This window comes from Streptomyces sp. NPDC001728 (genome assembly GCF_040297565.1).
Classification (GTDB): Bacteria; Actinomycetota; Actinomycetes; order Streptomycetales; family Streptomycetaceae; genus Streptomyces.
Map to the genome: position 1 here is coordinate 57672 of NZ_JBEOZK010000007.1, position 115343 is coordinate 173014.

The window sequence follows — 115343 nt, forward strand, 5'->3', positions numbered from 1 at the left end:
GACATCAAGGACGTGCCGCACGCGATCCGGCTGACCGACTCGGGGACCTTCCTGCACGGCAACTACTGGGCCTCGTCGGACACCTTCGGCTCCGCGAACGTCAGCCACGGCTGTGTGGGGCTGCGGGACGAGAAGGGCGGCAGCGCGGACGCGCCGGCGGGCTGGTTCTTCGAGCGGACGATCATCGGCGACGTGGTGGAGGTGGTCAACTCCCGCGACCGGAAGGTCGCTGCCGACAACGGCCTCGGCGGCTGGAACATGGAGTGGAACCTCTGGAAGGCGGGCTCCGCTCTGCACTGATCCCACGTCCCTCTCGTACCGCCCGGCACGCCTGCTTCCGTAGCAGGTCGATCGGGACGGAACGGTGACATTCACGAGGATCTTTCGTGTCCTGCGGTGTGATTGTCTATCGCCGTGTGCGCGAGTGGATGCGCACGGGGGTGGGGCCTTGGCGGTGCCAGGCCGTGTGAGGGGAGACGACCACAGTGAACGGGCAGCCGATATCGGGGGCATCGGTAGGGGCCATGGGGCGGCGCGGCCGACGCGGGGGCGTCGGACTGCGGGCCCTGGCGGCGGGGGCGATGCTCCTGGTGCTCACCGCCTGCGGCGGGGGAGCGACCGCCGGCGGCGGTACGGGGGGACAGGGGCCGGCGGCCCAGGGCGGCGGCGGTACGCAGGAGAACAACGCCGCCTCCCAGGCGGTCGTGACGATCCTTCCGAAGGACGGCGCCGACTCGGTCGCCACCAGCGGGGTCCTCAAGGTCACCGCGGAGCAGGGCAAGCTGACCACGGTCACGGTCGCCGACTCCAAGGGCACCGCGATCGCGGGGAAGATCGCGGCGGACGGCGCCAGCTGGACGCCGACCTCGCACCTGTCGGGCGGCACCCAGTACAAGGTGCACGCCATCGCGAAGGACTCCGCGGGCCGTGAGTCGGCGAAGGACATCTCCTTCACCACGCTGGTCCCGAAGAACACCTTCATCGGCCACTACACGCCGGAGGACGGTTCGACCGTCGGCGTCGGCATGCCGGTGTCCATCAACTTCACCCGGGGCATCACGGACCCGGAGGCCGTCGAGAGGGCCATCAAGGTGACGGCCGTGCCGTCGGTGCCGATCGAGGGCCACTGGTTCGGCAACGACCGTCTGGACTTCCGTCCGGAGGACTACTGGGCCGCCGGCACCAAGGTGACCGTGCACCTCAACCTGGACGGCGTCGAGGGCCGCCCCGGCGTCTACGGCAAGCAGAAGAAGACGATCACCTTCACCATCGGCCGCCGTCAGGTCACCACCGTCGACGCGAGCGCCAAGACGATGAAGGTCGAGCGCGACGGCAAGGTCATCAAGACGATCCCGATCACCGCGGGTGCCCCGTCGACGACCACGTACAACGGTCAGATGGTCATCAGCGAGAAGTTCAAGGTGACCCGGATGAACGGGGCCACCGTCGGCTTCGGCGGCGAGTACGACATCAAGGACGTGCCGCACGCGATGCGTCTGTCCACCTCCGGCACCTTCGTGCACGGCAACTACTGGGCCCCGGCGGGGACGTTCGGCTCCTCCAACGTCAGCCACGGCTGCGTCGGCCTCCAGGACGCGCGGGGCGCGGGCGACAGCTCCATGCCGGCCGCCTGGTTCTACGACCGCTCGATCATCGGTGACGTGGTCGTCGTGAAGAACTCGAACGACAAGCAGATCAAGCCCGACAACGGCCTCAACGGCTGGAACATGAAGTGGTCGGAGTGGATCGCGTAGCCGTACGCGGCTGAGAGCGGGCCCGGTGCTGTGAGCAACAGCACCGGGCCCCTCGCCGTTAACGGACACTAACCTCTCCGTATGACTGTGAACCTCGAAGTCGCCGAAGGCGTCGGCACCATCCGCCTCGACCGCCCCCCGATGAACGCCCTGGACATCGCGACCCAGGACCGGCTGCGCGAGCTGGCCCAGGAGGCGACCGACCGCGACGACGTGCGCGCCGTGGTGATCTACGGCGGCGAGAAGGTGTTCGCGGCCGGCGCGGACATCAAGGAGATGCAGGTCATGGACCACGTGGCCATGGTCAAGCGCTCCCGCGCCCTCCAGGACGCCTTCACCGCCGTCGCCCGCATCCCCAAGCCGGTCGTCGCCGCGATCACCGGCTACGCCCTGGGCGGCGGCTGCGAGCTGGCGCTCTGCGCGGACTACCGGATCGCCGCCGACAACGCGAAGCTGGGCCAGCCGGAGATCCTGCTCGGCCTGATCCCGGGCGCGGGCGGCACCCAGCGCCTCTCCCGTCTGGTCGGCCCGTCCAGGACCAAGGACCTCATCTTCACCGGCCGGATGGTCAGGGCGGACGAGGCCCTGACGCTGGGCCTGGTCGACCGGGTCGTCCCGGCCGCCGAGGTGTACGAGCAGGCGCACGCGTGGGCGGCCCGGCTCGCGCAGGGCCCGGCGGTCGCGCTGCGGGCCGCGAAGGAGGCGATCGACCAGGGTCTGGAGGCGGACATCGACACCGGTCTCGCCATCGAGCGCACCTGGTTCGCCGCCCTGTTCGCGACCGAGGACCGCGAGACCGGGATGCGCAGCTTCGTCGAGGAGGGCCCGGGCAAGGCGAAGTTCGCCTGACGGGCGGTTCGGGGGGGTCGATTCCGTCGGAACGGCCCCCGCGAACCCTCCGGTGCGGCCATGATGGGGGCATGGCGGGCCTGGAGGGTAGGGAACAACCGTGGCAGCGCGCGAACGCGGCCGCAGCGCGGTGGTCACCGGCCGCGGATGACGAACAGGCCGCCGAAGCCGTGGAGTCGTACGGAAACCCGGCCGAAGAGGACGTGCGGCTGCCGTCCCTGCCCGAGTCCGCCTGGCTGGCCCGCAGGCTCACCCAGCACGTGGTGCTGCGGCAGTGGGCGCTCGGCCCGCAGATCGCGGAGCACGCGGTGCTGCTGGTCTCGGAGCTGGTCGGGAACGCGGTGCGGCACACGGGTGCCCGCTCCTTCGCGTTACGTCTCCAGCGGCGGCGCGGCTGGATCCGGGTGGAGGTGCGCGATCCCTCGCGCGGACTGCCCTGCCTGATGCCGGTGCACGAGCTGGACACCAGCGGCCGGGGGCTCTTCCTGGTGGACAAGCTCTCCGACCGCTGGGGCGTGGACCTGGCTCCGCGCGGCAAGACGACCTGGTTCGAGATGCGGGTCGCGGACCGCCCCTGACGGTGTGGCCCCGGCCGGCCCCGCACGCACGGAAGCCCCCGTGCGCCGTGGTGGGGTGCGTGGGGGCTTCCGTGTGGAGCGCCGTGGACGGGGGGGTGTATCCACGGCCGCTATGTCGACCTGGCCCGGGTCAATGGGGGTCGTGTCTCCGACTATGGCAGACAGGTGGCCTTGCCGCCAAAAGTCCCTACTGGGGCAATCCGGGTCAAACCCGGACAGTTTCATAGTGAATCATTGGTGACGTGCGGCACCCGCCTTGCAAACAATGAATGACTATGCGGTTCACGGGTTGTTTCCCCGGCTCGTCCGCATGCTGGACGCCCCCTCAAGGCTAATAAACGTCCTGAATTGGCCTAATCGTAATAAATCGGGCACCTCTGTCCTTGAATGGTCGCGTGAAGCCGACCGACCGCCGAGGAATCCTCCGGGCGGGCGCCGCCGTCGCCGCCCTCGCGGGAGCCCTCGCCACCGCCTGCGGCACGGAGCCCCGCCCCGCCGCCGCCCCCGTGCCCCGGGGCCCCGCCCCCGCACCCCACGCCGCGCCCGCGCCCCGGCGCCTGCCCGGACAGCCCGCCGAGATCGCCCACGGCCCCCGCGACCGGCCCCGCGTCGCCCTCACCTTCCACGGCCAGGGCGACCCCGCCCTCGCCCGGACCCTCCTCGGCCAGGCCGAGAAGGCCGGCGCCCGCGTCACCGTCCTCGCCGTCGGCAGCTGGCTCGACGCCCACCCCGAGCTGGCCCGCCGCGTCCTCGACGGCGGACACGACCTGGGCAACCACACCCAGCGCCACATCGACATCAACGCCATGACCGAGGACCTGGCCCACGCCGAGATCGCCGCCTGCGCCGACCGGCTGCGCCGGCTCACCGGCTCCATCGGCACCTGGTTCCGGCCCTCCCGTACCCAGCACGCCGCCCCCGCAGTCCTGCGCGCCGCCCGGCGGGCCGGATACCCGCACGTCCTCTCGTACGACGTCGACTCCCTCGACTTCACCTCGCCCGGCGCCCCCGCCGTCGTCCGCAACGTCACCGGCACGGTCCGCGCCGGCTCCGTCGTCAGCCTGCACTTCGGCTACCCGGACACCGCCGCCGCGCTGCCCCTCCTCCTCGCCGACCTCGACCGCCGCGGACTGAGCGCGGTCACCACCACGGAGCTGCTGACCTGATGGCACACCGCACGCAGAGCCACCGCGCACGGAACCACCGCACCACCGGGCGCCTCGCGCCGCGGACCCGGGCCCTCCTCGCCGCCGCCCTCCTCGTCGGCCTCGCCGGCTGCGGCGGCGGCGACCCGGGAGAGGGGGCCGCCCCCGTGAAGGAGGCCGCCCCCGCCGTACCCAAACCGGCGGTGGCCCCCGCAGGGCTCCCCGGGATGCCGCCGCTGCTCGACCCGAAGGACGTCTACGCCGCGGACCGGCCCGACCGGCTCTCACCGGTCGTCAAGAACTTCCCCTCCCGGGTCTACGTCCCCAACACCGCCTCCAACACGGTCTCCGTCATCGACCCCGCCACCTACCAGGTCGTCGAGACCATCCCCGTCGGCAACCAGCCCCAGCACGTCGTGCCCTCCTGGGACATGAAGACCCTCTGGGTCAACAACAACCGGGGCCACACGCTCACCCCGATCGACCCCGCCACCGGCGTCGCCGGGAAACCGGTCGAGGTCCACGACCCGTACAACCTCTACTTCACGCCCAACGGCAAGTACGCCATCGTGATGGCCTCGCTCGACCGTGAACTCGTCTTCCGCGACCCGCACACGATGGAACGGAAGAAGACCGTCCCGGTCAGCTGCTACGGCGTCAACCACGCCGACTTCTCCGCCGACGGGCGCTACTTCGTCGTCTCCTGCGAGTTCTCCGGCGAACTGCTCAAGGTCGACACCGAGAAGATGGAGGTGATCGGCCAGCAGAAACTGCCCTTCGAGGGCGCCATGCCGCAGGACGTGAAGATCTCCCCGGACGGCAAGACCTTCTACGTCGCCGACATGATGGCCCACGGCATGTGGGTCCTGGACGGCGAGAAGTTCACCACCCCGACCCTGCTCCCCACCGGCAAGGGCTGCCACGGCCTCTACATCGGCCGGGACTCGCGCGAGATGTACATCTCCAACCGCGGCGAGGGCACGGTCTCCGTCTTCGACTTCGAGAAGAACAAGCTCACCAAGAAGTGGCACCTGCCCGACGGCGGCTCCCCCGACATGGGAGGCGTCTCCGCCGACGGCAAGGTCCTGTGGCTCTCCGGCCGCTACGACGCCGAGGTCTACGCGATCGACACCACGACCGGCCGCCAGCTGGCCCGCATCCCCGTCGGCAGCGGCCCCCACGGCCTCGCCGTCTACCCGCAGCCGGGCCGCTACTCGCTCGGGCACACCGGGATCTTCCGGTAGCGGGTCAGCCCGCGACGAGGAGCGCCTCCGAGGCCACCGGGCGGTAGCCCGCCGCCTGGAAGACCCGGACGCTGCGGGCGTTGCCCGGGGACTGCTGGGCCCAGACCACCTCGCCCGGAGCGAGGTGGCGGGCCGCCGTCGCCAGGGCCCGGCCCAGACCCCGGTGGCGCACCTCCTCGTCCACCTCGATCGCCGCCTCCCAGCGGCCCGCGACGCCCCGGCCCAGGACCAGCACCCCGCCGTCCGCAGCCCACACCCGGACCTCGTCGCGGAACCCCAGCGCCCGCGCCACCCGGGGGTGCCGATCCCGGACCGGGGCGTCGAGCTCCCGCAGCTCCAGCGGGGGAGGGCCGGGCAGCGTGTCCGCCACGGTGAGCAGGTCGATCGTGTTCATGCGGCGGCCGGTGCGGGCCATGAGCGCGAGCAGGAAGCCCGGGTTCATGCTCGCCGCCAGCGGGTCGCTCGACGTGGCCGCCAGCTCGGCCCGTACCCACGCCGGGTCGGCGTCCGTGAAGACCACCGAGTGGGCGGTGAAGGCCAGCACCCCGGCGTCCCTGGGGTTCGGCTGCGGCACCACCGTCGTCGACCCGTCCGGTGCGGGAAACTCCCCGCGTGCCGCCGCCGCCATGATCACTGCCAGCTGCTCGCTCATACCCCCATCATCCGGGATGGCCGGGCCAGCTAATCTGACCCCCGTCAGAGAAGCACCGAGAAGGGGCGGAAGCAGTGGCGGACATCGAGTCGGCACGCACGGCATTCAACAAGTTCGACGCCGACGGGGACGGTTTCATCACCGCCGCGGAGTACAAGAGCCTCATGGCGAAGCACGGCGACTTCAACGTCACCGAGTCGGTCGCCGAGGTGCTCATCAAGCAGCGCGACGACAACGGCGACGGCGTGCTCTCCTGGGACGAGTTCTGGGCGCACTACAGCAAGGCCTGAGCCGCCGGCCCGGACGGGCGGGGCAACGCTGAGTTGCCGCCCGTCCCGGGCTCGGTGACGATCGTCCGGTGACCCTTCCCGGACCTTTCGGTACCCCGAGCCGTCTGACGGCGGTGATCCTCGCCGCGGTCGCCGTCCTCGCCGTCGCCCTGCTGGGCGCCGGCCTCGCCCAGACGGGTACGGGCGAACTGCGAATACCCGCCGAGGGCACCACCACGGTGCTGCGGCTCCTCGTCCTCACCGGTCTGGCCGTACACATCGGCGAACTCGCCGGACGCCGGCTCGCCGGCGAAGGACCACGGCCCCGCGCCTGGTCCGCCCCCGCCGCCCTCCTCGCCGCGACCGCCTCCGCCGGACTCCTGCTGCTCTTCACCGTCGTCAGCGGACTGAGCACGAGCGTGGTCTACGGACTCCGCGAGGGCCGACTCCTGCTCGTCAGCGCCAACGCCTTCGTACTGGCCGCCCTCTGCGCCGCCTCCCGGCGCCCCGGGCTCGCCGCGCTCCCGCTCGCCCTCGCCGTCGGGGCCGAGGCGCTGCGCGCCCACCCCGAGACCCACCAGCCGCTCCTGGGGACCGGCCTCACCGTCGTCCACCTCACCGCCGCCTCGCTGTGGACCGGCACGCTCCTGTACGTGCTCCGCACCATGCGGCTCAGGGGCGGCGGACGGGACGTCCTCCTCCGGTACGCCCGGATGGCCGCCTGGGCGTACGCCGCCCTCGCCGTCACCGGCACCGTGACGACCCTGCGCAAGCTGCCGCTGGACGCCGTCCTGAACACCGCCTACGGACGGCTGCTCCTCGTGAAACTGGCGCTGTTCGGCGGGGTGAGCATGCTGGCGCTCGCCGCCCGGGGACGGCTGATGTCCGGCGGGAACGCCCAGGCACCCGCGCGCGTGGAGGTGTCCGTCCTCGCGGGGATCGTCCTCGTCTCGGCGCTGCTCACGGTCGTACCCGACCCGCACGGGTTCGCGCGCTGACCGCCGTGTGAGGCCGGCTCCGCCGTGGGGACCGGGCGGTTCGCCGTTCCCTTGACAGCGGATGAGGCGCGCTTCATGATTCAAACGAAATCCAGTGAGTTGACGCACATATGCAACGGATTTCGTTGCTGGGTGCGCCAGTTGTAGCCGAATCCGTGAGTCGACGATGGCTGGAGTTGTCTCGCATGCTGATTCGTCCGATGACCGACGCCGACCTCCTCGAAGCGCATGTCACCGGAGCGCGCCCCCGGTGCGCGGCGGCCGGCGACGGGCCGTGACCGCCGACCACCGCGTCCACGGCGCGCATGAGCTCGCCGCCTGCTGACCCGCACGAGCTTCGAGATCCTCGGTCTCCACGGCGACCACGGCCTGGCCCCTTTCCAAGTGCACTCACCGCGCCTCATCCTCACCGCCACCCCTCGGGAGAACTGACCGACCATGTCCGGCATAGCTGCACGTCCCGCACTGCACCGCATGATCCACGCCCAGGCCGACGCGGTGGAGCGGATGGCCGAGACCGACCTGACCGCCCCGGCCGAGAAGCTGGCCGGAGCCCGCCGCGTCTTCCTCGTCGGTACCGGCACCAGTCGGCACGCGGCCGAGCTGGGCGTGATGATGCTGGCCGACGCGGGCGTGGACGCCCGCTGGGCCTCCGCGGCCCAGTTCGCGCGCTGGGGCGCGCAGATGGGCCCGGACGACGCTGTGGTCGTCATCACCCACACCGCCGAGACGGCGTTCGCGTTGCGGTGCCGCGAGCAGGCGCTGGCCGCCGGAGCGCGCCTGGTCTCCCTGACCGGCATCGGCAGCGGCTGGCCCGACGCGATCGAGACCGTGGAACGCGAGCAGTCCGAGACCTACACCGTCAGCTACACGGCGGCCCTGGCGGTCCTCGCGGGCCTGGCCCACCGGCTGGGCGCCGCGCAGTACGGACCCCGGGAGCTCGGACGCACCGCGGCGGCCGTCCGCGCGGCGTTCGAGGACGCGGCCGTCCACCGGATCGCGCTGCCCGCCCGCGTGCTGGCCGTCATCGGCGCCGGTCCCTGGGCCGTCACCGCTCGCGAGGGCGCGCTGAAGATCCGGGAGGCGTCCCGCACCCTCGCCGAGGGCTTCGAGGCGGAGCACTACCTCCACGGCTCGGCTGTCCCCTTCGGCGCGGCGGACGGGCTCCTGCTGCTGGAACCCGCCGCGGACCCCGACGGGCTGGTCGCCGCGCTCGGTGCGGCCGCCCAGCGGGAGGGAATCGCCGTGAGCACGCTGGAGGCCCCCGAAAACGGTCTCCCGCCCGTCCTGGCGCAGCTGCCCATGACCGTACGTCTGCAACTGCTGGCCGCGCGCTTCGCCGACGTGCGACGGCAGAACCCCGACGTGGCCATCGTCGGCGCCTGGGCCGAGCAGGAGCTGTGGACGCTGGGCGCACCCACCGGCTGAGCACGCCCCACGCCGGACACCGGCAGAGCCCTGACCGGCGCCGAAAGCAGGCACGTACGCGCTGGTCAGGCCCTACATCCTCAGCACTCGATGATGTTCACCGCGAGCCCGCCCCGGGCGGTCTCCTTGTACTTCACGCTCATGTCCGCGCCCGTCTCCTTCATGGTCTTGATGACCTTGTCGAGGGAGACCAGGTGGCTGCCGTCGCCGCGCATCGACATCTTCGCCGCCGTGACGGCCTTGACCGCCGCCATGCCGTTGCGCTCGATGCAGGGGATCTGGACCAGGCCGCCGACCGGGTCGCAGGTCAGACCCAGGTTGTGCTCCATGCCGATCTCGGCCGCGTTCTCCACCTGCTCCGGGGTGCCGCCGAGGACCTCGGCGAGCGCGCCCGCCGCCATCGAGCAGGCCGAGCCGACCTCGCCCTGGCAGCCGACCTCGGCGCCGGAGATGGAGGCGTTCTCCTTGAAGAGCATGCCGACCGCGCCGGCCGCCAGCATGAAGCGGACGATGCCCTCCTCGTCCGCGCCGGGCACGAAGTTCATGTAGTAGTGCAGGACGGCGGGGATGATGCCGGCCGCGCCGTTCGTCGGGGCGGTGACCACCCGGCCGCCCGCCGCGTTCTCCTCGTTCACGGCCATCGCGTAGAGGGTGATCCACTCCATGGAGTGCGCCGCCGGGTCGCCCTCGGAGCGCAGCTTGCGGGCGGAGTTCGCGGCGCGCCTGCGGACCTTGAGGCCGCCCGGCAGGATGCCCTCGCGGGACATGCCGCGCGAGACGCAGGCCTGCATGACCCGCCAGATCTCCAGCAGGCCGGCCCGGATCTCGTCCTCGGTGCGCCAGGCCTTCTCGTTCTCCAGCATCAGCGCGGAGATCGACAGGCCGGTCTCCTTGGCGAGCCGGAGCAGTTCGTCGCCGGTCCGGAAGGGGTACTTGAGGACGGTGTCCTCGGGGACGATCGGGTTCTCGCCCGCGACGGCGTCCTCGTCGACGACGAAGCCGCCGCCGACCGAGTAGTACGTCTTCTCCAGGACGAGGCCGCCCTCGGCGTCGTACGCGAAGACCGTCATCCCGTTGGCGTGGTACGGGAGGGCCTTGCGCCGGTGCAGGATCAGGTCGGCGTCGAAGTCGAAGGGGATCTCGTGCGCGCCGAGCAGGTTGATCAGGCCGCTCGACTTGATCCGCTCGACCTCGTCGTCGGCGGTCTCGACGTTCACCGTGCGGGGCGAGCTGCCCTCCAGGCCGAGCAGGACGGCCTTGGGGGTGCCGTGGCCGTGGCCGGTCGCGCCGAGGGAGCCGTACAGCTCCGCCCGGACCTTCGCGGTGTGCGCGAGCAGGCCCTCGTTCTTGAGACGGCGGGCGAACATCCGGGCCGCGCGCATCGGTCCCACCGTGTGGGAGCTCGAGGGGCCGATGCCGATCGAGAACAGGTCGAAGACCGAGATGGCCACGGAGAACTCCTTGTGGGGGCTAGACGCCGTTGTCTGCCGGGGTGGAGCAGAAAAGCGTGGAGAAGAGCGTGAAGACATGGGGTGGGGCACCGCGCTCACCGTCCAGTGTGCGTGGTGCCCCGATGTTCCGTGCGAACGAACCCCGGAACAAAAGCGTACGAAATTACTACAGGCCGGGGTACAGCGGGTGCTTGTCCGCCAGCGCGGTCACCCGGGCCTTGAGGGACTCGGCCTTCGCGGCGTCGAAGCCGGGCTTCAGGGTCTCCGCGATGATGTCGGCGACCTCGGTGAAGTCCTCGGTGCCGAAGCCGCGGGTCGCGAGCGCCGGCGTGCCGATGCGCAGACCCGAGGTGACCATCGGCGGGCGCGGGTCGTTCGGAACGGCGTTCCGGTTGACCGTGATGCCGACCTCGTGGAGACGGTCCTCGGCCTGCTGGCCGTCCAGCTCGGAGTTCCGCAGGTCCACCAGGACCAGGTGCACGTCCGTGCCGCCGGACAGGACGGAGACACCGTGCTCGGTGACGTCGTCCCGGACCAGGCGCTCGGCCAGCAGACGGGCGCCGTCCAGGGTGCGCTGCTGGCGCTCCTTGAACTCCTCCGAGGCCGCGACCTTGAAGGAGACGGCCTTGGCCGCGATCACGTGCTCCAGCGGGCCGCCCTGGAAACCGGGGAAGACCGAGGAGTTCAGCTTCTTCGCGAACTCCTTCTTCGCCAGGATGATGCCGCCGCGGGGGCCGCCGAGCGTCTTGTGCGTGGTGGAGGTCACCACGTCCGCGTACTCGACCGGGTTCGGGTGGAGACCGGCGGCGACCAGGCCCGCGAAGTGGGCCATGTCGACCCACAGGTAGGCCTCGACCTCGTCGGCGATCCGGCGGAACTCGGCGAAGTCCAGCTGGCGCGGGTAGGCGGACCAGCCCGCGATGATCACCTTCGGGCGGTGCTCCTTGGCGAGGCGCTCGACCTCGGCCATGTCGACCAGACCGGCCTCGTCGACGTGGTACGCGACCACGTTGAACTGCTTGCCCGAGAAGTTCAGGCGCATGCCGTGGGTGAGGTGACCGCCGTGCGCCAGGTCCAGACCCAGGATCGTGTCGCCCGGCTGGGCGATCGCGAACAGGGCGGCCTGGTTCGCGGAGGCGCCCGAGTGCGGCTGGACGTTGGCGTACTCGGCGCCGAACAGGTCCTTGATCCGGTCGATCGCGATCTGCTCGGCCACGTCGACGTGCTCGCAGCCGCCGTAGTAGCGGCGGCCCGGGTAGCCCTCGGCGTACTTGTTGGTGAGGACGGAGCCCTGCGCCTCCATGACCGCGACCGGAGCGAAGTTCTCCGAGGCGATCATCTCGAGGGTGGACTGCTGGCGGCGGAGCTCGGCGTCGACCGCGGCGGCGACGTCGGGGTCCAGCTCGTGGAGGGGAGTGTTCAGAAGCGACATGAATCGATCCCTAGGGGGTCTCGGGCCTGGTCTCAGCCGGCGGAGAACGCGGTGTACTCGTCGGCGGAGAGCAGCTCGTCCGGCTCGCCCGCGACACGTACCTTGAACAGCCAGCCACCCTCGAACGGAGCCGTGTTCACCAGCGACGGGTCGTCCACCACGTCCTGGTTCGCGGCGACGACCTCACCCGAGACGGGGGAGTACAGGTCGCTCACGGACTTCGTCGACTCCAGCTCGCCGCAGGTCTCGCCCGCGGTGACGGTGTCGCCGACCTCGGGGAGCTGTGCGAAGACGACGTCACCGAGCGCGTTGGCGGCGAACTCCGTGATGCCGACGGTCGAGACGCCGTCCTCGGCGTCCGACAGCCACTCGTGCTCCTTGGTGTAGCGCAGCTGCTGGGGGTTGCTCATGGCCTGATTCTCCTGGATCGGGGGAGTACTGATGAACGTGGGTCTTACGGGGTGAGACGCGAAGTGAGACGGATACGTCACTTCCGGCGCGGATGCGTCACTTCTGGCGCTTGTAGAACGGCAGCGCCACGACCTCGTAGGGCTCGTGGGTGCCACGGATGTCCACACCTACACCCTCGGTGCCGGGCGTGGCGTGCGCCGCGTCGACGTACGCGATGGCGATCGGCTTGCCGAGCGTCGGGGACGGGGCGCCGGAGGTCACCTCGCCGATCACCACGCCGTCCTTGACGACGGAGAAGCCGGCGCGCGGGACGCGGCGGCCCTCGGCGATCAGGCCGACGAGCTTGCGCGGCGGGGCGGTCTCGGCGCGCTCGGCGGCCTTCTCCAGCGCCTCGCGGCCGACGAAGCGGCCCTCGTTCGTCGTCTTCTCGAACTTCACGACCCGGCCGAGACCCGCGTCGAAGGGGGTGAGCTCGGTGGTCAGCTCGTGGCCGTACAGCGGCATGCCCGCCTCCAGGCGGAGCGTGTCACGGCAGGACAGACCGCAGGGGATCAGACCGACCGGGGCGCCCGCCTCGGTCAGCGCCTTCCAGACGCCCTCGGCGTGCTCGGGCTTGAGGAACAGCTCGAAGCCGTCCTCGCCGGTGTAGCCGGTACGGGCGATCAGCGCGGGCACGCCCGCGACGGTGCCCGGCAGGCCGGCGTAGTACTTCAGACCGTCCAGGTCGGCGTCGGTGAGCGACTTGAGGATGCCGGGGGACTCCGGGCCCTGGACGGCGATCAGGGCGTACGCGTCGCGGTCGTCGCGGACCTCGGCCTCGAAGCCGCCGGAGCGGGCGACCAGCGCGTCCAGGACGATCTGGGCGTTGGAGGCGTTGGCGACGACCATGTACTCGGTCTCGCCGAGGCGGTAGACGATCAGGTCGTCGAGGATGCCGCCGTCCTCGCGGCAGATCATCGTGTAGCGGGCGCGGCCGACGCCCACCGTCGAGATGTTGCCGACGAGGGCGTGGTCGAGGAGCTCGACGGCCTGCGGCCCGGTGACGGTGATCTCGCCCATGTGCGAGAGGTCGAAGAGACCGGCCTTGGTGCGGACGGCGACGTGCTCGTCGCGCTCGCTGCCGTACCGGAGCGGCATGTCCCAGCCCGCGAAGTCGGTCATGGTCGCGCCCAGGGAACGATGCAGGGCCAGGAGGGGGGAGCGGCGCGCAGCGCTTTCGTCTGGGGCGGTGGCGGGCGACGGGTGGGCGGTCGGACGGGGGGCAGTGCTCATGGGTGGCTCCCGGATCCCAAGGGCGTGATCGGTGACGAACACATGACGGCGAGGACGTCCTCCCCATCTGTCATGGAACCTGAGAGGTTCACCGAGAGCATCTCGTCACCGAGAGATCGGCTTGCACCTTGGGTGGGGACACGGCAGGGTGTCCCGCTTTTCAGATCTGCCTCATCCGCGCGGTACGGGGCCTGAGAGATTCAAGGGAGGGTCTTGCTCCTTCGGCGCCCGGACGCGCTGTGCGGTCCGGAACTCTCCCGCGCGGATTCGAGCGGCCGGTATGCGATTGTGTGGCGACTGTGCGCGCCTGGCGCGCACATCATTGCACGAGGGCCCGGCGGGGCAAATCGCTTGTGTCTCATTACTGTTTCTTTACACTTCTTGGGCAAGGGTCTCCTGAGGCCCGGCAGGGGGGAGAAGCGATGAGGTTCCAGCACACCGGCGCATACGCTCCGAGTACGGGCATACCGTCCCAGCGGGCCCGCGCCAGAACCCGTCGCCGGGGCCGGCTCCTGCGGGACCTGCGCGAGCGCGGCGGCCGCGGCCCCCGCGCCCTCACCTTCGCCGCCGGCGACCTCGTCGTCGTCTCCGGGCTGCCCGGCAGCGGCAAGTCCACCCTCATGAAGCGCGCCGCCGAGGGCACCGGCATCGACTCCCAGGACGCCCGCGAGCGCTGGGAGGCCCGCATGCCCCGCCTCCTGCCGTACGCCCTCTACCGCCCCCTCGTCCGGCTCGCCCACTACGCCGGGCTCCGCCGCGCCCTGCGCTCCGGCGCCGGGGTGATCGTCCACGACTGCGGCACCCAGTCCTGGGTGCGGGGCTGGCTCGCCCGCGAGGCCCGCCGCCGCGGCCGTGCCCTGCACCTCCTGCTCCTCGACGTCACCCCGGACTGCGCCCGCGCCGGCCAGCGCGCCCGCGGCCGGGGCGTCTCGGCCTACGCGATGGCCCGGCACCGGCGGGCCGTCGCCCGGCTCCTCCGGGCCGCCGAGTCCGGCAGCCTGCCGCACGGCTGCGCCTCCGCCACCCTGCTCGACCGGGACGCGGCGGACGCGCTGCGGAGGATCGGCTTCCGGGAGGCCGCCTGACGGCCGCCCCCGGGTCCCGGGCCGCCGCGTTCCGTACCCTTTGGGCCACGCCGCCACCGGGGCGGCGTTAGGGTGCTGCCGGGCGGCCGGTGCGGCAGGCCGTGCGAGAAGGGGAAACGGGACCGTGGACGTGACGTGGCCGGGCAATGAGCTCGAAGAGGTCCTTGCCGCCTCACTCGGCAACCCGGAGGCCGGCGGTCGGCTGGTCGAAGTACTCGGCCGCAGCCCCGTCTGGGTGCCCCTGCCCAACGGCGGCAGCGCCGAGAGCACCGACCTCGACCTCCCCACCCTGGAGATCGACGGCGCGGCGTACGTCCCCGTGTTCAGCTCCGAACAACAGTTCCTCGCCTGCGTCGGCGACCACATGTCCTTCACCGTCGCCCCCGCCCGCGACTTCGCCCGCGGCCTGCCCCCGCAGCTCGGCATCGCGGTGAACCCCGGCGGCACCGTCGGCGTCCCGCTGCCCCCGCCCGCCGTCGTCGAACTCTGCCGTGCCGGACGCACCCCGCTCGACGGCCCCGCGAGCGGCGGCCGGGTCCGCCTCTTCGAGCCCGACTGGCAGGACGACCCCGTCGACTTCCTCTCCGCCGCCGCCGCCGAGTTCGAGGCCACCGGCGTCGTCGTCACCGCCCGCCGCGCCCTCGCCAGCGTCGAGGGCACCGAACCCGCCCTCTTCGTCGGCGTCCAGCTCTCCGCCTGGGACGGCATCGACCGCAACGCACCCCTGGACGCCCTCGGCCGCGCCCTCGGCCGGGTCGAGGTGGCGTGGCCGGTCAACCTCATCCTGCTCGACATGGCGCAGGACCCGGTCGGCGACTGGATGCTGGAGCGGGTGCGCCCCTTCTACCAGCGCGCCGCCGGGTGAGCGGCCCCCTGCTTAAGCTGAACTGAACCGGTAGCTGGACAGACGTGGTGGACGAAAGAGGGGCGGGACCCAGGGTGAGCGCGTCAGGCACCGCTGCGACCGATCAGGTCGAGCACACGCTGCGCCAGGTGGCACCCGGACGCTACGACGCGTACGAGCAGTTGCTGCACGCCCTCGCGGACGGCGAACTCCGGATGCTGCTCTGGCACGGCTCGCCCGGCACGGCCGACGCCCAGTACGGGAACATGGAGGTCGACGGCTTCGGCTACGCGCCCTGCGTCACCTCCGACCGGGAACTCGCCGCATCCGGCTGGAACCGCGCCCACGAGCTGGTCACCGGCCGCGAGATCGCCCGCGCCCTCTACCCCGACCGCTGGGGCGTCTGGCTCAATCCGCACGCCCCCGGCGGCGGCCTCGGCATCCCCTGGGCCGACCTGCGGCGGATCGCCACCGGCCTCGACCGGATGCCCGCGGGACCCCTGCGGGTCACCGATCCCACCCTGGAGATCCCGCAGTTCTACGCCCTGCTCACGCAGAACGCGCACCGCACCCCGGCCGTCCGCGCCCTGCGCCGCGGCTGGGTGCAGCCCGCGCTCGGCTCCCCGTACCTCGTCATCGGTCTCGACCTGTACGACACCTCCACGGCCGCCGTCGACGCGGTCCGCGCGATGATGCGCCAGTCGATCGGCGCCGTACCCGAGGGCCTGCCCGTCTCCACGGTCGCCCTCTCCGACGCCTACGACCCGGTGGCCCTGTGGCTGCGGGCGAACGGACGCCCCTTCTACGACCGCGAGGCACACGCCGGACGCGGCTCCGCGCCCGTCCCCGGATACGGCTACCCGCCTCCGGCTCCGTCCGGATACTGAGACGCACCTCGTCCGGCGTTCCGCCCCACCGGCCTCCGTGGTTCGCTCCGGAGGCTTCCCTTCGCCCCAATTACGACCTCGGACCGCCCAGTTGAGCGACATGTCCGATTGGGGGGAAGAGCGACCGAGATGGTCCGCTCACGTGATCACGACGTCCGGATAACGGAAGTCGCAGCACCGCATCACGTTTGAGCAAACATTCCTCGTCAGGGCTGGCGGGTGATCGCAAGCGCATTGAAGACTCCCCGGAACACCGGGCGTTCAGCTCCTTTTCGAGCACATGCCCAGCAGGTTGTTCCACCGAGCCGCTACCCGCGGCGGGCAAGGGCCGGCTACCGGCGGCCGAGAGGGGTCCTCACCACGATGACGGCACCACTGCACGAGACGAGTGCGGGCGAGCCGACCTCCGTCGACGCCGCGCCCGACGCACCCGGCACGCCGGACGGATCCGGCGCGACCGGCACCATCGGCAAGGCGATCGAGGGCCGCTCGCCCTGGAAGATCGCCTGGACCCGCCTCAAGCGCGACAAGCTGGCCCTCGCGGGCGCCTTCGTCGTCCTCTTCCTCGTCCTGGTCGCGATCTTCGCCCCGCTCATCGTCGGACTCCTCGGCCACCCGCCGGACGAGTTCCACGAGGACCAGATCGACCCGCTCTTCGGCACACCGATCGGTTCCTGGGGCGGCGTCAGCGGCGACTTCCTCTTCGGCGTCGAGCCGGTCAACGGCCGCGACGTCTTCAGCCGCATCGTCTACGGCGCCCGGATCTCGCTGCTCGTCGCCTTCCTCGCGGCGGTCTTCGCGGTCGTCCTCGGCACGATCCTCGGCATCATCGCGGGCTACTTCGGCGGCTGGATCGACGCGGCCCTCAGCCGTGTCATGGACGTGATGCTCGCCTTCCCGCAGCTGCTCTTCACGATCGCCCTGGTCTCCGTCCTGCCCAACGAACTCCTCGGCCTCGACGGCTCGGGCGTCCGCATCGCCGCCCTGGTCGTGGTCATCGGCTTCTTCGGCTGGCCCTACGTGGGCCGCATCGTCCGAGGCCAGACCCTCTCGCTGCGCAACCGCGAGTACGTGGAGGCCGCCCAGAGCCTCGGCGCGGGCCGCCTCTACATCCTCCGCCGTGAGCTGCTGCCCAACCTGATCGCCCCGATCACGGTCTACGCGACGCTCATGATCCCCACCAACATCCTCACCGAAGCGGCGCTCAGCTTCCTCGGCGCGGGTGTGAAGCCTCCGACGGCCTCCTGGGGACAGATGCTGTCGACCGCCATCACCACCTACGAGTCGGACCCCCTGTTCATGGTGATCCCCGGCCTCGCGATCTTCATCACCGTCCTGGCGTTCAACCTCTTCGGCGACGGCGTGCGTGACGCGCTCGACCCGAAGGGCTCCCGCTGACCGCTCGCCGACGACCCGCTTGACCCGCCCCTGCCGCTGGCGACAGGAGGCCCTTCCCAATCGGCGCGCCGTACCCGGCCGCCACTACCCGGAGGTTGCGAGACCCATGACTCTGATGAGCTCTCAGAGGCGCAGAATCGCCGCGGGCGCGCTGCTCGCGGCGGCCACGATGGTCGTCACCACCGCCTGCGGCGGCGACAGCGGCGGCGGCGACAAGGGCAAGGACGGTGCGCCCGGCTTCGACGCCGGTGTGAACAAGGTCGCCAACGCCTCCTCCAAGAAGGGCGGCGAGCTGAAGTTCATCGGCTCGCAGGAGGCCGACAACTGGGACCCGCAGCGCGGCTACTACGGCTTCGTCTGGGACTTCCAGCGCTACTACACGCGCCAGCTGGTCACCTTCAAGGCCGAGCCGGGTGCCGCCTCCACCGAGCTCGTCCCGGACCTCGCCACCGACGCCGGCAAGGTCTCGCCCGACGGCCTCACCTACACCTTCACGCTGAAGGACGGGGTGGCCTGGGAGGACGGCAAGCCGATCACCTCCAAGGACATCAAGTACGGCATCGAGCGCATCTGGGCGCAGGACGTCATCTCCGGCGGCCCGATCTACCTGCAGCAGGTCCTCGACCCCAAGAGCGAGTACAAGGGTCCCTACAAGGACACCTCCGCGGACAAGCTCGGCCTCAAGGCGATCGAGACCCCGGACGACAAGACCATCGTCTTCAAGCTGCCGGTCGCCAACGGTGACTTCCTGCAGATGCTGGCCATGCCGGCCGCCTCCCCGGTCCGCCAGGACAAGGACACCAAGGCCAAGTACGGCCTGAACGTGTTCTCCTCGGGCCCGTACAAGTGGGAGTCGTACACCCCCAACAAGTCCATGAAGCTCGTCCGCAACGACAAGTGGGACGCCAAGACGGACACCGTCCGCAAGGCCCTGCCGGACAAGATCAGCGTCACGTTCACCACGAACGCCGACGACATGGACAACCGTCTGGTCGAGGGCGAGTACGACCTCGACATCAACGCGACGGGCGTCGGCGCCTCCGCCCGCCAGAAGGTGCTCCAGCAGCACAAGGGCAACGTCGACAACCCGCAGACGGGCTTCATCCGTTACGCGGTCTTCCCGCAGACGGTCATCCCCAACATCGAGTGCCGCAAGGCCATCATCTACGCGGCCGACTCGAAGTCCCTGCAGACCGCCCGCGGCGGCCCGCAGGCCGGTGGCGACATCGCCTCCAACATGCTGCCGCCGGCGATCAAGGGTGCCGACCCGAAGGCCGACCCGTACGGCAAGCTCACGGGCGCCCCGGACCTCACCAAGGCGAAGGAAGCGCTCGCGAAGTGCGGCAAGCCGAAGGGCTTCAAGACCACGATCGCGGTCCGTAACAACAAGAAGATCGAGATCGCGACGGCCGAGTCCCTCCAGCAGTCGCTGAAGGCCGTCGGCATCGACGCCCAGATCGACCAGTTCGACGGCGCCCAGACCTCCGGCATCATCGGTTCGCCGAAGGTCGTCAAGGAGAAGGGCTACGGCATCATCATCATGGGCTGGGGCGCCGACTTCCCGACCGGTCAGGGCTTCCTCCAGCCGCTGGTCGACGGTCGCTTCATCCTGCAGAGCGGCAACAACAACTTCTCGGAGCTGAACGACAAGGCCATCAACGGCCTGTTCGACCAGGCGCTGAAGGAGACCGACCCGGCCAAGGCCGGCGAGCTCTACAAGCAGATCAACACGAAGGTCTCGGAGGCCGCGGTCTACCTGCCCTTCACCCACGAGAAGAACATCATCTGGCGCAGCTCCCGGCTGACCAACGTCTACACGGCCGACGCCTACAACGGCCGCTACGACTACGCGTCGCTCGGCGTCGTCAAGTAATCCGACCCGCTTCACCGGCGCACCACCCGCCGCCAGGTCCGAAGGGCAGGTGATGGCCGTTGGCGGCGGCCGACCGCATGCTTGCATACATAGTCCGACGGCTCTTCGCAGTCGTCGTGATGCTGCTCGTCGTCACTCTGGTGACGCTCAGCATCTTCTTCCTCATCCCCAAGATGACCGGCAGCGACCCTGCCGCGATGTTCGTCGGCAAGCAGGCGGATCCGGCTTCCATCGAGGCCATCCGGCAGAAGCTGGGCCTGGACGAGCCGATCCTGGTGCAGTTCTGGCACTTCGTCTCCGGCATCTTCGTCGGACGTGACTACACCGGCGGCGGTGACACCATCCACTGCGCGGCGCCCTGCTTCGGCTACTCGTTCCGCACCGAGCAGGACGTGTCGTCGATGCTGGTCGACGCCTTCCCGGTCACCCTCTCGATGGTCATCGGCGCCGCGGCGCTGTGGCTCGTCCTGGGCGTGTCCACGGGTGTCGTCTCCGCGCTCAAGCGGGGCACGATCATCGACCGCGCGGCCATGATCACCGCGCTCGCCGGTGTCTCGCTGCCCATCTTCTTCACCGCCATGCTGGCCATGCTGGTCTTCCGTACCCAGCTGGGCTGGCTCAACGCCTCGTACGTACCGATCACCGAGTCCTTCGGCGGCTGGTTCGGCGGGCTGCTGCTTCCCTGGGTGACCCTCGCCTTCCTGTACGCGGCGATGTACGCGCGGCTCACCCGCGCCACCATGCTGGAGGTCCTCGGCGAGGACTACATCCGCACCGCACGGGCCAAGGGCCTGCCGGAGTCGGTCGTGCTCGGCAAGCACGCCATGCGCTCCACCATGACCCCCATCCTGACCATCTTCGGCATGGACCTCGGCGCCCTCGTCGGCGGCGCGATCCTGACCGAGACCGCGTTCAGCCTCCACGGCCTCGGCGGCCTCGCCATCAAGGGCGTGAGCGAGCGCGACCTGCCGCTGATCCTGGCCGTCACGCTCATCACCGCGGCCTGCGTCGTCGTCGCCAACCTCGTCGTGGACCTTCTGTACGCGGTGATCGACCCCCGAGTGAGGCTCGCATGACGGACAAGCTGACGAAGACCGGCGCGGCGGTCGGAGAGCCCGTCGCCACCGGCTCCGCGCCCTCCGAAGCCTTCCTCGACGTACGCGACCTCAAGATCCACTTCCCGACCGACGACGGTCTGGTCAAGTCGGTCGACGGCCTCAGCTTCCAGCTGGAGAAGGGCAAGACCCTCGGCATCGTGGGCGAGTCCGGCTCCGGCAAGTCGGTCACCTCGCTCGGCATCATGGGCCTGCACACCGTCGGCCAGTACGGCCGGCAGAAGGCCAGGATCTCCGGCGAGATCTGGCTGAACGGGCGCGAGCTCCTCACGGCGGACCCCGAAGAGGTCCGCCGGATGCGCGGCCGCGACATGGCCATGATCTTCCAGGACCCGCTGTCCGCGATGCACCCGTACTACACGGTCGGCCACCAGATCGTGGAGGCGTACCGCGTCCACCACGCCGTGGACAAGAAGACGGCGCGCAGGCGGGCCGTCGAACTCCTCGACCGGGTCGGCATCCCCGAGCCCGCCAAGCGGTTCGACAACTACCCGCACGAGTTCTCCGGCGGCATGCGCCAGCGCGCGATGATCGCCATGGCGCTCGTCAACAACCCCGCGCTGCTCATCGCCGACGAGCCGACCACCGCGCTCGACGTGACCGTGCAGGCCCAGATCCTCGACCTGATGCGGGACCTCCAGAAGGAGTTCGGCTCCGCGGTCGTCATCATCACCCACGACCTCGGCGTCGTCGCCGAGCTCGCCGACGACATCCTCGTGATGTACGGCGGGCGCTGCGTCGAGCGCGGACCGGCCGAATCCGTCTTCTACGAGCCCCAGCACCCCTACACCTGGGGCCTGCTCGGCTCGATGCCGAGGATCGACCGCGACCAGACCGAGCGGCTCATCCCGGTCAAGGGCAACCCGCCCAGCCTCATCAACATCCCGAGCGGCTGCGCCTTCAACCCCCGCTGCCCGTACGCGGACGTCCCCAAGGGCGGCGTCACGCGCACCGTGCGGCCGGAGCTGGAGCCGGCCGGGGACCGCCACTTCTCGGCGTGCCACATGCCGCAGGAGGAGCGGACCCGCATCTGGACCGAAGAGATTGCGCCGAAACTGTGAGCGACAACATGGAACCTCTGCTCAAGGTCACCGGCCTGAAGAAGCACTTCCCCATCAAGAAGGGGCTTCTCCAGCGCCAGACCGGCGCGGTCAAGGCGGTCGACGGGATCGACTTCGAGGTCTTCCCCGGTGAGACCCTCGGTGTCGTCGGCGAGTCCGGCTGCGGCAAGTCCACGATGGGGCGGCTCATCACCCGGCTGCTCGAACCGACCGACGGCACGGTCGAGTTCCAGGGCAAGGACATCTCGCACCTCGGCATCTCGGGCATGCGCCCGTTCCGCCGGGACATCCAGATGATCTTCCAGGACCCGTACGGCTCGCTGAACCCGCGACACACGGTCGGCACGATCGTCTCGGCGCCCTTCAAGCTCCAGGGCGTGGAGCCCGAGGGCGGCGTGAAGAAGGAGGTCCAGCGCCTGCTGGGCCTGGTCGGCCTGAACCCGGAGCACTACAACCGCTACCCGCACGAGTTCTCCGGCGGCCAGCGCCAGCGCATCGGCATCGCCCGCGCGCTGGCCCTGAAGCCGAAGCTGGTCGTGGCGGACGAGCCCGTGTCGGCCCTGGACGTCTCCATCCAGGCGCAGGTGGTGAACCTGCTGGACGACCTCCAGCAGGAGCTGGGCCTGACGTACGTGATCATCGCGCACGACCTGTCGGTCATCCGGCACGTCTCGGACCGCATCGCGGTGATGTACCTCGGCAAGGTCGTGGAACTCGCGGACCGCAAGTCCCTCTACGAGAACCCGATGCACCCGTACACCCGGGCCCTGATGTCCGCGGTCCCGATCCCGGACCCGCGCCGCCGGGGAGCGAAGAGCGACCGCATCCTCCTCACCGGCGACGTCCCGTCCCCGATCGCCCCGCCGCCGGGCTGCCGCTTCCACACCCGCTGCTGGAAGGCGACGGAGGTCTGCCGGACCCAGGAACCCCCGCTGGTGGAACTCCGCCCGGGCCAGCGCGTGGCATGCCACCACCCGGAGAACGCGGAGTCCCTGACGATCCCGGGGGCGAGGCAGTCGGTGGAGATCACGACCGCCCCGAAGCCGGAGGAGCCGGAGGCCGAGGCGGAGACGCCGGAGCCGGAGGAGCCGGTGGCCGCCGACGAGGCGGAGACGCCGGAGCCCGAGGAGCCGGTGGCCGCCGACGAGGCGGAGACGCCGGAGCCGGAGGCCGACGCGCCGAAGGCGTGACGCGAGGAGGGCCCCTGGTGCCACAAGGCACCAGGGGCCTTCGCGCGCCCGGGGGTTCGAGGGCGGTGCCCCCGGTCCCGGCAGGGTTTCGGGACGGGGCGGGCTGGGGAATCCCGGCCCCGCCCACGGCCCGCGCCCGCCCCCGCCCCCCGACCCGGGGAGCCCCCGCGGCCCCCGTGGGAACAACCGGCACAATTGGGCGGTGCTCCACGACCTGTTCACCCCCTCCGTCCAACACGCCCTCGATCTCGTCGGCATCTTCGTCTTCGCCATCTCCGGCGCCCTCCTCGCCGTCCGGAAGAACTTCGACGTCTTCGGCATCGCCGTCCTCGCCGAGGTCACCGCCCTCGGCGGCGGGCTCTTCCGCGACCTGATCATCGGCGCCGTACCCCCCGCCGCCTTCACGGACCTGGGCTACTTCCTCATGCCCCTGATCGCGGCGGTGCTCGTCTTCTTCCTGCACCCGGAGGTCGAGCGCACCCAGACCGCCGTCAACGTCTTCGACGCGGCCGGCCTGGGCCTGTTCTGCGTCACCGGTACGACCAAGGCGTACGACTACGGGCTCGGCCTGACGTCCTCCGCCGCGCTCGGCCTCGCGACGGCCGTCGGGGGCGGTGTCCTGCGGGACGTGCTCGCCAACGAGGTGCCGTCGCTGCTGCGCTGGGACCGCGACCTGTACGCCGTCCCGGCCATCGTCGGAGCCGCGATGGTCGTCCTCTGCATCCGGTTCGACGCCCTGAACGCGTTCACCAGCGGCGCCGCCGTCGTCACCGCCTTCGTGCTGCGGCTGCTCGCGCTGCGCTACCACTGGCGGGCGCCCCGCGCCTGGAACCGGCGCTCCACCGCCCGCGAGCAGCCAGAAAAAGCTACCGCTCAGTAGCCCTCTGGGGTACCGTCGCAACCATGAGCACGAGCACCGAGACGAGCCCCACAGGGACGAACGCGGCGACGGCCGCGCCGGCCGCCGCGACGAGCGAGTTCGACCGCGACACCGCCGTCACCCGCCGCGAACCCGGCGTCTACGACGCGGACCTCTCCGCCGGCTGGACGATCATCGCCGCGGTCAACGGCGGCTACCTCCTCGCTCTCCTCGGCCGCGCGCTCGGCGACCACCTCCCGCACCCGGACCCGTTCACGATCTCGGCGCACTACCTGACGCCGTCCGTGCCCGGCCCGGCCGTGATCAGGACGGAGACCGTCCGCACCGGCCGGACCCTGTCCACGGGACAGGCCTCCCTCTTCCAGTACGCCGAGGACGGCACCGAGGTCGAGCGGATCCGGGTGCTCGCCTCGTACGGCGACCTGGACGCGCTCCCCGACGACGTCCGCACCACCGCGACCCCGCCGGCGATGGCGGCGATCGAGAACTGCTTCGGCGCCTCGGACGGCCCGACGCCGCAGATCCCCGGCTCCTCGGCGATCACGGAGCGGCTCGACATCTGGCTGGACCCCTCCTGCGTCGGCTGGGCGGTCGGCGCGCCGTCGGGCAAGGGCGAGATGCGGGCGTGGTTCGGCCTCGCGGACGGCCGGGAGCCGGACGCGCTCTCACTGCTCCTGACCGTCGACGCACTGCCCCCGACCTCGTTCGAGCTGGGCCTGAAGGGCTGGACGCCCACGGTCGAGCTTACGACCCACGTCCGCTGCCGCCCGGCCCCCGGCCCGCTGCGGGTCTCGATCACGACCCGCAACCTGGCCGGCGGATTCCTGGAGGAGGACGCGGAGGTCTGGGACAGCGCGGACCGCCTGGTGGCCCAGTCCCGCCAGCTGGCGCGCGCACCGCGCGGCTGACGGACCGAGGGTCCGCCCCGCCCCTTCGCACCGGGCGGGGCACGGTCCGATCCGGCCACCCTCCGGGGCCGGCGGCGCGGACTCGTAGAATCGATCCACCATGGCTTACCTCGACCACGCCGCGACCACGCCGATGCTGCCCGAGGCGATCGAGGCGATGACCGCCCACCTCGCCGTCACGGGCAACGCCTCCTCCCTGCACGCCGCCGGACGGCGGGCCCGGCGGACCGTCGAGGAGGGGCGCGAGACCCTCGCCGCCGCCCTCGGCGCGCGGCCGAGCGAGGTCGTCTTCACCTCCGGAGGCACCGAGGCCGACAACCTCGCCGTGAAGGGCCTCTACTGGGCCCGCCGCGACGCCGACCCCCGCCGCACCCGCGTCCTGGCCAGCCCCGTCGAGCACCACGCCGTGCTCGACGCCGTCGACTGGCTCGCCACCCACGAGGGCGCCGAGGTCGAGTACCTGCCGGTGGACCGGCACGGCCGGGTCCACCCCGAGGCCCTGCGCGAGGCCATCGCCCGGGACCCGGAGTCCGTCGCGCTCGCCACCGTCATGTGGGCGAACAACGAGATCGGCACGATCATGCCGGTCCGCGGGCTCGCCGACGTCGCCGCCGAGTTCGGCGTCCCGCTGCACGCCGACGCCGTCCAGGCCGTCGGCCAGGTGGAGGTCGACTTCGCGGCCTCCGGCCTCGCCGCGATGACCGTGTCCGGCCACAAGATCGGCGGCCCCTACGGCATCGGCGCCCTGCTCCTGGGCCGTGAGTACACCCCCGTACCCGTGCTGCACGGCGGCGGCCAGGAGCGGCATGTGCGCTCCGGCACCCTGGACGTACCGGCCGTCGCGGCCTTCGCCGTCGCCGCCCGGCTCGCCGCCGAACGGCGCGAGGAGTTCGCCCGCGAGGTCGGCGCACTGCGCGACGAGCTGGTGACCGCCGTCCGTACGCTCGTCCCCGACGTGATCCTCGGCGGCGACCCGGCCGACCGGCTCCCGGCCAACGCCCACTTCACCTTCCCCGGCTGCGAGGGCGACTCCCTGCTCCTGCTGCTCGACGCGGCCGGCATCGCCTGCTCCACCGGCTCCGCCTGCACCGCCGGCATCGCGCAGCCCAGCCATGTCCTGCTGGCGACGGGCACCGATCCGGACCTGGCCCGGGGCACCCTGCGCTTCTCGCTCGGCCACACCTCGACGAAGGAGGACGTGGCGGCGGTCGCGGACGCGATCGGCCCGGCCGTGGAACGGGCGAGGACCGCGGGCCTGACCTGAGCCGACGGGAGGAGGAGACCCTCACGCCCGGAATCGGCCCCGCACCCGCACCCGGCCCCGCACCCGGGCAGGGCCCCCGCCCCGCCCCTCACGCCCGCGTCTTCGACGCCTCCCGCACCAGCCTCATATAGCGGTCCCAGTCCCAGTGCGGCCCCGGGTCGGTGTGGTCCGTCCCCTCGACCTCCACATGGCCGATGATGTGCTCCCGGTCGACAGGTATCCCGTGCCGCGCGCATATGTCGGCCGTCAGCCGCGCCGACCCCGTGTACATCGCCGCCGTGAAGTCCTGCGGCCGGTCGACGAAGCCCTCGTGCTCGATGCCGACGCTCCGCTCGTTCATGTCGCGGTTCCCGGCGTGGAAGGCGACGTCGAGCTCCCTGATCATCTGCGCCACATGCCCGTCCTTCCGGACGACGTAGTGCGCCGCGGCCCCGTGTCCGGGGTCCTTGAAGACCCTCAGCGCGCTCGCGTAGCTGCCCTGGACGACATGGATCACGACCCGGTCGATCCGGTAGTCGTCCGGCCGGTCGGCCCGCCGCCAGTTCGCCCGCGCCGCCGAGGTCCACTCGGCGCCCTTGTGGTCGAGCTCGCCTTCGGCCCGCTTCTTCTCCATGCCGGGCAGCCGCCACCACGCGCGCGCCAGCTCCTCCCTGGCCAGCGCGGCCGTGCCCAGCACGGCGACCCCGCCGCCGAGCAGCACCGCACGCCGCCCCACCCGCCTGTCCCCACCGTTCCCCTTGCTCCCCATGCCACCGAGAACGCTCACTACCGCGACCGTGGTTCCCGCGGCCCCGTACCCTGGTAGGGCTATGACTCAGACTCCGCCCCCGCGCCCCCTCACCCGCCCCCTCCGGGTACTTGCCGCCATGTCAGGCGGAGTGGACTCGGCCGTCGCCGCCGCCCGTGCCGCCGAAGCCGGTCACGACGTCACCGGTGTGCACCTCGCCCTCTCCGCGAACCCGCAGTCCTTCCGCACGGGCGCGCGTGGCTGCTGCACCATCGAGGACTCGCGCGACGCGCGCCGGGCGGCCGACGTGATCGGCATCCCGTTCTACGTGTGGGACCTCGCCGAGCGGTTCCGCGAGGACGTCGTCGACGACTTCGTCGCGGAGTACGAGGCCGGCCGTACGCCCAACCCGTGCCTGCGCTGCAACGAGAAGATCAAGTTCGCGGCGCTGCTCGACAAGGCGCTCGCCCTCGGCTTCGACGCGGTCTGCACCGGCCACTACGCCACGGTCGTCCTGAACGAGGACGGCACCCGTGAGCTGCACCGGGCCTCCGACATGGCCAAGGACCAGTCGTACGTGCTCGGCGTGCTCGACGAGAAGCAGCTCGCGCACGCGATGTTCCCGCTGGGCGACACCCTCACCACCAAGGACGAGATCCGGGCGGAGGCCGAGCGGCGCGGGCTCGCGGTCGCGAAGAAGCCCGACAGCCACGACATCTGCTTCATCGCCGACGGTGACACCCAGGGCTTCCTCGCCTCGCGCCTGGGCAGGGCGGAGGGCGACATCGTCGACGAGGCGGGTGCGAAGGTCGGCACCCACGAGGGTGCGTACGGCTTCACGATCGGCCAGCGCAAGGGCCTGCGGATCGGGCACCCGGCGGCGGACGGCAAGCCGCGCTACGTCCTCGACATCTCGCCGGTGAACAACACGGTGACGGTCGGCCCCGTCGAGGCCCTGGACGTCACGGGCCTGACCGCGATCAAGCCCCGCTGGTGCGGCACCGCCCCGGCGGGCGAGGGCCGCTACACGGCCCAGCTCCGCGCCCACGGCGGCGAGACCGAGGTCACGGCCCTCCTGGCGGACGGCGCGCTCACGGTCGCCTTCGACGAGCCGGTCCGCGGTGTGGCCCCCGGCCAGGCGATCGTGCTGTACGACGGCACGCGCGTGGTGGGCTCGGCGACGATCGCGACGACGGCACGTCGCACGGCGGCGGAGCCGGAAGAGACGACGGCTGCGGCGCGGGCGTAACCCCCGGACGCTCGCGGCAGCGGGGGAGGACTACCCCGCCCCCACTCCCACCGGCTCCCGGTCCTCCGTCAGGAACTCCTCCAGGACCGGGGCCAGCACATGCGGGGCCACCTCGTGGGTCTGGCCCGTCAGAGTGCGGTGCCGGGCCCGGGGGAGGGCCGCCGTCAGCGCGCGGGCCGTGGCGCGGGTCCCCGCCGGGCTCGCGCCCCCGTCGACCACCAGCACGCGCGCGTGGACCCGGTCGAGCCGCCGCTCCGGCACCGTCCCCTCGTCGAGGACCGCGAGGTCGTACGCGAGGGTGTGCGCCAGGTCCGCGGCCCCCGGCCGCAGTTCCGCCGGCACCGCCGAATCCGCCAGGAACAGATCGAGCGCCGCCGCCCGCCGCCCCCGGGCGAGCAGCGCGGCCACCCGCCGCCACCGCGCCGCGGCCTCCGCCGGACAGGACGGTTCGTAGACCGAGACGGGTCCCGCCGAAAGGCCGGCGGCGACAGCGGCCAACGCGAGCGTGCCGCCCGTGCCCGTCCCGTGCAGGGCCGTACCGGAACCGCTCTCCCCGACCACCGCGGCCAGGTCCTCGATCTCCCGCTCCACCGCGTACGGCCCGGTGTCGCCGCTCCCGCCGCGCCCCCTCCGGTCGTAGGCCACCACCGAGAACCGCCGGGCCAGCAGCCCGGCGAGCGCCCGCTCGCCCGCGGCCGTGCCCAGCGCGCCGCTCACCAGGACGACCGGCGGCCCCTCCCCGTACCTCTCGTACGCGATCGACGTCCCGTCGCGTGACGTGACCCGTCCCCGGAACCCGCTCGGCGTGCCGCTCACCTCATCCATGGCAGGTGAGACCGGAGCCGTCACCGGAACTCATCGCCCCGGGCAGAGAATTCCCGAGAAGACTTCGGACCGGGCGGAAGCCGCTGGTCAGGGCCTACGGTAGGGCCATGAACATCTGCGTCTTCCTCTCCGCGGCCGACCTCGACGAGCGCTACACGGCCCCCGCCCGCGAGTTCGCCCGCCTCCTCGGCAAGGCCGGTCACACCCTGGTCTGGGGCGGCTCGGACACCGGCCTGATGAAGGTCGTCGCGGACGGCGTCGAGGAGGCCGGCGGCCGGCTCGTCGGCGTCTCCGTCGACTTCCTCGCCCACAAGGCCCGCCCGAACGCCGACCAGATGGTCGTCGCCAAGGACCTGGCCGAGCGCAAGGCCCTCCTCCTCGCCAAGTCCGACGCGATCGTGGTCATGGTCGGCGGCACCGGCACCCTCGACGAGGCCACCGAGATCCTGGAGCTGAAGAAGCACGGCAAGCACAGCAAGCCGGTGGTCCTGCTCAACACCGCGGGCTTCTACGACGGTCTGAAGACCCAGTTCCGCCGCATGGAGGAGGAGGGCTTCCTCCCGCTCCCCCTCGCCGACCTGGCGACCTTCGCCGACGACGCCCCGACGGCCCTCGCGTACCTGGAGGCGAGCATCGCCTCCCGCTGATGCGAGCATGGTGACCATGGCTACACATGTGATCACCGGAGCCGGTTCCGGCATCGGCGCGGCCGTCGCTCGCCGCCTCCACGCGCGCGGGGACGAGCTCGTGCTGCACGCGCGCGACGCGGGCCGCGCCAAGGAGCTCGCCGGACGGTTCCCCGGGTCCCGGACGCTCGTCGGGGACCTCGCCGACCCCGACCGGCTCTCCTGGGCGTTCTCGCACCAGGGCATGCCCGAGCGGGTGGACAGCCTGCTGCACATCGCGGGCGTCGTCGACCTCGGCCCGATCGGCGACCTCACTCCCAAGACCTGGCACCACCAGCTCAACGTCAACCTGATCGCGCCCGCCGAACTCACCCGGCACCTCCTGCCCCAACTGCGGGTCTCCCAGGGGCACGTCCTCTTCGTGAACTCCGGCGCCGGGCTCAGCGCGCACGCCGAGTGGGGCGCGTACGCCGCCTCCAAGCACGGCCTCAAGGCCCTCGCGGACGCCCTGCGCCACGAGGAGCACGCGAACGGCGTGCGGGTGACCTCGGTCTACCCGGGCCGCACCGCGAGCCCCATGCAGGCGAAGGTGCACCAGCAGGAGGGCAAGGAGTACGACGCGTCGAAGTGGATCGACCCGGATTCGGTCGCCACCGCGATCCTCACCGCGATCGACCTCCCGCGCGACGCGGAGATCAACGACCTCACCGTCCGTCCGGGGCGGTAGACATGAGCGAGACGAAGGCTGAAGACGACCGCGTGGCGTTCGGCCCCGCCACCGGCGTCGGGTCCCTGCCCGGCGGAGACGCCCGCGAGGCCGCGAGGACCGTCACCGGGTCCTTCGAGGACTTCCCGTTCCTCGCCGAACTGCCCGCCCGCGGCCCCGGCGCCGACATGATCGGCCGCACCATCGGCATGCTCGTCGACTTCTACGCGCACGTGGAGCCGAGCGGCTGGCGGATCAGCGACCGGCCCGGCCGCGACACCAGGCGGGCCCGCTCCTGGATGGGCGAGGACCTGGACGCCCTGGAGGAGTTCACCCAGGGCTACGAGGGCCCGCTCAAGGTGCAGGCGGTGGGCCCCTGGACGCTCGCCGCCGCTCTGGAGCTGCGCGGCGGCGAGGCGGCCCTCGGGGACGCCGGCGCCTGCCGCGACCTGGTCGGCTCGCTGGCGGAAGGCCTGCACACCCACCTCGCCGAGCTGCGCAAGCGCATCCCGGGCGCGAGCCCCGTGCTCCAGCTCGACGAGCCCTCGCTCACCGCCGTGCTGCGCGGCCACGTCCGTACCGCCAGCGGCTACCGCACCTACCGGGCCGTGGACCGGCAGGTCGTCGAGAGCGCCCTGCGCGAGGTGATCGCGGTCCACGACGGACCCGTGGTCGTCCACTCCTGCGCCCCCGACGTGCCCTTCGCGCTGCTGCGGCGGGCCGGAGTCGCCGGGGTCTCGTTCGACTTCGGGCTGCTCACCGAACGTGACGAGGAGCCGATCGGCGAGGCCGTGGAGGCCGGCACCAGGCTGTTCGCCGGTGTGGTGCCGTCCACCGACACGGCATTGTCCGACCCGGGCGGTAGCGTCATGGGTGTCAGGACGCTGTGGCGCAGGCTGGGGCTGAATCCGGGGACTCTGGCGGAGTCCGTGGTCGTCACGCCCACGTGCGGACTGGCGGGCGCTTCGCCCGCCTACGCCCGCGCGGCGCTCGCCCACTGCGTCCGGGCGGCGAGATCGCTCGCGGACAACCCAGAGTGACCGGGTTTCGAGGCACGGGAGGACGGACGAAGGTGGCAGTCGAACAGGGGGCCCTGCCCGCCGAGGCACGGGAGAAGCACGCCGACCTGGCCGAGCGGGTCGAGGAGCACCGCTTCCGGTACTACGTGAAGGACCAGCCGGTCATCAGCGACGGCGACTTCGACAAGCTCCTGCGCGCGCTGGAAGCGCTGGAGGAGGAGTACCCGGAGCTGCGCACACCGGACTCGCCGACGCAGAAGGTCGCGGGGCAGTACGAGACCGAGTTCACCTCCGTCGAGCACCGCGAGCGGATGCTCTCCCTCGACAACGCCTTCGACGACGAGGAACTGGCCGTCTGGGCCGAGCGGGTCGCGCGGGACGTCGGTACGCCCGACTTCCACTACCTGTGCGAGCTCAAGGTCGACGGCCTCGCGGTCAACCTCACGTACGAGCACGGGCGGCTGACCCGGGCCGCCACCCGGGGCGACGGCCGCACCGGCGAGGACATCACGCCCAACGTCCGGACGATCACCGACATCCCGGAGCGGCTCCACGGGGACCGGATCCCGGACCTGGTGGAGATCCGGGGCGAGGTCTACTTCCCGATGGAGGCCTTCGAGGGGCTCAACGCCCGCCTGGTGGAGGCCGGTGACAAGCCCTTCGCCAATCCGCGGAACGCGGCGGCGGGTTCGCTCCGCCAGAAGGACCCCAAGGTCACCGCCTCCCGCCCGCTCCACATGGTCGTCCACGGCATCGGCGCCCGCGAGGGCTTCGCCATCGACTGTCTCTCCCACGCCTACGAGCTGCTGCACGAGTGGGGCCTCCCCACCGCCCGGCACAACCGGGTGGTCGACTCGCTCGACGGCGTACGGGAGTTCATCGCGTACTTCGGGGAGAACCGCCACTCCGTGGAGCACGAGATCGACGGCGTCGTCGTCAAACTCGACGAGATCCCCCTCCAGGGCCGGCTGGGCTCCACCGCGCGCGCCCCGCGCTGGGCCATCGCCTGGAAGTACGCGCCGGAGGAGGTCAACACCAGGCTGATCGACATCAAGGTCGGCGTCGGCCGCACCGGGCGCGTCACCCCGTACGCGCAGGTGGAGCCGGTCACGGTGGCCGGCTCCGAGGTCGAGTTCGCCACCCTCCACAACCAGGAGGTGGTCAAGGCCAAGGGCGTGCTGATCGGCGACACGGTCGTGCTGCGCAAGGCCGGCGACGTGATCCCCGAGATCCTCGGGCCGGTAGCGGACCTGCGGGACGGCACCGAGCGGGAGTTCGTGATGCCCGCCGAGTGCCCGGAGTGCGGGACGCCGCTGAAGGCGATGAAGGAGGGCGACATCGACCTCCGCTGCCCGAACGCCCGGACCTGCCCGGCGCAGCTGCGGGAGCGGCTCTACTTCCTGGCCGGCCGCCAGTGCCTGGACATCGAGAACTTCGGCGCGGTCGCCGCAGCGGCGCTCACCCGCCCGCTGGAGCCGGCCGTGCCGCCGCTCGTGGACGAGGGCGACCTCTTCGACCTGACCATCGAGCAGCTGCTGCCGATCAAGGCGTACGTCCTCGACCCGGACAGCGGGCTGCCCAAGCGGGACGCGAAGACCGGCGAGGAGAAGATCGTCACGGTCTTCGCCAACCAGAAGGGCGAGCCGAAGAAGAACGCGCTGGCCATGCTGGAGAACATCGCGGCGGCGAGGACCCGCCCGCTGGCCCGCTTCATCAACGGGCTCTCCATCCGGCACGTCGGGCCGGTCGCGGCCGAGGCGCTGGCCCGTGAGTTCCGCTCCCTGGAGCGGATCGAGCAGGCGAGCGAGGAGGAGCTGGCGGCCGTCGACGGCGTCGGCGGCATCATCGCGACGGCGGTGAAGCAGTGGTTCGCCGAGGAGTGGCACCGCGAGATCGTGCGCAAGTGGCGCGCGGCCGGGGTCACCCTGGAGGACGAGGGCGCCGGGGAGGATGTGGGACCCCGTCCGCTGGAAGGGCTCACGGTCGTGGTGACCGGCACTCTGGAGAAGTTCACCAGGGATGGCGCAAAAGAGTCCCTCCAGAGCCTCGGAGCGAAGGTGACCGGTTCCGTTTCGAAGAAGACCGCCTTCGTGGTCGTCGGTGAAAACCCCGGTTCGAAGTACGACAAGGCGATGCAGCTGAAGGTTCCGGTTCTGAACGAGGACGGCTTCACGATCCTGCTCGAACAAGGGCCCGAGGCCGCTCGGGAGGCCGCGGTACCCGTCGCCGAGTAGCGCGCGGCACCCCCGCCCGTACCCCCACGACGGTCACCCGTTCGGCGCATACCAGATCGTTACGGGTGGCCAGGTCTCATTCGGGCAAGAGAGGGGGAGCGCTGCCCGCCGGAGCCCTCGGCGGCCTAGTGTGGTGACTGTGCGTCTGGTCCTGCACGACCGCGCGAGGGCTCTGCTCCGCCGACGGACGGCCGGACGACGGACGGCCGCCTCGCCGCGGCCCATCGCACACCGACGGCACCGCCGCCTGTGAGAGGGACGGGAATGGAACCGACCGAGAGCGCCGCCCGGGTGACACGGCCGCAGGGCCTCGTGACACCCCTGGGCTTCACCTCCCGGCTGTCCGCAGCCGTGGTGGGCATCGCCGCCGTCGTGCTCGTCGCCGGGCTCCAGCGAGCCCTGGGCACCGCCCACGGACTCTTCCCCGGCGGGGTCACCGGCTGGTCCCTCGCCGTCCTCACCGGACTCATCGTCGGACACCTGGTCGCGCTCGGCCGCGACCGCTGGTGGGGCGGCACCGGCTCCGGCGCCGCCCTCACCCTCGCCGTCCTCCTGCTCTACGGCTGGGTGCCCGCCGGGCTGGTCTCGCTGACCGTCGTCAGCCTCGTCGGCGCCGCCCGCCGGCACCGCTGGCGCCAGGGCCTGCTGCACGCCGCCGCCGACGTCCTCGGGGTCGCCGCCGCCGCCCTCATGCTCGCCCTCTTCGGCGACGTACCCAGCGTCGAACGGCCCTGGCACCCCCTCGACTGGACCATCGGGGACCTCCCGGAAATCGTCCTCGCCGCCGGCGCCTACCTCGTGGTCACCCGGCTCCTCCTGTGGTACACGCTGGCCCCCCAGGGCCGCGGACTGCCCACCGTCGCCCGCACCGCCCTCCTCCGGCAGGGACTCGTCGCCGTCGCCCTGCTCGGCATCGCCCCGCTGATCTGCGTCGTCGCCGCCACCCGGCCGGTCCTGCTGCCGCTCTTCGCCGTCCCCCTCATCGCCCTCGACTCCACCCTCTGGATCGCCCGCGCCCGCGCCGAGGAACAGCTGCGCGACCCGCTGACCGGGCTCCCCAACCGCCAGTGGCTCCTGGAGCGGGCCTGGACCGCCCTGGAGGAGGCCGAGGGCGAGGGCGCCCGCGCCGCCCTCGTCCTGATCGACCTCGACCGCTTCCGGTCCGTCAACGACACCCTCGGCCACCTCGCCGGCGACCGGCTGCTCCTCCAGATCGCCGACCGGCTCCGCCTCGCGCTGCCCCGCGGCGCCGAGGCCGCCCGGCTCGGCGGCGACGAGTTCGCCGTCCTGCTGCCCACCGCCGACTCCACCACCAGCGCCCAGCGGGTCGCCCGCCACCTCGTCGCCGAGCTGTCCTCCCCGCTCGACCTGGACGGACTCACCCTCGTCCTGGAGGCCAGCGCTGGCGTCGCCGTCTTCCCCGACCACGCCCTCGACGCCGAAGGCCTGCTGCGCCGCGCCGACGTCGCCATGTACCAGGCCAAGCGGGACCGCACCGGCGTCGAGGTCTACGAGTCCAAGCGCGACTCCAACACCCCCGACCGGCTCGGCCTCCTCGGCGACCTCCGCCGCGCCCTCGACGCCGGCGAGGTCGAACTCCACTACCAGCCCAAGGTCCAGTTCGACGGCCGGGTCGCCGGCCTCGAAGCACTGGTGCGCTGGGTGCACCCCGAGCGCGGCAGGGTCCCGCCGGACGAGTTCATCGCCATCGCCGAGTCCTCCGGGCTGATGCCCCACCTCACCGAATACGTCCTGGAGACCGCCCTCGCCCAGGTCGCCCGCTGGCGCGCCCAGGGCCTCGACGTCCCGGTCGCCGTCAACGTCTCACCGCGCGACGTCCACACCCCCGGCTTCGCCGGCGCCGTCGCCGCCCGGCTCGCCCGCCACGGCGTCCCGGCCGGCGCGCTCCAGCTGGAGATAACGGAACACGTCCTCCTGGAGGACCCCCAGCGGGCCGCCGACACGCTCAACGGCCTCACCGGCCACGGCGTCAAGATGTCCCTCGACGACTTCGGCACCGGCTACTCCTCCCTCGTCCATCTGCGCCGGCTGCCCGTCAGCGAACTCAAGATCGACCGCTCCTTCGTCGCCCGGCTCGCCGTGGACACCGAGGACGCCGAGATCGTCCGCTGCACCGTCGACCTCGCCCACTCCCTCGGGCTGCTCGTCGTCGCCGAGGGCGTCGAGGACGACGAGACCTGGGAGCGCCTGCGCGACCTGGGCTGCGACGCCGTCCAGGGGTGGCTGGTCGCCGCCGCGATGCCGCCCGGCGAGGCCACCGCGTGGCTCCTCGCCCGGGGCGAGCACGGCTGGCGCCGCCCCGCCGACATCGCCGCCCAGATGGAGCTGGACCACCCCTCCGGCCAGGTCGTGCAGTGACCCCCGCCCCTCCCGGGGCAAACCGTTTCACGGGCAGCGGCACCGGCCCCATAGGATGGGCCCACACCATCAAGCTCACCCCGTGAGGATCCGCATGCCTGGCATCACGCGCGAGGAGGTCGCCCACCTCGCACGGCTGGCGCGTCTGGAGCTGCGAGGCGAAGAACTCGACCACTTCGCCGGTCAGCTCGACGACATCATCGGCGCGGTCGCCCGCGTCGCCGAGGTCGCCGACCAAGACGTACCGCCGACCTCCCACCCGCTGCCGCTGACCAATGTCATGCGCGCGGACGAGGTCCGTCCGTCGCTCACCCCCGAGCAGGCGCTCTCCGGCGCCCCGGCCCAGGAGCAGCAGCGTTTCAAGGTGCCGCAGATCCTGGGGGAGGACTAACAGTCATGACGGACAACATCATCAAGCTCACCGCGGCCGAGATCGCCGGGAAGATCGCCGCCGGCGAACTGACCGCCGTCGAGGTCACCGAGGCGCACCTCGCCCGGATCGAGGCCGTCGACGAGAAGGTGCACGCCTTCCTCCACGTCGAGCGTGAGGGCGCGCTCGCCCAGGCCCGTGCCGTCGACGAGAAGCGCGCCCGCGGCGAGAAGCTCGGCCCGCTCGCCGGTGTGCCGCTCGCGCTCAAGGACATCTTCACCACCGCCGGCATGCCGACGACCGTGGGCTCGAAGATCCTCGAGGGCTGGATCCCGCCGTACGACGCGACCCTGGTCAAGAACCTCAAGGCCGCCGACGTCGTCATCCTCGGCAAGACCAACATGGACGAGTTCGCGATGGGCTCCTCCACGGAGAACAGCGCCTACGGCCCGACCGGCAACCCCTGGGACCTGACCCGGATCCCCGGCGGCTCCGGCGGTGGCTCGTCCGCCGCCCTCGCCGCGTACGAGGCGCCCCTCGCCATCGGCACGGACACCGGCGGTTCGATCCGCCAGCCCGCCGCCGTCACCGGCACCGTCGGCGTCAAGCCGACCTACGGCGGCGTCTCCCGCTACGGCATGGTGGCCTTCTCGTCCTCGCTCGACCAGGGCGGCCCCTGCGCCCGTACGGTCCTGGACGCGGCCCTCCTGCACGAGGCCATCGCCGGGCACGACCCGCTCGACTCGACCTCCATCGACGCCCCGGTCCCGCCGGTCGTCGAGGCCGCCCGCAACGGCTCGGTGGCCGGCATGCGCGTCGGCGTCGTCAAGCAGTTCCGCGGCGAGGGCTACCAGGCCGGTGTCGTGCAGCGCTTCGACGAGTCCGTCGAGCTGCTCACGTCGCTGGGCGCCGAGATCGTCGAGCTGGACTGCCCGACCTTCGACCTCGCGCTCTCGGCGTACTACCTGATCGCGCCGTCCGAGTGCTCCTCGAACCTGGCCCGCTTCGACGCCATGCGCTACGGCCTGCGGGTCGGCGACGACGGCACGCGGTCCGCCGAGGACGTCACCGCCCTCACCCGTGAGGCCGGCTTCGGCGACGAGGTCAAGCGCCGCGTCATCCTCGGTACGTACGCGCTCAGCTCCGGCTACTACGACGCGTACTACGGCTCGGCCCAGAAGGTACGGACCCTCATCACCCGAGAGTTCGAGAAGGCCTTCGAGGAGGTGGACGTGATCGTCTCCCCGACGACGCCCACCACCGCCTTCGCGATCGGCGAGCGTGCCGACGACCCGATGGCGATGTACCTCGCGGACCTGTGCACCATCCCGACCAACCTGGCCGGCAACGCCGCCATGTCGCTGCCCTGCGGCCTGGCGCCCGAGGACGGTCTGCCGGTCGGTCTGCAGATCATCGCTCCCGCCATGAAGGACGACCGGCTGTACAAGGTCGGCGCCGCCGTCGAGGCCGCCTTCGTGGAAAAGTGGGGGCACCCGCTGCTCGAGGAGGCTCCGTCGCTGTGAGTACCAGTGCACTGCAGAAGGCCAAGGGCTTCAAGAAGTCCAAGACCGGCACGTACCTGTCCATCGGCACCACCGCGTTCGGCCTGCTGGGCGTCGTCAAGCGAGCCCGTTCGGCCCGCAGCGAGCACGACACGCTCAAGCTGGTCGACGCCGTGGTCTCCGCAGCCGCCATCGCCACCGGCGTCGCTCTCCTCGTGCGCGAGCTCAAGCGCATCGGTGACGACGACGTCCTGTTCGGCTGAGGCCGAAGGCATCAGAGGGAATTCTCGTGACTGTCACTGAACTGCTGTCGTACGAAGCGGCGCTCGCCGAGTACGACCCCGTCATGGGCCTTGAGGTCCATGTCGAGCTCGGCACCAAGACCAAGATGTTCTGCGGCTGCTCGACCGAGCTGGGCGCGGAGCCGAACTCGCAGACGTGCCCGACCTGCCTCGGCCTGCCCGGCTCGCTGCCCGTGGTCAACGCGATCGGCGTCGAGTCCGCCATCAAGATCGGCCTCGCGCTGCACTGCGAGATCGCCGAGTGGTGCCGCTTCGCCCGGAAGAACTACTTCTATCCGGACATGCCGAAGAACTTCCAGACCTCCCAGTACGACGAGCCGATCGCCTTCAACGGCTACCTGGACGTCCAGCTGGAGGACGGTGAGATCTTCCGCGTGGAGATCGAGCGCGCCCACATGGAGGAGGACACCGGCAAGTCCCTGCACGTCGGCGGCGCCACCGGCCGTATCCACGGCGCGTCCCACTCGCTGCTGGACTACAACCGGGCCGGCATCCCGCTCATCGAGATCGTCACCAAGCCGATCGAGGGCGCGGGCGAGCGGGCCCCCGAGGTCGCCAAGGCGTACGTCGCCGAGCTGCGCGAGCTGATCCGCGCGCTCGACGTCTCCGACGCGCGCATGGACAAGGGCCAGATGCGCTGCGACGTGAACCTGTCGCTGCGCCCGCACGGCACCGAGAAGTTCGGCACCCGCTCGGAGACGAAGAACGTCAACTCGCTCCGTTCGGTGGAGCGCGCTGCCCGCTTCGAGATCCAGCGGCACGCCGCGGTGCTGTCCTCCGGCGGCACGATCGTGCAGGAGACCCGTCACTTCCACGAGGACGACGGCTCCACCACCTCCGGCCGCATCAAGGACAACGCCGAGGACTACCGGTACTTCCCGGAGCCCGACCTGGTCCCCGTCGCCCCGGCCCGTGCCTGGGTCGAGGAGCTGCGCGGCACGCTGCCCGAGCTGCCGCGGCTGCGGCGCAACCGGCTGCGCGAGGAGTGGGGCGTGTCCGAGCTGGACATGCAGTCCATCCTCAACGCGGGCGCGGTCGACGCGATCGTCGCCACGATCGGCGCGGGCGCGGACGCGGCCTCGGCCCGCAAGTGGTGGATGGGCGAGCTGGCCCGCAACGCCAACGAGCAGGGCGTCTCCCTGGAGGAGCTGGCGATCACGCCGGCGGACGTGGCCCGGGTCTCCGCCCTGGTCGCCTCCGGTGACCTGAACGACAAGCTGGCCCGTCAGGTCATCGAGGGCGTCCTCGCCGGCGAGGGCACCCCGGACGAGGTCGTCGAGAAGCGCGGTCTGAAGGTCGTCTCCGACGACGGCGCGCTCGGCACGGCCGTCGACGAGGCCATCGCGGGCAACGCGGCGATCGCCGACAAGATCCGCGGCGGCAAGGTCGCGGCGGTCGGCGCCCTGGTCGGCGCGGTCATGAAGGCCACCCGCGGCCAGGCGGACGCGGCGAAGGTCAAGGACCTGATCCTGGAGAAGCTGGGCGTCAGCGAGGGCTGATCCCGATCTCGTACGGCTCAGGAGAGCGGCCCCGCACCGGAGTTCCGGTGCGGGGCCGCTCTCCTGCGGCCGGGCGGTCAGCGGCGCAGGACCGGGGCGGCGATGACCCCGTTGCCCTCGTCGGTGCAGGTCTCCTCGACCTTGAGGCGCAGGCGCAGCGCCCCTTCGATCTTCAGCGTCTTCTTGATCGGCTCGCCAAGGTCGACGGTCTCGTTGAAGAGGGCGGGCTGGTCGTCGACGGAGACGATGATCCGCGCGGACTCGATGTTGGAGCCGTCGTCGATCCCGGCGGTGAAGTCGAACCACGACCACTCGCGGTTGAGGTCGTACTCGACGTAGGCGCCCTGGTAACAGTCGCCGATGAGAGCGGCGCCGTACTCCTTGGTGTCGATCTTCGCGGTGCCGACGGAGAAGTAGTCGGGCTCGCTGACGGAGGCGAGGGTCGTCAGATCGGCCGAGGGCGCGTCCGGCACGGTCCCGGGGTCGTCGGTCGGGCTCGCGGACTCCTGGGGGTCGGTGGTCGCCGTGTCGGTCGGCTCGTCGGTCGTCGGCTCCTCGGTGGTGGGCTCGGCCGAGGGCTCCGTGGTGACGGTGGCGGAGGGCGTGCCGCCCTTGCCCTCGTCGCCCTTGCCGTCCTTGTCGCCGAGCAGCTGGACGCCGATCACCGCGAGGACGGCGACCATCAGGACCCCGGCCACGGCCCCGATGAGCGGGCCCTTGCGGCGGCGGCGCGGCTCGGGCGCCGGGGGAGCCGTGGTCGCGGCCCCGGAGGACGCCGAGGGCGGCGCCGGCGGTCCGAAGCCGGGTGGGGCGACGGTGGGCGGCTCGGCGGTCGGCCGCGCTTCGGCGGGCCGCGGGCTCGCGATGTGCTGCGGGGCCGCCGGCGAGGGTGTCGGCGGGGTCACCGGCGGGGCCACCGGCGGGGTCGCGGGCGGCGGCGGCGTCGCGGGCTTCTCCGGGGCGGCCGACGGCGGTACGGGCGGGGCGGCCGACAGCGCGACCACCGGTGCGACCGCCGGCGCGGCCGGTACCGCGTCCGCGACCGTCGCCGGCCGGGAGGTCGTCGTCGACACCACCCCGTGCCGTACGTCCTTCACCCAGGCCGACAGGGAGAGCGGGCGACGGCCCGCGTCGGCCGCGGCGATGCTCAGCACCCGTTCCCGCTGTTCCTCCGGCAGCCCCGCGATCTGCGGCAGTGAGCCGAGCGCGCCCACCAGCTGTTCGGGGGCGGTGGGCGGGGACTGGCCGCTGAGCAGGAAGTACGCGATGGCCCCGAAGGCGTAGCGGTCGGTGCCCGGGGTGCGCTTGCCCTCGAAGATCTCGGGGGCCGCGTACCCGGGGGTGAACCACACCTCGGCGGTCTCGTGGTCCGCCGTCAGCTTGCTCAGGCCGAAGTCGACGAGCGTGGCCTGGCCGTGTTCGTCGACCATGACGTTGCCCGGGGACAGGTCGCCGTGGACGACCATGCGCCCGGACGGGGTGGCCTTGCCGGAGTGCAGCCAGTCGAGGACGTCCGCGAGCTGTTCCAGGGTCCGCATCACCTCGCGCCGCTCGCCGGGTGTGGCGAGGGTGCGTTCGGCCCGCCAGTCGCGCAGGTCCAGTCCGTCGACGTGGTTCATGACGAGCACCAGGGCCCGGCCGGTGATCGTCCCGGACTCGCCGGGCCGGTGGATCGGCGGCCCCTGGAAGTGCTCGCGCACGCCGACGACACCGGGCCGGTGGACGAAGCGCAGCAGCTCGGCCTGCTCGTTCCACTTCTGGCTGATCCGCTCGAAGACCTCGGGCGTGATCGTCGTCTTGGAGTCGAGGACCTTGACGACGACCGGCTCGGTGCCGCCGGCGAGTTCGATCTCCGCGAGATAGAGCACGGCCTCACCGCCCCGCCCGATGGACCGCAGGAGCCGGTACCGGTCAGGTGTGGAGTCCGGCCCGATGTGGTGTGCCGTGCTGCTCAAGTTTCCCCCAGGAGCCGAAGAGTGACGGTCGTTCAGCTTGCCCGTCCGGAGCGACCCGGGTCAACGCGCCGCCGGACGGCCCAGCGCGCGCAGACAGCCGTCCCTGGTGCGGCGCAGGTGCCCGAGGAGCGTCCCGTACGCGGGCGGGTTGTCGGCGGCGGACCGTTCCGCCAGGGCGATCCCCTCGACGACCCGCGCGAGTGCCTCCTCCCAGCGCCCGTCGAGCGCGAGGAAGCGGCCGAGGTTGTTGAGGACCCGGGCCAGGTCGAAGGCGTACGCGGCGGGGTTCGCTGCGTACGCGGCGCGGTACAGCTCCACGGCGCGCCGGGTCGCGGCGCGGCCCTCGGAGCGTCGGCCGGCCGCCTCCAGGCACATGCCCAGGTTCGAGAGCGTCTGGGCCAGATCCTCGCGGTGCGCGTCCGGGTGTTCGGCGTACAGCCGCTCGCGGAGCGAGACGGCTTCCTCGGCGGCGGCCAGGGCCTCGGCCGAGCGGCCCACGCCCAGCAGGAAGTGGGCCAGGTTCGACAGGGACTGCCCGAGTCCCCGGGAGTGGGCGACCAGGTTGCCCGAGACGAGGCGGCGGCGGATCGCGACGGCCTCGGCCGTCGCGTCCACGGCCTCGGGCACCCGTCCGGCCTCCGCGAGGTCGGCGCCCAGGCTCGTGAGCGCGAGGGCGAGGTCCGGTTCGTGCGCGGCGGCGTTGGCACGCGCGAGGGCGCGCAGGACGGTCACCGCCTGCCGCGACAGCTCCAGGGCTTCCGCCCGCCGCCCCTGGGCGGCCAGGTGGTTGGCGTGATTGGTGAGCGACTTGGCGACGTCGGGCTCGTGGGCGGCGGGGTCCCGCTCGGCCAGCCGCAGCCGGATCCGCATCGCCTCGGCGTTGGCGTCGGCAGCCTCGGGCCAACGGCCGAGAGCCGCCAGGTAGTTGCCGAGGCCGTGCAGGGCTCCGGCGAGATGTTCCTCGTGTACGGGGTCGGCGGCGACGATCAGGCGCCAGCCGGCGACCGACCGCTCGCCCACGGCCAGCGCCTCCTGATGCCTGCCGAGCAGGGACAGCCAGATGGCCAGGTCGTTGAGAAGCCCGACACGCATCCCCTCCCACCGCGCCGGCTCGGTCTCGGCGAGCCGTCCGAACAGGGCGGCGGACTCCTCGGTCACCGCCACCGCCTCCTCGGGCCGCCCGGTCAGGGCCAGGCAGTTGCCGAGCCGGGCCAGGGCGGTAGCGAGCGCGGGAACGTCCTCGGGGAGTTCCTCGTGCGCGGCGAGGCTCAGCCGCGCGGCCTCCAGGGCCTCGTCGAGTCGGCCGGCGTTCGAGAGCCGGGCACTGAGGTGGTGGTAGCCCGTCGCACGGGCGGCGGGGCCGTCGTCGAGGGTGAGCAGCTCCCTGACGAGCCGGCGTGTGACGGCGGCGATGCCCGCGTCGAGGTCCACATGGCGGTGGACGGGAAAGCGCTCCTCGATGGCGGAGAGGAGCCGGATCGGTATGTCGTCGAGCGCGGCGAGCGTGCTCAGGGCGGCGCCACCGGCGGCGAGGGCGAGACCGGGGTCGGCGGCGAGGAGCGGGTAGAGGTGCCCGGGTCCGAGGTGCGGCCAGCGTTGGGCGGCGGCGGCCAGGAAGGTGACCGCGCGTTCGGCGTGCGGCCCGAGCAGCCGGGCGGTGGCCTCCGGGGCCCACTCCAGGGCGGGGTAGTCGGCGCGGTGTCCGGGGAGCGTGAGGGCGAGGAAGTCCTCGGCGAGCCGGTCGGGGTAGAGCGGCTCCAGGACCGTGCCGCGCTGCGGCTCGGCGGCCGGGTAGCAGAAGGCGTGGTCGTCGAGGACGCGGCCGGGGGACGGCGCGGGGGCGGGCCCGGGGCCCTGACCGGGAACAGGTCCGGGGGACCGGCCGGGCCCGAGCCCGGCCACGACGGCCGACCCCGTGGACCGGTCGACCGCCCCGGTGAGCGAGGCGGCGAAGACGGCCCGGTTCATGGCCTGGGGCGGGGTCGCGTACCGCCCGTCACCCCGGGCGAAGAGCGTGCCCCAGTGCAGGTGCTCCCGGTCGAGGAGGTAGACGGTCAGACCGGCGAGGTCGGCGGGCGGCCGGCGCCCGTGCGCCCGGGCGTCGACGGAGACGAGGGCGGCCATGTGGAGGGCGAGCGTCAGCCCGTAGGGGGGAGGGGGCCCGGGCGCGGCCGGGACTCCGTACCGTACGGCGAAGGCGTCGCGGGCGGCCTCGTACATCTCGTTGCCGTCGGGCAGGTCCTCAAGGAGCATGCTGCTCGTGCCGGCCTGGAGGTTGCTGACCGAGGCACGGACGGCGGGCCACGCGTCGGCCGTACGGGCCAGCAGCAGCACGCGCGCCCGTACCCCTGCCCGGTGGAGCAGGGCGTTGCTGAAGAGCCAGGTGAGGTGGGTGAGCGGCCAGCGGTCCGCGTAGTCGACGACCAGGAGGACGCCGTCGCGCCCTTCGACCGACAAGTCCTGACTACCGGGCGGCGGTTGTACGGATCCGGGGCCGTTCGTCGCGGCGACGACCCGCCAGTTCTCGTCCTGGGTGGCGTCGGCGAACCGGGCGGCGAGGCGCGTCTTGCCCTGTCCGCCGGGCGCGTGCATCCAGCGGACGGCGAGCCGGGGCCCCTCGTCCCGCCAGGCGCGCAGCCCGGCCAGCTCGGCGTCCCGGCCCGTGAACGGCACGACCTCGAAACGGGAGTTGAGCATCCGGCTCGGTAACTCCCGCAGCCACTCCGGATCGGCGGCGGGCGCCCGGCGCCAGTTCTGCAGCAGATAGACGGGCGAGCCGTCGCCGTAGACGTGGATGTCGGCGCCGATGACGCCGTACGCGTACCCGGAGTGCGCCGTGACGTGCTGCTCGACGCTCACGGGTCACGCGTCCGGACGGGGCTCGGAACCCTGGTGGAAGAAGACGTTCCCGTGCTGGACGCCGATGACGCGGCCGTTGTCGCGGGCGGTGTTGTGCTGCACCGAGTGCTGCCCGCTCGGGGCGTCCCGTATCAGGGCGCGCAGCTCGTCGGCGTACTCCGGGTGCTCGGCGAGAAGGGCGCTCAGCCGCAGCGCCCAGGCGGGCACGAGCGCCTGCCGCGCACCGTCGGCGTCCTCGGCCCCGGCGACGAGCGCGGCGTCCTCCTCAAGCCGCCCCTCGACCTCCGCCCGCCCCCGGAACAGCCGGACGACCCCGTCCCGGGTGGCCTGCCAGGCATCGGTGGCCATGGCGGCGACGACGGCCCCGCCACCGGCGGCGGCCAGTGCGGTCAGCGACTCTTCCAGCATGTGAACTCGCTCCAGGCCGCGGGGGAGACGGTGAACACGGGGCTTCCGTCGGCGAGCTTGGAGTCCCGGACGTGGACGGCGGCGGGGTGGGCGGCCACCTCGACACAGTCGCCGCCCTCGCTGCCGCTGTAGCTGGACTTGCGCCAGTCGTAGGCGACTTCGAGGCAGTTGCCGCCCTCGCTGCCGCTGTAGCTGGACTTGAACCACGAAAGTGCTGCTGCGCTCATGTCACTCCTGCCAGACGTTCCAGCAGGCCCATGGTGTCCTCGGGCGTCAGGGCCTGTGACCGCAGCATTCCATACTTGGCCTGGAGGATGCCGACCTCGTCGGGGTCGTCGATGAGGAAGCTGACTCGCTGTCCCTCGATGTACGCGACGTGTTCGTGGTCGGGTGTTTCGATGAGCACCATGGGCCCGTCGAGACCCGCGTGCGTGGTCCGCGACTTCGGGATGATCTGGAGCCCGAGGAAGGGGAGTTCGGCCATCTCGCGCAGATGGAGGATCTGCCCCCGAAGCACTTCACGTCCGCCGATCGTCTTCTCCAGGATGGATTCGTCCAGCAGGAAGGACATCATCGGCGGCCACGGCTTCTGCTCGAAGATCCGCTGCCGGTCGAGCCGGTCGAGCATCCGGTCCTCCGCTTCCTGCGGGGTGATCGGCGGGTACAGGCAGTCGAAGACGGCGCGGGCGTATTCCGCGGTCTGGAGCAGACCCGGGACCACCCCGTTCTGGTACGAGCAGAGACTGAGTGCCTGTGCCTCCAGCTCGATGAACTCCTGGACGAACGCCGGGTACCGCTCCTTCTTCGGTGCCTTCCCGACCGCCACCCCCAGCGCGCCGCCGGTGTTCAGGATGCCGTCCAGCTCACCCGCGAGCCCCAGCCGAAGCGCCCGCCGCCCCTGCTCGATCGAACCCAGCGTCTCCAGCGCCACGCACGCCTGCGTGGCCAACTGGGGCTGGGTCAGCCCCGCCAGCTTCCGGTAGAGCGCCACCAGGGCGCCGACCACTTCCCATGACGGGACCTTCTTCCTGGAGTTCGTACCGCGTTGCATGAGCGGTGCCTTCCCCGCTCCGTACGTACTCGACGCGTTCCGGACCCGTACAAAGAATTTGTACGGCTCGATGCCCTGGGGCGCGTGGGGCGCGAGGCGCCACCGTGATCACCATGAGCGACCAACTCCCCCTGTACCGCGAGGCCTTCTACCGCCGCGAACGCCGTTCCGTCCCCCTCGCCCGCGACTTCGCGCGCAAGGCGCTCGCCGACTGGGGGCTGGACGCGCGTGCGGACGACGTGCTGGTGTGCGTGAGCGAGCTCGCGACCAACGCCCTCCTGCACGGCGTCCCGCCCGGCCGGGGGTACCGCCTCCACCTCTTCCTGGAGCGCCCCGGCCCCCTCCGTATCGAGGTCCACGACAGCGGCGACGGCACCCCGGCCGTCCGCGAGCCCTCCGGCGAGTCGGGCAGGGGCCTCCTCCTCGTCGACGCCCTCGCCGACCGCTGGGGCGTGGGCGTGCGCGACCCCGGCAAGATCGTCTGGTGCGAGTTCGCCCGCACCGCCTTGTGAAACGCTCCACTCCGCTCCGTCGGCCTTGTCGGAGCGGGGGAGGGAGCAGGGCATGTCGGTGGAACCCACGGATTACGTCGCACGGCTGCGCGCGCGGGCGAGCGATCCGGGACTTGAGGAGGCGCTGCGGCGCGACCGGACGGCACGGCGCCGGAAGATCGCGCTCGCGGCCGGTGCCGGGGTGCTGCTGCTCGGCGGGTTCGGTTTCTGGCTGAGCGATGTGACGGGGGAGCGGCCGGCGTACGAGCCGTACAGCGCGGAGACGCTCCGCGAGGACATCTGGCCTCTGGAATGGCCGTACACGGAAGACATGCCGTTCCGGAACTCGCCCGCGTCCGGCTGGGCGGAGGGGGCCGACGCGATCTACGTCCCCGTGCCCATGGCGTCCGGCGGGCTGCCCGCGAAGGACATCGCCGCCGTGCTGGAGGACGTGAAGACCCTGCTCGTCGAGACGAACCTCTCGGCGGACACCCTGGCCGGCGCCGAGCCCACGGCGGCGCTCGCCCTGCTCGATCCGCGCGGAGCCGACGACCCCGTACGGAAGGACCTGGTCACCCGCTTCGACCCCGAGGAGGTGTACCCGGCCGGGAGCGGCATCCGGGTACGGGGCACGATGACCTACCAGGTCTCGGCGGCGGGGGAGCCGACGGTGCACGTCGACTACGCCTTCGTCTACCCGCTGGTGCGGGCCGAGGAAGGCCATGACGTGGTCCCCGGCGTCCCCGAGGTGGCGCGGATCGCCGTACGGCGGCAGTTCACGGTCACGTCGAAGGGCGGGAAGCTCGTCCTGGGCGGCTACGCGAGCGAGGTCGCCAACCACGACTGCTCGGCCCCGAAGGACGGCTACCTCCACCCCCTCTTCGCCGAGGGCCGCTGGAAGGCGGGCCGGGCGGCCGAGGGGGCCCGCGTCGCCCAGGCCGACCTGTACGACGAGAAGCGGATCCTCCCGAGCGGCCCCGGCCACTGCGTGATCCCCAGCGGGACCTGACGCTCCACCCCGCGGGTGCGGTGACGCGGTGGCGTGCGTGGCCGGAATCCGCTTGGACTCCCGTCGCGTGCTCTTGGACGTTCACCACCGCGCCTCCGCCGGGTCTTCTCCGTGTCATCCCGTCTCACTACCGTCCCCGGCGTACCAACCAATGGCTCGAAGGCGAACCATTGGCCGTCGACTGGAGGTCGGTCTTGTCTTCCGAGATGTCCCGCAGAAGGCTCTTCGCTCTGGGTGGAGGCGCCCTCGGTGTCGCCGCCGCCGGCTCGTTGCTGCCGCCGTCGTTGCAGGCCGCGATGGCCGCGGAGCCCCCGGCCGGAGGGATGTCGGCGGTCCGGCACGTGGTGATCCTGATGCAGGAGAACCGTTCCTTCGACCACTACTTCGGCACCCTCCGCGGCGTCCGCGGATTCGGCGACCGCAATGCCATCGAGCTGCCCTCCGGCAATCCGGTGTTCGAGCAGCCCGCCGCGCTCGGCCGGACCGTGCTGCCCTTCCCGATCCGCGGCGCCGCCGAGACCCAGCAGAAGGACCTCCAGTACATCGGGGCCCTCGACCACTCCTGGAGCGGCGGCGGGAAGGCCTGGCGCGGCGGCTGGATGGACGGCTGGGTCTCCGCCAAGACCGCCGCGACCATGGCGTACTACGACCGCCGGGACATCCCCCTGCACTACGAGCTCGCCGACACCTTCACCGTCTGCGACGCCTACCACTCCTCCGTCCACACCTCGACGAGCCCCAACCGCAACCACCTCTGGTCCGGCTGGACCGGCTTCGAGGCCGACGGCAGCCGCGCCGTCACCAACGCCGCCTACGACGAGGACACCCACCCCGGCTACGGCTGGTCCACCTACGCCGAGCGGCTCGAAGCCGCCGGGCGCAGCTGGAAGACGTACACCGAGTGGGAGAACTTCACCGACAACAACATCGAGTTCTTCACCAGCTTCAAGAAGATCGCCCGCAAGGCCCTCGCCGCCACCGGCGGGCACACCTTCATGGAGTCCTTCTACGCCGCCGTCCGCGACACCGGGGACCTCACGGAGCGCGCCCGCCTCCTCGGCCTCCTGGAGGAGGGCGTCGCCGGACTCACCGCCGCCGAGCGCTCCCTCTTCGAGCGCGGTCTGCGCCGCGTCGAGAGCGGCACCCTCGCCGACGCCTTCCGCGCCGACGTCGCCGCCGGCACCCTCCCCGAGGTCTCCTACCTGGTGCCCTCCGCGATCGACTCCGAGCACCCCGGCTCCTCCTCGCCGATCGCCTCCGCGAGCCTGGTCTACAAGGTGCTCGACGCCCTCGGCGCGCACCCCGACGTCTGGCGCCACACCGTCGTCCTGATCAACTACGACGAGAACGACGGCTTCTTCGACCATGTGCCGCCGCCGGTGCCGCCGGCCGACGACACGGACGAGCGCTGGAAGGGCCAGCCCACCGGCCTCGGCATCCGCGTCCCGCTGCTCGTCGTCTCCCCCTGGTCGGTCGGCGGCTACGTCTGCTCCGAGACCTTCGACCACACCTCCGTGATCCGCTTCCTGGAGAAGCTGACCGGCATCGACGAGCCCAACATCACCCCCTGGCGGCGGGCCGTCACCGGAGACCTCACCTCCGCCTTCGACTTCCACCGCACCCGCAGGCAGCCGCCCGTCGAGCGGCCCGGCCCGATCCCGCCCTTCTCCGGCCGCTGGCGTCCGCAGCCCCCGGCCGTGCAGCGGATGCCGGAGCAGGAGCCCGGGGTCCGCCCCGCGCGCCCGCTGCCGTACCAGCCGGACGCCTCCGCGACGACCGGCGCGGGTGCCGTGACCGTCGCGCTCGGCAACAGGGGGAAGGCCAGCGCGCACTTCGCCCTCTACCCGTACGCGGGCGAGTTCGCCGTCCCGCAGCACCAGGACGTCAGGGGTACGGGGGAGTGGACCGTCCCCGTTCCCGGTGATCACTACCGCTTCACGATCACCGGCCCCAACGGCTTCCGCCGCGAGTTCGAGGGCCCCGCGACGGGCGGCGCCGAGCTGGCCTCCCGTATCGACCATCACGACCGTGACCTGCACCTCACCGTGCGGAACACCGGTCGGGCCCCGGTCACCTTCACCATCGCGCCGCTCGGGTACGTCGACGAGGACGACCTGGCCGACTGGACCCGGACCGTCACCGTGAAGCCCGGCAGGACCCGTACCGTCGTGCACTCGGCCGCCGACGCGCACGGCTGGTACGACATCGAGGTGACCGCGCCCGGCGGCTTCCGCCGCCGCCTGATGGGCCACATCGAGAACGGTCGCCCCAGCGTCTCCGGATGACTCCCGGGGCGGGTGCGGGGGTGAGCGGACCTCCGGTTCCTTAACCCCCGCACACGCCTGTGAGCATCAACACGAAAGGGACAAACGATCACGTTCGGCTGCCACAGTGGCCCCACGTAGGTCTTGCGTTCTTTTCGGGCGTTCTCCCGTGAAAGATCCACGAACCACCCAGGGAGCACGTCCGTTGGCAGCCATCGCACGGTGGTGCATCAGGCACCGCCTCGTCGCCGTACTGCTCTGGCTCGTCGCCCTCGGCGGGGTCGGCACCGCCGCCGTCGTCGCGGGCAGCGCGTACTCCAACGACTACGAGGTCCCCGGCACCGAGTCCGGCCGTGCCACCGCCCTCCTCGACCAGGGCTTCCACGGCCTCGGCGGCGACAGCGACACCATCGTCTGGCACACCGACCGGGGCAACGTCCGCGCCGACGCCGTCGAGCGGCGGATGACCACGATGCTCGACAAGGTCGCCGACCTGCCCGGCATCGCCGCCGTCACCTCGCCCTACGGGGACACCCGGGGCCAGGTCAGCGAGGACGGGCACACCGCCTACGCCACCGTCACCTTCGACGAGCAGTCCGACGACATCCCGCACGAGCAGGCCCGCGCGCTGGTGGACACGGCGAAGGCGGCGGCCGACGAGGCCGGCGGCCTCTCCGTCGAGCTGGGCGGCAGCGCCGTCGGCCTCACCGAGGCCCCCGGCGGGCACATCGCGGAAGTCGTCGGCGTCGCCGTCGCCGCCGCCGTCCTCTTCCTCGCCTTCGGCTCCCTCGCCGCCTCCGTGCTCCCCATCGCGACCGCGCTCGTCAGCGTCGGCATCGCCTACTCGGGGATCGTGCTCCTTGGACACCTGATGACCGTCGCCGACTTCGCCCCCATGCTCGGCATGCTGGTGGGCCTGGGCGTCGGCATCGACTACGCCCTCTTCATCGTCACCCGGCACCGCAGAGGCCTGAAACGCGGGCTCTCCGTCGCCGAGGCCGCCGAGACCGCCGTCGCCACCACCGGCCGCGCGGTGGTCTTCGCCGGGGCCACCGTCTGCATCGCCCTCCTCGGCATGCTGATCCTGCGGCTCAGCTTCCTCAACGGCGTCGCCATCGCCGCCTCCCTCACCGTGGTCCTCACGGTCGCCGCCTCCGTCACCCTCCTGCCGTCGCTGCTCTCCTTCATCGGGATGCGGGCCCTGTCCCGGCGCGAACGCCGGGCGCTCGCCGAGCACGGGCCGCAGCCCGAGCTGCCCACCGGCTTCGCCGCCCGCTGGTCGGCCTTCGTCGAGCGGCACCCCAAGCTCCTCGGCGTCGTCGCGGCCGTCGTCATGGGTGTCCTCGCACTGCCGACGCTCTCGCTCCACCTCGGCACCTCCGACCAGGGCAACAACCCGGCCACCGCGACCACGCGGAAGGCGTACGACCTGCTCGCCGAGGGCTTCGGCCCCGGCGTCAACGGCCCCCTCACCCTGGTCGCCGGGCTCGACGGCGCCGACGACCGGCTCGCCCTCGACCGGCTGCCGGCCGCGCTCTCCGCCACCCACGGGGTCGCGTCCGTCTCCCCGGTCACCTACAACGGCTCGGGCGACACCGCCGTACTCACCGTCGTCCCCGAGTCCGCGCCGCAGTCCAAGGCCACCAGCGAGCTCGTCGACCGGCTCCGCCAGGACGTCCTGCCGAAGGCCGAGGACGGCACCTCCCTGGAGGTCCACGTCGGCGGGGTCACCGCCTCGTACGACGACTTCGCCGAGATCATCATCGGCAAGCTGCCGCTCTTCGTCGGCGTCGTCATCGCCCTGGGCTGCCTGCTGCTCCTGCTGGCCTTCCGCTCGATCGGCATACCGCTGAAGGCCGCCGCGATGAACGTCGCGGCCGTCGCCGCCGCCTTCGGCGTCGTCGTGGCGATCTTCCAGTGGGGCTGGGGGAGCGAACTCCTCGGGCTCGGCAGCGCGGGACCGATCGAACCCTTCCTTCCGGTGATCATGGTCTCGGTCCTCTTCGGGCTCTCCATGGACTACCAGGTCTTCCTGGTCAGCCGGATGTACGAGGAGTGGCTGGAGACCGGTGACAACCGGCGGGCGGTACGGGTCGGCCTCGCCGAGACCAGCCGGGTGATCAACTCCGCTGCCGTGATCATGATCTCGGTCTTCCTCGCCTTCGTGCTCTCCGGCGACCGGGTGATCGCCATGTTCGGCATCGCGCTCGCCGCGGCCGTCGCCCTCGACGCCTTCGTCCTGCGGACCCTGCTCGTCCCCGCCCTGATGCATCTGCTCGGCGGGGCGAACTGGTGGCTGCCCCGGTGGCTCGACCGCCTGCTGCCCCGGATCAGCATCGAACCGCCCGAGTGCCGCGAGGCGGCCGACGCGCGTGGGAAAATACCGGCACAGCGTGTGACGGTTCAGGCTGCGGAGGAGAGGAACGAGGATGTTCGCGATATCGCTGGGTGACGACGGTGCCGAGCTGAGGCCCCTGGAGCCCTTCCACGCGGAGGAGTTCCTCGCCCACATGGACCGGGGCCGGGAGTTCGTCGGGCAGCACATCGGGCTGGCGGACGCCGTCGCGGACCTGGACTCCGCCGCCGCCTACCTCCGCTCGTACGCCGAGAAGGCCGCGAACGACACCGGACGCCTCTACGGCATCTGGACCGGCGGCACCCTCGTCGGCGGCGTCCTCTTCCGTACCTTCGACGCGGCGTACGGCACCGCCGAGGCGGGCTGCTGGCTGGAGCCCTCCGCCGCCGGGAAGGGTCTGATCACCCGGGCCTGCCGGGTCATCATCGACTGGGCGATCGAGGAGCGCGGCATCCACCGCGTCGAGTGGTACGCCTCCACGAAGAACGAGCCCAGCGTCGCCGTCGCCCGCCGCCTCGGCATGACCAAGGAGGGCGTCCTGCGGGAGAACTACCCGTACCGGGGCGTCCGGGCCGACACGGAGGTCTGGGCGGTCCTCGCCCCCGAGTGGCGCGCGGCGAAGGCCGAGGCGTCTTAAGGCGGTTCTCATGTGGGCCGCCTAGCGTGCGCCGCATGGACACCAGGACGACGACAGAGAAGAAGACCGGCGAGAGCGCGGAGAGCGCGACGTCCGCCGAGGCCGCCGGTACCGCCGCGATCGGGCCCGTCGAGGACACCACCCCGGACCTGCTCGACAAGGGCGACAAGGGCGACAAGGGCAACCAGGTCGACCAGGTCGGCGAGGCCGCCGGGGCCACCGGGGACGACGCGTTCGACGAGGACGGCGAGGAGCTGTCCTCGGAGACGGCCCCCGCCTCGGCCGGCATCGGTGGCGCCGCCGCCGCCGTGGTCTCCGCCGCCCTCGGTGTCGTCGCACTCACCGGCACCTGGACCGGCAAGGTCGTCTCCGAGCGCGAGACGCTCGTCGGACAGATCAAGACCTCCGGCTCGGGCACCCCGGCCCAGCAGATCTCCGAGATCTACGGCGACGCCTGGCACAGCACCGCCCTGGTGAACGGCGTCTTCGCCTTCGTCGCCCTCTTCGTCGCCGTCCTCGTGCTCATCCTCCCCGGACGTCCCGCCTGGGTCCGCGCGGTCGCCGTCGCGGGCGCCGTTCTCGGCGGCCTCGGACTGCTCCTCTCGGTGGGTACCTACTTCGACCTGTTCCTGAGCCTCCCGACCGCCGGATCCTGAGGCGCCTAAGGCACCCCTGGGACCCGTCTAAGGCCCCCCGCACCCCGAACATGCGGCACACGCCCGATGTGGCGGCACCCCCTGGGCGACGAAAGTAGAGGCATCGCAAGGAGCGATACCGAAACCGAGAAACCCGGGGGAGCACCCGATGTTCGAGTACGAGATCCAGCGCATGAACCACGCCGAGCTCATCCGCCGCGCAGCCGCCGAGCGCCTCGGCCACGAGGCCGCCGCGGCCGTCGGCGCCCGCCGGGGGCTGCGCCGCTTCGGCCGCCGCAACGGCGGCCATGACACGGAGGGGCGGGTGAGCGAGAGCGGCCGAGGCCGCTTCGTCCGGGCCGCGTGACCCCCGTATGAGCGACGGAACGGATGTCTGTGCGATGCTCGGCGCCGTGGAGACCAGGTCAGTCAGCCCCGTCTTCGTCGGCCGCGCCGGCGAACTCACCGCCCTCACCGAGGCGCTCTCCCGCGCGACCGCGGGAGAGCCCCAGGCCCTGCTCATCGGCGGCGAGGCGGGCGTCGGCAAGACCCGGCTGATCGAGGAGTTCCTCGACACGGCCTGCGACCGGGGCGCCGTCATCGGCCTCGGCGGCTGCGTCGAACTCGGCGCCGACGGCCTGCCGTTCGCCCCCTTCTCCACCGCGCTGCGCTCACTGCACCGCAGGCTGCCCGGCGAACTCACCGCCGCCGCCGACGGCCAGCAGGGCGAACTCGCCCGGCTGTTGCCCGAACTGGGCGACCCCGGCAGCCACGAGACCTCCGACGAGGACTCCACCGCCCGGCTCTTCGAGCTGACCGTACGGCTCCTGGAACGGCTCGCCGCCGACCGCACGATCGTGCTCGTCCTCGAGGACCTGCACTGGGCCGACACCTCCACCCGGCACCTCCTCACCTACCTCCTGCGCACCCTCCGCCGCGGCCGGATCGTGGTCGTCGCCAGCTACCGCGCCGACGACATCCACCGCCGCCACCCGCTGCGCCCCCTCCTCGCCGAACTCGACCGGCTCCGCACCATCCGCCGCATCGAACTCTCCCGCTTCACCCGCACCGAGGTGCACCGCCAGCTCACCGGCATCCTCGCCGCCGAACCCGACCCCGGACTCGTCGAAGAGGTCTTCGAACGCTCCGACGGCAACGCCTTCTTCGTCGAGGAACTCGTCGTCTCCCACGAGGCGGGCTGCGCCCCCGGCCAGCTCAGCGACTCCCTGCGCGACCTCCTGCTCGTCCGGGTCGAGACGCTCCCCGAGGACGCCCAGCGGGTCGCCAGGATCGTCGCCGAGGGCGGCTCGACCGTCGAGTACGGGCTGCTCGCCGCCGTCTCCCGGCTCACCGAGGACGAACTCATCGAGGCGCTCCGGGCCGCCGTCGGCGCCAACCTCCTGCTCGCCGTCCCCGACGGCGACGGCTACCGCTTCCGCCACTCCCTGGTCCGCGAGGCCGTCAGCGACGACCTGCTGCCCGGCGAGCGCTCCCGCCTCAACCGGCGCTACGCCGAAGCCCTGGAGGCCGACCCCGGGCTGGTCCGCGCCGAGGAACGGGCCACCCGGCTCGCCACGTACTGGTACCACGCGCACGACTCCTCCAAGGCCCTCCCCGCCGTCCTCGGCGCCGCCGTCGCCACCCGCAAGCGCCACGCCTACGCCGAGCAGCTGCGGCTCCTCGAACGCGCCATGGAACTCTGGGACGAGGCCCCCGAGGAGATCCGCCGCGCGCTCCGGCCCATGGACTACGCCGAGGCCTACCCGCCCTGCGGCTGCGACCCCGAGACCACCGCCCTCAGCTACCTCGACCTGCTCGCCGAGGCCGCGGTCGCCGCCCGGCTCAGCGGCGACCGCGAACGGGCCCTGAAGATCGGCAGGACGGCCCTGCGCCTCCTGGAGGACGCCGAGGAGAACGACCCCCTGCGCGCCGCCTGGTTCTGGACCGAGAAGGCCCGCCTCCAGTCCAACCTCGGCCGGGGCGACGGCTGGGAGGAGATCGCCCGCGCCCAGGAACTCGTCAAGGGCCTCCCGCCGTCCGCCGTCCACGCCGTCGTCCTCGTCGGCGCCGCCGGCTGGGGCATGCTCCGCAACCCCGGCCCCGAAGCCCTCAGCGCCGCCGAACGCGCCGTCGAGTACGCCCGGCACGTCAAGGCCGAGTCCATCGAACTCAACGCCCGCCTCACCCTCGGCACCCTCATGGCCGCCGCCGGGGACGTCGAGGCCGGTCTCGCCGAGATGCGCGAGGTACGCGAACGGGCCATCGCCCTCGGCCAGTTCAACGAGGCCTCCCGCGCCCACATCAACCTCGCCTCCTCCCTGGAGGCCCTCGGCCGCTCCCGCGAGGCCGTCGAGGTGTCCGACGAAGGCATCCGCCTCGCCCGCTCCTACGGCCTCGTCGACAGCGTCGGCTGGGTCGAGGCCAACCGGGCCGAGTCCCTGGTCTCCCTGGGCCGCTGGGACGAGGCCCAGGAGGCCTCCGAACGGCTGCTCCGCTCGGCGACCAGCACCAAGCCGCGTGGCTCGGCCTCCCTCCGGCTCGCCCAGCTCGCCGCGGCCCGGGGCGAACTCGACGCGGCCCGCGGCCATCTCGCCGAGGCCAGGGCCGTCTACGGCACCCGCGACCCCATCCCGCAGTACACCCTGCCCATGGCGCAGATCGAGATCGCCGTCGCCGCCGCCGAGGGGCGCGTCACGGACGTCCGGGCCCTGCTCGCCGCCGCCGAACAGGCCGGCTTCCCGCCCGGCACCCACCGCTACGGCTGGCCGCTCGTCCTCTCCGCCGCCACCGCCGAGGCCGACAGCCGGGGGCTGCCCGCCGCCGACGAGGGCCGCGCCGAGGCGCTCGACGCGATCCGCCGCTGCGTCCGGAGCCTCGCCGCCCCGTCCCCCGTCTGGGCCGCCCACGCCCGGCAGGTCTCCGAGGAGCTCGCCCGCGCCGAGGGCCGTGAGTCCGCCCTCCGCCGGGCCGAGACCGTCGCCGCCTACGCGTCCCTCGACCGACCCGCCGAGCTGGCCCGCGCCCGCCACCGCCTCGCCGACGCCCTGCTCGTCGAGGGGGGCCGCCGCGAGGAGGCCGCCGCGCTGCTCCGCGAGGCCCACGCCACCGCCTCCCGGCTCGGCGCCCGTCCGCTCCGCGAGGACGTGGAACTCCTCGCCGCCCGCGCCCGGCTCTCGCTCAGCCCCGAGAAGCCGTCCGCCGTCGCCGTCGACCCCGGCGAGGACGGCTTCGGTCTGACCCCCCGCGAGCAGGGCGTGCTGCGCCTGGTCGCGGCCGGCCGCACCAACCGGCAGATCGCCGAGGAGCTGTTCATCTCACCGAAGACCGCCAGCGTCCACGTCTCCAACATCCTCGCCAAGCTCGGCGTCGCCGGCCGGGGCGAGGCCGCCGCCCTGGCCCACCGCCTCCACCTCCTCGACAGCGCCCTCTGACCCACCGGTCCCGTCCGGCCCGCCGCCGTCCTCCGCCGCCGGCCTGCCGCCGTCCTCCGCCTCCGGCCCGGCGGCGTCCTCCGCCTCCGGCCCGGCGGCGTCCTCCGCCTCCGGCCCGGCGGTGCCGTCGCGCCCGCCGTCCGCGGCCCCGTCCGCTGTCCCGTCCGCGGCCCCGTCCTCCGGGGCCGGGCGGGCGGCCCGTATCGTCACCCGGCCCGAGCGCAGGTCTATCGGACCCCGGGAGGGATCGGCGTCCCCCGGGTCCTCCCTGGTCAGAGCCTGCCTGCGCAGCTCCTCCTCGGTGTGCCTGCGCCCCGGCGCGAAGAACTCGTCCAGTCCACCGAACACGGTCACCGCCTCCTTCAGCTCACCTCCAGCCGGAGGATCCGGTCGTCGCCCGGCCCGGGGGTCCCCCGGGTGTCGGTCTCGCTCGTCACCAGCCAGAGCCGCCCGCCGCCCCCCGCGAGGACCGTCCGCAGGCGCCCGTACTCCTGTGTGAGGAACGCTCGGGGGTCCCCCGAGCGTTCCGTGCCGCGGATCGGGATCCGCCACAGCCGCTGGCCCCTGAGCGCGGCCATCCAGATCGCGCCCCGCGCGTACGCGATCCCGCTGGGCGAGGCCTCCGAGGTGGGCCACTCGGCCACCGGGTCCACGAAGCCCTTCCGCCCGGCCCGCCCCTCGACCACCGGCCAGCCGTAGTTCCTCCCCGGCAGCACCAGATTCAGCTCGTCCCAGGTGTCCTGGCCGAACTCGGACGCCCACAGGTGCCCCGCCGGGTCCCAGGCGAGCCCCTGCACATTGCGGTGGCCGTACGAGTAGACCGTCGACCCGGGGAAGGGATTGCCCGGCGCCGGCCGGCCCTCCGGTGTCATCCGAAGGATCTTCCCGCCGAGCGAGTTGCGGTCCTGGGCCAGACCGGTCCGGCCGGTCTCGCCGGTCCCCGCGTACAGCATGCCGTCCGGCCCGAAGGCGATCCGCCCGCCGTTGTGCACGATCCCCTTGGGGATGCCGGTCAGCACCGGCTCGGGAGCGCCCGGCCGGTCGCCTTCCCCGCCCCCGTACCGCATGCGGACGATGCGGTTGTCGGACGCGGCCGTGAGGTACGCGTACAGCCAGCCGTCCCGTACGGCGATTCCCAGCAGCCCGCCCTCACCGCCCGGTACGACCCCGGGCACCTCGCCGAGCGGGGTCTTCGCCCCGGTCCGGCCGTCGACCCGGGTGATCGTCCGCTCGTCCCGCGAGGAGACCAGCAGATCGCCGTCCGGCAGCTCGGCGAGCCCCCAGGGCGACTTCAGCCCCTCGGTGAGCGTCCCCGTCACCGTCACCCGGCCGCCCGGGGCCGTGGAGCCGCCGGACGGGTGAGCGGAGGGCCGCGCGGAGGCCGACGCCGGCGGGGCCGTACCCGGCCGGTCCCCGGTGTCCCCCGAGGAGCAGCCCGCGACCAGCACGAGCACGGCGGCGCCCCACAGGGCCTTCACAACGGCAGGACGGCCCATGGCACGGTCCCCTTCGACGAGTCGAGCGGCATCCCTTCACTCCTGAATACACCGCCCGACCCGATCGGGTTCCCGTCCGCGCACGCGGGGTGCGAAGTCCGTCAGTCCCAGGACCCCCGGGGCGCCGGAAGCGCCGCGATCTCCGCCAGGTCCCCCGCCGTCAGCCTCAGCTCGGCCGACCGGGCGTTCTCCACCGCCCACCGTTCCCGCTTCGCCCCCGGCACCGGCACCACGTGCCGCCCCCGGGCCAGCACCCACGCGAGCGCCACCTGCGCCGGGGTGACCTGCTCGCCGTGGCGTGCGGCCACCCGCCGCAGCCCCGCCACGAGCGGCTGGTTCGCCGCCATCATCTCGGCGGTGAAGCGGGGGTGCCGGGCCCGTGGATCGTCCGGTTCGAAGCCGCCGCCCGGAGTCAGCGTCCCGGTGAGGAAACCGTTCCCCAGCGGCATCGCGGCCAGGAAGCCCACGCCCCGCGCCACGCACCAGGGCAGCAGCCGGACCAGCGCCTCCTGGGACCACACCGACAGCTCGGCCTGCACCGCCGCCACCGGGAACACCTGCTGGATCCGCTCCAGTTGGCGGATCGTTCCCTCGTACCCGTCACGGCTGACGCCCGTGGCGCCCCGGCGGGCCGACCGGCTGCCGACGGCGCACAGGCCGAGCGCCCGCACCTTGCCCGCCGAGACCAGCTCGGCCATCGCGCCCCAGGTCTCCTCGACCGGCACCTCGGGGTCGGCGCGGTGCAGCTGGTAGAGGTCGATCACATCGGTCCGGAGCCGGCGGAGGGAGGCGTCGCAGGCCCGACGCACGTACCCCGGCCTGCCGTCGGCGACCACGTGCCGCCGATCCCCGCCGTCGCCGATCAGCAGTCCGCACTTCGTCGAGACGAAGATCTCCGCCCGCCGCTCCTTCAACACCCGCCCCAACAGAAGCTCGTTGGTGAACGGTCCGTACATGTCGGCGGTGTCGAGCAGGCTCACCCCGGCGTCGAGCGCCGCGTGCACGGTCCGCAGCGAGCGGTCCCCCCGCTGTTCCGAACGGCTGTACGCCCAGCTCATCGGCATGCACCCCAGGCCGACCGCACCCACGCCGAGCGCCGTCGCCCCGATAGTCCTGCGCTCCACCTGCCGGTACCCCTCCCTGTGCCGTCCCCCAAAGTAACCAATGGCGGCCGGGATTCTTCGCATAGCCTCCCGGTCATGAGATGCGAAGACATGACCGCTGACGTGTGGCTTCCGATTCCGGCGGAGGAGATCGAGGGACTCCCCGCACCGGGCGAATCGGGCCTGAACTACCGCTTCTGGGACGGCGGACCGGAGTTCCCGGCCGATCCGGCCCGCTGCGCGTTCTACGTCGTCCCGTACATGAAGGGCTCCGAGATCGCCGTACGGCCGCTGGCCGCGATGACCTCCGTACGGGCCGTGCAGACCCTGTCCGCGGGCATCGACCACGTCACCCCCGGCATTCCCTCGCTGCCACCGGGCGTCGCCCTCTGCAACGCGAAGGGCGTCCACGAGGCCAGCACCGCCGAACTCACCCTCGCGCTGATCCTGGCCTCGCTGCGCGGCATCCCCGGCTTCGTCCGGGGCCAGGACGCCGAGGAGTGGCGGGCCGGCTTCTACCCGGCCCTCGCCGACAAGTCCGTCCTGATCGTCGGGTACGGATCGATCGGCGCGGCCATCGAGGACCGGCTCGCACCCTTCGAGTGCGCGCGGGTGGCGCGCGTCGCACGCTCCGCGCGCACCACAGCGCGCGGCGAGGTCCACCCCCTGGGCGAGCTGCCCGCCCTGCTCCCGGAGGCGGACGTGGTCGTCCTCTCCACCCCGCTCACGCCCGCGACCAGGCATCTCGTCGACGCCGGGTTCCTGGCGCGGATGAAGGAGGGCGCCCTCCTGGTGAACGTCGCCCGGGGGCCGGTCGTGGACACCGCCGCGCTGCTCAAGGAGGTGGAGAGCGGCCGGATCACGGCGGCGCTCGATGTCACCGACCCGGAACCGCTGCCGTCCGGGCACCCGTTGTGGCACGCTCCGGGTGTCCTGATCAGTCCCCATGTGGGAGGTTCCACCTCGGCCTTCATGCCGAGGGCGAAGCGGCTGATCGCGGGACAGCTGCGACGGTTCGCGGCGGGCGAGGAACTGGCCAACGTCCTCGTCACCACCGGCTGAACCGTGCCCGCCGACGAGGGCGGAGCGGCCGGGGGAGCGGCGGCGGGCGCCGGTGGGACGGCGCCGGCCCGGCCGCGTACGGCCGGTCGGGTGGTTCGCGCCCCCGACACGCGCCGCGTACGAGCCCTCGGTCGTCACGGAGAGTACTGCGACCCTGTCCCTGAGTGACGGTCCTGGTGTATCGTCCGGGATCGGGGGACTGCGTCGAGTACGGGCTGACGCCGGGGAGCGAAGTGACGGGTCATCAGAGTTCGAGGGGGGCGACAGGTGAAGCACGGCCGGAGGACCGACGATCCGACGCGGCGACGCCGCCGTCGGCGAGCCTTCCGCGCGTCACCGCGGACCTCGCACGTTCCGTGCCGGACCAGGCCGCGCCCCACCGCGCGCCCCGTGCCGCCGGGCCACCGGCCACCACGACCGGGAGCGCCGCACCGCGCACCGGACCCGGTGCGGACGACGGAGGCCGGGGCGCCGAACCGCCGGGCCGCCCGGACGGCACCGCGCCGCCCGTCCGCCACCACGGGGAGCCCCAAGACGCCCACGAGGCGGGCGGGGCCGCCGCCCCGGCGACGGAGCCCCCGGCCGTACGGGACCCCGCAGGCCCCGACGACTGCGACGGCCACGCCCCCGGGGGCCCCGGCGAGCCGCCGGCGCGCCCGCACGACCCGGCCGGGTGCGGCGGTGCGACACCGGAGGAACCGGTGAGCGCCCCCGGCGCGGTCCTCACGCGTCCCCCCGTCGGAACCGCCGCGGGCGACGCGGGGGGCGGCAGCGCGCGCCCGGACCCCGGCGGCCCCGGCCCCGGCGCGGTCCTCGCCCAGATCGCCCTGGGGCTGATCTGCGCCGGCTACACCACCGGGGCCTCGCTCGGCTGGGGCTCCCCTCGACTCGCCCTGTTCATGGGCGATTTCGGGCTGAGCGCCGCCGCGCTCACCGCGGCGGTCTCCTGCTTCCTCTACGCCCGCGCCCACCGCGGCAGCGACCGCCCGGCCTGGCTGCTCTTCGCCTTCTCCTCGTTCATGGCCTCCGCGGGCAACGGCATCTGGGGGTGGTACGAGGTCGTGCTCCGCACGGAGGTGCCGGACTCCTCCGTCGCCGACCTCTTCTTCTTACTCTTCGCGCCGCCCGCCATCGTCGGCCTCCTCGTCCTGGCCAAGAAGCCCGTCACCCGGGCCGGCTGGGTCTGCCTGGCGCTCGACGCCTGGCTCATCGGGGGCTCGCTCCTGACGCTCTCCTGGAGCCTGGCCCTCGCGCGCACGGCCCGGTTCGAGAACGAACCGGTCGCGCAGGCCGCGCTGTCGCTCGCGTACCCACTGCTCGACATCGTCCTGGTCAGCATGGTCCTGGTGCTGCACTTCCGGCGCTCGCAGGTGAACCGCTCGGCGACCAACACCGCCATCGCCGCACTCGCCCTGACCGTGCTGTGCGACGCCCTGTTCACCTCACCGCTGCTCCGCGAGCACTACGCCTCCGGGCAGCTGCTCGACGCCGGCTGGTTCGCGGGCTCCCTGCTGCTCGCGTACGCGCCCTGGGGCGTACGCAGGCTCCCGGACGCCGTCACCACCGCGCGCGGCCCCTGGCTGCACAGCCGCCCGGTGGCCGGATCGCTCGCCGCGCTCACCCCGTACCTCGCCGCCGCCGTCTGCACCCTCGGCATCCTCTACAACGTGGTCGAGGGACGCAGGGTCGACCGCTTCGTCGTCCTCACGGGCTGCATGGTCGTCCTCGCCCTCGTCGTACGGCAGGGCATCATGCTCATCGACAACATCGCCCTCACCCACGAACTGGCCCAGAAGGAGAACCACTTCCGGTCACTCGTGCAGGGCTCCAGCGACGTCATCATGATCGCCGCGCCCACCGGGACACTCCGCTACGTCAGCCCCGCCGCCGCCGGGGTGTACGGGCGCGATGCCGAGGAGCTGATCGGCACCGAGCTGTCCTCGCTGATCCACCCCGACGACCTCGGCGCCGTCGTCCACGAGGTGCGCCGCTTCCTGGCCGTCTCGCCCGCCGAGGAGCCCACCACCCGCATCGAGTGCCGGTTCAGCTCGGGGCGCGGCAACTGGCTCAACGTCGAGTCCACGGTCAACCGGCATCAGGGCGGCCTGATCTTCAACAGCCGGGACGTCACCGAACGCGTCCGGCTCCAGGCCCAGTTGCAGCACAACGCCGAGCACGACCCGCTCACCGACCTGCCCAACCGCGCGCTGTTCACCCGGCGGGTCCGGCAGGCGCTCGGCGGCCGACGGGCCTCCGACCAGGGCACCGCCGTGCTCTTCATCGACCTCGACGGCTTCAAGGGCGTCAACGACCGCCTCGGCCACCAGGCGGGCGACGACCTGCTCGTCCAGGCCGCCCGCCGCCTCCACGAGTCCGTCCGCTCCGGGGACACCGCCGCCCGGCTCGGCGGCGACGAGTTCGCCGCCCTCATCCTCGGCGACGCCGGCCGTGAGCGGGCCGCCCGCGAGAGCCAGGTCCAGGAGATCGCCGACCGGCTCCGGCTCACGCTCTCCCGGCCCTACCGCGTCGACGGCGGCGCCGAGGTGCGGGTCGCCGCCTCCATCGGCGTCGCCTTCGCCGAGCCCGGCATGGAGGCCGGTGAACTCCTGCGCAACGCCGACCTCGCCATGTACCGGGCCAAGGCGGCCGGCAAGGACCGCGTCGAGCTCTACGCGCCCCAGATGCAGGCCGAGGTCGTCCGCCGGACGGAACTGGCCGCCCGGCTGCGCACCGCGCTCCACGACGGCGAGTTCGCCCTGCTCCACCAGCCCGTCGTCGACCTCGCCACCGGCCGGATCTCCGCCGTGAGTGCCCAGGCGCGCTGGCGCTCGACCCAGGGCATCCTCTTCACCCCCGCCGAGTTCCTCCGGGTCGCCGACGACGGCGAGCGCACCGCCGAACTGGGCCGCTGGCTCCTCGAAGAGGCCGTGGAGCAGGCCGCCGAGCGGGCGGGAATCGGCCACCGGACGCCCGTGTGCATCCGCCTCTCGGCCCGCCGCCTCCTGGACCGCTCGCTGCCGCTCGGCTCCGTCGAGTCCCTGCTCACCCGGCACGGGCTGCCGTCCGGCTCGCTGATCGTCGAGCTGGCCGACAGCGACCCCCGGATCTCCCTGGACGAGCTGGAACAGCGGCTGGTCGCCCTGCGCCGCCTCGGGGTGCGGATCTCGCTGGACGGATTCGGCAGCGGACACATGGCGATCAACGCGCTCAGGCGGCTTCCGGTCGACATACTGAAACTGGACCGGGGGCTCGTCGAGGGCGTGGTCGAGTCGGCCCGGCTCCGCAAGATCACCCGCGGGGTGCTCCGTATCGCCGGTGAACTCGGCGTGCAGACCGTCGCCGAGGGTGTCGACGTGCCGGAGCAGGTCGTCGCCCTGCGGGCGATGGGATGCGGCCACGCGCAGGGCATGGCCTTCTCGGGTCCGCTCGACGAGTACCGGCTGCGCAGGGCCCTGGTGCGGGACGAGTACCCACTGCCCGGAGCGGCCCCGGTGCGGGCCGGGAACCGTCCCCCGTTCCGCTCAAATACTGAGACGCCCGTCCCACCCACTTGACAGTGGCGAGGGCTGGGAGGGAGGGTCAGTGCCATGCGCACCCGAATTCTCGTACTTGGAAAGCGCGTCGGCTGAAGCAGGGCCACCGTAGGCCCGGCTTAGAACGCACCCGACGCGCTCCCCTCGCTTGCCTCCCGGCACGAGGGGTTTTTTGTTGCACCGACTCACCCCGAAGTCGCAGCAAATCCCCGCAAAACACCTCGCAAAAACCCTCTGCTTCGAGAAGAGATGCTGATGACCGACCAGGCCACCGGGCACCATCCGCAGCCGCGGCCCCGTAGCGGCGCGCAGCAGCCCGCCATCACCGTCGAGCACGTCACGGGTGCGCAGTCCCTCATCCGTTCTCTCGAGGAGGTGGGTGCCGACACGGTCTTCGGCATCCCCGGCGGCGCGATCCTTCCCGCCTACGACCCGATGATGGACTCGAAGCGGGTGCGCCACATCCTGGTCCGCCACGAGCAGGGCGCGGGGCACGCGGCCACCGGCTACGCCCAGGCGACCGGCAAGGTCGGCGTCTGCATGGCGACCTCGGGACCGGGCGCCACCAACCTCGTCACCCCGATCGCCGACGCGCACATGGACTCCGTCCCGCTGGTCGCGATCACCGGCCAGGTCGCCTCGAAGGCGATCGGCACGGACGCCTTCCAGGAGGCGGACATCTGCGGCATCACGATGCCGATCACCAAGCACAACTTCCTCGTCACCAAGGCCGAGGACATCCCGCGGACGATCGCCGAGGCCTTCCACATCGCCTCCACCGGCCGCCCGGGCCCGGTCCTGGTCGACATCGCCAAGGACGCCCTCCAGGCGAAGACCACCTTCAGCTGGCCGCCGCAGACCGACCTGCCCGGCTACCGTCCGGTCACCAAGCCGCACGCCAAGCAGATCCGCGAGGCCGCCAAGCTGATCAGCGCGGCCAAGCGCCCGGTCCTGTACGTCGGCGGCGGTGTCATCAAGGCCGGCGCGACCGCCGAGCTGAAGATCCTCGCCGAGCTGACCGGCGCCCCGGTCACCACCACCCTGATGGCCCTGGGCTCGTTCCCCGACAGCCACCCGCTGCACGTGGGCATGCCCGGCATGCACGGTGCGGTCGCCGCCGTCACCGCGCTGCAGAAGGCCGACCTGATCGTCGCGCTCGGCGCCCGCTTCGACGACCGCGTCACCGGCAAGCTCGACAGCTTCGCCCCGTACGCCAAGATCGTCCACGCGGACATCGACCCGGCCGAGATCGGCAAGAACCGTGCCGCCGACGTCCCGATCGTCGGTGACGCCCGCGAGGTCATCGCCGACCTGGTGCAGGCCGTCCAGGCCGAGCACAGCGAGGGCAACAAGGGCGACTACACCGCATGGTGGAGCGACCTGAACCGCTGGCGCGAGACCTACCCGCTCGGCTACGACCTGCCGGAGGACGGCAGCCTCTCGCCGCAGCAGGTCATCCAGCGCATCGGACAGCTCGCCCCCGACGACACGATCTTCGCGGCGGGCGTCGGCCAGCACCAGATGTGGGCCGCCCACTTCATCGACTACGAGCGTCCGGCCACCTGGCTGAACTCCGGCGGCGCCGGGACGATGGGTTACGCGGTCCCCGCCGCGATGGGCGCCAAGGCCGGCATGCCCGACCGCCCGGTCTGGGCGATCGACGGCGACGGCTGCTTCCAGATGACCAATCAGGAGCTCACCACCTGCGCCCTGAACAACATCCCGATCAAGGTCGCCATCATCAACAACGGCGCCCTCGGGATGGTCCGCCAGTGGCAGACCCTCTTCTACAACCAGCGCTACTCGAACACGGTCCTGCACTCCGGCCCGGACGACGTCCAGGCGAACAAGGGCACCCGCGTCCCCGACTTCGTCAAGCTCTCCGAGGCCATGGGCTGTGTCGCCCTGCGCTGTGAGGACCCGGCCGACCTGGACAAGGTCATCGCCGAGGCCAACGCCATCAACGACCGTCCGGTCGTGGTCGACTTCATCGTCCACGAGGACGCCCAGGTCTGGCCGATGGTCGCCGCCGGCACCTCGAACGACGAGGTGATGGCCGCCCGGGGCGTCCGCCCCGACTTCGGCGACGGCGAAGACGACTGAAGCGCGGAACGAAGCAGAGCGAAAAGGAAGAGACCCAGACCATGTCCACCAAGCACACGCTCTCCGTTCTCGTCGAGAACACGCCCGGCATCCTCGCCCGGATCGCCGCCCTGTTCTCCCGCCGCGGCTTCAACATCGACTCCCTCGCCGTCGGCATCACCGAGCACCCCGACATCTCCCGCATCACCATCGTGGTCAGTGTCGAGGACCTGCCCCTGGAGCAGGTGACCAAGCAGCTCAACAAGCTGGTCAACGTCCTGAAGATCGTCGAACTCGAGCCCAGTGCCGCGATCCAGCGCGAGCTCGTCCTGGTGAAGGTCCGCGCCGACAACGAGACCCGCTCCCAGATCGTCGAGATCGTGCAGCTGTTCCGCGCCAAGACCGTGGACGTCTCGCCCGAGGCGGTCACCATCGAGGCCACCGGTTCGAGTGACAAGCTCGAAGCGATGCTCAAGATGCTGGAGCAGTTCGGCGTCAAGGAGCTCGTGCAGTCCGGCACGATCGCCATAGGGCGTGGCTCCCGGTCCATCACGGACCGGTCCCTGCGGGCCCTCGACCGCAGCGCCTGAGAATCATCGCCTCAGAGTCGTCGGAGGTCGACCGGCGGTCCATCCGCCGGTCCGACTGACGAGACCCGAAAACCTTCCTCCCGCTCCCCGCCGTACGGTGGGACGCAACACCAGCACCTCAAGGAGATACCCAGTGGCCGAGCTGTTCTACGACGACGACGCCGACCTGTCCATCATCCAGGGCCGCAAGGTCGCGGTGATCGGATACGGCAGCCAGGGCCACGCCCACGCCCTGTCCCTCCGTGACTCCGGCGTCGACGTCCGCGTCGGCCTGCAGGAGGGCTCGAAGTCCAAGGCCAAGGCCGAGGAGCAGGGCCTGCGCGTCGTCTCCGTGGCCGAGGCCGCGGCCGAGGCCGACCTCATCATGATCCTGACCCCGGACCCGATCCAGGCCCAGGTCTACGAGGAGTCCATCAAGGACAACCTGAAGGAGGGCGACGCGCTCTTCTTCGGTCACGGCCTGAACGTCCGCTACGGCTTCATCAAGGTGCCCGAGGGCATCGACGTCGCCCTGGTCGCCCCGAAGGGCCCGGGCCACCTGGTCCGCCGTCAGTACGAGGAGGGCCGCGGCGTTCCGTGCATCGCGGCCGTCGAGCAGGACGCGACGGGCAAGGCCTTCGCGCTGGCGCTCTCGTACGCCAAGGGCATCGGCGGCACCCGCGCCGGCGTCATCAAGACGACCTTCACCGAGGAGACCGAGACCGACCTGTTCGGTGAGCAGGCCGTCCTCTGCGGTGGCACCGCGGCTCTGGTCAAGGCGGGCTTCGAGACCCTGACCGAGGCCGGCTACCAGCCGGAGATCGCGTACTTCGAGTGCCTGCACGAGCTGAAGCTCATCGTCGACCTCATGTACGAGGGCGGCCTGGAGAAGATGCGCTGGTCGGTCTCCGAGACCGCCGAGTGGGGCGACTACGTCACGGGCCCGCGGATCATCACCGACGCCACCAAGGCCGAGATGAAGAAGGTCCTCGCGGAGATCCAGGACGGCACCTTCGCCAAGGAGTGGATGGCCGAGTACCACGGCGGTCTGAAGAAGTACAACGAGTACAAGACCCAGGACGAGAACCACCTCCTGGAGACCACCGGCAAGGAGCTGCGCAAGCTCATGAGCTGGGTGAACGACGAGGAGGCGTAAGCCTTCCGGGCAGGGGCCGGACACTGTGTCCGGCCCCTCCCCACTTCGTTGGACACCCCGTCCAACCACGGACGGGTGATCATTCCATCGAGGCGCATGAACTGCGCCTGAGCACCACTACACTTCTCAACAACATTCGCGTTCAGGCCCACAGCGTCGTGCGCTTTCACGCGGCAAGCCCCCTCCACCGCCTGCGGCCGTCGGGACGGCCGTCCGCACTGGATCTGTGAGGACTCACGTGAGCTCGAAACCTGTCGTACTCATCGCTGAAGAGCTGTCGCCCGCCACCGTCGACGCGCTGGGCCCGGACTTCGAGATCCGGCACTGCAACGGCGCCGACCGCGCCGAGCTGATCCCCGCGATCGCCGACGTGGACGCGATCCTGGTCCGTTCCGCGACCAAGGTCGACGCCGAGGCCCTCGCCGCCGCCCGCAAGCTGCGGGTCGTCGCCCGCGCCGGTGTCGGCCTGGACAACGTGGACGTCTCCGCCGCCACCAAGGCCGGCGTGATGGTCGTCAACGCCCCGACGTCGAACATCGTCACCGCCGCCGAGCTGGCGTGCGGTCTGCTGGTCGCCACCGCGCGGAACATCCCGCAGGCCAACACCGCCCTGAAGAACGGCGAGTGGAAGCGCAACAAGTACACGGGTGTCGAGCTCAGCGAGAAGACCCTCGGTGTCGTCGGCCTCGGCCGCATCGGCGTCCTGGTCGCCCAGCGCATGTCGGCCTTCGGCATGAAGATCGTCGCGTACGACCCCTATGTGCAGCCCGCCCGCGCCGCCCAGATGGGGGTGAAGCTGCTGGCCCTGGACGAGCTCCTGGAGGTCGCCGACTTCATCACCGTCCACCTGCCGAAGACCCCCGAGACCATCGGTCTCATCGGCGACGAGGCGCTGCACAAGGTCAAGCCCTCCGTCCGCATCGTCAACGCCGCGCGCGGCGGGATCGTGGACGAGGAGGCGCTGTACTCGGCGCTCAAGGAGGGCCGGGTCGCCGGCGCCGGCCTCGACGTGTACGCGAAGGAGCCCTGCACGGACTCCCCGCTCTTCGAGCTCGACCAGGTCGTCTGCACCCCGCACCTCGGCGCGTCCACGGACGAGGCCCAGGAGAAGGCCGGCATCGCCGTCGCCCGCTCGGTGCGCCTGGCGCTCGCCGGTGAGCTGGTCCCGGACGCGGTCAACGTCCAGGGCGGTGTCATCGCGGAGGACGTGAAGCCCGGTCTGCCGCTCGCCGAGAAGCTCGGCCGGATCTTCACCGCGCTCGCGGGCGAGGTCGCGGCCCGGCTCGACGTCGAGGTGTACGGCGAGATCACCCAGCACGATGTGAAGGTGCTCGAACTCTCCGCGCTCAAGGGCGTGTTCGAGGACGTGGTCGACGAGACCGTGTCGTACGTCAACGCCCCGCTGTTCGCGCAGGAGCGCGGTGTCGAGGTGCGTCTCACGACCAGCTCCGAGTCGCCCGACCACCGCAACGTCGTCACCGTGCGCGGCACGCTCGCGAACGGCGAGGAGGTCGCGGTCTCCGGCACGCTGGCCGGCCCCAAGCACCTCCAGAAGATCGTCGCGGTCGGCGACTACGACGTGGACCTGGCGCTCGCCGACCACATGGTGGTGCTGCGCTACGAGGACCGACCGGGTGTCGTCGGCACCGTCGGCCGGATCCTCGGCGAGGCCGGTCTGAACATCGCCGGCATGCAGGTCTCCCGCGCGGAGGAGGGCGGCGAGGCGCTCGTCGTGCTCACCGTGGACGACACGCTGCCGGCGCCGGTGCTCGCGGAGATCGCGGCCGAGATCGGTGCCGCCTCGGCCCGCTCGGTCAACCTGATCTGACGCACGGCCCCGCGGGGCGCTTGAGGCCCGCAGGACCCGCACCTTTCCGTACCCGGCAGCTAGACGTTCGTATTACACAAGCGTCTAGGGGTCGGGTACGGTGCTGCCATGGGACACAAGGAAGACCTGCTCGAAGGCGCCAAGCGCTGCCTCCTGGAGAAGGGGTACGGGCGGACCACGGCCCGCGACATCGTCGCCGCGTCGGGCACCAACCTCGCCTCCATCGGCTACCACTACGGCTCCAAGGACGCCCTGCTCCAGCAGGCCTTCCTGGCCCTCACCGAGGAGTGGGGCGACCGGGTCACCCCGCCCGAGGGCGACGGCGGGGCGCCGGAGCTGCCGGCCGACCCGTACGAGCGCTTCCACGCCGTCTGGGCCCGGCTGATCGCCGCCGCCGAGGCCAGCCGTCCGGTCTGGAAGCTCCAGACCGAGGTGGTCACCCGGCTCGACGACGACGAGAAGCTCCGCGACGCCATCAAGGAGCCGCAGCGGGAGGGCCGGCTGGGCATCGCCGAGGGCATGCTCGGCATCGACCCGGCGGCCGAGCCGGAGAAGGCGCGAGTGGCCGGCCTCCTCTGCCAGGCACTCGCCACCGGCGTCATGATCCAGTGGATGGTCGACCCGGAGACCGCACCGAGCGCCGACGACCTCACCGCGGGCCTGAAGGTCCTGATGGAGGGTCAGTAGGAGCCGATTCGGCCGCAGTCGTCGCTTCCGGGGGCGTCGGCCGACCGGAGCGGGCCGGGCCGTGCGCGCTTCCGGGCTCGCTCAGAGCCGGGCCGACTTCAGCGACATGTGGAGCAGCAGGCGGTCCTCACCGTCGTCCAGGTCCAGGCCCGTGAGCTGTTCGACCCGGGACAGCCGGTAGTAGAGGGTCTGGCGGTGGATGCCCAGGGCCGCCGCCGTACGGCCCGCCTGGCCCGCGTTGTCGAGGAACACCTCGGCGGTGCGGGCCAGTTCGGCGTGGGCGGGGGTGATCAGCGGCGCCACGGCCGGGTCGATCTCGGGGTGGTAGAGCGCCGCGAGCAGACGGTACGGGCCGATCGCGGCCCACTCCGCGACCGGGCCGAGCTTCGGCTGCGCCGTGGCGGCGCGGGCCGCCGTGTTCGCCTCGCGCCAGGCCGCCGGAAGCTCCGTGAGGCCCCGGCGGGGGTTCGCGATGCCGGCCGGGGCGGCGGCGCGCAGCCGGTCGGCGGCCGTGCGGGCGGGGGAGAGGTCCTCGGCCGTGCGCAGCCGTACGAGGACGGCGAGGCACTCGCCCTCCGGGAGCGTGGTGACCGCCGCCGCGCCGGGGACCGCCCGGATCGAAGGGGCCTCGCCCTGCCAGGGGGTCACGCAGACGAGGGTGTGCAGGCCGTCCGCGCTGGGGCCCAGAGCCACCCTGAGCGCGGCGACGGCCATGTCGCTCTGCCAGCCGCGCCCGGCGGTCAGGACCGCGGCGAACTCGCGCGAGAGGTCGGCGTCCGCGCGCTCCTCGTCGGCGAGGAGGCCGCCGATCCGGGTGGCGACCTCCATCGCGGCCGTCAGCTGGGCGGGCGTGGGGCCGGGCTCGGCGTCCAGGAGCCATACGTACCCGAGGACGACACCCCGATGGCGTACGGGCAGGCAGAGACGGTCCCGGAACACCCCGGCGTCCGGAGCGGCCGGGATCCGGACCGGGCCGGTCGCCCGGGTGATGCCGAAGCCCTCGAACCAGGCGCGGACCGCCGGGGTCGACTTCCGGGTCAGGATCGACCGGGTCCGGACCGGGTCCATCGCCGTGTCGTCGTCGCTGTCGTGGGCGCCGAAGGCGATCAGACCGAAATCGCGGTTCTCCAGCGTCGCCGGTGCGCCCAGCAGCGCGGAGATCTCGTCCACCAGTTCTTGGTAATCGCCCTTCACAGCGCCATTCTCGCACCCCCTCAGACATATGTATGAGATGCCGCGCACGGATGCGTGACAGCTGTAGATGGCGGACGATCGGAGCGATCCATAGGTTTCACGGTGGTTCTTCGTGCTGTTCCCGGTTTCTTGTGAAAGACCGGGTACGGCACCCTTCGTCACCATGCCCTTTCTGGAGGTGCCCCGTGCTGGGTCCCGTGATCCTCGCCGCGTCGCGCAGCGACAAGATGCGCCGTTTCGTGTCGGCCGCCCCCGGGACCAAGCAGGTCGTCGCCCGCTTCATCGCCGGTCAGTCGGTCGACGACGTCGTCCCGATCGTCCAGGAGCTGAGCGACCGCGGCCTGGAGGTCACCCTCGACGTCGTCGGTGAGGACATCACCACCGTCGAGCAGTCGTACGCCGCCCGGGACGCCTACCTGGAGCTGATCGGCCGCCTCAAGGAGCTGGGTCTCGGCGAGCGCGCCGAGATGTCCGTGAAGCTGTCGATGTTCGGCCAGTCCCTGGAGGAAGGCCACGAGCTGGCGCTCGCGAACGTCCGCCCGGTCGTCGCCGCCGCCGCCGAGATCGGCACCACGGTCACCCTCGACGCCGAGGACCACACCACCCTCGACTCGATGTTCGCCATCCACGAGGAGCTGCGGAAGGACCACCCGCAGACCGGCTGTGTCATCCAGGCCTACCTGTTCCGCACCGAGGACGACGCACGCCGCCTCGCCGCGAACGGCTCCCGCGTCCGGATCGTGAAGGGCGCCTACAAGGAGCCCGCCTCCGTCGCGATCCAGGAGAAGCCCGAGATCGACAAGGCGTACGTCCGGATCATGAAGATCCTGATGGACGGCGAGGGCTACCCGATGATCGGGTCCCACGACCCGCGCCTGATCTCCATCGGCCAGGAGCTGGCCCGCCGCGCCGGCCGCAAGCTGGACGAGTACGAGTTCCAGATGCTGTACGGCATCCGCAGCGAGGAGCAGAACCGCCTCGCCGCCGAGGGACACCGCATGCGCGTGTACACCGCCTACGGCACCGACTGGTACGGCTACTTCATGCGCCGCCTCGCGGAGAAGCCGGCCAACCTCCTCTTCTTCGTCCGCTCCATCCTCACCAAGGGCTGAGCCCACCTCTCACAAGGAGTTACGCGACTCATGGACGCTGTCACCCAGGTCCCCGCTCCGGTCAACGAGCCGGTGCACAGCTACGCCCCCGGCTCCCCGGAGCGCGCCCGCCTCGAGGTCAAGCTCAAGGAGCTGGCGGAGAACCCGCGCGAGCTGCCGATGACCATCGGCGGCGTGAAGCGCCTCGGCGGCGGCGAGGAGTTCAAGGTCGTCCAGCCGCACAACCACAAGGCCGTCATCGGCACCCTCCGCGGCGCCACCGAGCAGGACGCCCAGGACGCCATCGACGCGGCCCTGGCCGCGGCCCCGGCCTGGCGCGCGATGGCCTTCGACGACCGCGCCGCGATCATCCTGCGCGCCGCCGAGCTGCTGGCCGGACCGTGGCGCGAGACGCTGGCCGCGTCCACCATGCTCGGCCAGTCGAAGACCGCCCAGCAGGCCGAGATCGACACCCCGTGCGAGCTCGTCGACTTCTGGCGCTTCAACGTGGCGTACGCCCGCCAGATCCTCGCGGAGCAGCCGCCGGCGAACTCCCCGGGTGTGTGGAACCGTCTGGACCACCGCCCGCTCGAGGGCTTCGTCTACGCGATCACGCCGTTCAACTTCACGGCCATCGCGGGCAACCTGCCCACCGCCCCCGCCCTCATGGGCAACGTGGTGGTCTGGAAGCCGTCCCCGACGCAGACCCACTCCGCCGTGCTCCTCATGGAGCTCCTGGAGGAGGCCGGCCTGCCGAAGGGCGTCATCAACCTGGTGACCGGCGACGGCATCGCCGTCTCCGAGGTGGCCCTGAACCACCGCGATCTGGCCGGCATCCACTTCACCGGCTCGACCAAGACCTTCCAGCACCTGTGGAAGACGGTCGGCAACAACATCGAGAAGTACCGCTCGTACCCGCGGATCGTCGGTGAGACCGGCGGCAAGGACTTCGTCGTCGCCCACCCGAGCGCCGACCGCGCGATCCTCAAGACCGCGCTGAACCGCGGCTCCTTCGAGTTCCAGGGCCAGAAGTGCTCCGCGTCCTCGCGTGCGTACGTCCCGGCGTCCATCTGGAACGACGGGTTCAAGGAGGAGTTCGCGGCCGAGATCGACGGCATCACCATGGGTGACGTCACCGATCTGTCGAACTTCATCGGCGCCGTCATCGACGAGCGCTCGTTCGCCAAGAACAAGGCGGCGATCGACCGTGCGTCCGCCGACCCGACCTGCGAGATCATCGCCGGTGGCACGTACGACGACTCGGTGGGCTACTTCGTCCGCCCGACCGTCATCGCCTGCACCGACCCGGAGAACGAGGTCTTCAAGGCCGAGTACTTCGGCCCGATCCTCGCCATCCACGTGTACGAGGACGACCAGTACGACGCGATGCTGACCCAGATGGAGTCGGTCTCGGACTACGCCCTCACCGGCTCGGTCATCTCCGGCGACCGCGCCGCGGCGGCGTACACGATGGAGAAGCTCCGCTTCGCGGCGGGCAACTTCTACATCAACGACAAGTCGACCGGTGCCGTCGTCGGCCAGCAGCCCTTCGGCGGCGGCCGTGCCTCGGGTACGAACGACAAGGCCGGCGCCCCGCAGAACCTGATGCGCTGGACGCTGACCCGCGCCATCAAGGAGACGCTGGTCCCGCCGACCGAGTACGGCTACCCCCACATGGGCTGACGCCCTCCCGCCGCGTGAGCGGCCCCTGATCACCGCCCCCCTTCTCGGCCCCCACCGAGGACGGGGGCGGTTCTCATGTCCCGGCTCATGCCCGCACCCGGCGCTTCAGGAAGTCGCCGATCAGCTCCGCGACCGCCGGCGCATGGGTCTCCAGGGCGAAGTGGCCCGTGGGGAGCAGATGGATCTCGGCGTCCGGGAGGTCGCGGCGGAAGGCTTCGGCGCCCGCCGGGACGAAGACCTGGTCGCCCTCGCCCCAGACGGCGAGGAGAGGGACCCGGGAGGTGCGGAAGTACTCCTGGAAGGCGGGGTAGAGGGCGAGGTTGGAGCCGTAGTCGGCGATCAGGTCCAGCTGGATGGCGTCCTGGCCCTCGCGGGCCATCAGGGCGGCGTCGTGGTGCCAGGCGTCGGGGCTGAGCAGGTCCCGGTACTCGGCGGGGACGCCCGTCTCGTACTGCCACCTGATGCCGTCCGGGGAACGGATGCCGCGTACCGGTTCCTCGGTCTCCGGTGTGCGGTCGGCGATCATCGCGAGGACCGGGGCCCAGGCCTCGGCGCCGAGGCCCTCCTCGTAGGCGTTGCCGTTCTGGCTGATGATCGCGGTGATCCGCTCGGGGTGGGCGAGGGCGAGGCGCAGGCCGATGGGGGCGCCGTAGTCCTGGATGTAGAGCGCGAACCGGTCCAGACCCAGGGCCTCGGTGAATTCGGCGGTGAGCGCGGCCAGTCCGGCGAAGGCGTAGTCGAAGTCGGCGGCGGAGGGGGCGGCGCTGCGTCCGAAGCCGAGGTGGTCGGGGGCGATCAGCCGGTACGCGTGGGCGAGCGGGGGGATCAGGTCGCGGAACATGTGCGAGCTGGTGGGGAAGCCGTGCAGCAGGAGCAGTACGGGGGCGTCGGCCGGTCCGGCCTCGCGGTAGGCGATCTCGTGGCCCCGGACGGTGACGGTGCGGTGGCGGGTCGGCAGCACGGACATCGGTCTAACCCCTTACGTGTCGCTCACTGGTTAAGGCGTGATTCAACTGGGGGTTGTGTAACCTGTCAAGGTGCTTTTAAAGGTTAGAAATTCGGCAGGTCCGTGGGTTGTGGGCCGCCCGGCGGTGACCCCGGGAGGCTCGCCGTCTCAGATAGTAGGAAGTCCGAGTAATTGTGGAGACAGATGAGGGGACGTGTCCTAGCTTTGTAGGAGCCGAACGTCTCGCTTCATCAGCGAATGGCGGCCGAGAGCGCGACGCCCCTGTGCAGGTAACCCCTGCGGCGGCGCTCCCCGCCCCTTCCGGCACCTTCGATCATCACTGATCTCCGCACGTCCGGATCACCACTGATCTCAAGGAGTCGATCCCCCATGGCATCCCAGACCGCCCGCCGCGTCCGCCACTCCGCCAACCGTCCCAGCGACGAGGCCCGCCAGAACGCCGCCGCCGCCCTCCAGCGCGCCCTCGACCGCCGTGACAACGGCGGCTCCACCGGGCACTGAGGCACACGCGTCCCGACGCGGCCGACGTCCACATGGTGGACGTTACGTGTCAGTCGATGGGACGAAGAGTAGGGTGCCGACATGTCTCACAGCATCAATCTCGCAGTCATTCCCGGCGACGGCATCGGCCAGGAGGTCGTGGCCGAGGGCCTCAAGGTCCTCTCGGCCGCCCTTCCCCAGGACGTGAAGCTGGAGACCGAGGAGTACGACTTCGGCGCCAAGCGCTACCACGCCACCGGTGAGACCCTCACCGACGCCGACCTCGCATCCCTCAAGAAGCACGACGCCATCCTGCTGGGCGCCATCGGCGACCCCTCGGTGCCCTCCGGTGTCCTGGAGCGCGGCTTCCTGCTGAAGCTCCGCTTCGCCTTCGACCACCATGTGAACCTGCGTCCCTCGAAGCTGCTCCCCGGCGTCGCGACCCCGCTCGCCGGGCAGCCCGAGATCGACTTCGTCGTGGTCCGCGAGGGTACCGAGGGCCCGTACACCGGGAACGGCGGCACCATCCGCAAGGGCACCCCGCACGAGGTCGCCACCGAGGTCTCGGTCAACACCGCCTTCGGTGTCGAGCGTGTCGTCCGGGACGCCTTCGCCCGCGCCCAGGCCCGCCCGCGCAAGAAGCTCACGCTGGTCCACAAGAACAACGTGCTGACCTTCGCCGGTCACCTGTGGACGGACATCTTCCACAAGGTCGCGGCCGAGTTCCCCGAGGTCACCACCGACTACCTGCACGTCGACGCCGCGACGATCTTCCTCGTCACCGACCCGGCCCGCTTCGACGTGATCGTCACCGACAACCTCTTCGGCGACATCATCACCGACCTCGCCGCGGCCGTCTCCGGCGGCATCGGCGTCGCCGCCTCGGGCAACATCAACCCGAGCGGCGAGTTCCCGTCCATGTTCGAGCCGGTCCACGGCTCCGCCCCGGACATCGCGGGCCAGGGCAAGGCCGACCCCACGGCCACCGTCCTCTCCGTCGCCCTCCTGCTGCGCCACCTCGGCCACGAGGCCGAGGCCGCCCGTGTCGAGGAGGCGGTCGCCGCCGACCTCACCGAGCGCGGCACCGCCGTCCGTACGACGGCCGAGATCGGCGACGCGCTCGCCGCGCGAGTAGCGAGCTGACCCGCGTCAGCTGACATTCCACAGCAGCCGTCGGGTCGCACCTGCACCCGGCGGCTGTACCTGTGCGGCCGGGGGGTGCCACCATCGAACCCTGGACCGCGTTCACCCGTTTCGTGCACCGGCCCCCGCGAGCGATAATCGGACGTGGGGCCGCGGCATACGGGCATGCTCGGACGTCCACGCAGTCATCGGCAGGGGCCGGTGAGCCACCCGTGAGCGCGGTCCTACACACACAACCGGTGAAGGACACGCACTCATGACGACGCCCACGATCGAGCTCAAGCCCTCCTCCAGCCCGCTGTCCGACGCGGAGCGCGAGGCGATCCTGGCCAACCCGGGATTCGGCCGCCACTTCACCGACCACATGGTCACCATCCGGTGGACCGAGGGCCGCGGCTGGCACGACGGCCAGCTGGTGCCGTACGGCCCGCTGCACCTGGACCCGGCGACGAACGTCCTGCACTACGCGCAGGAGATCTTCGAGGGCCTCAAGGCCTACCGTCGCCCCGACGGCTCGGTCGCCAGCTTCCGCCCCGACGCCAACGCGCGCCGCTTCCAGGCCTCCGCCCACCGGCTGGCCATGCCGGAGCTGCCCGTCGAGACCTTCGTCGAGGCCTGTGACGCGCTCGTCCAGCAGGACAAGGCGTGGGTTCCGGCGCACGGCGGCGAGGCCTCGCTCTACCTGCGTCCGTTCATGATCGCGACCGAGGTCGGTCTTGGCGTCCGCCCGGCCAACGAGTACCTCTTCGTCGTCATCGCCTCCCCGGCCGGCCCGTACTTCGCCGGCGGCGTGAAGCCCGTCTCCATCTGGCTCTCGGAGAACCGTGTCCGCGCCGTCCCCGGCGGCATGGGCGACGCCAAGACCGGCGGCAACTACGCGGCCTCCCTGCTCGCGCAGGCCGAGGCGACCGCGCAGGGCTGCGACCAGGTCGCCTACCTCGACGCCGTGGAGCACAAGTGGGTCGAGGAGCTCGGCGGCATGAACCTGTACTTCGTGTACGGGAACAGGCTGATCACCCCCACCCTCACCGGTTCGCTGCTCGCCGGCATCACCCGTGACTCGCTGCTCAAGCTGGCGGCGGACCTCGGCCTGGAGCCGGAGGAGGGCCGCGTCTCCATCGACCAGTGGCAGGCCGACTCCGCGAACGGCACCCTGACCGAGGTCTTCGCCTGCGGCACCGCCGCCGTGATCACCCCGGTCGGCACGGTCAAGTCCGAGCGGGGCGAGTGGCAGCAGTCGGGCGGCGAGCCCGGCCCGGTCACGATGAAGCTGCGCGAGGCGCTGCTCGCCGTCCAGACCGGCAAGGCCGAGGACGTCCACGGCTGGATGCACGAGCTGGGCAAGTAGTCACTCGGTCGTCGCCAGGGCTTCCGGGGCCGTCACGGTGCCGGAAGCCCTGTTCGGCGTCAGGGCGGCGTACAGGGCGCCGCCGACGATCCCGGAGAGCACGAAGCTGCAGTCGATCCCGCCCGTGAGGGCGAGCAGCGGCCCCTCGTAGAGCGGCGTCGACACCCCGGCCAGGCCGGCCGCCGCGCCGATCGCCCAGGAGGCGGTGGCGCGCGGGTGCCAGCCTGCCGAGAACCAGTAGATCCCGCCGCGCGAGCGGTTGTTGAAGACCTGGAGCGCCTCCGGGGCGTACGTACCCCCGCAGCGGGCGTGCCCGATCAGGGTGATCACCGCCCACGGGGTGCCGATCGCCGTCAGCAGCAGGACGAACGAGGTCATCGCGGTCTGCGCGTCCGAGGCGAAGTGGCCGAGGAAGACGAAGGCGGTCGCGACCGCCGCGACCACGAGGGTGGCACGCGCGCGCGTGGCCTTCGGCAGGATCGCGTCGAGGTCGAGCCCCATGGAGTAGAGCATCAGTCCGGCGTTGCCGACGGAGCCGGCGGCGGCGGCGATCAGCAGCGGCACCAGGTACCAGGCGGGCGAGGCGGCGACCAGCGGGCCCGCGTAGTCGAGGCCGCCGCGCGCCGCCAGGGCGGTGAAGGTGCCGAAGAGCTGCGGGACCAGCAGGCCCACGGTCAGGCCCAGGCAGGTCGCCCGCCACACGGTCCTCGCGCTGTACCGCTCGGGGGAGACGTACCGGGTGTAGTCGCCGAGCAGGGTGATGAAGGCGACCGGGCCGCTGAGGCCAGCCGCGACGGCGGAGAGCAGCCAGGTCGACCAGAAGGTGCCGAGCAGGTACGGGGTGTCCGGGACGGCGGCCGTCGTGAAGTCCCCGGCGTAGGCGGCCAGGCCGACGGCGAGCAGCGCGGTCATGCCGACCGCGAGCGCCTTGCTCAGCCGGAGCAGCAGCCGGTAGCCGTACACCGCGCCCACCGCCGTACAGGCGGCGAGGAAGGCGTAGACGGCGGCGTGGGCGGCGCCGCCGGCGGGCAGGCCGACCAGCCGGGCCAGGGTGCCCACCATCACGTCGCCGCCGATCCAGAGGGTCAGCGCGGTGTAGCCGAGCGAGAGCAGCAGGCCGACCACCGAGCCGACGAGCCGGCCGCGGACGCCGAAGAAGGCGCCGGAGGAGGTGGAGAGGTTGGTCGCGGTGCGGAGGGAGACGAGCGCGAGCGGGGCGGTGACGGCGACGCCGACGAGGGTGCCGGTGACGACGGAGCTCACCGAGGCCCAGAAGCCGAGGCCGAAGGAGACCGGCAGCCAGCCGAACACGATCACCCCCAGGCAGAGGTTGGATCCGAGCAGGATCGAGAGGAGATCGCGGGGGCCGCTGGTGCGTTCGGCCTCGGGGATGGTGTCGACTCCGCGCTGTTCAATCGGCATGAGGACTCCCTGCGGGGGCGGACGGGGCAGTTTTAGAGCGGCGCTCAATGTGACCTATGCCTGTCGATGACGTCAATGCTTGGAAGCTGGCTCCTCAACATTTAGAGTGTCGCTCAAACATGTCGTCCTTGCAGGAGGTGTTCGGGGTGCGACTGACCCCCACGGAACGCGACCGGCTGCTGCTCTTCGGCGCCGCCGAGCTCGCCCGGGCCCGCCGGGCCCGGGGCCTGCGGCTCAACGTCCCCGAGGCGACCGCGCTCATCGCGGACACCGTCTGCGAGGCGGCCCGCGACGGCAGGCGACTCGCCGAGGCGATCGACGCCGCCCGCTCGGTCCTCGGCCCCGACGACGTCCTCCCCGGCGTCGCCGATGTGGTGACCGAGGTCCATGTCGAGGCCGTGTTCGACGACGGCTCCCGGCTCGCGGTCGTCTCCGGCCCCATCGGCGGGGGCGGCCTGGGCGCCGGGGCGCCGGGCGCGCTGCTGCCCGGCCCCGGGCACCCCGAGGCCGAGCCGACGCTCACCCTCCCGGTGCGGAACACGGCGAGCGTCCCCGTGAGCGTGACCTCGCACTTCCACTTCTTCGAGGCCAACCCCCGCCTCGACTTCGACCGGGCCGCCGCCTACGGCATGCGGCTGGCCATCCCGGCAGGCGCCTCCTTCCGCTTCGACCCGGGCGGCGCCGCCGAGGTCGGACTCGTGCCGATCGGCGGCGCCCGCGTCGCCATCGGCTTCGCGGGCCTGGTCGACGGGCCGCTCGACGCGCCCGGCGCGCGGGAGGAGGCCCTGCGGCGCGCGGCGGCCTGCGGCTATCTCGGCGTCACGAGCGGAGACGACCGGTCCGACGGCGTGTCGTCCGACGGCCTCCCGTCCGACGAGGAAGGCAAGTGATGGACCCGTACGAGTACGCATCCGTGCACGGCCCCCGGGCCGGCGACCGTGTCGTCCTGGGCGACTCCGGGCTCGTCGTCCGGGTGGAGTCGGACTCCCAGAAGCCGGGCGACGAGTTCCTGGCCGGATTCGGCAAGACCGCCCGTGACGGCCTGCATCTGAAGGCCGCCGCCGTCCGGGAGACCTGCGACGTCGTCATCAGCAACGTCCTGGTCATCGACGCCGTGCTCGGCATCCGGAAGGTGTCCGTCGGCATCCGCGAGGGCCGGATCCACGCGATCGGCCGGGCCGGGAACCCCGACACCCTCGACGGCGTCGACGTCGTCGTCGGCACCGGCACCACGATCGTCTCCGGGGAGGGCCTGATCGCCACCGCCGGCGCGATCGACACCCATGTCCATCTGCTCTCGCCCCGGATCATGGAGGCCTCGCTCGCCAGCGGTGTCACCACGGTCATCGGCCAGGAGTTCGGCCCCGTCTGGGGCGTCGGCGTCAACTCGCCCTGGGCGCTGCGGCACGCCTTCAACGCCTTCGACGCCTGGCCGGTCAACATCGGCTTCCTGGCCCGGGGTTCGTCCTCGGACCCGGCGCCGCTGGTGGAGGCCCTCGCCGAGGGCGGGGCCTGCGGTTTCAAGGTGCACGAGGACATGGGCGCCCACACCCGCGCGCTGGACACCGCGCTCAGGGTCGCCGAGGAGCACGACGTGCAGGTCGCCCTGCACAGCGACGGCCTCAACGAGTGCCTGTCGGTCGAGGACACGCTCAGCGTCCTGGACGGCCGTACGATCCACGCCTTCCACATCGAGGGCTGCGGCGGCGGGCACGTACCCAACGTCCTCAAGATGGCGGGCGTGCCGAACGTCATCGGCTCCTCCACCAACCCCACCCTGCCCTTCGGGCGGGACGCGGTCGCCGAGCACTACGGGATGATCGTCTCCGTCCACGACCTCAAGACCGACCTCCCGGGCGACGCCGCCATGGCGCGCGACCGGATCCGGGCCGGGACGATGGGCGCGGAGGACGTCCTGCACGACCTCGGCGCGATCGGGATCACGTCCTCCGACGCGCAGGGGATGGGAAGGGCCGGCGAGACCGTACGCCGGACCTTCGCCATGGCCGGGAAGATGAAGGCCGAACTGGGGCCCATGGAGGGCGACGGACCGCACGACGACAACGCGCGCGTGCTCCGCTATCTGGCCAAGCTCACCGTCAACCCGGCGATCGCCCACGGCCTCGCCCACGAGATCGGCTCCATCGAGATCGGCAAGCTGGCCGACATCGTGCTGTGGAAGCCGCAGTTCTTCGGCGCCAAGCCGCAGCTGGTGCTCAAGTCCGGCTTCCCCGCCTGGGGGGTCACGGGCGATCCCAACGCCGCCACCGACACCTGCGAACCCCTCGTCCTCGGACCGCTGTTCGGCGCGCACGGCGCCACGGCCGCCGACCTCTCGGTCGCCTTCGTCGCCCGGGCCGCCGTCGACCTCGGCTCCGACGCGATGCCGACCCGCCGCCGCCGGGTCGCCGTGCGCGGCACGCGCGGCATCGGCCCCGCCGACCTGCGGCTCAACTCCCGTGTCGGTGACGTCCAGGTCGACGGCCACAGCGGTCTGGTCTCCCTCGACGGCGCCCCGATCCGCTCCGAGGCGGCCGAGTCCGTCTCCCTCAACCGCCTCTACTTCCTCTGAACCCTCCTAGGACTCCCTGATGACCTACCGCATGCCCGCCGAGTGGATGCCGCACGAGCGCACCTGGATGGCCTGGCCGAGCCCCAACCCCACCTTCACCGACGCGGAGGAACTCGCCGAGGCCCGCGCCGCCTGGGCGTCGGTGGCCCGCGCCGTGCGCCGCTTCGAGCCGGTGACCCTGGTCGTCGGCCCCGGCGACGCCGAGTCCGCGCGCGCCCTCGTCGGCGAGGACGTCGAGCTGGCCGAGCGGGACCTCGACGACGCCTGGATGCGGGACATCGGCCCGACCTTCGTCACCGACGGCACCGAACTGGCGGCCGTGGACTGGGTGTTCAACGGCTGGGGCGGCCAGGACTGGGCCCGCTGGGAGCACGACTCCAAGATCGCCCGCCATGTCGCGGACCTCGCCGGCGTCCCCACGCACTCCTCCCCGCTCGTCAACGAGGGCGGCGCGATCCATGTCGACGGCGAGGGCACGGTCCTGCTGACCGACACCGTCCAGCTCGGCTCCGGCCGCAACCCCGGGTGGACCCGGGAGCAGGTCGAGGCCGAGATCCACGCGAAGCTCGGCACGACGAAGGCGATCTGGCTGCCGAACGGCCTCGCCGGCGACTACGGCCTCTACGGCACCCAGGGCCATGTCGACATCGTCGCCGCCTTCGCCCGCCCCGGCACCGTCCTCGTCCACAGTCAGCAGGACCCGGCCCACCCGGACCACGAGCGCTCCCGGACGTACGTGGACACCCTGCGGGGCGAGACCGACGCCCAGGGCCGCCCCCTGGAGGTCATCGAGGTCCCGGCCCCCACGGTCCTCAAGGACAAGGAGGGCGACTGGGTCGACTACTCGTACATCAACCACTACCTGTGCAACGGCGGCGTGGTCCTCTGCGCCTTCGACGACCCCCACGACGAGCTCGCCGCCGAGATCTTCCGCCGTCTCTTCCCGGAGCGCGAGGTCGTCCTCGTCGACGCGCGGACGATCTTCGCGAGTGGCGGCGGGATCCACTGCATCACCCAGCAGCAGCCGAAGGTCCGGGGCGGCGGGGCATGAGGTAGAACGGAGGAGTGACCCGTATGGACCCCTCCCACCCCGCCCCGGCGCACCGCCGGCGCAACCAGGCCGCCCCGCCGCGCGAGGACGTGCTGGCGGCCGCGATGGACACCATCGCGGAGCGCGGGCTCGACGGGCTGACCATGGCCGGGCTCGGGCGGCAGGTCGGGATGAGCAGCGGGCATCTCCTCTACTACTTCCGCACCAAGGACGAACTGCTGCTGCAGACCCTGGAGTGGAGCGAGGGGCGGCTCGGGGCCCGGCGGAGCGCGCTGCTGTCCCGGCCCGGGACGGCGCGCGACCGGCTCGACGGGTACGTGGACGTGTACGTGCCCGACGGGCCCCGCGACCCGCACTGGACCCTGTGGCTGGAGGTCTGGAACCGGTCGCAGAACGCCGACGACGACGCCCGCGCCCGGCAGGCCGCCATCGAGGGGGCCTGGCACCGGGACCTGGTGGCGATCCTGGCCGAGGGCGTCTCGCGCGGCGAGTTCCGGGCGGTCGACCCGGACCGCTTCGCCACCCGCACGCGGGCCCTGCTCGACGGGTTCAGCGTGCACGTCGCCGTCGGCATCCCGGGCACCGGGCGGGAGCAAGTCCTCGCCCATGTGAGGGAGTTCATCGCCGAAACGCTGATCTCGCGACCGTAACGCACGTAAGTACTCCCGATCGTTGCGCGTTGCACCCTTGTTGGGCCCGCGCTCCCTCCGGCACGGTTCCTGCCCATGGGACGAGAGCACTGGAAGAAGATCTGGGTCGGCTCCGCGGGCAACATGGTCGAGTGGTTCGACTGGTTCGTGTACGCGAGCTTCGCCACCTACTTCGCGGGGGCTTTCTTCCCCGAGGGCAACGACACCGCCAAGCTCATGAACACCGCGGGCATCTTCGCCGTCGGCTTCTTCATGCGGCCCGTCGGCGGCTGGCTCCTCGGCCGGGTCGGCGACCGCAAGGGCCGCAAGGCCGCCCTCACCCTCACCGTCACCCTGATGTCGGCCTCCGCGCTCCTGATCGCGGTCGCCCCCACCTACTCCGTCGCCGGATACGGCGGCGCCGCCGTCCTCCTGATCGCCCGCCTCCTCCAGGGGCTCTCGGTCGGCGGCGAGTACGCGGCCAGCGCCACCTACCTCACCGAGGCCTCCGCCCCGGAGCACCGCGGCTTCGCCTCCAGCTTCCAGTACGTGTCGATGACCGCCGGCCAGATCCTCGGACTCGGCCTGCTCCTGGTCCTCCAGCACACCCTGTCCACCGAGGCCCTGCACAGCTGGGGCTGGCGCGTCCCCTTCATCGTCGGCGCGCTCGGCGCGGCGGTCGTCTTCTATCTGCGCCGCACGATGCTGGAGACGGAGGTGTACGCGGAGACCGCCGACGACGGGGTGGCGAGCGATCAGAAGGGCACCCTCAAGGCCCTCTGGGCGCACAAGCGCGAGGCCTTCCTCGTCATCGCGCTCACCATGGGCGGCACCGTGGCCTACTACACGTACACCACCTACCTCACCAAGTACCTCTCCAACTCCGCCGGGCTGCCCAAGCGGACCGCCACCCTGGTCTCCTTCTGCGCCCTCATCGTCTTCGCCTGCCTCCAGCCGCTGGCCGGCCGCCTCTCCGACCGGATCGGCCGCCGCCCGCTGCTCATCACCTTCGCGGTCGGCTCCACGCTCCTCACCGTGCCGATCATGACGATGCTCCAGCACGCGGGCTCCTTCTGGCCGGCCCTCGGGCTCTCCCTCCTCGCGCTCGTCGTGGTCACCGGCTACACCTCCATCAACGCCTGTGTGAAGGCCGAGCTGTTCCCCACCGGCATCCGCGCCCTCGGCGTCGCCCTGCCGTACGCCATCGCCAACGCCCTCTTCGGCGGCACCGCCGAGTACGTGGCCCTGTGGTTCAAGGACGCCGGGATCGAGTCGGGCTTCTTCTGGTACGTGGCGGGCTGCGCGGCCGTCTCCCTGGTCGTCTACCTCACGATGCGGGAGACCCGGGACATCGATCTGGGCCGGGTGGGCACGGACGGCACCGCGCTGCCGGGGCGGAAACGAGATCATCTGCCCGTATCGTGAGACCCGCGGCCCGTCGATCTTCCACCTGTGTCAGACTTCCGGCGTGCTTGCTACCACGATGATTACCGGCAGCAGCGCGCCGGTCCGCAGTGACCGCTGAGGCGTGGAACGATCCCCACGCAGGCGGACACCGTGCCCCAGACCCGCGCGCAGACCTCTCGCACCCGCGAGGGGTTTTTTCGTTTTCCGGCCCCACCCATGCCGGAAACGGACGACGCGCGAGAACGGGGGCAAGTGGATCCAGACCTTCCGGAGCCACATCCGACAGGAGCCATCACAGTCATGACCACGGAGAACGCCGAGAGCTCGCGCCTCGACGACAGCTTCCATGTCTTCGACACGACGCTGCGCGACGGGGCGCAGCGTGAAGGCATCAACCTCACCGTCGCGGACAAGCTGACCATCGCGCGACACCTCGACGAGTTCGGCGTGGGCTTCATCGAGGGCGGCTGGCCCGGCGCCAACCCGCGCGACACGGAGTTCTTCGCCCGCGCCACGCAGGAGATCGCGTTCAAGAACGCGCAGCTCGTCGCCTTCGGGGCCACCCGCAGGGCCGGCGGCAAGGCCGCCGAGGACCCGCAGGTCAAGGCCCTCCTCGACTCCGGCGCTCCGGTCATCACCCTCGTCGCCAAGTCGCACGACCGGCACGTCGAGCTGGCCCTGCGCACCACGCTCGACGAGAACCTGGAGATGGTCCGCGACACCGTCGCCTTCCTGACCTCCCAGGGTCGCCGGGTCTTCGTCGACTGCGAGCACTTCTTCGACGGCTACAAGGCCAACCCCGACTACGCCAAGGCCGTCGTCCGCGCCGCGCACGAGGCCGGCGCCGACGTCGTCATCCTCTGCGACACCAACGGCGGCATGCTCCCCGCCCAGATCCAGGCCGTCGTCGCCACCGTCCTCGCCGACACCGGCGCCCGCCTCGGCATCCACGCCCAGGACGACACCGGCTGCGCCGTCGCCAACACCCTCGCCGCCGTCGACGCCGGCGCCACCCATGTCCAGTGCACCGCCAACGGCTACGGCGAGCGGGTCGGCAACGCCAACCTGTTCCCCGTCGTCGCGGCCCTGGAACTCAAGTACGGCAAGAAGGTGCTGCCCGACGGCGCCCTCGCCGAGATGACCCGGACCTCGCACGCCATCGCCGAGGTCGTCAATCTGACCCCCTCCACCCACCAGCCGTACGTCGGCGTCTCCGCCTTCGCGCACAAGGCCGGCCTGCACGCCTCCGCGATCAAGGTCGACCCCGACCTCTACCAGCACATCGACCCCGAGCTGGTCGGCAACACCATGCGGATGCTGGTCTCCGACATGGCCGGCCGGGCCTCCATCGAGCTCAAGGGCAAGGAGCTGGGCGTCGACCTCGGCGACGACCGCGCGCTCGTCGGCCGGGTCGTCGAGCGGGTCAAGGAGCGGGAGCTCCGGGGCTACACGTACGAGGCCGCCGACGCCTCCTTCGAGCTGCTGCTCCGCGAGGAGGCCGAGGGCCGGGCCCGGCGCTACTTCCGTACGGAGTCCTGGCGGGCGATCGTCGAGGACCGCCCCGACGGCACCCACGCCAACGAGGCCACCGTGAAGCTCTGGGCGAAGGGCGAGCGGATCGTCGCCACCGCCGAGGGCAACGGCCCGGTCAACGCCCTGGACCGGGCGATCCGGGTCGGCCTGGAGCGGATCTACCCGCAGCTGGCCAAGTTCGAGCTGACCGACTACAAGGTCCGCATCCTGGAAGGCCGCCACGGCACCGAGTCCACGACCCGGGTCCTGGTCACCACCACCGACGGCAACGGCGAGTGGTCGACGGTCGGCGTCGGCGAGAACGTCATCGCCGCCTCCTGGCAGGCCCTGGAGGACGCCTTCACCTACGGACTGCTGCGGGCGGGCATCGACCCCGCCGAATAGTCCCGCAAGGTCCTTCCGTGTTCTGTTTGGCCCGGTTCGGGTAGCGTCGAACCATGAGGACCAGGGCGATGTCCGTGTGGTCGGCCCTCGGCGGGCTGATCCTCCTTCTGCTGCTGGCCCTGGCGCCCACCGCGGGCGCCAGGGCCACGGGCGTGTCCGACGTGGCCGCCGCCCTGAAACAGGGCCCGGTCTACGTCGACCCCGGCGCCACGGCCCAGCTCTCCAAGGCCGACGCGGACGCCCTCGCCCAGAAGATCAAGAACGCGGACAAACCGCTGTTCGTGGCGGTCCTGCCCGCGAACGCCCAGTTCCCGCCGAAGGACCTGGTGCTGAAGCTGCGGACCCAGACCGGCATCACCGGCCTGTACGCCGTCCGGCTCGGCAACGGGTTCAACGCCCAGGCCGACGCCTCCGTGATGTCCCCGGACGCGGTGCGCAACATCATCACCTCGGTACGCGAGCCGGGCGTCGACGCGGTCACCGAGCTGAACAACTTCGTCGACCTCGCCCTGCCCACGATGCACGGCTCCGCCCCCGCCGGCTGGGGCTCCGTCGGAACCGACTCCGGGATCCCGGTCGCCGGACTCGTCACCCTCGGCGCCGTGGTCGTCGCCGGCGGCGCGGGCGCCTACGCGGTCGTCCGCCGCAACCGGCTCCGCAAGGAGGCCGAGGAGCGCGCCGCCCTCGACAAGCTGCGGGTCGTCGTCGACGAGGACATCACCGCCTTCGGCGAGGAACTCGAACGGCTCGACTTCCACCCCGCCGAGGCCGGCGCCGACGACGCCATGCGCGGCGACTACGAACGCGCCCTCGACTCCTACGACTCGGCCAAGTCCCTGATGGCCGCCGCGGGCCGCCCCCATGACGTCCGCGCGGTCACCCAGGCCCTGGACGACGGCCGCTACTCCCTCGCCGTCCTCGCCGCCCGCCGCGAGTCCCGGCCGCTGCCCGAGCGCCGCGCGCCCTGCTTCTTCGACCCGCGCCACGGCCCCTCCACCGAGGACCGCACCTGGGCCCCGGCCGACGGCACCGCCCGCGAGGTCCCGGTCTGCGCCGCCGACGCGGCCCGCCTGGACGACGGCCTCGACCCGGTGGCCCGCACGGTCGACGCGGACGGCGTCCGCCGCCCCTACTGGGAGGCGGGACCCGCGTACGGCCCCTGGGCCGGCGGCTACTTCGGCGGCGGCATGCTTCCCGGCCTGCTCGTGGGCACCATGCTCGGCTCGATGCTCTCCACCCCCGCCTACACCGCCGAGTACGGCGGCGGCGACTTCCAGGGCGGCGACTTCTCGGGCGCCGACTTCAACTCCGGCGACTTCGGATCGAGCGACTTCGGCGGCGGCGACGGAGGCGGCTTCGGGGGCGGCGACTTCGGTGGCGGAGGCGGGTTCGACGGCGGCGGCGGGTTCTAGGGGGTGTCTTGTCGATCAGGCCGGATCAGACCCCGCCGGCCCGGCCTGATCGGCAAGACACCCCCACCCCCTCCCTAGCCTCAGACCAGGGGCTTCACCGACATCAGGAGGTGGCGGTGGGCCGCCGTCGGGCCGTCGGTGAGGAGGGCCCGCTGGCCGGGGCCCAGCAGGTGGAAGTGGATCTCCGGGGAGTCCAGCGTGGTGAGGGCGTCCAGGAGGTAGTTCGGGTTGAAGGCGACCGTCAGGGTGTCCGGGCCTGCGAGCGTGGCCGGCAGGCGCTGGGAGGCCACGTCGTCCTCGTACCCCGCCTGGAGGTGGATCGACTTGGGGGTGAAGGTCAGCTGGACCGGGCTGTCGCCCTCGGCGACCACCGCGACCCGCTTCACGGCCTCGGTCAGCGGCGCCCGCTCGGTGGTCGCGAGGGCGTGCTCGCCCAGGGCGAAGAGCTTGTCGTGGCGGGGGAGCCGTCCGTCGAGCAGTCGGGTGGTGGTGCGCAGGCCGGCGCTCTCGAAGCCGATCGAGCCGCCGTCCAGGGCGAGCCGGGCCGGGCCGGTGCCCGCGAGGGAGCGGGCGATCTCGGTGAGGCGGCGGGCCGGGACGACCACATCGGCGGCGGGTGAGGGGGCGCCGGTCCCGGAGTCCGTCCCCGGCTGCCACTCCAGGGTGCGGACGGCGTAGCGGTAGCGGTCGGTGGCGGCCAGGGTCATGACCGCTCCGTCGAGGGCGAGGCGTATCCCGGTGAGGACCGGCAGTGAGTCGTCCCGGCCCGCCGCCACCGCCACCTGGCCGACCGCCGTGGCGAAGGCGTCCCCGTCCACCAGGCCGCGGATCTCGGGCAGTTCGGGCGGGGCGGGGTAGTCGTCGAGCGGCAGCAGGGAGAGCCCGAAGCGGGCGTCGCCGGAGGTCACCGTGAGGCGGGAGCCCTCCACCGCGAGCTGGGCGCGACCGCGCGGGAGCACCTTGCAGATGTCGAGCAGCCGCCGGCCGAGGACCAGCGCCCGGCCCTCGATGTCCGTGTCCGCCTCGACCTCGATCCGGGCCGAGGCCTCGTGGTCGAGGCCGGAGACGCGCAGCCGTCCGTCCGCCGCGTCCAGGAGCAGCCCGCCGAGGACGGGCATGGGGGAGCGGGCCGGCAGGACACGCGCGGCCCAGGCCACGGCGTCGGTCAACACGGAGCTGTCGATACGGAATTCCATGCCGCCGACGCTAGCGACCACCACTGACAACGGCGTCGGCCCGGACATTCTCGCTAGCGCTGCTAGACAAGGGAGCGATGCAAGGTCTAGCGTAACTATCAGTCCTAGCGATGCTAGATCGATGATCCGGGGGAACCATGAGGACACACCGCCTCGCCACCGCCCTGTCCGTCCTGCTCGGCCTGGCCTGCCTCTGGTTCGCCTTCGACTTCTTCCTCATCCCCGAGACGGCGGCGGCGGGCTTCGGCATCCCCGCCTGGCCACAGGGTGATGCCGCCGGATACTTCACGGTCAAGGCCGGCCGCGACCTCGCCAACGGCGCGATCGTCCTCACCCTCCTCGCCCTCGGTATGCGCCGCCCGCTCGCCTGGGTGATGCTGCTGCTCGCGATCGTCCCCTTCGTCGACGCGCTCGCCGTCCTCGGCCACGGCGGCTCGTACGCCGCCGCGCTCGGCATCCACGCCGCCACCGGCGCCGTGGTCCTGCTCGCCGCCGGACTCCTCTTCGCGACCTCGTCCAGGGCCGGAACCGAAGCGAACCCGGCCGCGCGGGAAGGGAATCGCCTCCTTGATCGTTCCTCCGTACGCGTGTGAAGCGGCAGTCGAGCACGCCATCGACGACCGTTCGCGACGGCGACAGCCGCGCGCGACAGCGACAAACAGGGGGAGAGCGATCATGACCGACGTCCACGGCACGGTGGAACCCGGATTCGAGTCCGTACGGGAGGAGTTCGCCACCGTCGTGGCGAACGAGGCGCGCGACGGCGGCGCCCAGCTCGCCGTCCACCACCACGGCCGGCTCGTCGTCGACCTCTGGGGCGGCGACGGGGTCGACGGGGACTCGCTCCTCGGCCTCTACTCCTCCTCCAAGGGCGCCATGGCCCTCGTCACCGCCCTCCTCGTCCAGGACGGGCTGCTCGACCTGGACCGCGAAGTGGCCTCCTGGTGGCCCGAGTTCGCCGCCGAGGGCAAAGGGCGGCTGACCCTGCGTCAGCTGCTCGCCCACCGGTCCGGCGTGATCGGCGCCGACATCGGCCTGACCCTCGACGAACTGGCCGACGACCGCGTGACCGCCGCCCGTCTCGCCGGCCAGCGCCCCTTCTGGGAGCCCGGCACCGCCCACGGCTACCACGCCCTCGTCATCGGCGCCCTCGTCGGAGAGGTCGTCCTGCGGGCCACCGGCCGGACGGTCCAGGAGCTGTACGAGGAGCGGATCCGCGCCCCGTACGCCCTCGACTACTACCTGGGCCTGCCCGAGGAACTCGAACCCCGTTTCCGTACGGCCCTGCCGATGCTGCCCACGCCCGCCGAACAGGCCCTCCTCGCGGAGAACCCGATCGCGTCGGACAGCCTCATGGGCATCGCGTTCAACCTCCACGCGGACCCGCCGTTCGACGAGGTCGGCTACGCCAACTCCCGTACGGTGCGGGAGCGGTCCCCGCTCTCCGGCGGCGGCGTCGGCTCCGCGCGCGGCCTCTCCCGGATGTACGCGACGATCGCCGGCGAGCTCGACGGGCGCGCCCCGCTCCTGAAACCGGACACCCTCGCCGAGTTCGCCCGGATCCACTCCTCCGGCAAGGACATGGTGACCGGCGTGGAGAACACCTTCGGCCTCGGCTTCGTCGCGATGGCCGCCCGCTACCCGGCCCTCGGCCCGGGCGCGGTCGGGCACAGCGGCGCCCCCGGCTCGCAGGCCTTCGCCGACCCGGCGACCGGCCTCGCGTACAGCTACGCCCGCCGCCGCTTCGCCTTCGGCGGGGGCCCCGGCGCCGCCGAGAACGCCCGGCTGATCCCGGCGGTGGTCGCGGCCGCCGCGAACCGGCGCTAGGGCCGGAGGACGTCTGGGGGCCGCGCCGTAATTCAATGGTGCGGCCCCCGGCGGTTTTGTAGGGTGGCGTCGCGACCGCGCCTCCGATGCGCTCGGCTGCGGCTACTTCTTCCGAAACCAAGTGACGCCGCCGCCACTTCCGATCTCGGCGGCGCGGGCGTCTTCGCCCCGCCACCCGCCACCGGGCGACCTCCGCCCCCTCGGGCCGTCGCCCCGCCGGGCCGGGTGGCCGGGCCTTCCCGTCCTTCGAATCCGGGGGGATTCCCTGCCTCGTCACACCCCGCGCGTCTCCAAGATGTGGTCCGAGATGCTCGTGGCCCCGCACGTCGCCGCAGCCGCGGCAGCCGCGGAGGCCGTCGCCCGCTCCGCACCGCCCCGGCGGGTCCTCCCCGGGCCGGCCGGGCGGTACTTCCCCACCTATGAGGGCGCTCCGGCCTTCGTCCGGGAGCCCCGCGACGAGCTCTACCTCCTCGCCGTCGGCGCCTTCGCCTCCCAGCGGACCTTCTACGAGAGTGGCGAGGACCGCGACGCCCGGTACGCCCGGCTCGTCGGTGAACTCGCCGTGGAGGACCCCGAGTGGACGGCCGGCCTGCTGCGCTGGCTCCGGAGCGAGGGCAACATGCGCACGGCGTCCCTGGTGGGCGCCGCCGCGTACGTACGGGCCAGGCTGGCGGCCGGGGCGTCCGGCGGCCCGTCCAACCGGTCCGTGATCGACTCGGTCCTCCAGCGTGCCGACGAGCCCGGCGAACTGCTCGCCCACTGGATCTCGGCGTACGGACGCAAGGTGCCGCAGCCCGTGAAGCGGGGCGTCGCCGACGGGGTGCGCCGGCTGTACACCTCCCGCTCCCTGCTCAAGTACGACACCGCGTCCAAGGCCTTCCGCTTCGGTGACGTGCTCAATCTGGTGCACGCCTCGCCCGACCCCGGCAAGCCCTGGCAGGGCGAGCTCTTCCGGTACGCCCTGGACCGCCGCCACCACCCGGAGCAGGCGGTTCCGCCGGCCTCCGACCGGCTGCTCACCGCCCACCGGGAGCTGATGGAGACGGCTCCGGAGGAGCGGCGGGCGCTGGTGACCGGTCCGGGCGGCTCCGAGCGGCTGGCCGAGGCGGGCCTGACCTGGGAGGCCCTGGCCGGCTGGCTCCACGGGCCGATGGACGCCGTCGTCTGGGAGGCCGTGATCCCCGCGATGGCGCCGATGGCACTCCTGCGGAACCTGCGGAACTTCGACCGGGCGGGGGTCTCCGACGAGGTCGCGGCCCGGGTCGCCGCGCGGCTCTCGGACGCCACCGAGGTCGCCAGGGCCCGGCAGTTCCCCTTCCGCTACCTGGCCGCCCACCGGCACGCGCCGTCGCCCCGCTGGGGGGCCGCGCTGGAGGAGGCGCTCGGGCACTCCCTGGCCAATGTCCCCGCCCTCCCCGGCCGGACCCTGATCCTGGTCGACCGCTCCGACTCCATGTTCTGGGACACCGTCTCCGAGCGGTCGGAGCTGACCCGGGCGGACGCGGCGGCTGTGTTCGGCACGGCGCTGGCCCAGCGCGCCGAGCGGGCGGACCTGGTGGAGTTCGGCTGGGGCAGCGCGGAGGTGCCGTTCGCGCCGGGCGAGCCGGTGCTCGCGGTGCTCGACCGGTTCCGCGGCCTCGGCGGCACCTACACGGCGAAGGCGGTACGGAAGCACTACCGGGAGCACGACCGGGTCCTGATCGTCACCGACGAGCAGACCGCCGCGTACGGGCCCGAGGACCCGGTCGCGGCGGTCCCGGCCGACATCCCGGTCTACACGTGGAACCTGGCGGGGTACCTGCCCGCCCACGGCCCCACGGGCCCCCACCGGCACACCTTCGGGGGGCTCACGGACGCCGCCTTCCGGATGGTCGGCCTCGTCGAGGCCGGCCGCGCGGCGGCGTGGCCGTGGACGACCGATTCCTGAGCGCCGGTCCGCCGCCGCCCGGTCCGTCGTCCCGGTCCGCCGACGCGTGCCGCCCCCGCCGGGCAACGCCGAGCGCCCGCCTTCCGCAGCTGCGGAGGGCGGGCGCGCTCGTGTGCCGGTCCGGAGGGGAGTCCGGGGTCAGGCGGCGTTCTTGATCGCGGAGATGTCGAAGTTCAGCTTGACCTTGTCGGAGACCATCACGCCGCCGGTCTCCAGGGCCGCGTTCCAGGTCAGGCCCCACTGGGAGCGCAGGATCTCGGCGAAGCCCTCGAATCCGACGCGCTCGTTGCCGTAGACGTCGGTCGCGGCGCCGTTGAACTCCAGGTCGATGGCGAGCGGCTTGGTGACGTCCTTGATGGTCAGGTCGCCGGTGACCCGGTACTTGTCGCCGCCCAGCTGCTCGGCCGTCGTCGAGCGGAAGGTCATCAGGGGGAACTGCTCGGCGTCGAAGAAGTCACCGCTGCGGAGGTGGCCGTCGCGGTCGCCGATGCCGGTGTCGACGGAGGCGATCTTGACGTCGATCGAGGCGGAGGAGGCGCCCGGGTTCGAACCGTCGAGCTTCAGCGCGCCCTCGTGCTCGGCGAAGGTGCCGCGGACGTTGGTGACCATCGCGTGGCGGACGGTGAAGCCGATGCTGCTGTGCGCCGGGTCGATCGTGTAGTCGCCGGTGAGGGCGGCCAGGGCCGGGTCGACCGGCAGAGTGGCGGTGGCGACGGCGGACTCGGTGTTCTTGCGGCCGAAGAGACCCATGACATGCTCCTTGTCGGTGTTTGTTGAAGCTTCAACGAGAACGACTGTAACCCTCTTCCGTTCAACTTTCAACATCTAGGGAAGCTGTTCATCCGGACGGCGTCACGGCGACACCGACGCCCTCTGGCGGACGCGCGTAGAACTACGGCACCATCTCCCTGGCGCCACCGGATTCACCGGCTCCACCCGCGCCACCGCGCCACGGGCCCCACCCGTGTCACGCGCCCCCGGCACCACCTGCACCGCCGTCCCCATCCGTCACGGTCACCAGCAGGAGGCACTCCCGATGAAGCTCCGCTCCGTCCTCACGGCCCTCGGCCTCGTCCTCGGCGCGCTCTTCGCCCCCGGCATCGGCGTTCTCACCGCCGCCGGCGAGGCCCACGCCGTCACCAAGATCAGCCACGCCACCGCGACCTCGATGTTCCGGAACTCCGGGATCACCTGGTCCTCCTCCGGCGGCTGCTCGGACCGGAACAACTCCACCTGTACGTCCTTCGAGCAGCTCAACCTCGCCACCGCCCAGGGCGCCCAGACCCTCAAGAGCGCCAGCGGCTGCGCCCTCAACATCACCGGCGGCACCGAGACGGGCCACGCGAGCGGCACGTACTCGCACTGGAACGGCTACAAGCTCGACTTCGCGAAGGGCACCTGCGTCACCAACTACGTCAAGAACACGTTCGCGTACATCGGACTCCGCGGTGACGGGGCCCCGCAGTGGAAGTCCGGCGCCGGCAACGTCTACGCCGACGAGGGCAACCACTGGGACGTGACCTTCTACAACTGCGGCGGCTGCTGACCCCGTACCGTCCGAAAGAGCCCTCTTCGGTGGTCACTTGGACTAACCGAAGGGGGTTCTTGGACTGGAGGCCTCCGCATGGCGTGATCTCGTTGACGGTGCCGCCGGGGGCGGGCCAACTAGTGCGCATGCCCCTCCCGAACCCGCGAAGAATCCGTGCGGCCTGCGCACTCGCCACCGCCTCGTCCGCCGTGTTCGCCCTGGCCGGACCCGCCCTGGCGGAGGGCCCGGCGGCCCCGGCCGCGTCCGCCGGGACCGTCACGGCCGCCACCCCCGTCATCGCCTCGCCCCGGCTCTCCGTCGCCGTCGCCGAGGACTTCCCGCGCGTCCTGTCGTACACCGACCGGGCGACCGGCGCCCGCCTCCTCGGCAGTACGGCCCCGGTCACCCAGGTGATGCTGAACGGCACCGCCCGTACGGTCAGGGCCAAGGCCGCCCCCGTCCTGACAGCCGCCTCCGCCGCGTACACCCTCACCTTCCCCGAGCTGCCCGGCGTCGAGATCGACGCCCGGCTGAGCGTCGAGGGGCGGACCACCACCTTCCGGGTGACCGCCGTCCGCGACACCGAGGCCTTCCGGGTCGGCACCCTCGACATACCCGGCCACGACCTGGTCTCCGTCGGCTCCTCGGACGCCGGCGCCGCCACCGCCTTCACCCGGCTCGACCCGGACTCCACCCGCACCGCCGACGTCTTCGCGCAGGTCACCGACGCGACCGCCGCCGACCCGACCCCGGTCGGCGCCAGCTACGCCCTGGTCAACACCGGGCGGCTGGCCGCCGCCGTCGAGTCCAACTCCAGCTACGACAAGCCCTCCGGCGCCTCCGCCCGCGACGGCGCCCGCTTCTGGCACCAGGCCCGCAGGAGCGGCGCCGAGACCCGCGTCGGCGTCTGGGCCGGCCAGTGGACCTACCGCGGCGAGGGCGCCCCGAAGCCCGCGACCGGCGACGCCCTGCCCTGGGCGAAGGTCGTCGTCACCCCCGACGCCAACGCCGACGGCGCCACCGACTGGCAGGACGGCGCCGTCGCCTTCCGCACGATCGGGATCAAGGCGCCCGGCAGCGAGGAGACCCCCGACCGGGTCGTCGCCCACATCCCGTTCAACTTCGCCTCCCAGGCCACCCACCCCTTCCTGCGCACCCTCGACGACGTCAAGCGGATCTCGCTCTCCACCGACGGACTCGGTCAGTTCGCCCTGCTCAAGGGGTACGGCTCCGAGGGCCACGATTCCGCCCACCCCGACTACGGCGGCAACTACAACAAGCGGGCCGGCGGCCTCGCCGACCTCAACACGCTCCTCCGCGAGGGCAAGCGGTGGGGCGCGGACTTCGGCGTCCACGTCAACGCCACCGAGTCGTACCCGGAGGCGAAGAACTTCAGCGAGACCCTCGTCGACAAGACCAAGCCCGGCTGGAACTGGCTCAATCAGAGCTACTACATCGACCAGCGCCGCGACATCAACAGCGGCGACCTCGCCCGGCGCTTCCAGCAGCTGCGCGACGAGACCGACCCCGGCCTCTCCACCCTCTACATCGACGTCTACTACACCCACGGGTGGATCGCCGACGAGACCATGCGAGCCGTCCAGGCGCAGGGCTGGAACGTCGCCACCGAGTGGTCCGAGAAGTTCGAGCGGGCCTCCGTGTGGTCCCACTGGGCCAACGACCTCGACTACGGCGGCGCCACCAACAAGGGCCTCAACTCCCAGATCGTCCGCTTCATCCGCAACGGCGAGAAGGACGTCTGGAACAACCACCCGGTCCTCGGCCAGACCGCCCTCGTCGACTTCGAGGGCTGGACCGGCGAGACCGACTGGACCGCCTTCACCGCCAACATCTGGCAGCGGAACCTGCCCGCCAAGTACCTTCAGCAGCAGAAGATCACCCGCTGGAACGGCAACGACATCACCTTCACCGGCGAGGTCCGCGGCACCGTCGAGGACGGCCGCCGCACCTTCTACGACCACGGCCGCAAGGTTCTCGACGGCGAGGCCTATCTGCTCCCCTGGGACGACGGGAAGAAGCTCTACCACTACAACAGGTCCGGCGGCACGACCAGTTGGGCCGTCCCGCCCGGCGCCGGCTCGTACTCCGTGTACAAGCTCACCGACAACGGGCGCGTGAAGACCGCGACCGTACGGCCCGTCGACGGGAAGGTCACCCTCGACGCCGCCGCCGGACAGCCCTACGTCCTCCATCCCGACCGCGCACCCGACCAGGCCGCCCCCAGGTGGGGCCAGGGCACCCCGGTGAAGGACCCCGGCTTCAACGACGCGCGGCTCGACGCCTGGGCCACGGCCGGCACCGTCGTCCGCGACACCGACGACCGGGGCCGCAACAGCGCGAGGCTCAGCGGCGCCGCCACCGCCTCGGTCCGCCAGCAGATCACCCGCCTCACCCCCGGCAAGCGGTACACCGCCTCCGCCCTCATCGAGGTCGAGCCCGGCGCGACCCGGACCGTCACGCTCTCCGTCGGGGGCCGGTCCGTCACCGTCGAACGCTCCGCGCTCCAGGACCGGGTCGCCGCCTCCGACTGGAACGGCACCCGCTTCCAGCGCGCCAAGGTCACCTTCACCGCACCGGCCGGCGGCACCACCCCGCTGAGGATCGAGGCCGCCGCCGGCAGCGCCGCCACCGTTCGTGTCGACGACGTCCGCATCGTCGCCAACGACCCCGCCACGAGGCCCGGAACCCTCGTGTACGAGGACTTCGAGGCCGTCGACCAGGGCTGGGGCCCCTTCCTCAAGGGCGACGCGGGCGGCACGACCGACCCGCGCACCCACATCGCCCAGCTGCACGCGCCCTACACCCAGGCCGGCTGGAACGGAAAGCTGATCGACGACGTCATCGGCGGCGCCGAGAGCCTCAAGTCCCACGACGAGAACAGCGGCCTCGTCTACCGGACCGCGCCCTGGACCGTCCCGATGAAGGACGGCCGCAGCTACCGGATCGAGTACGACTACCGCTCCAGCCACGCGGGCGCGTACGAATGGGTCACCGGCTACGACCGGACGAACGGCACCTCCGTGGAGACCCGCCGCACCCCGCTCGGACAGCTGGTGGCACCTCCCAGCGGTAGCTGGGGGAGGGCCGACGGCCACTTCTCGGAGACCGTCACCGCCGGCTGCGGCGACACCTGGACCGGTCTGCGCAAGCGCGGCGACGCCCCGGACGGCGCCGACTTCGTCCTCGACGCCTTCACCGTCACCGACCTCGGACCCGCCGCCGAACGCGCCGCCTGCGGCACGCTCTCCCTCACCGCGCCCGAGACCCTGGAGCCCGGCCGCCCCAACCGGGTCACCGCGACCTTCGGCAACGACGAGGCCGGCGAGGTCACCGGAGCCCGGGCCGTCCTGACGCTCCCCGCGGGCTGGACCGCCGAACCCGCCGCCCCGGTCGCCCTCGGTACCGTCGCCGCGGGCGGAAAGGCCACCGCCGCCTGGCAGGTGACCCCGCCGGTGGACGCGGCCTACCAGCCGTACCCGCTGACCGCCTCCCTGGCGTACGCCCTCGGGGGAGCGGAGCGGAAGCTCACCGCCGCCACCACCGTCCGCACCCTGCCCCCGCCGCCCACCGCCGACAGCTGGGCCAGCGACCTGGACTGGACCTCGGCCACCAACGGCTGGGGACCCGTCGAGCGCGACCTCTCCAACGGCGAGACCGGCACCGGCGACGGCTCCCCGCTGCGGATCGGGGGAGTGACCTACGCCAAGGGCCTGGGCAGCCACGCCCCCTCCACGGTCCGCTACTACCTGGGCGGCCGGTGCACCTCCCTCACCGCCGAGGTCGGCGTGGACGACGTGCAGACCGTCCGGGGCACCGTCCGGTTCAGCGTGCTCGCGGACGGCGCCGAGAAGGTGAAGTCCCCGGTCCTCAGGGCCACGGACCCGGCCTGGTCGCTCACCGCCGACGTCACCGGAGCCTCCTATGTCGACCTGGTGGCCGACGACGGCGGCGACGGCAACGGCAACGACCACGCGGACTGGGGTGACGCCCGCTTCCACTGCGGAGGCTGACGCGCAGCAAGCGCTTGCCCCGCGTGCTGCCGTGCTCATTGATTGCGTCGGAAACAGGGTGTTACACCGGGCGCCGACCGGTCTCCACCACTTCCCCCGGGAGGCTCCCGTGTCCCTGCCCCTCTGGTCCCGCCGCACCTTCCTGAGCACCACAGCCGCCGCCGCGGCCGTCCTCGCGCTGTCCCCCTCCGCCCACGCGGCGGAACCGGCGGACGAGTTCGAGGCGCTCCGGCTCCGCTGGCTCGACCTCCAGCTCGGCTCCGGCTTCGACGCCGGGGCCGAGCCCTACGCCGCCCGCCTCGCCGAGACGGGCACCCTCGCCCGTACCTTCCGCGCCGCGATGGCCCCCGCCGCGGCCTCCCTCTGGCCCGACGCCCCCTTCGACCCGCCGGCCGGCATCTCCCAGAGCTACGGCCGCCTCTGGACGATGACCCAGGCGTACGTCCAGCCCGGCACCGGCCTCACCGGCGACGCGAGCCTGCTCGCCGACATCCTCGGCGGACTCGACCACCTCTCCGCCACCGTCTACCGGGCGGGCGCGTCCCGCTACGGCAACTGGTGGGAGTGGCAGATCGGCGCCCCCCGCCTCCTCATGGACATCGTGGCCGCCCTCCGCCCCCACCTCGGCGTCGAGCGGATCGCCGCCGCCTGCGCCGCCGTCGACCACTTCGTCCCCGACTCGGTGCTCACGAACTACACCGGCACCTCGACCGGCGCCAACCGCGTCGACCTCTGCCGCTCGGTCGCCCTGCGCGGAGTGCTCGGCGAGAGCCCCGCCAAGCTCGCCCTTGCCCGCGACGCCCTCTCGCCCGTCTTCCCGTACGTCACCCAGGGGGACGGCCTCTACGCCGACGGCTCCTTCGTCCAGCACACCTGGGTCGCCTACTCCGGCACCTACGGCCAGGTCATGCTGGACGGCCTCGGCCGGCTCTTCTCCCTGCTCGCCGGCTCCAGCTGGGCCGTCACCGACCCGAACCGGCAGATCGTCCTCGACAGCGTCGAGAAGGCCTACGCGCCGCTCATCTACGACGGACTGATGATGGACAGCGTCAACGGACGCGCCATCAGCCGAGGCCTCCTCAGGAACGACGACCGCAAGGTCATGCGCTCCGACCACTTCCACGGCCAGGGCGTCATCGCGGCCATGGCCCTCCTCGCGGGCGGGGCCTCCGCCGCCGAGCGCGACCGGTGGCACGCGCGCGTGAAGGGGTGGATCGAGCGCGACACCGTCTCCCCGATCCTCACCGCCCGCCAGTTCGGCGTCGCCGACCTCGCCCGGCTGGGCGCCGTCGCCGCCTCGCCCGTCCCGGCCGCCCCCGAGCCCACCGGCCACCGGCTCTTCACCGCCATGGACCGGGCCGTCCACCGCCGCCCCGGCTGGGCCGCCACCATCGCCATGGCCTCGAACCGCATCACGTACTACGAGTGCGGCAACGGCGAGAACCCGCGCGGCTGGCACACCGGCGCCGGAATGCTCTCCTGGTGGACCCCGTCCCTCGGCGACCAGTACACCGACTGGTTCTGGCCCACCGTCGACCCCTACCGCCTGCCCGGCACCACCGTCTCCACCAAGCGGCTCGCCGACCGGGCGGGCGGCGAGTGGGGCGCGCCCAGGCCCGCCGTCCGCTGGGTCGGCGGCGCCACCGACGGCGAGTACGCGGCCGTCGGCCAGCACCTCAAGGGCCTCGGCTCCACCCTGGAGGCCCGCAAGTCCTGGTTCTGCGCGGCGGACGCCGTCATCTGCCTGGGCGCCGGGATCACCGCCACCGACGGCGTCCCCGTCGAGACGGTCGTCGACAACCGCCTGCTGGGGGAGAACGGCGACCAGGCCCTCACCACCGGCGCCGGCTGGGCCCATCTGGAAGGCCACGGCGGCTGGGTCCTCCCGGCGGGCACCGGAGACCTCCGCACCCTCCGCGAGGACCGCACCGGGGCCTGGAGCGACATCAACACCACCAGCTCCACCGAGCGCGGGACCCGCCGCTACCAGACCCTCTGGCTCGACCACGGCACGGACCCGGTCGCCGCCTCGTACGTCTATCTGCTGATGCCGGGCGCCTCCCCGCGGACCCTCGCCGCCCGCGCCGCCGACCCCGGCTGGCTGAGCGTTCTCGACAACACCGCCGAGCGGCAGGCGATAGCCGTCCCGTCCCTCGGGCTGACCGCCGCCAACTTCTGGGGGGCCGGTACGGTGGGACCCCTCACGGTCACCGCGCCCGCGAGCGTCCTCGTCCGACGCCGCCGCTCGGTCCTCGATCTGAGGGTCTCCGAACCGCTCCGCACGGGGCAGCCCCTCGAAGTCGTCTGGGCGGGACCGGTCCGCCGGGTGCTCTCGCACGACCCCTCGGTGGAGGTGCTCGCCACCGGGCGCTCGCTGCGGCTGCGGATCACCCCGGGCACCGGGGGCGCCACCCACCGTTGCGAGGTGCTCGTCTAGGCCTGCCGAGGTCTATGTCGGAACCCTATAAACACGAGGGGTGCCTGACTGTTGACTCGGGCTGGGCAGTCCATGGTTCTGTCCAGCCCCACCAGGAATCGACACGGGAGACTGTACGGAGTCGACGGCGGGATTTTCTTGTCCGGCTTCGTAGGGTCGACACATGACCGTTGTGGACCAGATCCCGAGCGAGCCCGCTGACGCCCGTGGCCGAGTGGCCGAGCTGCACGTCCTGCGCGAGCAGGCACTCCGCGGCCCGAGCGAGCGGGCGACCGAGGCCCAGCACGCGAAGGGCAAGCTGACGGCGCGCGAGCGCATCGAGCTGCTGCTCGACCCTGGTTCCTTCAACGAGGTCGAGCAGCTGCGCCGGCACCGCGCCCAGGGCTTCGGCCTGGAGGCGAAGAAGCCCTACACCGACGGTGTCATCACCGGCTGGGGCACGGTCGAGGGCCGCACGGTCTTCGTCTACGCCCATGACTTCCGGATCTTCGGCGGCGCCCTCGGCGAGGCCCACGCCACCAAGATCCACAAGATCATGGACATGGCCATCGCGGCCGGCGCCCCGCTGGTCTCCCTGAACGACGGCGCCGGCGCCCGTATCCAGGAGGGCGTCTCGGCGCTCGCCGGCTACGGCGGCATCTTCCAGCGCAACACCCGCGCCTCGGGCGTCATCCCGCAGATCTCGGTCATGCTCGGCCCCTGCGCGGGCGGCGCGGCCTACAGCCCGGCCCTCACCGACTTCGTCTTCATGGTCCGCGAGACCTCGCAGATGTTCATCACGGGACCGGACGTCGTCAAGGCGGTCACCGGCGAGGAGATCACCCAGAACGGGCTCGGCGGCGCCGACGTCCACGCGGGCGTCTCCGGCGTCTCCCACTTCGCCTACGACGACGAGGAGACCTGCATCGCGGAGGTCCGCTACCTCCTGTCGATGCTCCCGCAGAACAACCGCGAGAACCCGCCGACCGTCGCCTCCGAGGACCCGGCGGACCGCCGCTCCGAGGTCCTGCTCGACCTGGTGCCCGCCGACGGCAACCGCCCCTACGACATGCACAAGGTCATCGAGGAGCTCGTCGACGACGGCGACTACCTGGAGATCCACGAGCGCTGGGCCCGCAACATCATCTGCGCCCTCGCCCGCCTCGACGGCCAGGTCGTCGGCATCGTCGCCAACCAGCCCCAGACGCTGGCCGGCGTCCTCGACATCGAGGCCTCCGAGAAGGCCGCCCGCTTCGTCCAGATGTGCGACGCCTTCAACATCCCGATCATCACCCTTCTGGACGTCCCCGGCTTCCTTCCGGGCGTCGACCAGGAGCACGGTGGAATCATCAGGCACGGCGCCAAGCTGCTCTACGCGTACTGCAACGCGACCGTGCCCCGGATCAGCCTGATCCTGCGCAAGGCCTACGGCGGCGCCTACATCGTCATGGACTCCCAGTCCATCGGCGCCGACCTGACGTACGCCTGGCCCACCAACGAAATCGCGGTCATGGGCGCCGAGGGCGCCGCCAACGTGATCTTCCGCAAGCAGATCGCCGAGGCCGAGGACTCCGAGGCCATGCGAGCCCGCATGGTCAAGGAGTACAAGGCCGAGCTGATGCACCCGTACTACGCGGCGGAGCGCGGCCTGGTCGACGACGTCATCGACCCCGCCGACACCCGCCAGGTGCTCATCAGGTCCCTCGCGATGCTCCGCACCAAGCACGCCGACCTGCCGTCCCGCAAGCACGGCAACCCGCCTCAGTAAGAGGAGTCATCCACGTGAGCACCCCCGTCAACCTTCTCCGCGTCGAGAAGGGCCACGCCGACCCCGAGGAGCTCGCCGCCATCACCGCGGTGCTGCTCGCCCGCACGGCCGCCCAGCCCGCCGCCGACACCGCGGCCGACCACCGTGGCCGCACCACGGCCGGCTGGCGCCGCCTGGAGCGCGAGCACGGCTTCCGCGCCCCGCACAGCTGGCGCTGACCCCGCGGCGATCCGCACGAGGGAGGGCCGGAACCCGGTGAACACCGGGTTCCGGCCCTCCCTCGCGTCCGGGCCCGGGCCGTCGTCCCGACCGGACCCGCCGTCCGGACGACGGCCTACGGCCAGATCACCTGGACCAGCGCGTAGACGCCCCAGATCAGGGCGGCCACGATGCCGCCCAGGATCAGCACGGCCGCGCAGCCCAACGCGATCTCCCCCTTGGTGAGCGGCTTCGTCCCGGCGGCGGCGGGCTCGCCGCCGCCCGAGGGCGTGGCGCCGGACGGGTTCGGCGCTGTCGGGGGAGTACCGGACCGGGGAGGCGGGACCGACGCCCCGGCGGAACCGCCGGAGGGGGCCGGACCCGCCGGGGGCACCGAAGCGGAAGGACCGGCCGACGCCCCGGGGGTGCGGGAGGCACCGGACGCCCCGGGCCGGGCGGAGGTCCCGGGCCGGGCCGAGGCCCCCGAAGAGGCGGGCGAACCCGATCCGGCCGACGGCGGCCCCGACCCGGCCGGTCCGCCCGGTCGCGGCACCGAGCCGAGCGGGACGAACACCGACTCCTTCGCGCCCGCCGAAGCCCCCGCCGCGCCACCCGCACCCGAGTTCCGCCCCGGACCCGCGACGAACGGGTCCGGCTGACCGGCCGCCCGGCGCCCGCACCACGGGCACGCCGTCAGATGACCGCCGTAGTGGTGTTCCGGCACGTCCGCGCACTGCGCGACCGTCTCCCGCGCCTCGTCCAGCGCGTCCAGCCAGACCGCCGAGGACGGCCGCCGCCGCGGATCGCGCATCCCCGGCCCGAACGTCCGCCGCGCCAGCTCCACCAGCCGGGGCGGCAGCACCTCGGGAGCGAGCAGCTGCGCGGGCACCCGCACCCGGTCCGGGTCGACCAGGAACGACGTGCCGCTCACGATGTTGTCCTTGCGGGTCGCCTCCGGCGCGCCGTACAGCGGAGCCCCGTCGAAGGGGTGGTTCCCGCCGGTGACCAGCTGGTAGACGAGGACGGCGAGCGCGAAGTCGTCCGCCTGCCGGGTCGGCGGCTCCCCCCGCTGCCGCTCGGGGCTCGCGTAGTCGTCGGTGAACACCTCGCAGCCGAAGGACTCACCGGTCAGCTTGTCCGTGAAGGCGAACGAGTCGCAGTCCAGGAACGTGACGTAGCCGTTCCCGTCGACGACCGCGTTGGCGCTCGACAGATCGCCCACCACGAAGCCCTGCTGATGCAGCTCGGCCGTCATGTACGCCAGGTTCGACGCCACCGCCAGCAGGAACTTCCAGTGCGCCCGGCCCTCGAAGCGGCGCAGCCGCACCGGCTTCTGCAGCAGCCCGCTCAGCTGGGTGTGCGCCGCCGGGTCCAGATACGGCATGCCGTAGCCGATCGCACTCCCGGCCACCTCGATCGTGTCCACCGGCCACACCAGCATCGGCGGCTGACCGGGGGCCAGCCGTTCCCCGGCGAGCGGATCGGCCCGCAGCATCGCGGTGAGCCGGCGCAGCTGGGCGCCGTCCGGGGTGCGGTCGTAGATCTTGGCGGCGAGGTCGGCGCGCTCGTTCAGCCGCCACACACTGCCCTGCCCACCCATCCCGAGCGGCTTGGGCACCCGGGTGACGCGGGTGCCGTCCCCGAGTGCCAGGGAGAGGCCGTCGAGGGAGATGTGTTCACGGTTCTCGTCAGCGGTAGTCATGTCCGTATCGCCCACAGGAGAGTCTTGTCGTCCCCGGTCACCCGGGTGATCTGGTCCGATCCGAGAAACTCGGAGAGCCGCCGCTCCTCCTCGTCGTGGTCGTAGTCGGGCCGGCCGAGCCGGTCGAAGAGATGCCCGAGGAACGCGTCGTGCGGCATCGGGGGCCGCCCGGCCGGCGCCCGCCGCAGCAGGGCCTGGGTCAGCCCGTCGGTGGACAGCAGCACCCCGTCGATGCCGTCGTCGCGGACGCAGTCCACCCGGAGCTGCCGCAGGGCGGTCGGCGAGCCCACGAACACGGTCTCGTTCGCGTACTCGCTGCCGGTGTGCGCGCGCGGCAGCAGATCGTACGAGGAGGGCTGCGCCGGATCGCCCACGTCGGACCGGACGACCACGAGCCCGTCGCCGACCGACAGCTGCCCCAGCCAGCCCGGGGCGAGGACCACCACCGTCAGGGTGGTCGCGTACGGGGCGGGGGAATCGCCGCACCACCGCAGGAACGCGGCCCGCACCTCACGGAACGCGTCGGTCAGCGCCGCCTTGCGCGCGTGGGCGTCCGGCAGCTGCTCCCAGGGCGTCACCAGCGGCTCGAACGCCCTGGTCGCCAGGCGTACGGCCTGCTTGGCGCCCTCCTCGGAGCGCGGCGCGCTCCCCGCGCCGTCGGCCACCGCGAGGACGAGCCCCGACGGGGTCGTGCGGCACCGCCACGCGTCCTGGCAGGGCATCCGCTCCCGCAGGTGCCGGTAGCCGATCGCGCTGGTGCCGTGCACCCGCCAGCCCCTGTACGGCCCGTCCGCCGGCCTCACGCCGGGACCTGCCCACCGCCGCGCCGGCGCTTCAGCCGGGCGAAGATCTCCTGGAACTCGGCCTCCGCCGCGCCGCCCTGGGTGGCCTTGGCGCTGTGCGACATCGCCGTGAGCAGCTCCGCGAACGGGAAGCCGTCCAGCCAGGCGTGGTAGTGCGGCGCCAGCTCCTGGAGCACCTCCTCGGCGCCCGCGTGCCGCTCGCCCACCCCCACCGCGAACAGCCGGAAGCGACGCTCCTCCTCCGCCCTGCGCAGATCGGGCAGGAGTTCGCGGTAGGCGTGCGAGAACCGGCCCTCCTCGTCGCTCGGGTAGCCGTCCGTGACGACACAGATCTGCGGGCGGTAGTACGTCAGGCCCTCGGCCCGCAGCCCCGCCTTGTAGTCGGCGACCACCTCCATCGCCAGGCGCAGCGCCCGGTCGAGGAGTGTCACACCGTGCGCCCGGAGCACCGGAGGCCGGAACTCGTGGGCCGGTACGAAGGGACTGTGCGGCCACACCGGGGCGGTGGCGCCGAGCGGGGTGGACCCCTGCCAGACCGTGATGCCGTCGCCGCCGCCGAAGGTGATCACGGCGACGTCGACGGCGGCGCTCAGCGCCATGTCCTCGGCGAGGCTCTCCGCCCAGGAACCGAGGGCGGTGTTGAGCGAGGAGATGGCGTCGTTCCGGGTCAGGGAGGTCGACGTGTCCAGGCAGAGCAGCAGCGGCAGCCGCTGGGCGCTGTCGAACTCGAAGCCCATGTACGGCACGGGGAGCGGGGCTTCGTCGGGCTGAGGTGTGGGAGTCACGGCTACTCCGTGGAGCGATGGGTGGTCAGGGCGGGACGAGCGGGTACGGGGTGGGGCGGCGGTGCGGCGGACGTACGGACGTGTCGGCGAGCGGACGTGCGGAGGTTCAGCGGAGCGGACCGGCCTGGAACACCGGCGGTTCCGACTCCGGTACGAGGACCACGCGGACCCGGTCACCGGGGCACGGGTACGCCGAGGCGGCACCCTGCCAGTGGGCCCGGCACAGGGCGCCCTCCCATTCGACGTAGCCGTGCGGGCGCAGCCAGGTCGCGACGGTCGCGACGTCCCGCCGCCCGCCGGCCAGCGCCAGGGTGTCGAGGTCGCGGCCGTCACCGCCCGGGAGGGCGGGACCGTCGGCGGGGCCCTCGGGGAGCGGGGCGTGGCGGGGACCGGCGGGAGGTTCGGTACGGGAGGGGGCGGGCGGGGCGGCCTGGGAACGCGCGGGCGGAAGGGCCCGCTGAGAGCCGGGTGCGGGGGCCTGGCGGTGGGTGGAGGGGGCGGACTGCGCGGGTGCGGCGGTCTGCGGGTGAACCGGCGCGGCGGGCTGCCGCGGGTAGCCGGGCGAGGCGGTCCGCGCAGGTGGGGCGCCCTGCGGGGGGCCGGATGGGGCGCTCCGGGACGGTGGGGCGCCCTGCGGGGGGCCGGACGGGGCGGTCCCCGGCGACGTGGCGGGCGGCTGGGGCTGCGGGCGCGGTTCGCCGGTCGCGGCCGGGGGTACGCGGTCGTCGCCGCCGTCCCGCTCGTGGACGAAGCCCGCACCGTCCAGCAGGGCGCGCCCGGCCTCGAGCAGCCGGTCGACATGGCCCCACAGCCCGATGGTGCCCGGCGTCGGCGGGCGCTCGGCTTCGGGCACCGCGCCCGTCCGCCCCGGAGCCTCCTGCCGCCCCTCGGGCTCGTGCCGCGCACCGGGCCCGGGCGTCCCGTCGGGCTCAGGGCGACCGTCGGGGCCCCGGACCTCCTCCGCCGGCCGCGCGCTCTCCGGATTCACCGGCGTCTCCGCCTTCCGGGCGGTCTCCGGTTTCCGTGGAGTCCCGGCGTTCCGCGGGTCCTCCGGGGGCCGGGCGGACCCGGACGGGCGGGGGACCTCCCGCCTCCGGCCGTCCTCCCGGCGTGGTCCCGAGCGCCACGAACCCGTACTGGCCCACATGATGGCCAGTGCCGCCGCCAGCGGTACGACCGTGATCGTCAGCAGGACGGCGGCCCATTCCATCCGGTCACTCCCGGGTCGCGAGGTCATCGGTGCTCCGCAGGACGAATCCGAGGTCATGGCACTCGCGCAGCAGCCGCACCGCCGCTTCGAGCAGCGTGTCGAGCGTCGACGCGAACCCGGTGGCGGTCAGCTGCGAGACGAGCGGCAGGGCGAGGACGGCGGAGAGCAGCGGCGCCTCGCTGCGGACGTCGCCGAGGATCGCGGTCGGCGTCACCTCGCGGGAGTTCCACGCGGTCGCCGCCGCCGCCGTGGGCGCGAGCCGGTCGGGGGAGATCAGCGTCCCGTCGGTGACGGCCACCACGAGGGACCCGGCGGCGCGGCTGACGTCCACGGTGAGCCGGGGGCCGGTCGGGCCGCCTGCCCGGGCCTCCAGATAGAGCGCGCCGTCCTCGCTCGCCACGGGTTCGCCGACGCGGCGGGCCCATTCCCGTACCAGGGACTCCCAGCCGTCGCGCAGTGCGACGGCGTGTTCAGCGGGCATGATGCAGAACCGCCTTCCGGACGAGGTCCCGGGAGAGCCCCGAGGCGAGGAGCCGGGAGGCGATCGGGCGCAGTGCGCAGGGGTCGCTCGCGCCGCCCCGCGCGGGCACATGGCAGCGGTGCGGGGGATCGGGGACGGGCTCGGTGCGCTCCCGGCCGCCCTCGGCGCCGCCGGGTTCGGTGCCGGGGCCGGTCCCGAGGAGGCCGGAGAGGGCGGTCATGAGGACGTCGGGCAGCGGGCGGTCGACCGCGGCGGTGGCCAGACAGGCGGTGATCAGTCCGGCGAGCGGTGTGGACACCCCGGTCAGCTGGGGGCCGGCGCCTTCGAGGACCTTGATGCTCGCGGGCAGTCCGGTGCCGAAGGCCGGTCGGCCGGTGGCCGCGTACGCGAGGACGGCGCCGAGGGCGAAGACGTCGACGGCGGGGGTCGGATCGCGCCCCAGGACCTGTTCGGGGGCCATGTAGCCGTGGGTGCCGAGGACGGTGCCCGGGAGGGTCAGTCCCTTCGCCGCCGCCGTCGTACGGGCGATCCCGAAGTCGATGAGACGGGGTTCGCCGCTCTCCAGGATGATGTTGCTCGGTTTGACGTCGCGGTGGATCACCCCGCGCGCGTGCACCTCGGAGAGCGCCTCCGCGAGCATGCAGCCCAGCGCCGCCACCTGCTGCTCGGGCAGCGGCCCGTCGCCGGTGACCCTGGCCTCCAGGGTGGGCCCCGCCACGTAACGGGTGGCGAGCCAGAGCGGCGGCCGGACGGTCTCGGCGGCGTAGACGGGCACGGTGTACGGGCTGTGGACGTCGAGGAGGGCGTCCACCTCGCGGGCGAAGCGTTGTCTGATCTCGTGGAGGTCGGCCAGCTCCCGGCGGATCACCTTGACCGCGAGCCGCTGCCCGGCGGGGGTCCGGCAGAGGTAGACCTTGCCCATGCCGCCGTTGCCGAGCGTGCGGACGACCGTGAAGTTGCCGATCCGGTCCGTACCGTCGTACGTGTTCATCCCGCCTCCCCCGAGGTCCCTCCGACAACGTAGTGGACGCGGCGGGGCACGGTGGCGGTTTCACGCGGAAGGCCGCGTTCCCGGGAGGGGAACGCGGCCTTCCGCGGACAATGCCGGGGACAGCTACCGGAGCCGGGCCATGAGGGCGTGCTCGACGAGCGTGATGAGGGCGCTCTTGGCGTCGGCGCGGTGGCGGGCGTCGGTGGTGATGATGGGGGTGTCGGGGCCGATCTGCAGGGCCTCGCGGACCTCTTCGGGCTGGTACGGCTGGGCGCCGTCGAAGCCGTTGAGGGCGATCACGAAGGGCAGGCCGCTGTTCTCGAAGTAGTCGACAGCCGGGAAGCAGTCGGCGAGGCGGCGGGTGTCGACGAGGACGACGGCGCCGATGGCGCCGCGGACCAGGTCGTCCCACATGAACCAGAAACGGTCCTGTCCGGGGGTGCCGAACAGGTACAGGATCAGGTCCTGGTCCAGGGTGATGCGGCCGAAGTCCATGGCGACGGTCGTCGTCGTCTTGTCGCCGGTGTGCGTGAGGTCGTCGATGCCCGCGGAGGCGGAGGTCATGACGGCTTCGGTACGCAGCGGGTTGATCTCCGAGACGGCGCCCACGAACGTGGTCTTGCCCACGCCGAAGCCACCCGCCACCACGATCTTCGCGCTGGTGGTTGAACGGGCCGCGCCGCCGCTAGAGCTTGCGAAGTCCACTGAGCACCCTTTCGAGCAGTGTCACGTCTGGCTGACCGCCGGCGGTCTCGTCGCCGCCCGGCTGGTGGATGGCGACGAGTCCGGCCTCTGCCAGGTCGGCGACGAGGATTCGGGCGACGCCGAGGGGGATGGAGAGAAGGGCCGAGATCTCGGCGACCGACTTGATCTCGAAGCACAGCTGGCAGATCCGCTGGTGCTCGGGCAACTGGCCCTGCAGCCTGGACGGATCGGCGGTGGTGCTGACCAGCGCCTCGATGGCGAGCTGGTAGCGCGGCCGGGTCCGGCCGCCGGTCATCGCGTACGGACGCACCAGCGGGTTGTGCCCGCCGGAACCGCCCGAACTGCTGGAACCCGCGGCGGACGGAGCGCGCGAGGCGCGGTGCCCGCCGGTGGACGGGGCCTGAGGCTGCTGGTAGGGCTGCGGTACGCCCTGTCTGCTCGGGGTGGAGGGAAAGTTGAACCGGTTGTTCCGCGCGGGGTCGCCCTGCGGCGCCTGGTGCGCGTCATAACCGTTGTAGGGGTTTGAGCCCGGTGGTGTTACCACGTCTCCTCCTCCGACTGCCTCGCGGTCCATGTCCCTTGAACCGCGCCACCGCACCCTACGGGGCGGTGGCGCGAAACGCACTGTCTGTCTGTTAGTTGAGAAGACTTCCCTGAAGCTCCGCCCGGAGGTCGGGAGTCAGGACCGAGCCCGCGCGGTCCACGAGCAGCGCCATCTCGTAACCCACGAGGCCGATGTCGGCCTCCGGGTGCGCCAGCGCGGCCAGCGAGGAGCCGTCCGAGATCGACATCAGGAAGAGGAAGCCGCGCTCCATCTCCACCACGGTCTGGTTGACCGCACCGCCCTCGAAGATCCGGGACGCGCCCGCGGTCAGCGAGGTCAGTCCGGAGGCGACGGCCGCCAGCTGGTCGGCGCGGTCGCGGGGGAAGCCCTCGGACATCGCCAGCAGGAGTCCGTCGGCGGAGACCACCACCGTGTGCGACACCCCGGGGGTGTTGTCCACGAAGTTGGTGATCAACCAGTTCAGATTCTGCGCCGCCTGGCTCATGCTCACACTAACGCTCCTGGTTGTAGGTACTGCCCGGGCCGAGGCCCGATCCGTTCGTGTCCGTTCCCGCGCTGCGTCCCTGCTGGACACCCCGGCGCAGGTTGCTCAACCTGCCCCGGACGTCCTCGGGTGCGCGGGAGACCTGGGGGCCGCCCTGCGGGGTCTGCTCGGCCGTGCCCTCGACCAGGTTGGCCTTCGGGACCCGGCGGGGGAGACCGGACGAGGTGACCCCGCCCGCCTTCGGCTCCTTGAGCTTTCCGGCCCGCTGCCAGCGCTCGTCGTTGGTCGAGCGCCATTCGTCGGTACCGTCGGCTTCGTCCTGCTGCTCCTGCACCGGCTGCGCGGGCTCGGCCGGCTGCGGTGCCTGCTGCTGCGGCGCCTGCTGGGTCGGCGAGGCGACGCTGCCGCGGCGCGGCAGTCCGGCGTCGGTCAGCGCGTGACCGGCGTCCGGGACGGCACTCGGGGCCGGACCCGGACGGTCGAAGCCTACGCGGTCGGGGGCCTGTTCGGGAGCGCCGGGAGCAGATTCCGATTCCGTCCCGTACTCCTGCGGCCAGCCGCCCTGATGCGCGCTCTGATCTTGCCACTCCCCCTGCTGGGGCTGGGTATCGAACGTGTTGCCGTACTGCTGGTGTTCGGATTCCGGAGTGGCGTACGAAGATTCCGCATAGCCCTGCTGGGGGTACGCCTCGTAGCCCTGCTGCGGTGCCGCGTAGCCCGCGCCGTAGCCGTCCTGCTGCGGGTAGCCCGCCGCGTACTCCTGGCCGTAGCCCTGAGCCTGCTGCGGCTGTCCGTACTCCTGCGCCGGGGCGTACTGCTCCGCCGGGTACTCCTGGGCCTGCTGCTGAGGGAGGCCGTACTCCTGCGCCGGGGCCTGCTGCGGGTACTCCCCGCCCTGCTCCGTCTCGTCGCGGAAGAGCGGACGGTCGCCGCCCTGCCCGGTCTGGGCCTCCAGGGCGGCACGCCGCCCCTCGCGCTTCAGCGAGCGGTCGACCGGGTCGGCCGGGAGCTCCTCCTCGGCCGGCTGCTCGTAACGCGAGTCGTCGAAGCCGAGGTCGGCGGCGGTCAGCATCGGCTGCTGCGGCTGCTGCGGCGCGCTCTCGAAGGCGCTCTGCTGCTGCGGCATGATCTGGGAGACCGTGAAGTCGTCCTGGAGCGGCTGCTCGCCGCCACCGCCGTGGGTGATCGCGTCCGGCAGCATGACCAGGGAGGTCGTGCCGGCCTGCTCACCCGAGGGGCGGAGCTGGACCCGGATGCCGTGGCGGTCGGCGAGCCGGCCGACCACGAAGAGGCCCATGCGCTGCGACACGGCCGCGTCCACGGTCGGCGGGTTGGCCAGCTTGTGGTTGATGTCCGCGAAGTCCTCGGCGGTGAGACCGATGCCCTTGTCGTGGATCTCGACCATCACCCGGCCGTCGGGGAGACGGGTCGCGGTGACGCGGACCTTGGTCTGCGGGGAGGAGAAGGTGGTGGCGTTCTCCAGCAGCTCGGCGAGCAGGTGCACGAGGTCGGTCACGGCCTGGCCGTGGATCTCGGCCTCCGGCACACCGGCCAGCTCGATGCGCTCGTACTGCTCCACCTCGGAGGAGGCGGCGCGCATGACGTCGACCAGCGGGACCGGCTGGTCCCAGCGGCGGCCGGGCTCCTCGCCGGCGAGGACCAGGAGGTTCTCGCCGTTGCGGCGCATTCGGGTCGCCAGGTGGTCCAGCTTGAAGAGGTTCTCCAGCTGGTCCGGGTCGGCCTCGTTGTTCTCCAGGTCGGTGATGAGGGTCAGCTGGCCCTCGATCAGCGACTGGTTGCGGCGCGAGAGGTTGGTGAAGATCGCGTTGACGTTGCCCCGGAGCATGGCCTGCTCGGCGGCGAGCCGGACGGCCTCGCGGTGGACCTGGTCGAAGGCGCGGGCCACCTCGCCGATCTCGTCCCGCGAGTCGATCGGGATGGGCTGGACGCGGGTGTCGACGCGGCCGGGCTCGGTACGGGAGAGCTGGTCGACCAGCATCGGCAGGCGCTGCTCGGCGATCCCGAAGGCGGCGGTGCGCAGTTCGCGCATCGAGCGGCTCATCTGGCGGGCCATCATCCCGGCGAGGACGAAGGCGGCGAGCAGGGCGATGACGACGATGCCGCCGTTGACCCAGGCGTCCGTCTTGGCCTCGTCGGAGACCCGGGCGGCCTCGGTCACGGCCTTGTCGACGAGGGCCTTCTCCACCTCGGAGTAGCCCTCGAACTTCGCGGTGGCGACGGCCGACCAGGTCTCGGCGGTGATGCCCTTGGACTTCAGGGCCGCGAGGGCCTCGGGGTCCTTGGCGGAGCCGATCGCGGCGGCGACGCCGGAGTAGACGGAGCCGTCCTTGCCCTTGGGCAGCTCGACGTCGGCGGCCTGCAGCTGCTTGGCACCCGCGGCGGCCTTGCCGGCCATGACCTTCTTCAGCAGGTCCACGTCCTCGGGCAGACCACCGGAGGAGAACTCGCCGAGGGCGATCTGCTCCAGGTAGTTGTACGAGTTGAACGCCACGGACTGCTGGGCGAAGACGGCCTCGTCCTGGCTGGGCCGGACCAGGAGCTGGGTACCGATGGAGCGCTGGAGGGACTCCGCGCCCTTCGAGAGCTGGATCGCGTAGACACTGCGGCCGTAGGTGGTGACGTTGCCGGTGCCCAGGCCGAGCTCGTTGGAGAACTCGGCCAGGTAGTGCTGGACGCCGGTGTATCCGAGCTGGGTGTTCACCGGGTCGAGGGCGCGGGTGTACGCGGCCTTGCGGAGCGCGTCGAGCTTCGGCTCCTCGTCCTTGAAGAGGCGCAGACGCCGCTCCAGGCCCTGGCCCGAGGGCAGGTTCTTCGCGGCCTCGTCGAACTTGACCCGGGCGGCGTCGGTCGCGGCGTACGCCTGCTGGACCTCGTCGCTCTTGCGGTCCCCGGGGGTCTTCGCGGTCAGCAGCGGACCGGCGGTGAGGTCGCGCTCGTTGAGGAGGGCGGTGCTGTACTCCGAGGCGGCCCGCACGATGAGCGCGGTCTTCTCGGCGTCCTGCGCCTCCTGCCAGGTGTCGATGGCTCCCTTGACCTGGAAGCCGCCCATGACGAGGCCGACGAGCACGGGTATGCAGAGGATCGCGTTCAGCCGGGTGGGCACCCGCCAGTTGCGGGGCGACAGCTTGCTGGAGCTCCCCTTGCCCGCCGGGGCGGGCGGCGGCGTCACGGGCACGTCCGCGGGCGACACGGCCGTGCGCGACGGCGGCGTGAAGTTGCCCCGCGTCTCCTGCTCCGCGGAGCTTTCCTTGCTTCGCCTCACTCGACCAACAACCTCTCGGCGTCGGCACCTACGTTGTGCCGGTGTTTCGTTCAGGGCCGTACTACTCGGGAGTTCATGAATTGCAGCACGTGAAGGGGTTCCGTTCCAAACAGTGCTGACTGGCAGCTTTCAGTGGTCCAGGCCTGACATAAAACGGGCATAAAGAGCGAGCCCCGCCAAATGACGGGGCTCAGGTGAGCGCAGCGACACCGATCGGATGCGTCGGGTGTCCGAGGCGCCCCAATTCTCTGTCGAAACGTTATGAACAGGTCGGGCGGTCGTGTCGAAGGACACAGACCGCCCCTGGCGGAGGCATATGACAACCGCCCCTGACCGCCCGGCTACTTCAGCCGGGCCATGAGGGCGTGCTCGACGAGCGTGATGAGGGCGCTCTTGGCGTCGGCGCGGTGGCGGGCGTCGGTGGTGATGATGGGGGTGTCGGGGCCGATCTGCAGGGCCTCGCGGACCTCTTCGGGCTGGTACGGCTGGGCGCCGTCGAAGCCGTTGAGGGCGATCACGAAGGGCAGGCCGCTGTTCTCGAAGTAGTCGACCGCCGGGAAGCAGTCGGCGAGGCGGCGGGTGTCGACGAGGACGACGGCGCCGATGGCGCCGCGGACCAGGTCGTCCCACATGAACCAGAAACGGTCCTGTCCGGGGGTGCCGAACAGGTACAGGATCAGGTCCTGGTCCAGGGTGATGCGGCCGAAGTCCATCGCCACCGTGGTGGTCGTCTTGCCACCCGTGTGCGTGAGGTCGTCGATGCCCGCGGAGGCGGAGGTCATGACGGCTTCGGTACGCAGCGGGTTGATCTCCGAGACGGCGCCCACGAACGTGGTCTTGCCCACGCCGAAGCCACCCGCCACCACGATCTTCGCGCTGGTGGTTGAACGGGCCGCGCCGCCGCTAGAGCTTGCGAAGTCCACTGAGCACCCTTTCGAGCAGAGTCACGTCCGGCGTGCCGCCGGTCTCTCCGTTGCCCGGCTGGTGGATGGCCACCATGCCGGCTTCCGCCAGGTCGGCGACGAGGATCCGGGCGACGCCGAGCGGCATCGACAGGAGCGCCGACACCTCGGCCACCGACTTGACCTC

At 72.1% G+C, this 115343-nt stretch carries 97 protein-coding genes and 2 riboswitches (2 of these 99 cut by a window edge); of the genes, 65 read left to right on the plus strand and 32 right to left on the minus strand.

All coding sequences use genetic code 11. The features are described 5' to 3' along the window. The 6 genes from ABT154_RS13060 to ABT154_RS13085 form a co-directional block, all read left to right on the plus strand. A protein-coding gene (locus tag ABT154_RS13060; protein WP_351856512.1) for a L,D-transpeptidase crosses the window boundary here: on the plus strand, nucleotides 1-300 show its final stretch. 939 nt of this gene lie to the left of the window's left edge; 300 of the gene's 1239 nt are visible here — the last part of the coding sequence; its start codon lies off the left edge, out of view; the stop codon is at nucleotides 298-300. Between the two features lie 224 nt (nucleotides 301-524). After that, the gene (locus tag ABT154_RS13065; RefSeq protein WP_502969493.1) at nucleotides 525-1754 is read left to right on the plus strand and encodes a L,D-transpeptidase; all 1230 of its coding nucleotides are present in this window, start codon (nucleotides 525-527) and stop codon (nucleotides 1752-1754) included. Between the two features lie 81 nt (nucleotides 1755-1835). Continuing rightward, nucleotides 1836-2603 carry an enoyl-CoA hydratase/isomerase family protein gene (locus ABT154_RS13070; protein ID WP_351856516.1) on the plus strand — a complete coding sequence of 256 codons (768 nt, stop codon included), beginning with the start codon at nucleotides 1836-1838 and terminating at the stop codon, nucleotides 2601-2603. Between the two features lie 71 nt (nucleotides 2604-2674). Further along, nucleotides 2675-3181 (plus strand): ATP-binding protein, encoded by a 507-nt coding sequence (locus tag ABT154_RS13075; protein WP_351856518.1) that lies wholly within the window; start codon nucleotides 2675-2677, stop codon nucleotides 3179-3181. Between the two features lie 395 nt (nucleotides 3182-3576). Then, nucleotides 3577-4347, plus strand: coding sequence for a polysaccharide deacetylase family protein (locus ABT154_RS13080; protein WP_351856520.1), 771 nt, complete (start codon nucleotides 3577-3579; stop codon nucleotides 4345-4347). Then, nucleotides 4347-5570, plus strand: a complete 1224-nt coding sequence (locus ABT154_RS13085; RefSeq protein WP_351856522.1) for a YncE family protein — start codon at nucleotides 4347-4349, stop codon at nucleotides 5568-5570. Before ABT154_RS13080 ends, ABT154_RS13085 begins: the two co-directional genes overlap by 1 nt. Nucleotides 5571-5574: 4 nt before the next feature. On the opposite strand, the gene ABT154_RS13090 is transcribed toward ABT154_RS13085, so the two are convergent. Further along, a complete protein-coding gene (locus ABT154_RS13090) occupies nucleotides 5575-6222 on the minus strand; it encodes a GNAT family N-acetyltransferase (RefSeq protein WP_351856524.1) in 648 nt (215 codons plus the stop codon). Between the two features lie 74 nt (nucleotides 6223-6296). On the opposite strand from ABT154_RS13090, the gene ABT154_RS13095 reads away from it, so the two are divergent. From ABT154_RS13095 to ABT154_RS13105, 3 genes are all read left to right on the plus strand, one after another. Continuing rightward, the gene (locus ABT154_RS13095; protein WP_317875566.1) at nucleotides 6297-6512 is read left to right on the plus strand and encodes an EF-hand domain-containing protein; all 216 of its coding nucleotides are present in this window, start codon (nucleotides 6297-6299) and stop codon (nucleotides 6510-6512) included. A gap of 68 nt (nucleotides 6513-6580) precedes the next feature. Next, the gene (locus ABT154_RS13100) at nucleotides 6581-7489 is read left to right on the plus strand and encodes a CopD family protein (protein WP_351856526.1); all 909 of its coding nucleotides are present in this window, start codon (nucleotides 6581-6583) and stop codon (nucleotides 7487-7489) included. A gap of 438 nt (nucleotides 7490-7927) precedes the next feature. Beyond that, complete coding sequence (locus ABT154_RS13105) at nucleotides 7928-8917, plus strand: SIS domain-containing protein (RefSeq protein WP_351856528.1); 990 nt, start codon at nucleotides 7928-7930, stop codon at nucleotides 8915-8917. Between the two features lie 80 nt (nucleotides 8918-8997). Here ABT154_RS13105 and ABT154_RS13110 read toward each other — a convergent pair whose 3' ends face one another. From ABT154_RS13110 to gcvT, 4 genes are all read right to left on the minus strand, one after another. Beyond that, nucleotides 8998-10368, minus strand: coding sequence for an L-serine ammonia-lyase (locus ABT154_RS13110; protein WP_351856530.1), 1371 nt, complete (start codon nucleotides 10366-10368; stop codon nucleotides 8998-9000). A gap of 166 nt (nucleotides 10369-10534) precedes the next feature. Next, the gene (gene glyA / locus ABT154_RS13115) at nucleotides 10535-11800 is read right to left on the minus strand and encodes a serine hydroxymethyltransferase (RefSeq protein WP_351856532.1); all 1266 of its coding nucleotides are present in this window, start codon (nucleotides 11798-11800) and stop codon (nucleotides 10535-10537) included. Nucleotides 11801-11832: 32 nt separating this feature from the next. Continuing rightward, the gene (gene gcvH / locus ABT154_RS13120; protein ID WP_351856534.1) at nucleotides 11833-12210 is read right to left on the minus strand and encodes a glycine cleavage system protein GcvH; all 378 of its coding nucleotides are present in this window, start codon (nucleotides 12208-12210) and stop codon (nucleotides 11833-11835) included. A gap of 97 nt (nucleotides 12211-12307) precedes the next feature. Then, nucleotides 12308-13483, minus strand: a complete 1176-nt coding sequence (gcvT, locus tag ABT154_RS13125; protein ID WP_351856536.1) for a glycine cleavage system aminomethyltransferase GcvT — start codon at nucleotides 13481-13483, stop codon at nucleotides 12308-12310. A gap of 57 nt (nucleotides 13484-13540) precedes the next feature. Beyond that, a riboswitch (glycine riboswitch) is annotated at nucleotides 13541-13652 on the minus strand. Nucleotide 13653: 1 nt separating this feature from the next. Further along, nucleotides 13654-13753: riboswitch (glycine riboswitch) on the minus strand. Between the two features lie 152 nt (nucleotides 13754-13905). On the opposite strand from gcvT, the gene ABT154_RS13130 reads away from it, so the two are divergent. From ABT154_RS13130 to ABT154_RS13180, 11 genes are all read left to right on the plus strand, one after another. Further along, complete coding sequence (locus tag ABT154_RS13130) at nucleotides 13906-14568, plus strand: AAA family ATPase (RefSeq protein ID WP_351856538.1); 663 nt, start codon at nucleotides 13906-13908, stop codon at nucleotides 14566-14568. A gap of 124 nt (nucleotides 14569-14692) precedes the next feature. Further along, nucleotides 14693-15433, plus strand: coding sequence for an enhanced serine sensitivity protein SseB (locus ABT154_RS13135; RefSeq protein ID WP_351856540.1), 741 nt, complete (start codon nucleotides 14693-14695; stop codon nucleotides 15431-15433). Between the two features lie 74 nt (nucleotides 15434-15507). Continuing rightward, nucleotides 15508-16299: an enhanced serine sensitivity protein SseB C-terminal domain-containing protein gene (locus ABT154_RS13140; protein ID WP_351856542.1), complete on the plus strand. Its 792-nt coding sequence runs from the start codon at nucleotides 15508-15510 to the stop codon at nucleotides 16297-16299. Nucleotides 16300-16662: 363 nt separating this feature from the next. Further along, on the plus strand, nucleotides 16663-17697 hold the full coding sequence (locus tag ABT154_RS13145; protein ID WP_351856544.1) for an ABC transporter permease: 1035 nt from the start codon (nucleotides 16663-16665) through the stop codon (nucleotides 17695-17697). Between the two features lie 106 nt (nucleotides 17698-17803). Next, nucleotides 17804-19570, plus strand: a complete 1767-nt coding sequence (locus tag ABT154_RS13150) for an ABC transporter substrate-binding protein (RefSeq protein WP_351856546.1) — start codon at nucleotides 17804-17806, stop codon at nucleotides 19568-19570. A gap of 77 nt (nucleotides 19571-19647) precedes the next feature. Beyond that, the gene (locus tag ABT154_RS13155) at nucleotides 19648-20646 is read left to right on the plus strand and encodes an ABC transporter permease (RefSeq protein WP_351856548.1); all 999 of its coding nucleotides are present in this window, start codon (nucleotides 19648-19650) and stop codon (nucleotides 20644-20646) included. Beyond that, entirely contained in the window at nucleotides 20643-21746 is a 1104-nt protein-coding gene (locus ABT154_RS13160) for an ABC transporter ATP-binding protein (RefSeq protein WP_351856550.1), read from the plus strand. Before ABT154_RS13155 ends, ABT154_RS13160 begins: the two co-directional genes overlap by 4 nt. 8 nt (nucleotides 21747-21754) lie before the next feature. Continuing rightward, entirely contained in the window at nucleotides 21755-22936 is a 1182-nt protein-coding gene (locus ABT154_RS13165; protein WP_351856552.1) for an ABC transporter ATP-binding protein, read from the plus strand. A 202-nt stretch (nucleotides 22937-23138) separates the two neighbouring features. After that, nucleotides 23139-23816: a trimeric intracellular cation channel family protein gene (locus ABT154_RS13170; RefSeq protein ID WP_351856554.1), complete on the plus strand. Its 678-nt coding sequence runs from the start codon at nucleotides 23139-23141 to the stop codon at nucleotides 23814-23816. 23 nt (nucleotides 23817-23839) lie between these two features. Next, entirely contained in the window at nucleotides 23840-24724 is an 885-nt protein-coding gene (locus ABT154_RS13175; RefSeq protein ID WP_351856556.1) for a thioesterase family protein, read from the plus strand. 100 nt (nucleotides 24725-24824) lie between these two features. Then, nucleotides 24825-25988 (plus strand): cysteine desulfurase family protein, encoded by a 1164-nt coding sequence (locus tag ABT154_RS13180; RefSeq protein WP_351856557.1) that lies wholly within the window; start codon nucleotides 24825-24827, stop codon nucleotides 25986-25988. An 88-nt stretch (nucleotides 25989-26076) separates the two neighbouring features. On the opposite strand, the gene ABT154_RS13185 is transcribed toward ABT154_RS13180, so the two are convergent. Further along, nucleotides 26077-26736: an N-acetylmuramoyl-L-alanine amidase gene (locus ABT154_RS13185; RefSeq protein WP_351856862.1), complete on the minus strand. Its 660-nt coding sequence runs from the start codon at nucleotides 26734-26736 to the stop codon at nucleotides 26077-26079. Between the two features lie 61 nt (nucleotides 26737-26797). Here ABT154_RS13185 and mnmA point away from each other — a divergent pair, with 61 nt between their 5' ends. Further along, a complete protein-coding gene (gene mnmA / locus ABT154_RS13190; protein ID WP_351856559.1) occupies nucleotides 26798-27964 on the plus strand; it encodes a tRNA 2-thiouridine(34) synthase MnmA in 1167 nt (388 codons plus the stop codon). 30 nt (nucleotides 27965-27994) lie between these two features. Here mnmA and ABT154_RS13195 read toward each other — a convergent pair whose 3' ends face one another. After that, the gene (locus ABT154_RS13195; RefSeq protein ID WP_351856561.1) at nucleotides 27995-28789 is read right to left on the minus strand and encodes an alpha/beta fold hydrolase; all 795 of its coding nucleotides are present in this window, start codon (nucleotides 28787-28789) and stop codon (nucleotides 27995-27997) included. A 107-nt stretch (nucleotides 28790-28896) separates the two neighbouring features. Between ABT154_RS13195 and ABT154_RS13200 the strand changes: the two genes are divergently transcribed. The 9 genes from ABT154_RS13200 to gatB all read left to right on the plus strand — a co-directional run bounded on the left by ABT154_RS13200 (nucleotide 28897) and on the right by gatB (nucleotide 39426). Continuing rightward, the gene (locus ABT154_RS13200; RefSeq protein WP_351856563.1) at nucleotides 28897-29436 is read left to right on the plus strand and encodes an LOG family protein; all 540 of its coding nucleotides are present in this window, start codon (nucleotides 28897-28899) and stop codon (nucleotides 29434-29436) included. A gap of 7 nt (nucleotides 29437-29443) precedes the next feature. After that, complete coding sequence (locus tag ABT154_RS13205; protein ID WP_351856565.1) at nucleotides 29444-30142, plus strand: SDR family oxidoreductase; 699 nt, start codon at nucleotides 29444-29446, stop codon at nucleotides 30140-30142. Nucleotides 30143-30144: 2 nt separating this feature from the next. Further along, nucleotides 30145-31161, plus strand: a complete 1017-nt coding sequence (locus tag ABT154_RS13210; RefSeq protein ID WP_351856567.1) for a methionine synthase — start codon at nucleotides 30145-30147, stop codon at nucleotides 31159-31161. Between the two features lie 32 nt (nucleotides 31162-31193). Then, nucleotides 31194-33374 (plus strand): NAD-dependent DNA ligase LigA, encoded by a 2181-nt coding sequence (gene ligA / locus ABT154_RS13215; protein WP_351856569.1) that lies wholly within the window; start codon nucleotides 31194-31196, stop codon nucleotides 33372-33374. Nucleotides 33375-33638: 264 nt separating this feature from the next. Continuing rightward, complete coding sequence (locus tag ABT154_RS13220) at nucleotides 33639-35753, plus strand: putative bifunctional diguanylate cyclase/phosphodiesterase (protein ID WP_351856571.1); 2115 nt, start codon at nucleotides 33639-33641, stop codon at nucleotides 35751-35753. A 94-nt stretch (nucleotides 35754-35847) separates the two neighbouring features. Next, nucleotides 35848-36144 carry an Asp-tRNA(Asn)/Glu-tRNA(Gln) amidotransferase subunit GatC gene (gene gatC / locus ABT154_RS13225; RefSeq protein ID WP_056567875.1) on the plus strand — a complete coding sequence of 99 codons (297 nt, stop codon included), beginning with the start codon at nucleotides 35848-35850 and terminating at the stop codon, nucleotides 36142-36144. A 5-nt stretch (nucleotides 36145-36149) separates the two neighbouring features. Beyond that, nucleotides 36150-37646 (plus strand): Asp-tRNA(Asn)/Glu-tRNA(Gln) amidotransferase subunit GatA, encoded by a 1497-nt coding sequence (gene gatA / locus ABT154_RS13230; protein ID WP_351856574.1) that lies wholly within the window; start codon nucleotides 36150-36152, stop codon nucleotides 37644-37646. Beyond that, entirely contained in the window at nucleotides 37643-37888 is a 246-nt protein-coding gene (locus tag ABT154_RS13235; RefSeq protein WP_056567880.1) for a hypothetical protein, read from the plus strand. Before gatA ends, ABT154_RS13235 begins: the two co-directional genes overlap by 4 nt. Before the next feature lie 26 nt (nucleotides 37889-37914). Further along, nucleotides 37915-39426 (plus strand): Asp-tRNA(Asn)/Glu-tRNA(Gln) amidotransferase subunit GatB, encoded by a 1512-nt coding sequence (gene gatB / locus ABT154_RS13240; protein ID WP_351856576.1) that lies wholly within the window; start codon nucleotides 37915-37917, stop codon nucleotides 39424-39426. Nucleotides 39427-39503: 77 nt separating this feature from the next. Here the strand turns inward: gatB and ABT154_RS13245 are convergent, their stop codons facing one another. Genes ABT154_RS13245 through ABT154_RS13265 form a run of 5 tightly spaced genes read right to left on the minus strand, consistent with a single transcriptional unit; the run spans nucleotide 39504 to nucleotide 45699 of the window. Further along, the gene (locus tag ABT154_RS13245) at nucleotides 39504-41381 is read right to left on the minus strand and encodes a protein kinase domain-containing protein (protein ID WP_351856578.1); all 1878 of its coding nucleotides are present in this window, start codon (nucleotides 41379-41381) and stop codon (nucleotides 39504-39506) included. Nucleotides 41382-41441: 60 nt separating this feature from the next. Then, nucleotides 41442-44240, minus strand: coding sequence for a tetratricopeptide repeat protein (locus ABT154_RS13250; RefSeq protein ID WP_351856580.1), 2799 nt, complete (start codon nucleotides 44238-44240; stop codon nucleotides 41442-41444). A 3-nt stretch (nucleotides 44241-44243) separates the two neighbouring features. Beyond that, the gene (locus ABT154_RS13255) at nucleotides 44244-44648 is read right to left on the minus strand and encodes a hypothetical protein (protein ID WP_351856582.1); all 405 of its coding nucleotides are present in this window, start codon (nucleotides 44646-44648) and stop codon (nucleotides 44244-44246) included. Continuing rightward, a complete protein-coding gene (locus tag ABT154_RS13260) occupies nucleotides 44630-44875 on the minus strand; it encodes a DUF397 domain-containing protein (protein ID WP_351856584.1) in 246 nt (81 codons plus the stop codon). Before ABT154_RS13260 ends, ABT154_RS13255 begins: the two co-directional genes overlap by 19 nt. Beyond that, nucleotides 44872-45699: a helix-turn-helix domain-containing protein gene (locus tag ABT154_RS13265; RefSeq protein ID WP_351856586.1), complete on the minus strand. Its 828-nt coding sequence runs from the start codon at nucleotides 45697-45699 to the stop codon at nucleotides 44872-44874. The genes ABT154_RS13260 and ABT154_RS13265 overlap by 4 nt, the downstream gene beginning before the upstream one ends. A gap of 113 nt (nucleotides 45700-45812) precedes the next feature. Between ABT154_RS13265 and ABT154_RS13270 the strand changes: the two genes are divergently transcribed. From ABT154_RS13270 to ABT154_RS13305, 8 genes are all read left to right on the plus strand, one after another. Then, a complete protein-coding gene (locus ABT154_RS13270) occupies nucleotides 45813-46211 on the plus strand; it encodes an ATP-binding protein (RefSeq protein ID WP_351856587.1) in 399 nt (132 codons plus the stop codon). A gap of 52 nt (nucleotides 46212-46263) precedes the next feature. Further along, nucleotides 46264-47199 (plus strand): hypothetical protein, encoded by a 936-nt coding sequence (locus ABT154_RS13275; RefSeq protein ID WP_351856589.1) that lies wholly within the window; start codon nucleotides 46264-46266, stop codon nucleotides 47197-47199. A 194-nt stretch (nucleotides 47200-47393) separates the two neighbouring features. Beyond that, the gene (locus ABT154_RS13280; protein ID WP_351856591.1) at nucleotides 47394-49484 is read left to right on the plus strand and encodes a phosphocholine-specific phospholipase C; all 2091 of its coding nucleotides are present in this window, start codon (nucleotides 47394-47396) and stop codon (nucleotides 49482-49484) included. A gap of 184 nt (nucleotides 49485-49668) precedes the next feature. Further along, on the plus strand, nucleotides 49669-51915 hold the full coding sequence (locus ABT154_RS13285) for an MMPL family transporter (RefSeq protein WP_351856593.1): 2247 nt from the start codon (nucleotides 49669-49671) through the stop codon (nucleotides 51913-51915). After that, on the plus strand, nucleotides 51893-52456 hold the full coding sequence (locus ABT154_RS13290) for a GNAT family N-acetyltransferase (protein ID WP_351856595.1): 564 nt from the start codon (nucleotides 51893-51895) through the stop codon (nucleotides 52454-52456). Before ABT154_RS13285 ends, ABT154_RS13290 begins: the two co-directional genes overlap by 23 nt. A gap of 35 nt (nucleotides 52457-52491) precedes the next feature. Beyond that, nucleotides 52492-53112, plus strand: coding sequence for a hypothetical protein (locus ABT154_RS13295; protein WP_351856597.1), 621 nt, complete (start codon nucleotides 52492-52494; stop codon nucleotides 53110-53112). A gap of 148 nt (nucleotides 53113-53260) precedes the next feature. Then, entirely contained in the window at nucleotides 53261-53458 is a 198-nt protein-coding gene (locus ABT154_RS13300; protein WP_351856599.1) for a hypothetical protein, read from the plus strand. 7 nt (nucleotides 53459-53465) lie between these two features. Then, nucleotides 53466-56522, plus strand: coding sequence for a helix-turn-helix transcriptional regulator (locus tag ABT154_RS13305; RefSeq protein ID WP_351856601.1), 3057 nt, complete (start codon nucleotides 53466-53468; stop codon nucleotides 56520-56522). On the opposite strand, the gene ABT154_RS13310 is transcribed toward ABT154_RS13305, so the two are convergent. The 3 genes from ABT154_RS13310 to ABT154_RS13320 all read right to left on the minus strand — a co-directional run bounded on the left by ABT154_RS13310 (nucleotide 56406) and on the right by ABT154_RS13320 (nucleotide 59142). Further along, nucleotides 56406-56870, minus strand: coding sequence for a DUF6191 domain-containing protein (locus ABT154_RS13310; protein WP_351856603.1), 465 nt, complete (start codon nucleotides 56868-56870; stop codon nucleotides 56406-56408). The two genes, ABT154_RS13305 and ABT154_RS13310, sit on opposite strands and share 117 nt — an antisense overlap. Before the next feature lie 14 nt (nucleotides 56871-56884). After that, the gene (locus ABT154_RS13315; RefSeq protein ID WP_351856605.1) at nucleotides 56885-58018 is read right to left on the minus strand and encodes a PQQ-dependent sugar dehydrogenase; all 1134 of its coding nucleotides are present in this window, start codon (nucleotides 58016-58018) and stop codon (nucleotides 56885-56887) included. Nucleotides 58019-58119: 101 nt separating this feature from the next. Beyond that, entirely contained in the window at nucleotides 58120-59142 is a 1023-nt protein-coding gene (locus ABT154_RS13320; protein WP_351856607.1) for an aldo/keto reductase, read from the minus strand. 75 nt (nucleotides 59143-59217) lie between these two features. On the opposite strand from ABT154_RS13320, the gene ABT154_RS13325 reads away from it, so the two are divergent. The 7 genes from ABT154_RS13325 to ABT154_RS13355 all read left to right on the plus strand — a co-directional run bounded on the left by ABT154_RS13325 (nucleotide 59218) and on the right by ABT154_RS13355 (nucleotide 70038). Next, nucleotides 59218-60183, plus strand: coding sequence for a 2-hydroxyacid dehydrogenase (locus ABT154_RS13325; protein WP_351856609.1), 966 nt, complete (start codon nucleotides 59218-59220; stop codon nucleotides 60181-60183). A 701-nt stretch (nucleotides 60184-60884) separates the two neighbouring features. After that, the gene (locus tag ABT154_RS13330) at nucleotides 60885-63737 is read left to right on the plus strand and encodes a putative bifunctional diguanylate cyclase/phosphodiesterase (RefSeq protein ID WP_502969496.1); all 2853 of its coding nucleotides are present in this window, start codon (nucleotides 60885-60887) and stop codon (nucleotides 63735-63737) included. Between the two features lie 228 nt (nucleotides 63738-63965). Next, entirely contained in the window at nucleotides 63966-65819 is a 1854-nt protein-coding gene (locus ABT154_RS13335; RefSeq protein ID WP_351856610.1) for an acetolactate synthase large subunit, read from the plus strand. A 41-nt stretch (nucleotides 65820-65860) separates the two neighbouring features. Further along, nucleotides 65861-66388 (plus strand): acetolactate synthase small subunit, encoded by a 528-nt coding sequence (ilvN, locus tag ABT154_RS13340; protein ID WP_351856612.1) that lies wholly within the window; start codon nucleotides 65861-65863, stop codon nucleotides 66386-66388. A 133-nt stretch (nucleotides 66389-66521) separates the two neighbouring features. Further along, nucleotides 66522-67523, plus strand: a complete 1002-nt coding sequence (gene ilvC, locus ABT154_RS13345) for a ketol-acid reductoisomerase (RefSeq protein WP_056567920.1) — start codon at nucleotides 66522-66524, stop codon at nucleotides 67521-67523. 238 nt (nucleotides 67524-67761) lie between these two features. Beyond that, entirely contained in the window at nucleotides 67762-69351 is a 1590-nt protein-coding gene (serA, locus tag ABT154_RS13350) for a phosphoglycerate dehydrogenase (RefSeq protein WP_317875139.1), read from the plus strand. Nucleotides 69352-69459: 108 nt separating this feature from the next. After that, nucleotides 69460-70038 carry a TetR/AcrR family transcriptional regulator gene (locus tag ABT154_RS13355; RefSeq protein ID WP_351856615.1) on the plus strand — a complete coding sequence of 193 codons (579 nt, stop codon included), beginning with the start codon at nucleotides 69460-69462 and terminating at the stop codon, nucleotides 70036-70038. A gap of 81 nt (nucleotides 70039-70119) precedes the next feature. Here ABT154_RS13355 and ABT154_RS13360 read toward each other — a convergent pair whose 3' ends face one another. Then, entirely contained in the window at nucleotides 70120-71232 is a 1113-nt protein-coding gene (locus tag ABT154_RS13360) for a PucR family transcriptional regulator (protein ID WP_351856617.1), read from the minus strand. 185 nt (nucleotides 71233-71417) lie between these two features. Here ABT154_RS13360 and ABT154_RS13365 point away from each other — a divergent pair, with 185 nt between their 5' ends. Beyond that, nucleotides 71418-72344 (plus strand): proline dehydrogenase family protein, encoded by a 927-nt coding sequence (locus ABT154_RS13365; protein WP_351856618.1) that lies wholly within the window; start codon nucleotides 71418-71420, stop codon nucleotides 72342-72344. Between the two features lie 30 nt (nucleotides 72345-72374). Continuing rightward, nucleotides 72375-74006, plus strand: a complete 1632-nt coding sequence (gene pruA / locus ABT154_RS13370) for an L-glutamate gamma-semialdehyde dehydrogenase (protein ID WP_351856619.1) — start codon at nucleotides 72375-72377, stop codon at nucleotides 74004-74006. Between the two features lie 85 nt (nucleotides 74007-74091). On the opposite strand, the gene ABT154_RS13375 is transcribed toward pruA, so the two are convergent. Beyond that, nucleotides 74092-74973, minus strand: coding sequence for an alpha/beta fold hydrolase (locus ABT154_RS13375; protein ID WP_351856621.1), 882 nt, complete (start codon nucleotides 74971-74973; stop codon nucleotides 74092-74094). A 369-nt stretch (nucleotides 74974-75342) separates the two neighbouring features. Here ABT154_RS13375 and ABT154_RS13380 point away from each other — a divergent pair, with 369 nt between their 5' ends. From ABT154_RS13380 to ABT154_RS13390, 3 genes are all read left to right on the plus strand, one after another. Continuing rightward, a complete protein-coding gene (locus ABT154_RS13380) occupies nucleotides 75343-75474 on the plus strand; it encodes a hypothetical protein (RefSeq protein WP_351856623.1) in 132 nt (43 codons plus the stop codon). Nucleotides 75475-75555: 81 nt separating this feature from the next. Further along, nucleotides 75556-76596 (plus strand): 3-isopropylmalate dehydrogenase, encoded by a 1041-nt coding sequence (locus ABT154_RS13385; protein ID WP_351856625.1) that lies wholly within the window; start codon nucleotides 75556-75558, stop codon nucleotides 76594-76596. A 256-nt stretch (nucleotides 76597-76852) separates the two neighbouring features. Continuing rightward, on the plus strand, nucleotides 76853-77944 hold the full coding sequence (locus ABT154_RS13390) for a branched-chain amino acid aminotransferase (protein WP_351856627.1): 1092 nt from the start codon (nucleotides 76853-76855) through the stop codon (nucleotides 77942-77944). On the opposite strand, the gene ABT154_RS13395 is transcribed toward ABT154_RS13390, so the two are convergent. Continuing rightward, entirely contained in the window at nucleotides 77945-79366 is a 1422-nt protein-coding gene (locus ABT154_RS13395) for a cytosine permease (protein ID WP_351856629.1), read from the minus strand. Between the two features lie 146 nt (nucleotides 79367-79512). Here ABT154_RS13395 and ureA point away from each other — a divergent pair, with 146 nt between their 5' ends. The 7 genes from ureA to ABT154_RS13430 all read left to right on the plus strand — a co-directional run bounded on the left by ureA (nucleotide 79513) and on the right by ABT154_RS13430 (nucleotide 88354). Then, nucleotides 79513-80256 (plus strand): urease subunit gamma, encoded by a 744-nt coding sequence (gene ureA, locus ABT154_RS13400; RefSeq protein ID WP_351856866.1) that lies wholly within the window; start codon nucleotides 79513-79515, stop codon nucleotides 80254-80256. Beyond that, complete coding sequence (locus ABT154_RS13405; RefSeq protein WP_351856631.1) at nucleotides 80256-81938, plus strand: urease subunit alpha; 1683 nt, start codon at nucleotides 80256-80258, stop codon at nucleotides 81936-81938. The genes ureA and ABT154_RS13405 overlap by 1 nt, the downstream gene beginning before the upstream one ends. A gap of 19 nt (nucleotides 81939-81957) precedes the next feature. Then, nucleotides 81958-82989, plus strand: coding sequence for an agmatine deiminase family protein (locus ABT154_RS13410; protein ID WP_351856633.1), 1032 nt, complete (start codon nucleotides 81958-81960; stop codon nucleotides 82987-82989). 104 nt (nucleotides 82990-83093) lie between these two features. Continuing rightward, a complete protein-coding gene (locus ABT154_RS13415) occupies nucleotides 83094-83639 on the plus strand; it encodes a TetR/AcrR family transcriptional regulator (RefSeq protein WP_351856868.1) in 546 nt (181 codons plus the stop codon). A gap of 75 nt (nucleotides 83640-83714) precedes the next feature. Further along, a complete protein-coding gene (locus ABT154_RS13420; protein ID WP_351856635.1) occupies nucleotides 83715-85043 on the plus strand; it encodes an MFS transporter in 1329 nt (442 codons plus the stop codon). A 282-nt stretch (nucleotides 85044-85325) separates the two neighbouring features. After that, on the plus strand, nucleotides 85326-86942 hold the full coding sequence (cimA, locus tag ABT154_RS13425) for a citramalate synthase (protein ID WP_351856636.1): 1617 nt from the start codon (nucleotides 85326-85328) through the stop codon (nucleotides 86940-86942). 53 nt (nucleotides 86943-86995) lie between these two features. Continuing rightward, entirely contained in the window at nucleotides 86996-88354 is a 1359-nt protein-coding gene (locus tag ABT154_RS13430; protein ID WP_351856638.1) for a hypothetical protein, read from the plus strand. An 80-nt stretch (nucleotides 88355-88434) separates the two neighbouring features. Here the strand turns inward: ABT154_RS13430 and dnaN are convergent, their stop codons facing one another. Beyond that, nucleotides 88435-89550 (minus strand): DNA polymerase III subunit beta, encoded by a 1116-nt coding sequence (gene dnaN, locus ABT154_RS13435; protein WP_351856640.1) that lies wholly within the window; start codon nucleotides 89548-89550, stop codon nucleotides 88435-88437. Between the two features lie 137 nt (nucleotides 89551-89687). On the opposite strand from dnaN, the gene ABT154_RS13440 reads away from it, so the two are divergent. From ABT154_RS13440 to ABT154_RS13450, 3 genes are all read left to right on the plus strand, one after another. Then, nucleotides 89688-90143 (plus strand): DUF4267 domain-containing protein, encoded by a 456-nt coding sequence (locus tag ABT154_RS13440; protein WP_351856642.1) that lies wholly within the window; start codon nucleotides 89688-89690, stop codon nucleotides 90141-90143. A gap of 82 nt (nucleotides 90144-90225) precedes the next feature. Continuing rightward, the gene (locus ABT154_RS13445) at nucleotides 90226-91377 is read left to right on the plus strand and encodes a serine hydrolase domain-containing protein (protein WP_351856644.1); all 1152 of its coding nucleotides are present in this window, start codon (nucleotides 90226-90228) and stop codon (nucleotides 91375-91377) included. Between the two features lie 307 nt (nucleotides 91378-91684). Then, the gene (locus ABT154_RS13450; RefSeq protein WP_351856870.1) at nucleotides 91685-93304 is read left to right on the plus strand and encodes a TROVE domain-containing protein; all 1620 of its coding nucleotides are present in this window, start codon (nucleotides 91685-91687) and stop codon (nucleotides 93302-93304) included. 138 nt (nucleotides 93305-93442) lie between these two features. On the opposite strand, the gene ABT154_RS13455 is transcribed toward ABT154_RS13450, so the two are convergent. Next, nucleotides 93443-94054, minus strand: a complete 612-nt coding sequence (locus ABT154_RS13455) for a YceI family protein (RefSeq protein ID WP_351856646.1) — start codon at nucleotides 94052-94054, stop codon at nucleotides 93443-93445. Nucleotides 94055-94340: 286 nt separating this feature from the next. Between ABT154_RS13455 and ABT154_RS13460 the strand changes: the two genes are divergently transcribed. From ABT154_RS13460 to ABT154_RS13480, 5 genes are all read left to right on the plus strand, one after another. Then, entirely contained in the window at nucleotides 94341-94850 is a 510-nt protein-coding gene (locus ABT154_RS13460) for a hypothetical protein (protein WP_351856648.1), read from the plus strand. A 128-nt stretch (nucleotides 94851-94978) separates the two neighbouring features. Beyond that, a complete protein-coding gene (locus ABT154_RS13465) occupies nucleotides 94979-98863 on the plus strand; it encodes an endo-alpha-N-acetylgalactosaminidase family protein (RefSeq protein ID WP_351856650.1) in 3885 nt (1294 codons plus the stop codon). Nucleotides 98864-98978: 115 nt separating this feature from the next. Next, complete coding sequence (locus ABT154_RS13470) at nucleotides 98979-101300, plus strand: polysaccharide lyase 8 family protein (protein WP_351856872.1); 2322 nt, start codon at nucleotides 98979-98981, stop codon at nucleotides 101298-101300. A gap of 163 nt (nucleotides 101301-101463) precedes the next feature. Continuing rightward, complete coding sequence (locus ABT154_RS13475) at nucleotides 101464-103047, plus strand: acyl-CoA carboxylase subunit beta (RefSeq protein ID WP_351856652.1); 1584 nt, start codon at nucleotides 101464-101466, stop codon at nucleotides 103045-103047. Nucleotides 103048-103061: 14 nt separating this feature from the next. Beyond that, nucleotides 103062-103265: an acyl-CoA carboxylase subunit epsilon gene (locus ABT154_RS13480; RefSeq protein ID WP_351856654.1), complete on the plus strand. Its 204-nt coding sequence runs from the start codon at nucleotides 103062-103064 to the stop codon at nucleotides 103263-103265. A 116-nt stretch (nucleotides 103266-103381) separates the two neighbouring features. Here the strand turns inward: ABT154_RS13480 and ABT154_RS13485 are convergent, their stop codons facing one another. The 12 genes from ABT154_RS13485 to ABT154_RS13540 all read right to left on the minus strand — a co-directional run. Beyond that, nucleotides 103382-104947 carry a hypothetical protein gene (locus ABT154_RS13485; RefSeq protein ID WP_351856656.1) on the minus strand — a complete coding sequence of 522 codons (1566 nt, stop codon included), beginning with the start codon at nucleotides 104945-104947 and terminating at the stop codon, nucleotides 103382-103384. Next, nucleotides 104944-105714: a PP2C family serine/threonine-protein phosphatase gene (locus tag ABT154_RS13490; protein ID WP_351856658.1), complete on the minus strand. Its 771-nt coding sequence runs from the start codon at nucleotides 105712-105714 to the stop codon at nucleotides 104944-104946. Before ABT154_RS13490 ends, ABT154_RS13485 begins: the two co-directional genes overlap by 4 nt. Before the next feature lie 32 nt (nucleotides 105715-105746). Next, nucleotides 105747-106535 carry a vWA domain-containing protein gene (locus ABT154_RS13495; RefSeq protein WP_351856660.1) on the minus strand — a complete coding sequence of 263 codons (789 nt, stop codon included), beginning with the start codon at nucleotides 106533-106535 and terminating at the stop codon, nucleotides 105747-105749. Nucleotides 106536-106641: 106 nt separating this feature from the next. Continuing rightward, nucleotides 106642-107772: a hypothetical protein gene (locus ABT154_RS13500; RefSeq protein ID WP_351856661.1), complete on the minus strand. Its 1131-nt coding sequence runs from the start codon at nucleotides 107770-107772 to the stop codon at nucleotides 106642-106644. Next, complete coding sequence (locus ABT154_RS13505; protein WP_351856663.1) at nucleotides 107750-108226, minus strand: hypothetical protein; 477 nt, start codon at nucleotides 108224-108226, stop codon at nucleotides 107750-107752. The genes ABT154_RS13500 and ABT154_RS13505 overlap by 23 nt, the downstream gene beginning before the upstream one ends. Continuing rightward, nucleotides 108216-109217 (minus strand): serine/threonine-protein kinase, encoded by a 1002-nt coding sequence (locus tag ABT154_RS13510; RefSeq protein WP_351856665.1) that lies wholly within the window; start codon nucleotides 109215-109217, stop codon nucleotides 108216-108218. Before ABT154_RS13510 ends, ABT154_RS13505 begins: the two co-directional genes overlap by 11 nt. 123 nt (nucleotides 109218-109340) lie before the next feature. Then, on the minus strand, nucleotides 109341-109922 hold the full coding sequence (locus ABT154_RS13515) for a GTP-binding protein (RefSeq protein ID WP_266897066.1): 582 nt from the start codon (nucleotides 109920-109922) through the stop codon (nucleotides 109341-109343). Beyond that, the gene (locus ABT154_RS13520; protein WP_351856667.1) at nucleotides 109903-110466 is read right to left on the minus strand and encodes a DUF742 domain-containing protein; all 564 of its coding nucleotides are present in this window, start codon (nucleotides 110464-110466) and stop codon (nucleotides 109903-109905) included. The genes ABT154_RS13515 and ABT154_RS13520 overlap by 20 nt, the downstream gene beginning before the upstream one ends. Before the next feature lie 91 nt (nucleotides 110467-110557). Then, nucleotides 110558-110971: a roadblock/LC7 domain-containing protein gene (locus ABT154_RS13525; RefSeq protein WP_351856874.1), complete on the minus strand. Its 414-nt coding sequence runs from the start codon at nucleotides 110969-110971 to the stop codon at nucleotides 110558-110560. A gap of 7 nt (nucleotides 110972-110978) precedes the next feature. Beyond that, nucleotides 110979-114254, minus strand: a complete 3276-nt coding sequence (locus tag ABT154_RS13530; protein WP_351856669.1) for a sensor histidine kinase — start codon at nucleotides 114252-114254, stop codon at nucleotides 110979-110981. Between the two features lie 341 nt (nucleotides 114255-114595). Further along, complete coding sequence (locus ABT154_RS13535; protein ID WP_017235981.1) at nucleotides 114596-115177, minus strand: GTP-binding protein; 582 nt, start codon at nucleotides 115175-115177, stop codon at nucleotides 114596-114598. Beyond that, on the minus strand, nucleotides 115158-115343 hold the 3' portion of the coding sequence (locus ABT154_RS13540) for a DUF742 domain-containing protein (RefSeq protein ID WP_351856672.1). 219 nt of this gene lie beyond the right edge of the window; the window shows 186 of its 405 coding nt (coding positions 220-405); its start codon lies off the right edge, out of view; the stop codon is at nucleotides 115158-115160. The genes ABT154_RS13535 and ABT154_RS13540 overlap by 20 nt, the downstream gene beginning before the upstream one ends.

Excerpts from the sequence above, each read along its gene's own strand:
- ABT154_RS13065 (WP_502969493.1), top strand. The coding sequence starts at position 525 with ATGGGGCGGCGCGGCCGACGCGGGGGCGTCGGACTGCGGGCCCTGGCG.
- ABT154_RS13070 (WP_351856516.1), top strand. The coding sequence starts at position 1,836 with ATGACTGTGAACCTCGAAGTCGCCGAAGGCGTCGGCACCATCCGCCTC.
- ABT154_RS13075 (WP_351856518.1), top strand. The coding sequence starts at position 2,675 with ATGGCGGGCCTGGAGGGTAGGGAACAACCGTGGCAGCGCGCGAACGCG.
- ABT154_RS13085 (WP_351856522.1), top strand. The coding sequence starts at position 4,347 with ATGGCACACCGCACGCAGAGCCACCGCGCACGGAACCACCGCACCACC.
- ABT154_RS13090 (WP_351856524.1), bottom strand. The coding sequence starts at position 6,222 with ATGAGCGAGCAGCTGGCAGTGATCATGGCGGCGGCGGCACGCGGGGAG.
- ABT154_RS13105 (WP_351856528.1), top strand. The coding sequence starts at position 7,928 with ATGTCCGGCATAGCTGCACGTCCCGCACTGCACCGCATGATCCACGCC.
- glyA (WP_351856532.1), bottom strand. The coding sequence starts at position 11,800 with ATGTCGCTTCTGAACACTCCCCTCCACGAGCTGGACCCCGACGTCGCC.
- gcvH (WP_351856534.1), bottom strand. The coding sequence starts at position 12,210 with ATGAGCAACCCCCAGCAGCTGCGCTACACCAAGGAGCACGAGTGGCTG.
- gcvT (WP_351856536.1), bottom strand. The coding sequence starts at position 13,483 with ATGAGCACTGCCCCCCGTCCGACCGCCCACCCGTCGCCCGCCACCGCC.
- ABT154_RS13130 (WP_351856538.1), top strand. The coding sequence starts at position 13,906 with ATGAGGTTCCAGCACACCGGCGCATACGCTCCGAGTACGGGCATACCG.
- ABT154_RS13145 (WP_351856544.1), top strand. The coding sequence starts at position 16,663 with ATGACGGCACCACTGCACGAGACGAGTGCGGGCGAGCCGACCTCCGTC.
- ABT154_RS13150 (WP_351856546.1), top strand. The coding sequence starts at position 17,804 with ATGACTCTGATGAGCTCTCAGAGGCGCAGAATCGCCGCGGGCGCGCTG.
- ABT154_RS13155 (WP_351856548.1), top strand. The coding sequence starts at position 19,648 with ATGCTTGCATACATAGTCCGACGGCTCTTCGCAGTCGTCGTGATGCTG.
- ABT154_RS13160 (WP_351856550.1), top strand. The coding sequence starts at position 20,643 with ATGACGGACAAGCTGACGAAGACCGGCGCGGCGGTCGGAGAGCCCGTC.
- ABT154_RS13165 (WP_351856552.1), top strand. The coding sequence starts at position 21,755 with ATGGAACCTCTGCTCAAGGTCACCGGCCTGAAGAAGCACTTCCCCATC.
- ABT154_RS13175 (WP_351856556.1), top strand. The coding sequence starts at position 23,840 with ATGAGCACGAGCACCGAGACGAGCCCCACAGGGACGAACGCGGCGACG.
- ABT154_RS13180 (WP_351856557.1), top strand. The coding sequence starts at position 24,825 with ATGGCTTACCTCGACCACGCCGCGACCACGCCGATGCTGCCCGAGGCG.
- ABT154_RS13185 (WP_351856862.1), bottom strand. The coding sequence starts at position 26,736 with ATGGGGAGCAAGGGGAACGGTGGGGACAGGCGGGTGGGGCGGCGTGCG.
- mnmA (WP_351856559.1), top strand. The coding sequence starts at position 26,798 with ATGACTCAGACTCCGCCCCCGCGCCCCCTCACCCGCCCCCTCCGGGTA.
- ABT154_RS13195 (WP_351856561.1), bottom strand. The coding sequence starts at position 28,789 with ATGGATGAGGTGAGCGGCACGCCGAGCGGGTTCCGGGGACGGGTCACG.
- ABT154_RS13200 (WP_351856563.1), top strand. The coding sequence starts at position 28,897 with ATGAACATCTGCGTCTTCCTCTCCGCGGCCGACCTCGACGAGCGCTAC.
- ABT154_RS13205 (WP_351856565.1), top strand. The coding sequence starts at position 29,444 with ATGGTGACCATGGCTACACATGTGATCACCGGAGCCGGTTCCGGCATC.
- ABT154_RS13210 (WP_351856567.1), top strand. The coding sequence starts at position 30,145 with ATGAGCGAGACGAAGGCTGAAGACGACCGCGTGGCGTTCGGCCCCGCC.
- ABT154_RS13220 (WP_351856571.1), top strand. The coding sequence starts at position 33,639 with ATGGAACCGACCGAGAGCGCCGCCCGGGTGACACGGCCGCAGGGCCTC.
- gatC (WP_056567875.1), top strand. The coding sequence starts at position 35,848 with ATGCCTGGCATCACGCGCGAGGAGGTCGCCCACCTCGCACGGCTGGCG.
- gatA (WP_351856574.1), top strand. The coding sequence starts at position 36,150 with ATGACGGACAACATCATCAAGCTCACCGCGGCCGAGATCGCCGGGAAG.
- ABT154_RS13255 (WP_351856582.1), bottom strand. The coding sequence starts at position 44,648 with ATGCTGGAAGAGTCGCTGACCGCACTGGCCGCCGCCGGTGGCGGGGCC.
- ABT154_RS13260 (WP_351856584.1), bottom strand. The coding sequence starts at position 44,875 with ATGAGCGCAGCAGCACTTTCGTGGTTCAAGTCCAGCTACAGCGGCAGC.
- ABT154_RS13265 (WP_351856586.1), bottom strand. The coding sequence starts at position 45,699 with ATGCAACGCGGTACGAACTCCAGGAAGAAGGTCCCGTCATGGGAAGTG.
- ABT154_RS13270 (WP_351856587.1), top strand. The coding sequence starts at position 45,813 with ATGAGCGACCAACTCCCCCTGTACCGCGAGGCCTTCTACCGCCGCGAA.
- ABT154_RS13275 (WP_351856589.1), top strand. The coding sequence starts at position 46,264 with ATGTCGGTGGAACCCACGGATTACGTCGCACGGCTGCGCGCGCGGGCG.
- ABT154_RS13290 (WP_351856595.1), top strand. The coding sequence starts at position 51,893 with ATGTTCGCGATATCGCTGGGTGACGACGGTGCCGAGCTGAGGCCCCTG.
- ABT154_RS13295 (WP_351856597.1), top strand. The coding sequence starts at position 52,492 with ATGGACACCAGGACGACGACAGAGAAGAAGACCGGCGAGAGCGCGGAG.
- ABT154_RS13300 (WP_351856599.1), top strand. The coding sequence starts at position 53,261 with ATGTTCGAGTACGAGATCCAGCGCATGAACCACGCCGAGCTCATCCGC.
- ABT154_RS13305 (WP_351856601.1), top strand. The coding sequence starts at position 53,466 with ATGAGCGACGGAACGGATGTCTGTGCGATGCTCGGCGCCGTGGAGACC.
- ABT154_RS13315 (WP_351856605.1), bottom strand. The coding sequence starts at position 58,018 with ATGGGCCGTCCTGCCGTTGTGAAGGCCCTGTGGGGCGCCGCCGTGCTC.
- ABT154_RS13325 (WP_351856609.1), top strand. The coding sequence starts at position 59,218 with ATGAGATGCGAAGACATGACCGCTGACGTGTGGCTTCCGATTCCGGCG.
- ABT154_RS13335 (WP_351856610.1), top strand. The coding sequence starts at position 63,966 with ATGCTGATGACCGACCAGGCCACCGGGCACCATCCGCAGCCGCGGCCC.
- ilvN (WP_351856612.1), top strand. The coding sequence starts at position 65,861 with ATGTCCACCAAGCACACGCTCTCCGTTCTCGTCGAGAACACGCCCGGC.
- ABT154_RS13355 (WP_351856615.1), top strand. The coding sequence starts at position 69,460 with ATGGGACACAAGGAAGACCTGCTCGAAGGCGCCAAGCGCTGCCTCCTG.
- pruA (WP_351856619.1), top strand. The coding sequence starts at position 72,375 with ATGGACGCTGTCACCCAGGTCCCCGCTCCGGTCAACGAGCCGGTGCAC.
- ABT154_RS13375 (WP_351856621.1), bottom strand. The coding sequence starts at position 74,973 with ATGTCCGTGCTGCCGACCCGCCACCGCACCGTCACCGTCCGGGGCCAC.
- ABT154_RS13380 (WP_351856623.1), top strand. The coding sequence starts at position 75,343 with ATGGCATCCCAGACCGCCCGCCGCGTCCGCCACTCCGCCAACCGTCCC.
- ABT154_RS13385 (WP_351856625.1), top strand. The coding sequence starts at position 75,556 with ATGTCTCACAGCATCAATCTCGCAGTCATTCCCGGCGACGGCATCGGC.
- ABT154_RS13390 (WP_351856627.1), top strand. The coding sequence starts at position 76,853 with ATGACGACGCCCACGATCGAGCTCAAGCCCTCCTCCAGCCCGCTGTCC.
- ABT154_RS13395 (WP_351856629.1), bottom strand. The coding sequence starts at position 79,366 with ATGCCGATTGAACAGCGCGGAGTCGACACCATCCCCGAGGCCGAACGC.
- ABT154_RS13405 (WP_351856631.1), top strand. The coding sequence starts at position 80,256 with ATGGACCCGTACGAGTACGCATCCGTGCACGGCCCCCGGGCCGGCGAC.
- ABT154_RS13410 (WP_351856633.1), top strand. The coding sequence starts at position 81,958 with ATGACCTACCGCATGCCCGCCGAGTGGATGCCGCACGAGCGCACCTGG.
- ABT154_RS13415 (WP_351856868.1), top strand. The coding sequence starts at position 83,094 with ATGGACACCATCGCGGAGCGCGGGCTCGACGGGCTGACCATGGCCGGG.
- ABT154_RS13420 (WP_351856635.1), top strand. The coding sequence starts at position 83,715 with ATGGGACGAGAGCACTGGAAGAAGATCTGGGTCGGCTCCGCGGGCAAC.
- cimA (WP_351856636.1), top strand. The coding sequence starts at position 85,326 with ATGACCACGGAGAACGCCGAGAGCTCGCGCCTCGACGACAGCTTCCAT.
- ABT154_RS13430 (WP_351856638.1), top strand. The coding sequence starts at position 86,996 with ATGAGGACCAGGGCGATGTCCGTGTGGTCGGCCCTCGGCGGGCTGATC.
- dnaN (WP_351856640.1), bottom strand. The coding sequence starts at position 89,550 with ATGGAATTCCGTATCGACAGCTCCGTGTTGACCGACGCCGTGGCCTGG.
- ABT154_RS13440 (WP_351856642.1), top strand. The coding sequence starts at position 89,688 with ATGAGGACACACCGCCTCGCCACCGCCCTGTCCGTCCTGCTCGGCCTG.
- ABT154_RS13445 (WP_351856644.1), top strand. The coding sequence starts at position 90,226 with ATGACCGACGTCCACGGCACGGTGGAACCCGGATTCGAGTCCGTACGG.
- ABT154_RS13450 (WP_351856870.1), top strand. The coding sequence starts at position 91,685 with ATGCTCGTGGCCCCGCACGTCGCCGCAGCCGCGGCAGCCGCGGAGGCC.
- ABT154_RS13455 (WP_351856646.1), bottom strand. The coding sequence starts at position 94,054 with ATGGGTCTCTTCGGCCGCAAGAACACCGAGTCCGCCGTCGCCACCGCC.
- ABT154_RS13460 (WP_351856648.1), top strand. The coding sequence starts at position 94,341 with ATGAAGCTCCGCTCCGTCCTCACGGCCCTCGGCCTCGTCCTCGGCGCG.
- ABT154_RS13465 (WP_351856650.1), top strand. The coding sequence starts at position 94,979 with ATGCCCCTCCCGAACCCGCGAAGAATCCGTGCGGCCTGCGCACTCGCC.
- ABT154_RS13475 (WP_351856652.1), top strand. The coding sequence starts at position 101,464 with ATGACCGTTGTGGACCAGATCCCGAGCGAGCCCGCTGACGCCCGTGGC.
- ABT154_RS13485 (WP_351856656.1), bottom strand. The coding sequence starts at position 104,947 with ATGACTACCGCTGACGAGAACCGTGAACACATCTCCCTCGACGGCCTC.
- ABT154_RS13500 (WP_351856661.1), bottom strand. The coding sequence starts at position 107,772 with ATGACCTCGCGACCCGGGAGTGACCGGATGGAATGGGCCGCCGTCCTG.
- ABT154_RS13505 (WP_351856663.1), bottom strand. The coding sequence starts at position 108,226 with ATGCCCGCTGAACACGCCGTCGCACTGCGCGACGGCTGGGAGTCCCTG.
- ABT154_RS13510 (WP_351856665.1), bottom strand. The coding sequence starts at position 109,217 with ATGAACACGTACGACGGTACGGACCGGATCGGCAACTTCACGGTCGTC.
- ABT154_RS13525 (WP_351856874.1), bottom strand. The coding sequence starts at position 110,971 with ATGAGCCAGGCGGCGCAGAATCTGAACTGGTTGATCACCAACTTCGTG.